This window comes from Maribacter huludaoensis (assembly GCF_029350945.1).
GTDB lineage: Bacteria > Bacteroidota > Bacteroidia > Flavobacteriales > Flavobacteriaceae > Maribacter > Maribacter huludaoensis.
This window is the reverse complement of sequence record NZ_JARKMS010000007.1, coordinates 1-115,343: the sequence shown is the minus strand read 5'-3', so window position 1 is coordinate 115,343 and position 115,343 is coordinate 1. Positions and strand designations below refer to the sequence as shown.

General features: G+C 36.5%; 90 protein-coding genes, 2 tRNA genes and 2 riboswitches (1 of these 94 running past the window's edge). Of the genes, 23 read left to right on the top strand and 69 right to left on the bottom strand.

Annotation, left to right across the window (positions count from 1 at the left end):
• The 5 genes from PXC01_RS17170 to rsgA form a co-directional block, all read right to left on the bottom strand.
• Nucleotides 1–971, bottom strand: partial view of a DUF3857 domain-containing protein gene (locus PXC01_RS17170; RefSeq protein WP_276473513.1) — the start only. Its footprint begins 1,006 nt before the window's first position; the window shows 971 of its 1,977 coding nt (coding positions 1–971); the start codon lies at nt 969–971; its stop codon lies beyond the left edge, outside the window.
• A gap of 71 nt (nt 972–1,042) precedes the next feature.
• Nucleotides 1,043–2,989 carry a DUF3858 domain-containing protein gene (locus tag PXC01_RS17165; RefSeq protein WP_276473512.1) on the bottom strand — a complete coding sequence of 649 codons (1,947 nt, stop codon included), beginning with the start codon at nt 2,987–2,989 and terminating at the stop codon, nt 1,043–1,045.
• Nucleotides 2,990–3,061: 72 nt separating this feature from the next.
• On the bottom strand, nt 3,062–4,984 hold the full coding sequence (locus PXC01_RS17160; protein ID WP_276473511.1) for a DUF3857 domain-containing protein: 1,923 nt from the start codon (nt 4,982–4,984) through the stop codon (nt 3,062–3,064).
• A 77-nt stretch (nt 4,985–5,061) separates the two neighbouring features.
• Entirely contained in the window at nt 5,062–5,514 is a 453-nt protein-coding gene (gene dtd, locus PXC01_RS17155) for a D-aminoacyl-tRNA deacylase (protein WP_276473510.1), read from the bottom strand.
• Nucleotides 5,511–6,464: a ribosome small subunit-dependent GTPase A gene (gene rsgA / locus PXC01_RS17150; protein WP_276473509.1), complete on the bottom strand. Its 954-nt coding sequence runs from the start codon at nt 6,462–6,464 to the stop codon at nt 5,511–5,513. The genes dtd and rsgA overlap by 4 nt, the downstream gene beginning before the upstream one ends.
• A 107-nt stretch (nt 6,465–6,571) precedes the next feature.
• Between rsgA and PXC01_RS17145 the strand changes: the two genes are divergently transcribed.
• Together PXC01_RS17145 and PXC01_RS17140 are read left to right on the top strand one after the other, a co-directional pair.
• A complete protein-coding gene (locus PXC01_RS17145) occupies nt 6,572–7,384 on the top strand; it encodes a hypothetical protein (protein ID WP_276473508.1) in 813 nt (270 codons plus the stop codon).
• 174 nt (nt 7,385–7,558) lie between these two features.
• Nucleotides 7,559–7,999 (top strand): hypothetical protein, encoded by a 441-nt coding sequence (locus PXC01_RS17140; protein WP_276473507.1) that lies wholly within the window; start codon nt 7,559–7,561, stop codon nt 7,997–7,999.
• 63 nt (nt 8,000–8,062) lie between these two features.
• Here PXC01_RS17140 and PXC01_RS17135 read toward each other — a convergent pair whose 3' ends face one another.
• From PXC01_RS17135 to PXC01_RS17035, 21 genes are all read right to left on the bottom strand, one after another.
• Nucleotides 8,063–10,153, bottom strand: coding sequence for a DUF5723 family protein (locus tag PXC01_RS17135; RefSeq protein ID WP_276473506.1), 2,091 nt, complete (start codon nt 10,151–10,153; stop codon nt 8,063–8,065).
• A 154-nt stretch (nt 10,154–10,307) separates the two neighbouring features.
• Entirely contained in the window at nt 10,308–11,390 is a 1,083-nt protein-coding gene (locus PXC01_RS17130) for a bifunctional 3-deoxy-7-phosphoheptulonate synthase/chorismate mutase type II (protein WP_276473505.1), read from the bottom strand.
• Nucleotides 11,391–11,396: 6 nt separating this feature from the next.
• Nucleotides 11,397–12,263, bottom strand: coding sequence for a prephenate dehydrogenase (locus PXC01_RS17125; RefSeq protein ID WP_074669866.1), 867 nt, complete (start codon nt 12,261–12,263; stop codon nt 11,397–11,399).
• 30 nt (nt 12,264–12,293) lie between these two features.
• Nucleotides 12,294–13,442, bottom strand: coding sequence for a pyridoxal phosphate-dependent aminotransferase (locus PXC01_RS17120; RefSeq protein ID WP_276473504.1), 1,149 nt, complete (start codon nt 13,440–13,442; stop codon nt 12,294–12,296).
• A complete protein-coding gene (locus tag PXC01_RS17115) occupies nt 13,439–14,266 on the bottom strand; it encodes a prephenate dehydratase (RefSeq protein ID WP_058105328.1) in 828 nt (275 codons plus the stop codon). Before PXC01_RS17115 ends, PXC01_RS17120 begins: the two co-directional genes overlap by 4 nt.
• 341 nt (nt 14,267–14,607) lie before the next feature.
• Nucleotides 14,608–15,717 (bottom strand): hypothetical protein, encoded by a 1,110-nt coding sequence (locus tag PXC01_RS17110; RefSeq protein WP_276473503.1) that lies wholly within the window; start codon nt 15,715–15,717, stop codon nt 14,608–14,610.
• Nucleotides 15,718–15,834: 117 nt separating this feature from the next.
• Nucleotides 15,835–16,962, bottom strand: coding sequence for a serine hydrolase domain-containing protein (locus tag PXC01_RS17105; RefSeq protein WP_276473502.1), 1,128 nt, complete (start codon nt 16,960–16,962; stop codon nt 15,835–15,837).
• The gene (locus PXC01_RS17100) at nt 16,959–17,774 is read right to left on the bottom strand and encodes a head GIN domain-containing protein (protein WP_276473501.1); all 816 of its coding nucleotides are present in this window, start codon (nt 17,772–17,774) and stop codon (nt 16,959–16,961) included. Before PXC01_RS17100 ends, PXC01_RS17105 begins: the two co-directional genes overlap by 4 nt.
• A gap of 4 nt (nt 17,775–17,778) precedes the next feature.
• The gene (locus PXC01_RS17095) at nt 17,779–18,876 is read right to left on the bottom strand and encodes an acyloxyacyl hydrolase (protein ID WP_276473500.1); all 1,098 of its coding nucleotides are present in this window, start codon (nt 18,874–18,876) and stop codon (nt 17,779–17,781) included.
• Nucleotides 18,877–18,984: 108 nt separating this feature from the next.
• Nucleotides 18,985–19,938 (bottom strand): methylenetetrahydrofolate reductase [NAD(P)H], encoded by a 954-nt coding sequence (gene metF, locus PXC01_RS17090; protein WP_276473499.1) that lies wholly within the window; start codon nt 19,936–19,938, stop codon nt 18,985–18,987.
• A gap of 176 nt (nt 19,939–20,114) precedes the next feature.
• The gene (metH, locus tag PXC01_RS17085; protein WP_276473498.1) at nt 20,115–22,883 is read right to left on the bottom strand and encodes a methionine synthase; all 2,769 of its coding nucleotides are present in this window, start codon (nt 22,881–22,883) and stop codon (nt 20,115–20,117) included.
• Nucleotides 22,883–23,239 (bottom strand): four helix bundle protein, encoded by a 357-nt coding sequence (locus tag PXC01_RS17080; RefSeq protein WP_276473497.1) that lies wholly within the window; start codon nt 23,237–23,239, stop codon nt 22,883–22,885. The genes metH and PXC01_RS17080 overlap by 1 nt, the downstream gene beginning before the upstream one ends.
• 24 nt (nt 23,240–23,263) lie before the next feature.
• Nucleotides 23,264–24,265 (bottom strand): homocysteine S-methyltransferase family protein, encoded by a 1,002-nt coding sequence (locus PXC01_RS17075; protein ID WP_276473496.1) that lies wholly within the window; start codon nt 24,263–24,265, stop codon nt 23,264–23,266.
• A gap of 79 nt (nt 24,266–24,344) precedes the next feature.
• Nucleotides 24,345–24,454, bottom strand: a riboswitch (SAM riboswitch).
• Nucleotides 24,455–24,613: 159 nt separating this feature from the next.
• Nucleotides 24,614–25,675, bottom strand: a complete 1,062-nt coding sequence (locus PXC01_RS17070) for an NAD(P)/FAD-dependent oxidoreductase (RefSeq protein WP_276473495.1) — start codon at nt 25,673–25,675, stop codon at nt 24,614–24,616.
• A gap of 112 nt (nt 25,676–25,787) precedes the next feature.
• Nucleotides 25,788–26,591, bottom strand: a complete 804-nt coding sequence (cobA, locus tag PXC01_RS17065) for a uroporphyrinogen-III C-methyltransferase (protein ID WP_276473494.1) — start codon at nt 26,589–26,591, stop codon at nt 25,788–25,790.
• A 3-nt stretch (nt 26,592–26,594) separates the two neighbouring features.
• Nucleotides 26,595–28,685 (bottom strand): HEPN domain-containing protein, encoded by a 2,091-nt coding sequence (locus tag PXC01_RS17060; RefSeq protein ID WP_276473493.1) that lies wholly within the window; start codon nt 28,683–28,685, stop codon nt 26,595–26,597.
• A 111-nt stretch (nt 28,686–28,796) separates the two neighbouring features.
• Nucleotides 28,797–30,044: a sulfate adenylyltransferase subunit 1 gene (locus PXC01_RS17055; RefSeq protein WP_058105362.1), complete on the bottom strand. Its 1,248-nt coding sequence runs from the start codon at nt 30,042–30,044 to the stop codon at nt 28,797–28,799.
• Between the two features lie 82 nt (nt 30,045–30,126).
• On the bottom strand, nt 30,127–31,077 hold the full coding sequence (cysD, locus tag PXC01_RS17050) for a sulfate adenylyltransferase subunit CysD (protein WP_276473492.1): 951 nt from the start codon (nt 31,075–31,077) through the stop codon (nt 30,127–30,129).
• A gap of 46 nt (nt 31,078–31,123) precedes the next feature.
• Nucleotides 31,124–31,747, bottom strand: a complete 624-nt coding sequence (locus PXC01_RS17045; protein WP_276473491.1) for a phosphoadenosine phosphosulfate reductase domain-containing protein — start codon at nt 31,745–31,747, stop codon at nt 31,124–31,126.
• A 14-nt stretch (nt 31,748–31,761) separates the two neighbouring features.
• Nucleotides 31,762–32,025, bottom strand: a complete 264-nt coding sequence (locus PXC01_RS17040; RefSeq protein ID WP_276473490.1) for a DUF2061 domain-containing protein — start codon at nt 32,023–32,025, stop codon at nt 31,762–31,764.
• 198 nt (nt 32,026–32,223) lie between these two features.
• A complete protein-coding gene (locus PXC01_RS17035) occupies nt 32,224–32,634 on the bottom strand; it encodes an RrF2 family transcriptional regulator (protein WP_276473489.1) in 411 nt (136 codons plus the stop codon).
• Nucleotides 32,635–32,720: 86 nt separating this feature from the next.
• On the opposite strand from PXC01_RS17035, the gene PXC01_RS17030 reads away from it, so the two are divergent.
• Entirely contained in the window at nt 32,721–33,254 is a 534-nt protein-coding gene (locus PXC01_RS17030; protein ID WP_276473488.1) for a hypothetical protein, read from the top strand.
• 70 nt (nt 33,255–33,324) lie between these two features.
• Here PXC01_RS17030 and PXC01_RS17025 read toward each other — a convergent pair whose 3' ends face one another.
• From PXC01_RS17025 to metK, 8 genes are all read right to left on the bottom strand, one after another.
• Nucleotides 33,325–34,497: a trans-sulfuration enzyme family protein gene (locus PXC01_RS17025; protein WP_276473487.1), complete on the bottom strand. Its 1,173-nt coding sequence runs from the start codon at nt 34,495–34,497 to the stop codon at nt 33,325–33,327.
• Between the two features lie 176 nt (nt 34,498–34,673).
• On the bottom strand, nt 34,674–34,982 hold the full coding sequence (locus PXC01_RS17020; RefSeq protein ID WP_276473486.1) for a GIY-YIG nuclease family protein: 309 nt from the start codon (nt 34,980–34,982) through the stop codon (nt 34,674–34,676).
• Between the two features lie 146 nt (nt 34,983–35,128).
• Nucleotides 35,129–38,515 (bottom strand): bifunctional aspartate kinase/homoserine dehydrogenase I, encoded by a 3,387-nt coding sequence (thrA, locus tag PXC01_RS17015; RefSeq protein WP_276473485.1) that lies wholly within the window; start codon nt 38,513–38,515, stop codon nt 35,129–35,131.
• 184 nt (nt 38,516–38,699) lie between these two features.
• On the bottom strand, nt 38,700–39,974 hold the full coding sequence (locus PXC01_RS17010) for an O-acetylhomoserine aminocarboxypropyltransferase/cysteine synthase family protein (protein WP_144801964.1): 1,275 nt from the start codon (nt 39,972–39,974) through the stop codon (nt 38,700–38,702).
• A 116-nt stretch (nt 39,975–40,090) separates the two neighbouring features.
• Nucleotides 40,091–40,194: riboswitch (SAM riboswitch) on the bottom strand.
• Nucleotides 40,195–40,314: 120 nt separating this feature from the next.
• On the bottom strand, nt 40,315–41,811 hold the full coding sequence (locus PXC01_RS17005) for a rhomboid family intramembrane serine protease (RefSeq protein WP_276473484.1): 1,497 nt from the start codon (nt 41,809–41,811) through the stop codon (nt 40,315–40,317).
• Nucleotides 41,812–41,918: 107 nt separating this feature from the next.
• Nucleotides 41,919–43,862, bottom strand: a complete 1,944-nt coding sequence (locus tag PXC01_RS17000; RefSeq protein ID WP_276473483.1) for a CocE/NonD family hydrolase — start codon at nt 43,860–43,862, stop codon at nt 41,919–41,921.
• Nucleotides 43,863–44,213: 351 nt separating this feature from the next.
• Nucleotides 44,214–44,411: a hypothetical protein gene (locus PXC01_RS16995; protein WP_276473482.1), complete on the bottom strand. Its 198-nt coding sequence runs from the start codon at nt 44,409–44,411 to the stop codon at nt 44,214–44,216.
• Between the two features lie 343 nt (nt 44,412–44,754).
• Nucleotides 44,755–46,011 carry a methionine adenosyltransferase gene (gene metK, locus PXC01_RS16990; protein WP_276473481.1) on the bottom strand — a complete coding sequence of 419 codons (1,257 nt, stop codon included), beginning with the start codon at nt 46,009–46,011 and terminating at the stop codon, nt 44,755–44,757.
• Between the two features lie 617 nt (nt 46,012–46,628).
• On the opposite strand from metK, the gene PXC01_RS16985 reads away from it, so the two are divergent.
• From PXC01_RS16985 to PXC01_RS16975, 3 genes are read left to right on the top strand one after another with little or no spacing between them, the layout of a single operon-like run.
• The gene (locus tag PXC01_RS16985) at nt 46,629–47,243 is read left to right on the top strand and encodes a deoxynucleoside kinase (RefSeq protein ID WP_276473480.1); all 615 of its coding nucleotides are present in this window, start codon (nt 46,629–46,631) and stop codon (nt 47,241–47,243) included.
• 8 nt (nt 47,244–47,251) lie between these two features.
• A complete protein-coding gene (locus PXC01_RS16980) occupies nt 47,252–48,244 on the top strand; it encodes an aminodeoxychorismate synthase component I (protein WP_276473479.1) in 993 nt (330 codons plus the stop codon).
• Nucleotides 48,228–48,830 carry an aminotransferase class IV gene (locus PXC01_RS16975; RefSeq protein ID WP_276473478.1) on the top strand — a complete coding sequence of 201 codons (603 nt, stop codon included), beginning with the start codon at nt 48,228–48,230 and terminating at the stop codon, nt 48,828–48,830. The genes PXC01_RS16980 and PXC01_RS16975 overlap by 17 nt, the downstream gene beginning before the upstream one ends.
• A 3-nt stretch (nt 48,831–48,833) precedes the next feature.
• Here the strand turns inward: PXC01_RS16975 and PXC01_RS16970 are convergent, their stop codons facing one another.
• Nucleotides 48,834–49,835: an App1 family protein gene (locus tag PXC01_RS16970; protein WP_276473477.1), complete on the bottom strand. Its 1,002-nt coding sequence runs from the start codon at nt 49,833–49,835 to the stop codon at nt 48,834–48,836.
• A 233-nt stretch (nt 49,836–50,068) separates the two neighbouring features.
• Here PXC01_RS16970 and PXC01_RS16965 point away from each other — a divergent pair, with 233 nt between their 5' ends.
• Nucleotides 50,069–50,773 (top strand): energy transducer TonB, encoded by a 705-nt coding sequence (locus tag PXC01_RS16965; RefSeq protein ID WP_276473476.1) that lies wholly within the window; start codon nt 50,069–50,071, stop codon nt 50,771–50,773.
• Between the two features lie 61 nt (nt 50,774–50,834).
• On the opposite strand, the gene PXC01_RS16960 is transcribed toward PXC01_RS16965, so the two are convergent.
• From PXC01_RS16960 to PXC01_RS16945, 4 genes are all read right to left on the bottom strand, one after another.
• The gene (locus tag PXC01_RS16960) at nt 50,835–53,258 is read right to left on the bottom strand and encodes a sodium-translocating pyrophosphatase (RefSeq protein WP_276473475.1); all 2,424 of its coding nucleotides are present in this window, start codon (nt 53,256–53,258) and stop codon (nt 50,835–50,837) included.
• 105 nt (nt 53,259–53,363) lie between these two features.
• The gene (locus PXC01_RS16955) at nt 53,364–53,891 is read right to left on the bottom strand and encodes an inorganic diphosphatase (protein WP_276473474.1); all 528 of its coding nucleotides are present in this window, start codon (nt 53,889–53,891) and stop codon (nt 53,364–53,366) included.
• A gap of 73 nt (nt 53,892–53,964) precedes the next feature.
• Nucleotides 53,965–56,466 (bottom strand): DUF5686 family protein, encoded by a 2,502-nt coding sequence (locus tag PXC01_RS16950; protein WP_276473473.1) that lies wholly within the window; start codon nt 56,464–56,466, stop codon nt 53,965–53,967.
• Between the two features lie 105 nt (nt 56,467–56,571).
• A complete protein-coding gene (locus PXC01_RS16945) occupies nt 56,572–57,549 on the bottom strand; it encodes a pyruvate dehydrogenase complex E1 component subunit beta (protein WP_276473472.1) in 978 nt (325 codons plus the stop codon).
• 173 nt (nt 57,550–57,722) lie between these two features.
• Here PXC01_RS16945 and PXC01_RS16940 point away from each other — a divergent pair, with 173 nt between their 5' ends.
• The 7 genes from PXC01_RS16940 (at nt 57,723) to egtD (ending at nt 64,873) form a co-directional block, all read left to right on the top strand.
• Nucleotides 57,723–58,463 carry an electron transfer flavoprotein subunit beta/FixA family protein gene (locus tag PXC01_RS16940; RefSeq protein WP_276473471.1) on the top strand — a complete coding sequence of 247 codons (741 nt, stop codon included), beginning with the start codon at nt 57,723–57,725 and terminating at the stop codon, nt 58,461–58,463.
• A gap of 40 nt (nt 58,464–58,503) precedes the next feature.
• Nucleotides 58,504–59,472 carry an electron transfer flavoprotein subunit alpha/FixB family protein gene (locus tag PXC01_RS16935; RefSeq protein ID WP_276473470.1) on the top strand — a complete coding sequence of 323 codons (969 nt, stop codon included), beginning with the start codon at nt 58,504–58,506 and terminating at the stop codon, nt 59,470–59,472.
• An 85-nt stretch (nt 59,473–59,557) separates the two neighbouring features.
• Nucleotides 59,558–60,187, top strand: a complete 630-nt coding sequence (locus PXC01_RS16930) for a bifunctional nuclease family protein (protein WP_276473469.1) — start codon at nt 59,558–59,560, stop codon at nt 60,185–60,187.
• A 17-nt stretch (nt 60,188–60,204) separates the two neighbouring features.
• The gene (locus PXC01_RS16925; RefSeq protein WP_420828596.1) at nt 60,205–61,665 is read left to right on the top strand and encodes a NupC/NupG family nucleoside CNT transporter; all 1,461 of its coding nucleotides are present in this window, start codon (nt 60,205–60,207) and stop codon (nt 61,663–61,665) included.
• A 166-nt stretch (nt 61,666–61,831) separates the two neighbouring features.
• On the top strand, nt 61,832–62,656 hold the full coding sequence (locus PXC01_RS16920) for a thymidylate synthase (RefSeq protein ID WP_276473468.1): 825 nt from the start codon (nt 61,832–61,834) through the stop codon (nt 62,654–62,656).
• A gap of 71 nt (nt 62,657–62,727) precedes the next feature.
• Entirely contained in the window at nt 62,728–63,888 is a 1,161-nt protein-coding gene (gene egtB, locus PXC01_RS16915) for an ergothioneine biosynthesis protein EgtB (RefSeq protein ID WP_276473467.1), read from the top strand.
• Between the two features lie 16 nt (nt 63,889–63,904).
• Nucleotides 63,905–64,873, top strand: a complete 969-nt coding sequence (gene egtD / locus PXC01_RS16910; protein WP_276473466.1) for an L-histidine N(alpha)-methyltransferase — start codon at nt 63,905–63,907, stop codon at nt 64,871–64,873.
• A gap of 77 nt (nt 64,874–64,950) precedes the next feature.
• Here egtD and PXC01_RS16905 read toward each other — a convergent pair whose 3' ends face one another.
• Both PXC01_RS16905 and PXC01_RS16900 read right to left on the bottom strand, forming a co-directional pair.
• Nucleotides 64,951–65,247 (bottom strand): isoamylase early set domain-containing protein, encoded by a 297-nt coding sequence (locus PXC01_RS16905; protein WP_276473465.1) that lies wholly within the window; start codon nt 65,245–65,247, stop codon nt 64,951–64,953.
• Nucleotides 65,248–65,399: 152 nt separating this feature from the next.
• A complete protein-coding gene (locus PXC01_RS16900; RefSeq protein WP_276473464.1) occupies nt 65,400–66,482 on the bottom strand; it encodes an aminotransferase class V-fold PLP-dependent enzyme in 1,083 nt (360 codons plus the stop codon).
• Nucleotides 66,483–66,536: 54 nt separating this feature from the next.
• On the opposite strand from PXC01_RS16900, the gene PXC01_RS16895 reads away from it, so the two are divergent.
• Both PXC01_RS16895 and PXC01_RS16890 read left to right on the top strand, forming a co-directional pair.
• Nucleotides 66,537–66,938 carry a 2TM domain-containing protein gene (locus PXC01_RS16895; protein WP_276473463.1) on the top strand — a complete coding sequence of 134 codons (402 nt, stop codon included), beginning with the start codon at nt 66,537–66,539 and terminating at the stop codon, nt 66,936–66,938.
• An 11-nt stretch (nt 66,939–66,949) separates the two neighbouring features.
• Entirely contained in the window at nt 66,950–67,450 is a 501-nt protein-coding gene (locus PXC01_RS16890) for a dihydrofolate reductase (protein ID WP_276473568.1), read from the top strand.
• Here PXC01_RS16890 and murI read toward each other — a convergent pair.
• Both murI and pafA read right to left on the bottom strand, forming a co-directional pair.
• A complete protein-coding gene (murI, locus tag PXC01_RS16885; protein WP_276473462.1) occupies nt 67,437–68,225 on the bottom strand; it encodes a glutamate racemase in 789 nt (262 codons plus the stop codon). The two genes, PXC01_RS16890 and murI, sit on opposite strands and share 14 nt — an antisense overlap.
• 1 nt (nt 68,226) lies before the next feature.
• The gene (pafA, locus tag PXC01_RS16880) at nt 68,227–69,900 is read right to left on the bottom strand and encodes an alkaline phosphatase PafA (RefSeq protein ID WP_276473461.1); all 1,674 of its coding nucleotides are present in this window, start codon (nt 69,898–69,900) and stop codon (nt 68,227–68,229) included.
• A gap of 111 nt (nt 69,901–70,011) precedes the next feature.
• Between pafA and PXC01_RS16875 the strand changes: the two genes are divergently transcribed.
• The gene (locus PXC01_RS16875; protein ID WP_276473460.1) at nt 70,012–70,749 is read left to right on the top strand and encodes an MlaE family ABC transporter permease; all 738 of its coding nucleotides are present in this window, start codon (nt 70,012–70,014) and stop codon (nt 70,747–70,749) included.
• Nucleotides 70,749–71,516, top strand: coding sequence for an ABC transporter ATP-binding protein (locus PXC01_RS16870; RefSeq protein WP_276473459.1), 768 nt, complete (start codon nt 70,749–70,751; stop codon nt 71,514–71,516). The genes PXC01_RS16875 and PXC01_RS16870 overlap by 1 nt, the downstream gene beginning before the upstream one ends.
• Here PXC01_RS16870 and PXC01_RS16865 read toward each other — a convergent pair.
• The 9 genes from PXC01_RS16865 to porV all read right to left on the bottom strand — a co-directional run bounded on the left by PXC01_RS16865 (nt 71,513) and on the right by porV (nt 81,084).
• Entirely contained in the window at nt 71,513–72,982 is a 1,470-nt protein-coding gene (locus PXC01_RS16865) for a DUF389 domain-containing protein (protein WP_276473458.1), read from the bottom strand. The two genes, PXC01_RS16870 and PXC01_RS16865, sit on opposite strands and share 4 nt — an antisense overlap.
• Before the next feature lie 2 nt (nt 72,983–72,984).
• The gene (locus PXC01_RS16860; RefSeq protein ID WP_276473457.1) at nt 72,985–74,064 is read right to left on the bottom strand and encodes a mannose-1-phosphate guanylyltransferase; all 1,080 of its coding nucleotides are present in this window, start codon (nt 74,062–74,064) and stop codon (nt 72,985–72,987) included.
• 1 nt (nt 74,065) lies between these two features.
• Nucleotides 74,066–74,668, bottom strand: coding sequence for a SprT-like domain-containing protein (locus PXC01_RS16855; RefSeq protein ID WP_276473456.1), 603 nt, complete (start codon nt 74,666–74,668; stop codon nt 74,066–74,068).
• A 2-nt stretch (nt 74,669–74,670) separates the two neighbouring features.
• A complete protein-coding gene (locus PXC01_RS16850; protein WP_276473455.1) occupies nt 74,671–75,351 on the bottom strand; it encodes an SDR family NAD(P)-dependent oxidoreductase in 681 nt (226 codons plus the stop codon).
• Nucleotides 75,351–76,400, bottom strand: a complete 1,050-nt coding sequence (locus PXC01_RS16845; protein ID WP_276473454.1) for a M28 family metallopeptidase — start codon at nt 76,398–76,400, stop codon at nt 75,351–75,353. The genes PXC01_RS16850 and PXC01_RS16845 overlap by 1 nt, the downstream gene beginning before the upstream one ends.
• Before the next feature lie 84 nt (nt 76,401–76,484).
• The gene (locus tag PXC01_RS16840; protein WP_276473453.1) at nt 76,485–78,131 is read right to left on the bottom strand and encodes a pyruvate dehydrogenase complex dihydrolipoamide acetyltransferase; all 1,647 of its coding nucleotides are present in this window, start codon (nt 78,129–78,131) and stop codon (nt 76,485–76,487) included.
• Nucleotides 78,132–78,135: 4 nt separating this feature from the next.
• Nucleotides 78,136–79,134, bottom strand: coding sequence for a pyruvate dehydrogenase (acetyl-transferring) E1 component subunit alpha (gene pdhA, locus PXC01_RS16835; RefSeq protein ID WP_276473452.1), 999 nt, complete (start codon nt 79,132–79,134; stop codon nt 78,136–78,138).
• 188 nt (nt 79,135–79,322) lie between these two features.
• Nucleotides 79,323–79,811, bottom strand: coding sequence for a cytidine deaminase (gene cdd / locus PXC01_RS16830; protein ID WP_276473451.1), 489 nt, complete (start codon nt 79,809–79,811; stop codon nt 79,323–79,325).
• A 127-nt stretch (nt 79,812–79,938) separates the two neighbouring features.
• Nucleotides 79,939–81,084 carry a type IX secretion system outer membrane channel protein PorV gene (porV, locus tag PXC01_RS16825; protein ID WP_276473450.1) on the bottom strand — a complete coding sequence of 382 codons (1,146 nt, stop codon included), beginning with the start codon at nt 81,082–81,084 and terminating at the stop codon, nt 79,939–79,941.
• 437 nt (nt 81,085–81,521) lie between these two features.
• On the opposite strand from porV, the gene gldJ reads away from it, so the two are divergent.
• Nucleotides 81,522–83,189: a gliding motility lipoprotein GldJ gene (gene gldJ, locus PXC01_RS16820; protein ID WP_276473449.1), complete on the top strand. Its 1,668-nt coding sequence runs from the start codon at nt 81,522–81,524 to the stop codon at nt 83,187–83,189.
• A gap of 62 nt (nt 83,190–83,251) precedes the next feature.
• Nucleotides 83,252–84,529 carry a UDP-N-acetylmuramoyl-tripeptide--D-alanyl-D-alanine ligase gene (locus PXC01_RS16815; RefSeq protein WP_276473448.1) on the top strand — a complete coding sequence of 426 codons (1,278 nt, stop codon included), beginning with the start codon at nt 83,252–83,254 and terminating at the stop codon, nt 84,527–84,529.
• 2 nt (nt 84,530–84,531) lie between these two features.
• On the opposite strand, the gene PXC01_RS16810 is transcribed toward PXC01_RS16815, so the two are convergent.
• The 17 genes from PXC01_RS16810 to nhaD form a co-directional block, all read right to left on the bottom strand.
• Nucleotides 84,532–86,250, bottom strand: a complete 1,719-nt coding sequence (locus PXC01_RS16810) for an efflux RND transporter periplasmic adaptor subunit (RefSeq protein WP_276473447.1) — start codon at nt 86,248–86,250, stop codon at nt 84,532–84,534.
• Nucleotides 86,247–89,933 (bottom strand): efflux RND transporter permease subunit, encoded by a 3,687-nt coding sequence (locus tag PXC01_RS16805; protein ID WP_276473446.1) that lies wholly within the window; start codon nt 89,931–89,933, stop codon nt 86,247–86,249. Before PXC01_RS16805 ends, PXC01_RS16810 begins: the two co-directional genes overlap by 4 nt.
• 152 nt (nt 89,934–90,085) lie before the next feature.
• A tRNA-Val gene (locus tag PXC01_RS16800) sits at nt 90,086–90,160 on the bottom strand.
• A 93-nt stretch (nt 90,161–90,253) separates the two neighbouring features.
• A complete protein-coding gene (locus tag PXC01_RS16795; RefSeq protein ID WP_276473445.1) occupies nt 90,254–91,525 on the bottom strand; it encodes an Nramp family divalent metal transporter in 1,272 nt (423 codons plus the stop codon).
• Nucleotides 91,526–91,625: 100 nt separating this feature from the next.
• Nucleotides 91,626–92,327: a FadR/GntR family transcriptional regulator gene (locus PXC01_RS16790; protein WP_276473444.1), complete on the bottom strand. Its 702-nt coding sequence runs from the start codon at nt 92,325–92,327 to the stop codon at nt 91,626–91,628.
• A gap of 222 nt (nt 92,328–92,549) precedes the next feature.
• Nucleotides 92,550–93,527 (bottom strand): polysaccharide lyase family 7 protein, encoded by a 978-nt coding sequence (locus PXC01_RS16785; protein ID WP_276473443.1) that lies wholly within the window; start codon nt 93,525–93,527, stop codon nt 92,550–92,552.
• A 10-nt stretch (nt 93,528–93,537) separates the two neighbouring features.
• Entirely contained in the window at nt 93,538–94,452 is a 915-nt protein-coding gene (locus PXC01_RS16780; RefSeq protein ID WP_276473442.1) for a polysaccharide lyase family 7 protein, read from the bottom strand.
• 10 nt (nt 94,453–94,462) lie between these two features.
• Nucleotides 94,463–95,905, bottom strand: coding sequence for a hypothetical protein (locus PXC01_RS16775; protein WP_276473441.1), 1,443 nt, complete (start codon nt 95,903–95,905; stop codon nt 94,463–94,465).
• A 152-nt stretch (nt 95,906–96,057) separates the two neighbouring features.
• Nucleotides 96,058–96,879 (bottom strand): PKD domain-containing protein, encoded by an 822-nt coding sequence (locus PXC01_RS16770; RefSeq protein ID WP_276473440.1) that lies wholly within the window; start codon nt 96,877–96,879, stop codon nt 96,058–96,060.
• Nucleotides 96,880–96,898: 19 nt separating this feature from the next.
• Entirely contained in the window at nt 96,899–98,353 is a 1,455-nt protein-coding gene (locus PXC01_RS16765; protein ID WP_276473439.1) for a RagB/SusD family nutrient uptake outer membrane protein, read from the bottom strand.
• Between the two features lie 18 nt (nt 98,354–98,371).
• On the bottom strand, nt 98,372–101,488 hold the full coding sequence (locus PXC01_RS16760) for a SusC/RagA family TonB-linked outer membrane protein (protein WP_276473438.1): 3,117 nt from the start codon (nt 101,486–101,488) through the stop codon (nt 98,372–98,374).
• Nucleotides 101,489–102,394: 906 nt separating this feature from the next.
• Nucleotides 102,395–102,469: transfer RNA gene (locus PXC01_RS16755), tRNA-Val, on the bottom strand.
• Nucleotides 102,470–102,528: 59 nt separating this feature from the next.
• Nucleotides 102,529–103,740, bottom strand: a complete 1,212-nt coding sequence (locus PXC01_RS16750) for a bifunctional folylpolyglutamate synthase/dihydrofolate synthase (protein ID WP_276473437.1) — start codon at nt 103,738–103,740, stop codon at nt 102,529–102,531.
• On the bottom strand, nt 103,737–104,675 hold the full coding sequence (locus PXC01_RS16745) for a cell envelope integrity TolA family protein (RefSeq protein WP_276473436.1): 939 nt from the start codon (nt 104,673–104,675) through the stop codon (nt 103,737–103,739). The genes PXC01_RS16750 and PXC01_RS16745 overlap by 4 nt, the downstream gene beginning before the upstream one ends.
• Complete coding sequence (locus tag PXC01_RS16740) at nt 104,676–105,062, bottom strand: ExbD/TolR family protein (protein ID WP_276473435.1); 387 nt, start codon at nt 105,060–105,062, stop codon at nt 104,676–104,678. It lies immediately after the preceding gene.
• Between the two features lie 9 nt (nt 105,063–105,071).
• Nucleotides 105,072–105,761: a MotA/TolQ/ExbB proton channel family protein gene (locus PXC01_RS16735; RefSeq protein ID WP_276473434.1), complete on the bottom strand. Its 690-nt coding sequence runs from the start codon at nt 105,759–105,761 to the stop codon at nt 105,072–105,074.
• A 52-nt stretch (nt 105,762–105,813) separates the two neighbouring features.
• Nucleotides 105,814–107,184, bottom strand: coding sequence for a sodium:proton antiporter NhaD (gene nhaD, locus PXC01_RS16730; protein WP_276473433.1), 1,371 nt, complete (start codon nt 107,182–107,184; stop codon nt 105,814–105,816).
• A gap of 335 nt (nt 107,185–107,519) precedes the next feature.
• On the opposite strand from nhaD, the gene PXC01_RS16725 reads away from it, so the two are divergent.
• The 3 genes from PXC01_RS16725 (at nt 107,520) to PXC01_RS16715 (ending at nt 114,963) form a co-directional block, all read left to right on the top strand.
• Complete coding sequence (locus tag PXC01_RS16725; protein WP_276473432.1) at nt 107,520–108,659, top strand: acyl-CoA dehydrogenase; 1,140 nt, start codon at nt 107,520–107,522, stop codon at nt 108,657–108,659.
• A gap of 319 nt (nt 108,660–108,978) precedes the next feature.
• Nucleotides 108,979–113,487, top strand: a complete 4,509-nt coding sequence (gene gltB / locus PXC01_RS16720; RefSeq protein WP_276473431.1) for a glutamate synthase large subunit — start codon at nt 108,979–108,981, stop codon at nt 113,485–113,487.
• Between the two features lie 9 nt (nt 113,488–113,496).
• Nucleotides 113,497–114,963, top strand: a complete 1,467-nt coding sequence (locus tag PXC01_RS16715; protein ID WP_276473430.1) for a glutamate synthase subunit beta — start codon at nt 113,497–113,499, stop codon at nt 114,961–114,963.
• Nucleotides 114,964–115,343: the final 380 nt, after the last annotated feature.

Here is a 115,343-nt window from a genome sequence, read left to right as displayed (position 1 = left end):
TTTTTTACAAATTCATATATATTTTTGGCACGTGTAATTTCATCTCCTTCGGTCAATAAACTTTCATCAACATTCTTTTCAAAAAAATTCTTTTTACGAAGCTGACTACCAATATCCTTATCGGTCTTAAATTCCTGATCTACATCATCCCATGATTTTGTGTATTTATCAGTACCGCCATAGAAACTCTTATATTCAGAAAGTTCAAACTCTAACTTAGACCTGTAATTATTAGATGATAGCATATATGCTTCAGAATCCTTAAATGCCGGTACGTTTTCCATTACATATTTCAAGGACTCGCAGTCGCTATCATCTTTTGTGCCTGGAAATTTAAAACAACCTTTTACTATATCTGCCTCATTAACATCTAAATTCAATTTACCTTTAAGGCTTCTATTATACAGCCAATTACCAGGTATTTTTGCATTGAACTCAGAATACAACTTAGGAATATCCGATTGAAATTCCCATCCCGTAAAATTAAAAAAGAAAGGAGATTGCATTTCGTATTCATATTCAACAATAGACCCTTCTTTAACATTAGGAAAAGTAAATTTTGTCTGAGTCCACTTTTCATTGACCTCTTCTTCAAAGAATTCACTGGCTTTTACAGAATGCTTAAACTCTCCGTTATGTGTTTGAGCCTTAATATTGACTATTTTTTCTTTTCTCTTCTTGGAACGATATAGTGGTATTTCAATATTTGCATAATCAAAGCCTTCTTTTTCAAGTATTTTAATTTTAGCATGATATTTTGTTATCAGGTAGATGTAGTCATCTCTAATTTCAAAATAATTATTACCATATTCATATAAATAAACTGCCTCAGCTTCCGGATCTTGTTCATAAGACACAAACTCACTCTCTAGCTTTGACAAAGTACCAAACTCTGGTATTTCTTGAGCAAAACAATTTTTAAAATGCACGAACAAAATGAAAAAAAGGGTAAACAATCTAAAATAGTACATACTAAAAGTGGTAGGTTGAATTTAATTTACAGTTATACAGTGTTCTTTTTAAGATATATTTTATGATGATCTTAAATTCTTTGTAAAACAACTTTCTCCGAATGTTTTTCAACTATCTGACGATAAAATTCTTTTAATTGTGCGTAATGATCATTGGAAATCAAAGCTTTTTTAAAGCTGATTTTTGAAGAAATTTGTAGGGTGTTATCCAGAGTTGATATTTGAAAATTAAAGAAGCCTAATTTATTGGGCAAAGAAATCATTTTATTCTCTGGCAATGTTGCTATTGTATAATTTTCAGGTAGTGTAATATTTACAATAAAACTATCCTCCCAAGGGTAACCGAAATCAACAGGAAATTCCCTTATTTCAGATTTAAACGGTGACTCATCTTGGGAAAGATGCAATAACGGGGAAAAGTATAATTTATCACCGGCATCATCAATACTTTCATCTAAATAAATCTCGTACGCTTGATTTATAATTTTATTTGGTTGTGTTACTTCTTTTATTTCAAAATTTGAAATCTCAATACCGCTATACTTGTCTTCTAACTCTTGAATGTATTCAACTTCAGTTTCCGCATTATATTTATCCCGTAACAACATAGCATAATAATCCGAATAGCGTTGTTTTACAGAACCTTCAAAACTTAGATCATCATCAAGAACTAAATTTAACATGGTAATTTCCTTTGACATTTTTGCAGGTAGCAAATCCACCATTACTGCCGTACCATCTTTATTGATAGCCCTGCCAAACCAATTTAAATCTCTCATTGGTAAAACATTTACCATACTATACTTTTCCGTAGCATCTAAAAAAGAATAACTTTCACCATCTTTTACACCTGCTATTACATAATTGAAACCTTTTAAAGTTGGAAACAACTGAACTCCGTGATCTCTTGTGCTTAAAATAATTGGATAAGCGTCAAAGCCCGCATGTTTTAAACAGGATACCAAAAACAAATTGATATCCCCAGAATTTCCTGCACCACTCTTATAAGCCTTTTTAACTCCTTCCTCTGCGGTAACACCAAGATTTTTATTCCATTTTATCTTATCTTTCACAAAAGTGAGAACTTCCTTTAAACGTTGTTTTTTATCGGCGATACCTTTAAGTTTATTATCAAGGTCATCTTCAAAAAAATTTTTCTTTTCCAATTCATTACCAAATGATGTATTCTTGTAAATAGTGGCAACAACATCTTCCCAACTTTTAGCAAAATTCTCGGACATTTCACCTGGAAATTGAACGGAAACAATTTCAAAATCTACACCACTTCTATAATTATCTATATTACTGACAAAGCTCTCATCTATTAAAGCTGGAACATTTACAAGATTGTATGAAGTTACAATATCATAGGTACCAACTTGATTGTTCATTACCCGATCTGTTTTAGGATTAAGTGGCAAAAAACCTTTTTGACGTTGATTGAATCTGAAATAATCAAAAATAGCCATACTAGCTTTAAGTCGTTTTATAGGTATTGCTTCTTGAAAACGAAACTCATCGATACTGCTATAGTATGGAGATATAATTTTATACCTATACTCCAAAACGCTACCTTCCTTAACCTTAGGCATGGTAAGTTTTACCTGGTTCATACCTTTTGAAAACTCAGACTTAAATATGCCGTCTTTTTCTAACTTAGTTTCAACTATTTCCCCATTTACCAGAGAATATGTATAACCTTTTATCTTTGAGACTACTTCTGCACTACCAATACCTTTACTTAAATTTATAATCTTGGTCGCGTGATCAAACCCGGCTTTATCATAAACCTTTATACGTTCATGTATTTCTGTGACAAGTGACAATCCGCTGTTTTGACTGTAGACATAATAACTCTTTCTATATTTATAAAGGTAAGCCGCCACAGCAGAAGAATCTAAAGGATACGATTGCTCAATTAATTCTTCTTTCGACACCTTTCCAAAATCGTAATTTTGAGCATTACATAATAATGAAAAGAAGAGTGTTGTTAATATAACTATTTTAATTTGAGACATATTTATTAATTATTTATTGGCACCGCCAAAGGGTATTATACCCCAAGACTTACCTAGAACTTAAAAATTTATTTACTTTAAATGCTTCGTGGGCTGGCCCTGAGGTATTTTACTTAATACAATTTTAGTGTTATCATATTTTTTAATTTTCTTTCGAAAGTCACGATAACCATCATATTTACTTTTATCGTAGAGCCCACTCTTCAACTGAATTTTTCGCTTATAACGCAATTGATTTTCACTAATTTTCTCTAATGACATTTCATAGTTGCCAAACTCTGAAGTAATGATTACCGGAGAAGGTAATTTCCCCAACTTATAATTTATTGGCAGTTTTATATCTATTTCATCATTGTCTGTATAACCTCTATCTATTTCAAAAGATAATTTTCTATCACTATACCGATTCGGAACATATTTATTGGCATTAAAAGCATTGGGTTTAAACAATAAGTCATTGCCCATTTTAGTAACATATGATTGTGCTGACAACGTTATTTTTTCAGTTAATTTAATATTGTTCTTATCATGATCAAAAATTGTCTCGCCTATGCTTAATCCATTGATATTATTCCAATATTCCGTGTAATAATCGTTTTTATCTTTTTCAGACATTGATAGAACTTCAGCGTGTTTATCATACTGAATACCATAGGTCTCAATTTCCAGATTGGCGGTTATACCACCTGTATCCGTAACTACCATTTCACCTACGGTTTTTTGTAAATTATTATCGTTCAAATATTTGTGGGTATGCTTAATTTCACCTCCAGATGGTTTAATTACGAGCACATCCCTATCATCTGTAAAATCACCTAAAAAGCCAAACGGGATTTTTTGACTTGTACATTCTAGCCAAATATCATTTTCTTGGTTAGGTACGTTTAAAATAACATGGTTGCCTTGCATGATCGCAAAATCTTTTTCCATCCCAAGTTTTGATTTACCAGCATGAACTACACTGTAGTAAGACTCTATACCTTGAGATTTTAATAGCGCCTTTGTATAATTGGTCAAGCCTTTACAGTCTCCATATTTAACCCTATCTACCTCTTCTGCAGCTATTGGTTGCCACCCCCCTATACCAAGTTGTACAGATATGTAACGGGTATTATTTTGTACATATTCATATATTTTCTTTATTTTTTCCTCACGATCGGTAATACCTGAAAGTTTTTCTGTTATTAGCCTTACGGTATGCTCCGGCAATTGATCGCGATCGGCAAGCAAGCTTTTAAATTGCCAATTCCCCATAGATTCCCAATCTTTGGCATAACCATCTACCCCCTCTAAATGAAACTCGTTCAAGGCAATCATAAGTTGGGGCTCATAGTAATAAAAAGAAGGACTTAAAGCTTCTTTTTTTTGTGCAGGAATTTGATTCATCTCATAGCTAATAACAGATTTAGATGAGTTATTTATGATATCATAATCCTTAAAGTTTTTCTCTTTCTTTCTCCATTGTAACGACTCGATTATTTTCATGTTGAAAGAGCTTTTCTCAACACTAACCATATAATCATCAATGGGCATCCATCTTGGAAGAAATGCTGTATTAGGTGTAGTATAGGTATAAGTAAAATCTACTGTATACGGATAAGAAGTTGGCGTATACCTAAACACCTTAACCCTTGAATCGCCATATAAAGTTCCTCCATCAACAGCGCTAATATCATAAAAATCCTTTTTTTTGATTTTTTCTATTTCCTCACCTTGGTCATTGTAAACTAGGGCTAAAATATTTGTTATTTTAGTATTGGGACTATAAAATGCATATGGCTTTATTGAATTCTCACCAGCTTTTTTAAGTATAGTAATTACCCTATGGTTGGTTACCTGCATCTTATTTTTTGCGGTAATTTCTACAATGGTTTCATCTAAGCGTACAACTGCATTCGCATTTTCTTTTAATGGTCCGTCTATAGAGGAAACGGAGTAATTGGTCTGAGCATTTACGACCGTGGTAAAGATCAAGCTCAATAGTAAAATTCGCATTATTTTTAGTTTGGCTGAGCAATACTAACGATAAAATATAATTTTTCTTACAAAATATGATGAATAATTATTAAACTCTAAGTTTTATCCTTCGTATCAATCATTATGGTAACAGGGCCATCATTCAACAATTCTACTTTCATATCTGCACCAAAGACACCTGTACCTACTTTTTTAGTAAGTTTAGATTCTAATGTTGTAATAAAGGCTTCGTACAAAGGCACTGCTACCGCTGGGCTTGCCGCTTTTATGTAAGATGGACGATTGCCTTTTTTGGTACTAGCATGTAATGTGAACTGACTGACTACTATTGCATCTCCACCAGTATCTAAAAGCGAGGTGTTCATCACTCCGTTCTCATCGTTAAAAATGCGAAGGTTCGCTATTTTATTCGTTAACCAGTCTATATCAACTTGGGTGTCCTCATTCTCAATTCCTACAAAAATGAGCACTCCCTCATTTATGGAACTAATTCTTTTTTCCTCAACCGTTACACTTGCCTTAGAAACTCTTTGTAGTACTACTCTCATTTTTTATCATCGTGAATGTCTACCCTATAATTCTCGTCTTCTCCTTTTATCATCTGTAAATAACTGTTATATCTGCTCCATGCTATATCACCAGTTTCCAAGGCATCTTTAACCGCACACTTAGGCTCATCTACGTGAATACAATTATTAAATTTACAGTCTTGTTTTAGTTCAAAGAACTCTGGAAAATAGTTTCCTATTTCCTCTTTTTCCATATCCACAATACCAAAACCCTTAATACCGGGCGTATCTATAATTCTAGCATCAAAACTTAAATCGAACATTTCCGCAAAAGTAGTGGTATGTTGCCCTTGTGCGTGTTGTTGAGAAATTTGTTTGGTCTTAATATCCAAATCTGGCTCTATGGCGTTTACCAAGGTAGATTTACCAACTCCAGAATGACCGGAAAACATAGATGTTTTTCCTTTCATTATTTCTTTGACCTTATCCACGTTCTTGCCCGTTGCCGCAGAAATACCTATACAAGTGTACCCTATATTTCTGTAAAGAGCCGCTAAAAATTTAATCTCGTCCAACTCTTCCGGTACGTATGTATCTATCTTGTTAAAAAGTAAAACAACCGGAATTTCATATGCTTCTGCAGTGATCAGAAATCGATCTATAAAAACAGGGTATGTGGGCGGATTGTTCAAGGTTACCAATAAAAAGACCTGATCTAAATTGGCAGCTATGATATGGGTCTGCTTTGAAAGGTTTACAGATTTACGAATTATGTAATTTTTACGATCCTCTATTTCATTGATAATACCTATGGTATCGTCACCAATGGTCTCAACCTCAAAGCGCACGCTATCACCAACTGCCACAGGGTTGGTGCTTTTAATACCTTTTATTCTAAACTTTCCTTTTATTCTACATTCATAGAAATCACCATTTACTGCCTTAACAGTGTACCAACTTCCCGTAGATTTATAAACAATTCCTACCATTTATCCTAAAATCCGTCCTTTTATACAAAGTAACTGCTTTAAATATAAAAATTAACATAAATTTGAAAATAGAACTAGATCGCTGAATAATAACCAAATACAAGAAAATGAAATTTATTAAAAAATCATTACTGATGTTCACGTTATCAGTATTCACTTTTGGGGCTGCCCAAGAAACTATTACAAACGAATCTGTCATTCAAATGGTGGAACTTGGTTTTGACGATTACATGATTATCGATAAAATAAATACTTCCGATGTAAAATTTGACGCATCTATAACCGCTCTAGGGCAAATGAAAAACGCAGGTGTATCTTCTGAGGTTCTTTCTTTGATTATGGACAAATCAAAACAAAACACAATGTCCAAGACCGGTATTTACTATACCGATGTCAATGGTGAAGACAAATTGGTTCAACCAAGCGTATTTTCTGGGGCAAACTCTAACCAAGTGGCACAAAAATTAGTTTCCGGTTTAATCAACGCCAAGAAAAAAGCACAATTACCAAAAACAAAATCGAACAACGTTATACGCCAAAGTCAGCCTGAATTTACTTTCATTTTTGACCCAAGTGTTACCCAAGTAGATAATATGCAAAACAACCAAGGTGGCGATACAGGAATCTTCAACTGGTGGTTTAGAATGGCAAGTAACCCTAACGAGTTTGTTTTGGTAAAACTTACCGTTAAAGAGAAAAAGAACCTTAGAGAGGTTATTACCGGAAAAAGTAGCTGGATTACCAGTAGCAGCGGTATTGATCCAAAATACGCACTAAATTTTGCTATAGAGGAAATTGAAGGTAACAAGTTCAAAGTTACTCCAGATACGTTAGAACCAGGGGAATATTGCTTTATTTACCAAGGTCAGGTTCCACAAGGTAGAGAGAACCAATCGGTATTTGATTTCTCTATTCAATAGAACAAAACTTTATTTATCATAAGACCCGATGCTTATAGTATCGGGTCTTTTTTTTTAAGCTACTGTAATGGTAAAGCATCAATTTACAATGATATAAAGTTGTATTCTTTGCATTCTTCATTATACCTTATACTTTCACCGTACAATCTTTAAATAAACGTAAAAACCATCATCATGAAAAAAATCATCTTACTTGTCCTATTTGCCCTAACTGCAATTACCACATCTACGGCACAGGAATACAAAGTTGTTACCAGTGTAGAATCTATAGTACCTAGTGGATTAGGACGATCACGAATTATAGATGCCAATGCAGATCGAGATTTTAAGGAGTTCACCTCTGAACAGACCGAGGAAGATAACACCCGAAATAAATCTAAACGCAGTGATATTCGCGTAAAGGATTTTGAAGAGACCAAACTGCTTAATTTCTATAATGTGGCCGGTATTCGCTTTCAGAACATTGCGGCAAACGATGCACTTATTTCATCTAAACTAAGTGATATGGCACAAAATGGATGGGAACTTGTTTTTGTAACCAGTGGTGTAGAAGCTGATGCCGGTAACACAGATGGGCAAGGCATTTTCATTACCCGATATATCTTTAAAAGATAGCACTAATACACATAAAAAAAGCCCGGTTTTACCGGGCTTTTATAGTACCTAATCTTTGTATAGCTACTGTGCCAAGTTAATCTCAACACGTCTGTTTTTCTGTCTACCGTCTTTATACATATTGGTAGCAATTGGCTTACTTTCCCCATAACCAATAGCGGTCAATCTTGCTGGTGAAATACCGCCATCTATTAAAAATTGTAGAACAGCTTGAGCTCTTTTCTCCGATAATTTTTGATTGGTAGTTTCTGAACCTATACTATCCGTATGCCCTTCAATAGTGAAATTTGCATTGGGATATTCGTTTAAAATACCGATGATATCAACCAATACCGGTGTTGACTCATCCTTTAATGTTGATTTTCCTGTGTTGAACAAAATAGTTTTTGCATACTCGTTCAACGACTTTTGAACCTCAGCCGTAACAACCGGTTCTGGACAACCGTTATTTGCTACAGTACCCATTTCATCAGGACAATTATCATCTTTATCAAGAACTGAATCTCCGTCACTATCTGGCCAAGGACACCCATTATTCTCTACAGGTCCTGCTTCATCTGGACATTGATCCTCGTTATCCAATATAGTATCGCCATCACTATCAACCCATGGGCATCCATTGTTTTCTGCAGGTCCTACTTCATCTGGACATTGATCCTCATTATCCAATACCGAATCGCCATCGGTATCTCCCCAAGGACAACCGTTATTTTCTATTGGGCCTGCCTTTTTTGGGCAACCGTCTTCTTTATTTGGAATACCATCTCCATCTGAATCTTTTGGCTGACCATAGTATACCGGAATTTTCAACCCTGCATATACATCTGCTCCTTGTATTTCATTTTTTGTAAATGTAGAGATCAATGATCCAGACCCAAGATAAAGAGGACCGGCACGTAAGCCTGCACCTACTTGTAAACCACTATACTGATAGCTACTTACAGGCAAATAGAAACTAAACCACTTACTCTCAAAACGTGGGGTCAATGAGAATACATTTGCAGTTCGCAAATTATTCTCACCTGCAGAACGCATAGAAATATCAGTGTTGAAATTCAAATAAAAATGATTTTTAATATTCCAATCTGCATTAAAATGTAATGCCGTTGGCAACCCTGCCTTTAAATCTTCCGTAGCTTGAGTGAACGTATATAAATTTTGAAGATCATCTGAATCCTCTATATTATCATAATCGTCTTGTGTAATGGTATTATTGATATTATAGGTATCTACCAAACTACCTTTATAGTTTACAGCACCAATATCAGTAAGTGATAAACCAAATTTTAGTTTATACTTATTTTTATCTTTCATGACGGTTTTTTCTCCATCAGCACCCGTAACCACATAATCTTCATAATCCGGTCTCCATTCATAAACGAGTCCCAGGTCAAACCCGAATCCGTTTGCATCTGGCACTTCATAATCGTAGTCTTCTACATCATACTGATCGGCACGCCCATAAATTAAATCTCCTGTAGATGCTAAAGTTCCAATAGTAGAATTATCCGGTAATGTAGCGCCATCCGCATCATAATCAATAGTTACATTTATACCGGCCACATAGGCATTACCAAATCCTTTCAAATATTTAAATGACAGACCACCTTTTAAGAAATGCTCTTCTTTATTCATTAATTCTTGTGCATACGTGATCCCCACTTCTGCCCAACCATGACCGGCGGCAAAGAAATCACCTTCGTTTACCAAAAAGTCTTGACTTTCATCAATACTATCATCAAGGTCATCAATACTTTCTCCATTAAATTCATTTCCAGTTACAAAACTTCTTGCTCTTGTAAATATGGCAATAGAAGATTTTCTACCAACATTAAACATAAACGAAGGACCTAACACATCTACATTACCAGAAAAATTATTGTTATCCGAAAGGGTCAATAAGGCATCTGTATCATAATCAAAATCACTGGAAACAAAATCAGAATACCCTACACCTATATAGTCATTAGCCAAAAAACCACTGGCTCCTATTAAATTGATATCTGTTTTAAAACGTGAATCTGCAATATTTGCAGGGTTAGAGATTACGCTATTTACACCGCTGTAATTATCTGTTAAAAAGCCTATATAAGATTGGGCCTTAACAGCAAATGATGCCATTAACATGAACGTAAACAATACTACTTTCTTCATACTTTTTAATTGGTTAAAATGGTTCTTTAGACCCCTAACGACTGTAAATTAGGGATATTGTTAAAATGTATTATTTTTCTTACTTAATAAAATTAAGGCATAAAAAAACATCCGCATATTACGGATGTTTTGTTTTTATAATGTTAAGCTATCCTTAACCGTTCACTATCTTTTCCTGGTGGTTTATAGACTCTTGATGAATAGCCTTGAACATACGAAGAACAAATTCCTCACTAAGTCCTTTACTTTCCCCTTCAAGTATCATTGCACCTAAAATTTGGTTCCATCTATTAGATTGTAATACAGCAACGTTTTTTTGCTTTTTAAGCTCACCAATACCGTCCGAAACTTTCATTCTCTTACCCAATGTTTCTATCAATTGACTGTCAATAACATCTATCTGAGCTCTTAAGTTACTCAACTGGGCATTGTATTCCGCCTCTGGATCACTCTCTTTTCTAATTTTTAGGTCTCTCATAATCTGAACCAATTTCTCTGGAGTTACCTGTTGTGCGGCATCACTCCATGCATTATCTGGATCATGGTGCGTTTCGATCATTAATCCGTCGAAATTTAAATCTAAAGCAGTCTGAGAAACATCAAAGATCATATCTCTTTTACCTGTGATATGAGATGGATCGTTGATCAAAGGTAAATCTGGAAATCTGTTCTGAAATTCGATCGCCATTTGCCATTCCGGTATATTTCTATACTTGGTTTTCTCATATGTAGAGAATCCTCTATGAATTGCACCCAACTTTTTAATACCTGCCGTATGTAACCTTTCAATACCGCCTAACCATAAAGCTAAATCTGGATTTACCGGGTTCTTTACCAATACAACCTTGTCGGTACCCTTAAGTGCATCTGCCAATTCTTGCATAATGAACGGACTAACGGTTGATCTTGCCCCTATCCATAATAAGTCTATATCATGCTCTAAAGCTAATTCTACATGAGCACGGTTGGCCACCTCGGTAGCCGTTTTCATACCTGTTTCAGCTTTTACCTTTTGAAGCCACTTAAGCCCCAAAGCTCCTACACCTTCAAAATTTCCTGGGCGAGTACGTGGCTTCCATATACCTGCTCTGTAATAGTTTACATCGGTATCTTTTAGGGAGTGTGCTATACCTAACACCTGCTCCTCGGTTTCCGCACTACATGGCCCTGCTATTACTAGTGGATGGTCAAGGTTTAAATCATCCAACCATGTTCTCATTTGTTTTGAATTTTCCATTTTTACTTATTCTATTTCTTGTTTAACGGTATTTCTTTTTAATATTCCTTTAATCTTATTCGTATTATTCATTTCATTATAAATGCCCTCATAATCATCTTTCAACAACAGTTCCTTAAATGCGGTTAGATTTTGAATGTACTCCTCCAAAGTTTCTACCACATTCTCCTTATTCTGTTTAAAAATAGGTGTCCACATGGCAGGAGAACTCTTTGCCAAACGCACCGTGCTTTCAAACCCACTACCGGCCATGTCAAAAATATCACGCTCGTTCTTCTCTTTCTCGATCACTGTTTTACCCAACATGAACGAACTTATGTGCGATAAATGGGATACGTATGCAATATGCTTATCATGAGCAACGGGGTTCATATAACGTATTCTCATGCCAATAGCTTGAAAAACTTTTAACGCTCTTTCTTGGAGCTTAAATGCCGTTAACTCTACCTCACAAATAATATTTGTTTTGTCTTTGAATAAATTGTTGATCGCTGCGGACGGACCCGAAAACTCCGTTCCTGCAATAGGATGACATGCCAAAAAGTTTCTTCTCTTAGGATGATTTTCCAACACCTTGCAAATCATGGATTTGGTAGACCCAACATCAAAAACAACACAATCTTCATGAACGGCATTCAAAATAACAGGAAGCTCGGTAACCATAACATCTACCGGTATACTTACAATGACCATATCTGCCAATTGTAAATCTTGATAGGTAGCTTTTTTATCTATAATACCCAAAGACAATGCTTCAGCCAAGTTTGCCTCATTAGATTCTATGCCATAAACGGTAACATTGTCGAATGCCGACTTTATGTCTTTCGCCAAAGAACCTCCTATTAAACCGATACCTATTACAAATACATTCATTTTAAAGCTACGCTTTAGTCTTAAGACCTATTATTCAAATCTTTTTATTGCCTCTTCTATTTTATGCTCCGTTATACATAGTGAAAAACGAATATAGCCTTCACCATTACTCCCAAAAATGGTTCCTGGCGTAATAAACAGATCTTTATTATATAAAATATCATCTATGAACTCTTCTGATGATACACTGCCTTCCGGCAATTTGGCCCAAACGAACATGCCTACTGCGTTACGATCATATGAACATCCAAGCTTGTCTACCAACTTATAGATCAATTCTCTTCGCTTACCATAAATTTCATTTAGTTCCTTAAACCAGTCATCACTGCTATTCAAAGCGGCAATTGCCCCTTTTTGTATTCCGTAGAACATACCGGAGTCCATATTGCTCTTCACCTTTAAAATAGCATTGATATGCTCATCGCTACCCAAAACAAAACCTACACGCCAGCCGGCCATGTTGAACGTTTTACTCAAAGAATTCAATTCTAAACACACCTTTTTTGCATTGGGCAAGCTTAAAATACTGGCAGGTTCGTCATTCAGGACAAAACTATATGGATTATCGTTCACCAATAAAATATCATGATCTTGGGCAAATGCCACCATCTTTATAAACTGCTCTTTGGTTGCCGTAGCACCTGTTGGCATATGAGGATAGCTTAACCACATCACCTTTACCCTTGATAAATCTTGCTTTGCCAATGCCTCCAAATCTGGAAACCAACCATTATCAGCGGTTAAATCATAGTATTTTGGCACGGCCCCTATCAAATTGGTTACAGAGGTGTATGTTGGGTACCCAGGATTTGGTATTAATACCTCATCACCCTCGTTCAAAAAAGCAAGGCTTATATGCATAATACCTTCCTTAGATCCCATTAATGGCAAAATTTCGGTATTTGCGTCTGCGGCAACACTAAATTTATTCTTATAAAAATTGGCTATGGCATCTCTTAACTGAGGCAAGCCTTGGTAACTTTGGTATTGGTGCGCACCGGTCTCTAACACTGCTGCTTGTATGGCTTTTAAAACCTCTTGGGACGGAGCCAGATCAGGACTACCAATACCCATATTAATGATAGGTTTACCTTGTGCCATTAAACCACGAACTTCTCTCAATTTTTTTGAGAAGTAGTATTCCTGTATGGTATCTAACCTTTTGGCAGTACGTATCATTGTCTTACATTTTTATATTCACCCAAAATCTTAAAGTCTTCCGCCATGATGTTCAATAGACTTTTAGCCTTCGTAAAATCTGCATAATCATTAAAAGTTACATCAACAAAAAAAGCATATTTCCAAGGTGTTTCTATCACCGGTAACGACTGTATTTTGGTTAAATTCAATCTACAATCGCTCATAACATTAAGCACTGCCGCCAAACTACCTCTTTTATGGTCTGTTAAAAACCGTAAAGATGCCTTACTGATCTCTGCCTCTGGCAGTGCATCATTTTTTGTTTTTACAATGATAAAACGCGTAGCATTATTTTGAATGGTTTGTATGTCGTTCGCTACGATGTCCAACCCATATAATTCTGCCGCAACGTTAGGAGCAATAGCCGCTACATGCTTAAGTTTTTCTTTTTGAATTCGTTTTGCGGTCTCTGCAGTATCTACGTCTTCCACCAATTTTATATGCGGATATTGTCTAAAATATTCCTTACACTGCAATAGTGCCATTGGGTGTGAACTTACTTCTGTTATATCCTCAATCTTCTGGCCTTTTAATACCATTAAATTGTGATGGATGTTTAAATAATACTCCCCAATGATGTGTAGGTCATTATGGTTTACCAAAGCATAATTAGGAATGATCGATCCTGCAATGGAATTTTCAATGGCCATAACACCCTGATCCGCTTCTTTGGTCAACAACTTATCTACCAGAGCATCAAAAGAAAGGCATTCTACCAACTCAATATCATCTCCATAACAATCTTTTGCCACTTGATGGTGGTTACTGCCCTTTATTCCCTGTATGGCTATTTTTAGACTCACTTTTGCTCCGTTTTATTCAAAAAAAAAGTTCCGATGTACATCGGAACTTAGATTCTATTTTATATTTAAAATATACTACAACAGTCCCGTACCTCTCTTAAAAAAGAAGTAAAAATAAAAACCGTTCCAGAAATATTGTTTTGTCATCACTTTTGTAATCTGTGGCTAATGTAGTAATTATATTTAAAAATGGTCGTTTTCCGTTTTATTATTTTAAAAAATTCAATTTCTATCTCAAAATACGAAGGTTTTGTGTTAAAAATTAAATTAAACATGAATTACCAATAGAAATAAAAAAGACCTCTAGAAAGAGGTCTTTTAAACAAACTAATTATTTGTCCTTACTTTTTACTGAAAAAATATTCGTAAAGTTCTGTTTCTCCATTAAAAGTATCCGATTCTGAAATTATTAATTCATTAGCTGAAAGTCTTATTTCTCCTTCTAACAATAAGTAACCATCTGGTTCTACGTCCGTATAAGTTTCACCGTCTCCAGTTTCAGTATATTCAAATTCTACCAAGGTCAAAATATTCTCCTCTTCGTTAAAAGCCCAGTTGCCTGAAGATGTATAGGCCTCACCACCATCTTCTTCATATATAACCTCGCAAGACTCATTAGATGCAGCGTAATCATAGCTTTTATAATTGGATTCTTGACTAAAGAAATAGGTCCCGTTTTCATTAAATGTAATCAGTAGATTATTAAGTGTATAACATTCATCCAGTTCTACCTCTCGTTGAGTTCCATTATCGCAATTTAGCGTAGAGTCATAACTTTCACATGTTTCTTCACCAACTGCAATAGTTTCTCCATTATCTATTTGTTTTGTAAAATCCCAGTCGCCCACAAGATTTACATTACCTCCCCAAGACTCAACTGTTACACATACTTCTACTGGTTGACTAATGTTACCTTGGCTATCATACACACAAATTGCATAACAGAATGTTCCGGCAGGAACAGTATTAGAAAAATTTACATCTATTACAGTATCTTCATCTTTTTGGGTAGACGCTCCTTTTTTAGTGAAAATATCTTTTCTTTCTTTTGATAAGAATTTGCCTCCATAATATGCTTCTGTAGCACTTGAAGGTACATCTATATAACTATCTGCCATTCCATTTTCATCGAACAACTGAATATAGGCTCCGGCAAAATCTGTTGGTGCATCAAAAATTATTTCAAATCCATAGTCTTGAAATGCAGTTTGAGAAGTATAATCCAAACTAAAATCTACACCTCCTGTTGGCGTTACTCCGCCATCATTCAATGTAGCCCCTTCTATTGCAATTCCAGAAGAGGTTGCATTTATATCTAATAAAACTTCTTCTTTTACATTAACTCCATCTGGATCTATATCATCGGAGAAACTGCCATTACTATCATCTTTTGAACAAGAAAAAATGATGATACTTAAAAAGAACAAGATAAATAAATTAGGTTTTTTCATAATTACGATTGGTTGTTTGTTAATATTTACGATACAAATATTAAGTACTAACTGAAAAAAGTTGTCAAAATTGTAAGAGTATACTATTAAATAACATTGGTAACTTTTTATTAAAACTTACGTTACGTTCAATATACTATCTATCACAACATCAAGATCTTCTTGTACTTTAGGGTCTGTACTATTGATCAGAATTGAAAATACCAATTGCTCTTTTGGATACACGAAAAAATTGGAATACCCTCCTACCCCACTACCCACATGTCCAAAAAACTTACGCCCTTTGGCATCTTCACTTACTTGCCAACCTAAACCGTAGTATGTAGAATTACCGTTTACTAGCTGAGCAGTTAAAAATTGATTCAAAACGGCTTCTTTTATTCCTACTTTTTGATCTAAAAATGCCTGACCGAATTTTGCAATATCTTCTGAAGTTGATAAATAACCTCCACCAGCAAGCTTGTAAAAGATGTCTACGGAAGTCGCTTTTCTAAACCCGGACATACTTTTGGTATAAAATGAAGTTACATTGTTCTGTGCTTCGGATGTTTCAATAGCATTCACATCTATATCAGATTGCTTAAGGTTATCATCAGGATGCCTTCTTGGTATGTATGTGTTTTTCATTCCCAAGAGACCCAATACTTTCTCCTGCACATATGCTTCAAACGGAATACCACTTGCTTCTTGCATGGCCGCCGAAATCATTACCCAATCAAAACTATTATACAAATATTCGGTACCTGGTTCAAATACCAACGGATCGTTTTTAAAGATTGATAAACTATCCTTTATGCCAAAAGGTTCGTTCAAGGCGAATTCCTTGCCTTTATACACACGTATACCTGCAGTGTGGCTAGCCAATTGACGAATAGTGAAATCCCACTTTTTCTTGGGGTAATCTGGCAGATAGGCATAGAAAGATTTGTCTAATGAGATCAATCCTTCTTGCACCATATGTGCCAATGCGGTAGCCGCTATAGGCTTGGATACACTTGCAATTCTAAAAATTGAGGATTTTGGGTCTACATATTTTTTGGTATCTAAATCCGCATACCCATACCCTTTTTGGAAAATGGTTTTTCCTTCTTTTAAAACCGTAATTGCCAATCCTGGAAATTTATCATCGGCATACATATCTTGTAAAACAGCATCTGCTTTTACCAATCCGGTCAAAGTCGGGTCATCTCCCAACACTCGTTTAGTAGCGAATACATTTTTCAGATATTTTAAAATGGGATTCATTCCACAAAAATCAATCTTCCGTTATACAATTCTTCCACTTCAACGGTTTCCGGGCGGTTATAGCTTTGTACATCGCCAGTACCCCTTAATACTCCGGTAAGACTTTCTTGCGGATTCACTAAAATATCATTTGAACCTCTATGGTTTATAGTAACCCGATCAGCGATCAATGCTTCAGCCTCAATTCTAGAATCACCTGCAGCTATGGTAATACTCATACTTTCCGCTGTTCCTTTCAACTTAAAATAGGCAATGCCGTTAACCGTTAAACTTAACGAAGCCACTTCTAAATCTAAATCAAATTCCCCATCTGTTGTTTCTGCTTCCGGATTCGTAAAACTTTCAGACAACAATCTTAAGCTATCAAAAGCCAAAACCCCGTCACTCTTAATAGGAAAACCTGTACTGCTACGTATACTGGTCAAATTAGGGGTAGTTACGTAGATCGTAGTGGTAGCATAATCTCTTACATAATTACAATCGTTCGTATCGGTCAGTAATAATTGACCATCTTCCACAACAGCAGAAACCTCATTTCTAAGATTTTCACCGGTTTCTATTTCTACTTTTTGAGTGTCGCCTTGTTTTATAACCAAAGTCACATTTTCAAATACGGTAATACTCGTAAATTCAGCTACTGTAACTTCCTCTCGTATCATATCACCTGTACTCTGAAAACAATCCGAAGCGTTTTCTGAATCGCAAGAATTAGCTATGACCAGTAAAACAAACATAGTAGTGAAGGTCAAAAATGTTTGGCACATCCCTTTTGTCCAAATGTCTATTTTATGTTTTCTATTTTCTAACATCATATTTCTACAATCGTATTCCTATCCCAAATTCTACCGCTTCCGCTTTTGCGCCGTGAGACTTTAAGGTTACCGCCCCAAAAACTCTATCTCCAAAATAGCGCTTTAATCCCACACGCAAATAGGTGCGACCTTCAAAATCGAACGGATAATACACGTAGTAGCCAAATTGTGAAATGACGGACATTTCATTAATGAACAGTTCATGACCCGCAAATACACCTACCCTTTTATAATCATCATCCGCATCCACATTATTCTCTGGGAAAGCAATACTTTGATACCTGATCAACTCTTTCAAAAAATTAGAAAAGTATATATCTGTTCCCACTTGAAGAGCACTTTTTCTTCCAACCCTTTTATCGGCATAGGCAGAAAGCACTACAAAGCCATATTGACCGGAATCAATAACATCACTCTCGTTTAAACCAGCTCTCAACGCAAAATTGTAACGTAATGGCTCAGTCAATTTTTCCTTTTCCCTGTGTACATAATCAATTTCAGCGCCACCATCTAGATCATATACAAAACCGGCATTAAATGCCAAGGTATTAGTAGACGTATTCGGTGCCCTAAAATTGGCGTTGGAATAGTGAATTACGGACACACCAGCCTTAAATCCCAATCCTTTTATAATATTCTCTTTATGATAGTTCAGCATTAAGTAGGTTGAACTTAAAAAATCCGAGCCGTAGGCATTATTTCTAAAATTAGTCTCTTTATCGTACGGATTAGTAGCGTATGCAATACCTTGCCCTACGCGTAATTGCATGTTCCGCCTAAAAAAGTAAAAATTGTAGTGCGCATACAAACCATAATTATCGCCCAACGTGCTGTTGTTCGTATTCTGATAAATAAAGGAGTAACCCAGATCCGGATAATTATACAACTCTTCCCATTCTTCTTCCCCATACGTTCTGCGGTTATAACTTAAAATAACCCCTGCCGGGTGCGATGTGATCAAATGCGAAATATCTGGATTGTGCAGTATGATGGAACCATAGAATTGGTTGGCATCAAACGTGTACTTCTTTTTTTCGGTAACTTCTTGCGCAAAGCAAAAACTTACCGATAGCATTACAATGGTTAGAAACTTAAAATTCATTGTAGGCAAAAATAGTTATAAGTATCAAGTACGAAGTATTAAGTACAAAGTATTATCATTATCGGATATTTTGTATTTAATACGCTCTACTAAATACTTTCTAAACCTTTAAAATAGTGCTTCCGCTATCGCCTTAATATTATCGGATTTCCCCATAGAATAGTAATGCAATACAGGAACACCTGCCGCCTTCAATTCTTTAGACTGTTGTATTGCCCATTCTATACCCACTTTACGTACATCTTTATTGGTGGCGCAAGCATCAACAGCTTCTATTAAATCTTGTGGCATATCTATTCTAAATACCTGCGGCAATAATTGCATGTGCCTCTTTACGGCAATAGGCTTAATGCCCGGTATAATAGGTACGGTAATTCCAATTTCCTTTGCTGCTTCTACAAATTCAAAATACTTTTTATTATCAAAGAACATTTGCGTAACCACATAATCCGCACCGGCATCTACCTTTTCCTTTAATCGCTTTAGGTCCGATTGTAATGATGGAGATTCTAAATGTTTTTCCGGATAACCGGCCACACCAATACAGAAATCACTGCAGTGTTCGCTTTCTATAGTTTCATGCAAATATTTACCACAGTTTAATGCCTGCACTTGCTTAACCAAATCTATAGCAAATGGATGACCGCCTTCTGTAGGTTCAAAATACTTTTGCTCACTACGGGCATCACCACGTAAAGCCATTACATTCTGTATGCCCAAATAATGACAATCTACCAACATGTACTCCGTCTCTTCCCTTGTAAAACCACCACAAAGCACATGAGGCACCGTATCAACATTATATTTATGTTGAATAGACGCACAAATACCTACAGTACCAGGTCTCATACGTGTTGTTTTCTTATCCAAAAGCCCTTCTTTCTTAATATAGATAGTTTCTTCACGCGATGTAGTCACATCAATGAACGGAGGGTTAAACTCCATTAAAGGATCAATATTATTGTACAATTCCTGAATATTTTTCCCCTTTACCGGCGGTACAATCTCAAAAGAAAAAAGTGTTTTTCCCTTTGCATTGGTGATATGGTCTGTAACTTTCATTTTATATTCTTTTACTCTTGGTTATGAGCAAACCTTCAAGAGGCTTATTTACTTTAATTCTTCTTTGGGCGTTCGGGCGGGCTTTTCGCTATATTTTTTCTATTTCAACAACTCTTTTTACTTAACATTGGCACAGTTCAGAAATAGAAAAAGATGCCGCTGCAATCCCTAACGCATTAGTCCACTATATTTGGTGCAAGCCATTTCTCGGCTTCTTCAAACGAAATCCCCTTTCGTTCCGCAAAATCCTTTACTTGATCCAGTTTTATTTTACCAAGACCAAAGTAACGGGCTTCCGGGTTACCAAAATAATACCCACTTACAGATGCGGCCGGCCACATGGCAAGACTATCTGTTAGCTCCACACCTATGGTTTCCTTTACTTTCAGAATATCCCAAATGGTCAATTTTTCCAAGTGATCGGGACAAGCAGGATAACCAGGCGCAGGACGAATACCTTTATAAGATTCCTTGATTAAATCTTCATTGCTCAGATCTTCATTGGCGGCATAACCCCAATGCGCTGTTCTCACCTCTTTATGCAAGTATTCAGCAAATGCTTCGGCTAAACGATCCGCCAATGCCTTTACCATGATGGAGTTATAGTCATCTAGGTCTTTCTCATATTGCGCCGCCATTTCTGCAGTACCAAACCCTGTGGATACACAGAAACAACCCATGTAATCTTGTTTCCCAGATTCTTTTGGAGCAATAAAATCCGCCAAGGCATAATCTGCGACTCCTTCCCTACGCTCTAATTGTTGGCGAAGGGTACGGAAAGTATAGTTTCCATCTGTTTCGGCTCCGCTAAGCGACCCTGTATTCCCTTCTAAACTTGAACTAGTATCGACTAAAATATCATCGTCATTAATGGAATTCGCAGGAAACAGTCCAAATACACCTTTAGCCTTTAATTTCTTTTCGGAAATTATCTTGTTCAGCATCACTTGAGCGTCTGCAAATAAATCGGTTGCTTGTTCCCCTACAACATCATCGGTCAATATTGCAGGATATTTACCATGCAGTTCCCAACTTCTAAAGAAGGGAGTCCAATCTATATAGGGAACCAAAAGATTCAGATCTAAATCTTCGATCACCTGAATACCCAAATTGTTCGGTTTTACAATTTCAGAAGTTTTCCAATCTATTTTAAACTTATTTCTACGTGCGGCAGAAATTGGCTTATATGTTTTACTGGATGAACGGTTCAAGAACTTTTCCCTAAACACATCATAATCATCTTTTATACTTTTCTTGTAGCTCGTAGCTGTTTCTTTCTGCAACAAATCGCCCACCACGGTTACCGCTCTAGAAGCATCGTTTACATGAACTACTGCCTCTTTATATTGTGGATCGATCTTTACCGCGGTATGTGCCTTACTGGTGGTTGCCCCACCGATCAACAACGGAATCTTGAAATCTTTACGTTGCATTTCCTTTGCCAAATGCACCATCTCATCCAATGATGGGGTAATTAATCCGCTAAGCCCTATAATATCTACATTATGCTCAATAGCTGCTGCAATAATTTTTTCCGGTGGCACCATTACGCCTAGATCAACGATCTCATAATTGTTACAGGCCAATACTACACCCACAATATTTTTACCTATATCATGAACATCGCCCTTTACGGTTGCCATTAATATCTTGCCGGCATTATCAGAATCTCCAACTTGCGGATTCAATAACTTTTCTTCTTCAATATAGGGTAATAAATAAGCTACCGCCTTTTTCATCACTCGGGCAGATTTTACCACCTGCGGCAAGAACATTTTTCCGCTACCGAATAAATCGCCCACCACGTTCATACCCGTCATTAAGTTGCCCTCAATAACCTCTATTGGCTTATCGGCAGCTACTCTAGCCTCTTCTACATCTTCAACAATATATTGATCAATACCTTTTACCAAGGCACGTGTAATTCTATCCTGTAAAGGTTCTTCTCTCCAAGAAAGATCTATTTTACTTTCCTTGGTTTTACCGACTACAGATTCTGCAAAATCTAATAAGCGCTCTGTTGCATCATCTCTTCTATTTAAGATAACGTCTTCTACATGCTCCAATAAATCTTTAGGAATATCATCATACACCTCTAGCATACTAGGATTTACAATACCCATGTTCATACCTGCTTTTATAGCGTGGTACAAGAAGACCGAGTGCATAGCCTCACGCACCGGGTTATTGCCCCTAAATGAAAACGAAACATTACTAACGCCACCACTTACACTGGCATGTGGCAAGTTTTCACGGACCCATCTTGTAGCTTCAATAAAATCAACAGCATTTAATTTATGCTCATCCATTCCCGTTGCTACCGGAAAAATATTTAAGTCGAAAATGATATCCTCTGGTGCAAAATTTACCTTGTTCACCAAAACATCATACGAACGTTTTGCTATTTCAATTCTACGGTCATAATTATCTGCCTGACCTACCTCATCAAAAGCCATAACAATTACCGCGGCACCATATCTTTTTATGAGTTTGGCATGGTGTATAAATTGCTCTTCGCCCTCTTTTAAGCTAATGGAGTTTACCACACATTTACCTTGAACAACTTGCAGACCAGCTTCAATGATTTCCCATTTAGAACTGTCGATCATAATAGGCACACGAGAAATATCCGGCTCTGATATAACAAGGTTTAAAAATTTCACCATGGCCTGTTTACCATCGATCAATCCGTCATCCATGTTAATATCAATAACCTGGGCACCATTTTCAACCTGCTCCCTAGCCACTGCCAACGCCTCTTCAAACTTTTCCTCTTTTACTAAACGAAGAAACTTTTTTGAACCCGCAACGTTTGTTCGCTCACCAACGTTTATGAAGTTGGTTTCGGGAGTGACTATTAGGGGTTCCAAACCTGACAATTTCAGGTATTTAGTTGTCGGTTGACCGTTGTCAGTTGATGGTTTATTTGAAATACTTCCAGACATTATTTGGTCTTTTTATAGTAATTGATAAACCCATTAATGAGTTTTTTACATTTTAAAATTTGCTTCGCAATCGATTCAAAATCTTCTTTAATCAAATATTCTTGATCCAAAGCAATGAATAACTGAGTTTCTAATTCATATAGAGAACCTCTAGAAATATGTAAAAACTGGATAGTATCTGCTGCTGTTCTTCTTCCACATCCTTCAGCTATATTTGACGGAACTGAAACAGCACAACGACGTATCTGATTTGTTAACCCATACATTTCAACTTTAGGAAACTGCTGAGAAACTTTATATATCAAATTCGCCAAAACCCTAGATTCTTTCCACACTTCTAATTCTGTATATTCCATTCAGTTACTATTTACTGACAACCATCAACCGACAGCTGTCAACTTTCTAGGTTCATACTTAGACACAACCTCAGCAATCGCAGTAATATGTTCCGGAGTGGTTCCGCAACAACCGCCAACTATATTTACCAATCCTTTTTCCGCGTATTCTTTAATCTGTTCCGCCATTTGCTCAGGAGTTTCGTCATACTCTCCAAATGCATTTGGCAAACCGGCATTGGGGTGCGCTGAGACCGCATGTTCACTTTTGGTGGACAACACCTCTAAATGAGGTACCAACTGGTTTGCACCTAAAGCACAATTAAACCCAACCGATAAAATAGGAATGTGAGATATGGATATTAAAAATGCCTCGGCCGTTTGACCCGATAACGTTCTACCGGATGCATCGGTAATAGTACCACTAACCATTATGGGAACATCTATATTTCGTTCTTCTTTAACTTCTTCTATGGCAAATAATGCTGCCTTGGCATTGAGCGTATCAAAAATGGTTTCTACCAATAAAATATCAGACCCACCATCTAATAAAGCTTCTACCTGTTGTTTATATGCAATACGTAGCTCATCAAAAGAAATAGCCCTATAACCTGGATCATTTACATCTGGTGACATACTTGCCGTTTTATTGGTGGGTCCAATACTACCGGCTACAAAACGAGGTTTATTTGGTTCTTTTGCAGTGAACTCATCTGCTACCATTTTGGCAATACGCGCAGATTCATAGTTGAGCTCATACACCAAATCTTCCATAAAATAATCTGCCATAGCAATCGTAGTCCCGGAAAAGGTATTGGTCTCTACAATATCTGCCCCAGCATCAAAATACTGACGGTGAACATCTGCTATAGCATCGGGTTGCGTTAACGACAACAAATCATTGTTACCTTGCAACGGATGTTCCCAATCCTTAAAGCGTTCTCCCCTAAAATCTTCTTCGGTAAACTTATAACGTTGAAGCATAGTACCCATGGCACCATCCAATATTAAAATACGCTCTTTTAAAATTTCTTTTATATCCTTCATTTTACGCTTAACAAATTATTTGTTCGCTTTAAAATATATGATATCAAGTAAGGAAAGGAAGGTAATTATGTTCTTTCTTTAGTTATCTGTCCTTTTGAATTAGGATAGAATGTAGCACCTTCTTTTCCATTACGGAAAGGGTTGCCAAGGTTTCACAGGGTCTAGTCCCTCCGCCTTTCTTGATAACAATACAATTTAATTAGGAACGAATTGCAAAGTAACGGCACTACTCGCTCTTTACCAAGACTTCAATGATTTTTTTAGCCAACGAAATTCTTAAAAAATGTCACAAAAAAAGCCCCCGCACGTCTAAAGCATCCGGAGGCCGTACTACTCAAATAATATAATTTATGCGATACTTTGTACTACTTCTTTCTTTGCTTCTTTCTTAGAACCATCAAAACCTTCAACACCACCAACGGTTGTATATTTCATTACAAAGCGCTTACCTGGGTTGATCTGCTGGTATGCATATTGACACATAACCGCTGCTTCATGGAAACCTGAAAGTATCAATTTTAACTTACCTTCATAAGTATTAACATCACCAATGGCATATACTCCCGGTATGTTGGTCTGGTAATCTTTTGCGTTATTTACCTTAATGGCATTTTTCTGAATTTCCAAGCCCCAATCACCTATAGGACCTAATTTTGGAGATAGACCGAATAAAGGAATAAAATTATCTACTTCTAAATAAGTATCTTCTTTCTCCTTATCCGTATGCTTAATAACTACTGCCTTAAGTTCATTTTCACCGTGCAGCTCTTTTACCTCAGCTTTGGTAATCAATTTGATTTTACCCAATTTCGCCAGTTCAGATGCTTTTTCAACGGAATCCAATGCCCCTCTAAATTCATCCCTTCTGTGTACCAAGGTTACTTCTGCCGCTACATCGGTCAAAAATATAGCCCAGTCCAAGGCAGAATCTCCACCACCGGCAATGACCACTTTTTTATTGCGATATACTTCTGGATCTTTGATCATATAGGAAACACCTGTATCTTCAAAGTTTACGATGTTAGCAATAGGTGGTTTTCTTGGCTCAAAAGAACCCAGACCACCTGCAATTACAACCACAGGTGCATTATGCTTTGTTCCTTTATTGGTAGTAACCACAAAAGAACCATCTTCTAACTTATCTAGCGTTTCCGCTCTTTCTCCCAAGGTAAATCCTGGTTCAAAAGGCTTTATCTGTTCCATAAGGTTATCTACCAAAGTACCTGCCAAAATTTCTGGAAATGCAGGAATATCATAGATAGGCTTTTTAGGATATATCTCTGAACACTGACCACCTGGTTGCGGTAAGGCGTCAATTAAATGCGTTTTTAACTTTAATAATCCTGCTTCAAATACCGTGAACAATCCGGTAGGTCCCGCTCCTATAATGAGCATATCTGTTTTAATCATAATTCTCTTTTTAGTAAAAAGTAATTCTACAAAGTTGACATCATTCTATACAACTACTTTTTAGCTTCTTTTAATTTCACTTATTCTATATACTTATCCTTTACTAAATATGCTATGCTTTATTTACTTCAACAAAACTGACATGCTCTTCAGCAAACTTATGAGTTGCCTCTGCTAACGCTTCACGATGTCTAACTACTTCTCCTATGATAATGATAGCAGGATTAGAAAGATTTTCTTTCTCCACCACATCAACTATGGTATCTATAGTCGCAACTCCTATTTTTTCATTCTTTCGCGTTCCGTTCTGAATTATAGCTATAGGTAATTCCGATTTACCTTCAGACTTGAATAATTCTACTATCTGAGGGAGTTTTGACATCCCCATCAATATGACTACCGTAGCACTACTTTTTGCAGCTAAGGCAACATCTGTTGACAATTTATGCTCTTTTGTAGTTCCTGTAATTACCCAAAAACTTTCTGAAGAACCTCTTTTTGTTACCGGAATGTTTTGATATGCAGGCACACTTAAACTTGACGATATACCTGGTACCATGGCTACTTGCAACCCATGAGAAGCGGCATATTCCATTTCTTCCGAACCGCGACCGAATACAAAAGGATCTCCTCCTTTTAACCGCACCACATGTCCGTTAGATTTTGCCCTACTTACAATAAGCTCATTAATTTGCTCTTGTTGATATGCATAGCATCCTTTGCGTTTACCTACAAAAATCAATTCTGCATTCTTGGCATAATCCAGCAACTCCTCGTTTACCAAAGCATCGTACAAAACCACATCGGCATTTTCCAGCGTTCTGATCGCTTTTAACGTGATCAGCTCCACATCACCTGGTCCTGCACCAACTACGGTCAATTTAGGTTTCTTTATATGTTGTAAATGATTTGTCATTATCTATGCTTCTGCCAATTCTTGCTGTCTGAACTTTTCAACAGTTTCCAAAAATTCTTTTGCATCCTTTATGTAAGATTGTGCAAATTCTTTTGTTGGTTCGTTCTGATTTAATTGAAGTACCAATTTTTCAAATCCACCAGCTACGGCAATTCTGCCATCGGCAACAAATTTCTCATCAAAATCCTTAATGATACTTACGTGGGTATTCACTTTAGTATTTTCTGCGGTCAACATCGCCTTAGCCGAGTTTACCATAGAAGAATATGCGTGATAAATACTGGCAGACCATTTTTCGGCATCGAACATTTCTTGTGCATTCTGAATTTTTTCTTCACTTTCAAAAAGTAATGTTGCAATCAAGTCGATAACAACACCTGCACATTCACCTACACCTATAGCTTTTTCATAACGCTCCGTATTACCCCAATCTATAAAGTCTTCTGGCGTTAAGTCATCTATTGATGATAATGGCGTAAGAAAATCATAGAAATACATCTGTCCTTTTTCGGCATAATAATCCGGGAACGATAGATCTCCACCATTGGCATCAAAATCATTTAAGATCAAACGCAGTGCTTCCGGACCTCTTTTACTTGGCACTTTCACCACTTTGTCCGCAAAACGACCGTTACCGTTACCATCATTGCTACCGCCCAACAACACTTGAAGCGCAGGAGCTACCAATTTATCCTTTGTACGAACGGACATGCCCTGAAAACCAATATTTGCCATATTGTGCTGCCCACAGGCATTCATACAACCACTGATTTTTATGACAACATCATCGTTATTTATATAATCTGGGTATTCTGTTTTTATCACTCTTTCCAGTTCCTCTGCAATTCCCGTACTACTTGCAATTCCTAGGTTACAGGTATCCGTACCAGGACAAGCAGTGATATCAAGAGCCTTATTATAACCAGCCTCAACAAAACCTAACTTTTCCAATTCAGTATAAAAGAATGCTACGTTCTCTTCTTTTACGAAAGGAATCAAAATATTTTGACGTAAGGACAATCTTAACTCACCTGCTGCATATTTCTGTACCAAGTTTGCCAATAAACGTGCTTTATCCGTATAGAAATCACCTAATAACACTTTAATACCCAAAGCAACATAACCTGGTTGTTTTTGTGGTATTACGTTGGTAGATTTCCACTGTTCAAAAGCTTTTACGTCACTAATTTCTACTGCAGGAACCTCTAATTCTGACACCTTTAACTTAGGATATGCCTCTGGGTCTATTGGAAAAGTATCAAAAGGTACCGCCGTTTTCTCTGCCGCCAAAAGCTCCTTAAATCCGTCAAGACCTAAATCTTTCAACAAGAATTTCATTCTAGCTTTAGCTCTACTTTTACGTTCACCGTAACGGTCAAAAACACGAACTACGGTTTCCATTAAAGGAATTATCTGATCCGCAGGCAAAAAGCTATACAACTCATCGGCATGTCGTGGTTGTGAACCCAATCCGCCACCAAGCATTACTTTAAAACCTATTTCACCATTTTGTATTTTGGCAATAAAGCCCAAATCATGCATATAGGACAAACCTGTATCTGCATCACTTGCGGAAAAAGAAACTTTGAACTTACGTCCCATTTCTTGACTTACAGGATTTCTAAGGAAATACTGAAATAATGCGTGTGCATATGGTGAAACATCAAAAGGTTCATCAACATCAATACCAGCGGTTTCACTTGCGGTTACGTTACGTACCGTGTTACCACAGGCTTCTCTTAACGTAATTTCATCTTTCTCCAATTCTGCCCACAACTGCGGCGTTCTATTCAAATCTACATAGTGGATCTGAATATCTTGGCGTGTGGTAATATGCAATCTACCTGTAGAATATTCGTCCGACACATCACAAATACGAAGCAACTGCTTAGAGGTCACCTTACCATAAGGCAACTTTATACGAATCATTTGAACCCCTTCTTGACGCTGTCCGTAAACACCACGTGCCAACCGAAGACTTCTAAATTTTTCTTCATCTAGCTTGCCACCATGAAACTCATGAATTTTACGTTCCAATTCAAGAATATCCTTTTCAACTACCTGATTTTCTAATTCTGTTCTAAAACTTTGCATTGCTTAGTATTAAATGTTCAGTATAAATACCGATGTAAATTATTACTATATTTTGCCTATAGATTTTATAGACTTAATAAAAACAGTCAATATAAAATTGACCTGTTTATATTAACTTATGAATCCTGCACCTACGGTACTGTTGGATTTTGTATCGATCAATATAAATGAACCGTTTGTTCTGTGATTTTTAAATTGATCATAGAAAATTGGTTTATTTAAACGGAAACTCACTTGAGCAATATCATTCATGCCCAAAGACTCCGTTTTTTCATCTATACCAGAATAATCTGGAGCGATCTTATGGTGCACTTGCTCTACCTTTGCCAATACTTTGTTGACACCATGTTGAACAATATATTTATTACCGGCTGCCAAAGGCAATGAATCCATCCAAGAGATCGTTGCCGTAAATTGCTTGTCTACCGTTGGCAGATCACCCGCTTTCACTAACATATCTCCGCGACTCAAATTAATTTCATCTTCCAATGTTATGGTTACCGATGATCTCCTTGATGCCGTTTTATATTTCTTATCATGAAAATAAATATCCTTTATTTTAGAGCGTGTCTGTGACGGAAGCGCCACTACCTCATCACCTACGCTTAATTCGCCACCATATACTTTACCGGCAAATCCCCTAAAATCATGGTGCTCATCCGTCTTTGGACGGATAACATATTGCACCGGGAAACGTGGTGTACCCACATTGAAAATATCCTTTCTATCCAATGCTTCAAAATGCTCTAACAAAGACTGTCCCTTATACCAAGGGGTCTTGTCTGACAAGTTTACTACGTTATCCCCTTTCAACGCGCTTACAGGAATAAAAGTAATTTTCTGATCTTGATAATCTCTCTTTGCCATCAATGCCTCAAAATCAGCTTTAATTGCATTGTAAGTTTCTTCAGAATAATCTACCAGATCCATCTTATTAATAGCTACCACTACATCTTTTATACGTAATAGGTTATTGATAAAAAAGTGTCTATTAGTCTGCTCTATTACCCCTTTACGTGCATCGATCAAAATGATCGCAGCTTGTGAAGTTGAAGCTCCAGTTACCATGTTACGCGTATATTCTACGTGCCCAGGTGTATCTGCTATAATGTAACTTTTCTTTGCCGTTGAGAAATAGATATGGGCCACATCGATTGTGATACCTTGCTCACGTTCCGCTACCAGACCATCTGTTGCCAAAGAGAAATCTAAATAATCATATCCCTTTTGCTTACTGGTCTTTTCTATTGCCTCTAATTTATCGCTGGTCAGTGACTTTGTATCATACAATATTCTCCCAATCAAGGTACTTTTACCGTCATCTACACTACCTGCTGTTGCTATTTTTAGTACTTCCAATTTCGTTGTTCGTTGTCGGTTGTTGGTTGTTAGTTTTATTCGTGATCTACTATCAACGAACAACTAACAACTATCAACCAGATTAAAAATATCCTTGTTGTTTTCTTTTTTCCATTGCCGCTTCTGAACGCTTATCGTCTATACGCGCGCCACGCTCTGAAATGGATGAATCCCTAATTTCCTCTACTACCTTATCAATCGTTTCTGCATCTGAAAGAACGGCTGCCGTACAAGACATATCGCCTACGGTACGAAAACGCACCAAACGTTCTTCTACCACCTCATCTTCTTCCCTAAAAACGATACCATCTTCTGCAGACCAGATCATACCGTCCCTTAAGAAGGTTTTACGCTTATGTGCAAAATAGATGGAAGGAATTTCAATTTGCTCCTCTTTGATGTACGACCAAACATCTAACTCCGTCCAATTAGAAATAGGGAACACTCTTACGTTTTGACCCAATTCTATTTGCCCGTTCAACATATCGAACAACTCTGGGCGCTGATTACGCTCATCCCACTGACCAAAATCATCACGAACAGAAAATATACGTTCTTTTGCACGTGCCTTTTCCTCATCTCTACGAGCTCCACCAATACAAGCGTCGAACTTAAATTCTTCAATGGCATCTAACAACGTTGTTGTCTGCAAGCTATTTCTACTTGAATACCTACCAGATTCTTCTTTTACCTTACCTTGATCAATAGAATCCTGTACATTACGTACAATTAATTCCAGACCCAACTCCTCTACCAATCTATCTCTAAATTCTATGGTTTCAGGAAAGTTATGACCTGTATCTATATGCATTAAAGGGAAAGGAATTTTTGATGGCCAAAATGCCTTCTGTGCCAAACGCACCAATGTGATCGAGTCTTTTCCTCCCGAAAACAAAAGTACCGGCTTCTCAAACTGAGCTGCTACCTCCCTTATAATATAAATGGCCTCATTTTCAAGGGCATTTATTTGAGATGTATCTTTTAAAAGGTCTAAAGAAGGGGTTGCCTCCAATTCCGTGCTTGTATTACTCATTATACTTTTTTAGATCAATTATCTTTATTTTTTCTACTACCTAGGGTTAACTATGCAACCCGCACTCCCTATTTGCCAACACTTTGGTTGGATCAAAATAGTTATGCTCGTTAGGTAAATCATACTTTTTCAAATAGGCATCTAGCTGAGTATCGTTCCAATGATAAAACGGACTCACTTTTAATACACCGTCTTTACTTAGGCTTAATATATCCAAACTATCCCTATGTGCGGTCTGCCCTTTTCTAAGGTTAGTAAACCAAACATCTGGTTTAAAATCTGCCATTGCCCTTTTAAAAGGCTCCAATTTTACCTGCTCGGTAAACTCTGCATGCCTAGGATCATCTATTTGTGGTATACCCATTACGGCATCTCTATGCGCGGTAGTTTGTTTTGGTACATATAATTTTATGTTCAAGTTCAACCTTTCAGTCAACTCTTCTGCATGTTTATAGGTTTTAGGAGTATTATACCCTGTATCGCACCAAACTACAGGAATATCTTTTCTCACCTCTGAAACGGCATGCAAAATAGCCACTTCGTATGGTCTAAAATTTGTAGTTACTACAGGAACCTGAGCATGTTTTACTGCCCAAGAAATAATTTCTTGAGGTGGTATTCCTTTAAACTGAACGTTCAATTGTTGAACTTGTGTTTCTGTCAATGCCATAATCCTTTGCTTTTCTATTTACCCCACTTTACTAAATTCCAGATTCTTTCGTGAAAAAAATACAGAATCATTTTTGTTACAAAATCTATAGAGGCAATAGAGGCTGCAATAGAAATTTCACCTGTTAATATATAGGATATCACCAACGTATCTAACGTACCAATTACCCTCCAACTAAACGCTTTTGCAATACTACGTAGCGGTTTCTCTGAAGTTTTATCTTCTTTATAGGTAGTCTTTGACTCTTTTTTATTCAAAACAAGTTGATCTGCAATCATCTTTTACTTAATTTTTATTACCCTACTAATTTAATAGAGTTTTCAAAAATAGTATATATTTTCAAAGTAGTCGCCAAAAATTCAGATAAATTTCTATTACCCTATAGATTTAGTAGATTATTAACAAATGGACACAAAAATTTACTATTTCGCAACATATTGAATTCCAATAAAATAATAATGAATGAATTTTGAACGCTAAGAAATGATATCCTTTAAAGTATTGCTTCTATACACCTCTAAGGCACTATCACGCACCTGCAACATTAATTTATGTACGGAGCATGTGTTTTCATCAGGACAATCATCGCAGGTCTCATAGAAATTGAGGCTTACACATGGCACCATGGCTATAGGGCCTTCAAGCACCCTCATAACATCGGTCATTGAAATCTCCTCTGGAGTTTTTAACAAATAGTATCCCCCGCCTTTACCTTTCTTAGAACCCAAAAATCCCGTTTTCCTCAAACTTAGAAGTATACTCTCCAAAAATTTTTGAGAGATATTTTCTTTCTCGGCAATTTCTGAGATTTGAACTGGTTTTTTATCAGGTTGAGACGCCAAAAAAGCTAGCGCCTTTAAACCATATTTTGTCTTTTTTGAGAGCATGTTGCTAAGATAGCCAAATAAAAAATATGTACTAAATACTTGAATCAACAAAACATCGTTATACAGTCACAACCATTAAATTAATTATGAAAAAAGTACACTTATTATCGATTATTACAATGTTCGCTTTAGTTTTCACATCATGTTCTAGTGACGATGACGCTTCTGTTTCTGCCGCTAGCGAGAGTGAAATAATTGGAACATGGAACTTGACCGCTCTTGAAACTAAAGATGGTGAGTCCGTTACAACTTTTGAACAAACTTCTATAGAAACTACGTTTACGTCTATTGGAAAAGATTTTGACACGGTCGTCACTTTTTCCGAAGACCCACAGAATGTTATTAGCGAAGGTTCTTACACTACTATATTGACTACAACCTTTATGGGAGAATCACAATCTGAAGAAATAGTTGGTGAAGATTTTTTTCAATCCGATAAATGGAGACTAGATGGCAACACTTTATATTTTGTTTCTAGTGATGAAGAAGAAATTGGATTGACCATTACAGAGTTAACCGATTCTAAAATGTCTCTTAGATATGAATTAGACGATACCGTTGAAGTTTTGGGCGGTACTACAAGTGTTAGTGCCACTTATAATATGACATTAACAAAATAACCTTCCATATATAAAACAAACAAAAAGCCCGGTATGTACCGGGCTTTTTTTGTTTTTATCACTATCTCTTTTAGCCTAAAGCTTGAGCAATATCCGCTATGATATCGTCTATATGTTCCAGACCTACAGAAATTCTGACCGTACCATCTGATATGCCCACCGCAGCACGTTCCTCTACACTTAATTTACTATGTGTTGTTGATGCCGGATGTGTTACTATGGTTCTTGAATCTCCTAAATTGGCAGAAAGGGATAATAGTTTAATGGAATCGAAAAACTCCCTACCCGCTTCTAATCCGCCTTTAACTTCAAAGGCTACTACACAACCACCCGCTTTCATTTGCTTTTTTGCAATTTCATATTTTGGGTGCGATTTTAAAAACGGATATTTTACCCAATTTACCTTATCGCTCGCTTCTAAATATTCGGCTAACTTTAAAGCATTATCACAATGCCTATCAACTCTTATTGCCAGTGTTTCTAAACTTTTAGAAAGTACCCACGCATTGAAAGGTGAAAGTGCCGGACCGGTAATTCGTGAGAATCGATATACTTTATCCATCAATTCTGCACTACCTACGGTAATCCCTGCCAAAACCCTACCTTGACCATCCATTAGTTTGGTACCGGAATGTATGACCAAATCCGCCCCAAATTTAATAGGCTGTTGTAAGTAAGGTGATGCAAAACAATTATCTATGATTAAAATTAGATTATTCTTTTTGGCAATTTTACCCAATTCCTCCAAATCTAATACATCAACACCTGGATTGGTAGGTGTTTCCGCATAGATGATTTTTGTTTTCGGAGTAATTAGATTTTCAATTTCTTCTAAGGCATCTATTTTAAAGTATGTGTGATCAATATTCCACTTTGGAAAAAAGTTGGTAAATAACGAGTGCGTAGAACCAAAAATACTTCTTGCCGATAGCACATGATCACCGCTATCTAACAATGCTGCCAATGTAGAAAATACAGCTGCCATACCCGATGAAAAAGCAAATCCGCTCTCTGCACCTTCCATTTGGCATACCTTTTCTATAAATTCAGATGAATTTGGATTAGAGTATCTTGAGTATATATTACGATCTTTTTCCTCGGCGAACGAAGCACGCATATCTTCAGCATCTTCAAATACAAAACTAGAGGTCAAATACAATGGAACGGAATGCTCCAAATTTACGCTTCGTTTTAATTGTGTACGTATTGCGTTCGTTTCAAATTTATTGTTGTTTTTTTTCATTTCTTTACTTTTTGGCTTCGGCTACGCTCAGCCACCTAATCTCGGCTACCGTCAGCCACTTAAACTAACTAATTTACTCTTATTCACATTATTTGGCTTCGGCTACGCTCAGCCACCTAATCTCGGCTACGCTCAGCCACCTAATCTCGGCTACCGTCAGCCGAATTGATATTTTATTATTCTTTAAAATATCTATAATGTGTATCATTTTGGCATTCTGCCAAACCTGGCAACTTACCTAATTCCCCATTAATTAATGCTTCTTTCTTTTCTCTTCTCCAACCTTGTATTTGTTTCTCTCTATAAAATGCAGAATCAATCCTTACATACTCTTCTACATAAACCAACTTCACAGGTAATCTTAATCTTGTATGATTAGCCCCTTTACCTTCTTGGTGTTCTACTATTCTTTTATCTAAGTCTTTTGTACTACCAGTATAATAACTTCCGTCTGAACATTCCAAAATATACATGAATCCTGACATACAATTATCATTTATTGGCTTCGGCTACACTCAGCCACCAACATTAAACTTTCTTATTTTTATTACTATAACTTGGATTCAGCTATCTCAGCTGCCAGCCTTTTACCTACCAAATATTGGTACGCGGTGACTGAGCGGAGCCGAAGTCATCCTTTCTCCGCAATTCGTAATATATCACCAAAGACACCTCTTGCGGTTACTGCTGCGCCCGCGCCTGCGCCTTGTATTACTAACGGATTTTCCCCGTAAGATTCCGTATAGATCTCTATAATGGAATCCGACCCTTTTACTTGCCCTAAGGCACTTTCTTTTGGTACGGAGACCAATTTTACATCTAACACTCCTTTTTCTTTCTGAAGATTGCCATGCAGATCACCTACATAACGCAATACATGATCTGGTTTTTGGTTCTTCTTAATTTCATTGAACTTGGCATCCAACACTTCTAAATGCTGTAAGAAGAAATCTACCTGACCATCTTGCAATTTTTTAGGTATCAGGTTTTCAATATTGATATCTGCAAACTCATTATGCAAATCTAGCTCACGTGCTAAAATCAATAATTTACGCCCAACATCATTTCCAGAAAGGTCTTCACGTGGATCTGGTTCCGTAAATCCTTTTTGCATTGCATCTTTCAAAATCGATGAAAAAGGTACATCCACTTCTGAGAATGTATTGAAAATATAACTTAAAGAACCTGAAAACACGCCTTTTATCCTTGTAATATTCTCTCCGGATAAATGTAACAACTTAATGGTATCAATCAATGGCAAACCTGCTCCTACATTGGTTTCATACAGATATTGTTTTTGATTTTTTTGCAATTCCTCCCTCAGTAACTGATAAAAATCATAACGCAAGGTATTGGCAATTTTGTTAGATGACACAATATCAAAACCATGCTCTACAAATTCAAAATAGTTGGCAACAAAATCTTTACTTGCCGTATTATCTATTACAATAAGGTTCTCCAAATGGTGACGCTTTGCAAATTCAAAGACATCATCAACCTTATACGGTTTTCCTTTCTGCTCCAGTTGTGTTTTCCAATTCTTGGCAATACCCTTTTCATTCAACAATATCTTTTTAGAATTTGCAATTCCAAAAACCCTTAGGTCTAATTTCTTGCGCTCTTTAATGGACTTTGCCGACTTTAAAATTTGTTCTATCAACGTACCGCCTACATTACCGTGACCGAAAATCAAAATATTAATTTTCTTGCTGATGCCGAACACCTGACCGTGCATAACATTTACCGCCTTATGCAAATCTGATTTCTTTACCACCAAACTTACGTTCTTGCCAGATACCGTATTATTGAACAACAACGGTACGATCTGGTTTTTAATCAATGCATTGAACGGATTGTGAAAAGTGCTTAAATCTTGACCTACGATAGATATGATAGATACATCATCCATCACCGTAATCATATTAACATCTTTTGATTCAAAGTCGTTGCTAAATTCATTTTCCAGTGCGAGCTTTGCCCTTTTTGCCTTATCCTTTTTCACCACAAGACCTATTCCCCTTTCAGATGATCCTTGAGAAATAATGCTCACACTAATATTGCTAGATTGCAAGGCTTTAAAAATACGGGCATCTACCCCTACTTTCCCTAACAAGCCACGACCTTCTATATTGATCATAGCAACATCTTCTATTACCGAGAGCGACTTTATACCTTCTTTACTGGATTTGGCACTTATTAAAGTACCCTCATTATCATCATTGTAGGTATTTAAAATACGTAACGGAATATTCTTCTCTATTAAGGGAATTATGGTTTTGGCATGTAGAATGGTTGCTCCAAAATTGGCGAGCTCATTTGCTTCTTCATAAGACAGGTTCGCCAGTCTTTTCGCCTCTGGTACATAATCAGGGTTTGCCGTATAAATACCATCAACATGGGTGTAATTCTGTAATTCTTCGGCATCTAAAAAATTTGCCAATAATGCCGCGGAATAATTACTGCCATTTCTACCCAAAGTCGTTGTCTCGTTCTCCACTGTAGAGGCTATAAAACCGGTTACTACCGCTACCGTATCACTCGGAATTTCAGCGAATTTTAAAAGCACCAATTCTTTGGATTCATTTTCAAGCACCTTGGCGTCACCAAAGGTATCATCAGTCTTAATGACTTCACGTGTATCTACAAGTTTGGCATTGATCCCTTTACCGATCAATAGTTTGGTTACCAGTTTGGCAGAGATCAACTCGCCATACGCCAACACCTCATCTTTTATTTTGGCACTGTAATCTCCCAACAGGGAAACTCCTTCATACAGCTTTGCCAAGCCCTTGAATTCGGAAGATAGATTTACGTTGGAATAGGTATGTTTTTGATACTTCTCCAGTGCTTCAAAATCTGACCTATAATCTTTTCCCTTGGCTGCTTTCTCTAGCATATCCTCTAGCTGATCCGTAGCCTTTTCCCTAGCGGAAACCACCATGGCTACATTCTCATTGTTCTTGACCTTTTGTGTAACGATATCCAAAACACGCTCAAGTCCCTCGCCATTGCTCAACGATTTACCACCAAATTTTAGGATTTTGATCTTCTTGATATTACCGTTGGTATTAAAAATACCGGTCAGCAATTTTTCCATCTGATCAAACTCGATCAAAAAGGCATCATGCCCATGTAACGATTGTACTTCGCCATAGGTTACATTACTCTTTGCCTGCGCCAATTGCTTAAAGGTATCTTTGTTTTCTTGGGCAGTAAAGAACATATCCGAATCTACCCCGATAATATGAATATTGGTATCGCTATTTTGTAGCTTAATAAAATTCTCATCACCATCCCTAGTTACATCAATGGTCTTTAACAATTGGTTCATCAACTTATACGCAGACAATTGAAAACGCTCTTGTAGCTTATCGCCATGGTGCATTAACCAACTTTCTACATTAAAAACCTTAAGCTCCTCATTGGTACTTCGTTTAAATCGTTCTTTAAAGGAAGCCGGGGTCCTATAACATAGCATGGCATGCATACGGGCATCATGCACAGGTTGTTTAGAATTCACTAAAAACTGTTCCTGTATTTGGCAATTGGCTATTAACCAATCGGTCGATTTCCAGTCAGATGCCACAGGAATCAAATGTTCTGTCAGCGTTGGGTGCAATGCAGCCATTTCCCAAGCGATACCGCCACCTAAAGATCCACCGATCAATGCAAACAAACGCTCTAACTTTAACTGTTGTAGGCCCAATAAAAATATTCTAGCTACATCACCGGCTACAAAATCCTTATAGTTCTCAATTACAAACTTATCATGACCATTACCCGGAATATTGAATGCCAAAATAGTGTACTTGTTGGTATCTATACACTTCTCTTCCCCGATCAAGGCAGACCACCAACCATTTTCACCGGTAACATTAGAATTGCCCGTTAATGCATGGTTCACCAATATAATGGGTGCAGTATGCAATTTTTTTCCAAATACCTGATACGATAATTGAATATCTTGAACACTACCGCTTAGGGTCTTGTATTTTTTAATCTGTAGTTGATGTAACATCTATTTCAAAATCAATTTGTGGCTGAATTTCGACTGCGCTCAGCCACCACATGTAAAATAATATTCTTGAACCTTCAATGACTTCGGCTAGGCTCAGCCGCCACCAATATTCTTTTTTTCTTAAACCACCGATCACTTCGGCTACGCTCAGTGACCGGTGGCTTCAGCTTTTACCTTATCTAATTTAAAGACTGGCAAATGCCTGCTCTAAATCTGCTTTTAAATCTTCTATATCTTCAAGACCTACCGACAAACGAATTAAATCTTGCCCTACACCTGCACCTTCTTGCTGCTCTGCGGTTAATTGCTGGTGGGTAGTACTTGCCGGGTGAATGATCAATGATTTGGTGTCACCAATGTTGGCCAACAAAGAAAAGATCTTAGTGGCATCGGTAACCTTTTTAGCCGCTTCAAAACCGCCCTTGATACCAAAGGTAACCAATCCGCTTTGACCTTTTGGCAAGTATTCTTGCGCCAAGTCATAGTATTTATTGCTCTTTAATCCCGGGTAATTTACCCAAGCCACTTCTTCCCTTCCTTCTAACCAAGTAGCCAATTCCAATGCATTTGCACTGTGTTGCTTTATACGTACCGGCAAAGTCTCTAAACCTTGTATAATTTGGAAGGCGTTATACGGACTCAATGCCCCACCAAAATCACGTAAACCTTCCAGTATCAATTTAAAGGTAAATGCTGCCGCACCTAATGCCTCGCTATATACCAAACCGTGGTAACCTGCAGATGGTTCCGTAAATTCAGGGAATTTTCCGTTGGTCCAATCAAATGTACCGGCATCTATAATTGCCCCACCTAAGGACGTTCCTTGACCGCCAATATATTTTGTCAATGAATGAATGACCAAATTGGCACCGTGCTCAATAGGGTTTAACAATGAAGGAGTAGCTACCGTATTGTCTACTATAAAAGGTACTCCCGCTGCTTTAGACTCCTTTGAGATTCCTTTTAAATCCAACACATCCAATTTCGGATTCCCTAAAGACTCCACAAAGAAAGCCCTTGTATTATCCTGTACCGCTTTTCCAAAATTTTCAGGATCAGATGCATCTACAAAGGTGGTCGTGATTCCGAATCTTGGTAGTGTAACATTCAATAAATTAAAGGTACCACCGTATAAACTGCTGGATGCTACAATATGATCTCCCGCTTTTAACAAGGTCAATAAACCTGTAGAAATAGCAGCAGTACCAGATGCAAAGACCACAGCACCAACACCACCTTCAACAGCGGCTAATCTATCTTGTAAAATTTGATTGGTAGGATTGTTTAACCGTGTGTAAATAAACCCTAGTTCTTTAAGTGAAAATAAGTTTGCCGCATGATCGGTATCATTAAATACATACGATGATGTTTGATAAATAGGCACTGCCCTTGTACCTCCATTTGTAGTGGTGTCGTGACCTGCGTGTAATGCGTTTGTTGCTAATTTGTGATTACTCATGATTTTGTTGTTTTTAAAAATTATTTTAATAATTAAAAAGCCCAACTTAAACACATAAAAATGTGAGTAAGTAAAATCAAAAAGTTATAAGAAAGTAATATCGAGAAAATCGATTACTGTTATCCTTCCCCTAAGGGTAGAATGTAGCACCTTCTTTGTATGGAACAAAGGGTTGCTAAGGTTTCAAAGGGTCTAATCCCTCCACCTTTCTTGATAACTATTCAATACGTGTGTGAACTTTGAGCTACAAATATAAAGGCAGAAAAATTTAAAAACCTAGTATTTTATGAAAAATATATAATTCTTGGTCTTGTTGTTAGTTTTCTGAAAAAAATGTAAATTAATTATGTACCGCATTTTCCTTCAAAGTCTTTTTGTCCTTTAACACAAAAATTACCCCAATGATCAATCCACTTATCAATCCACCAATATGCGCTGCATTATCCAACGATTTAACCATACCAAACAATAAGCTTGATCCAATAACTAGACTTAAAAATATCCATACAAATTTTCTCATATAATCTGAAAAAATTTTAAATACTGCGAAAGCCAGCATTACACCGAACAAACCAAATATAGCACCCGAAGCACCAACACTTACAACATCCTCGTGCCTATATATACTTACTAAACTGGCAAAAATTCCACAAATAATATAAACCAAAATAAACTTCATGTAGCCAATTAATTTTTCTAAAAAAACTATACTAAAGACTAAACCGAGTAAATTTTGGAATAAATGAAAAACACCAATATGAATAAAATTTGATGATAATAAACGCCAGTATTCACCATTTAAAATTTCTTGTCTTCGATTTCCACCAATATCAAGTAACTCTTTAGTAGTTGGAGAAACAAAATCAAGACCTATAAATATCATAACCAAGAATATAATAATATTTAAAAGTATAAGGACAGCACCACCTTTGTACTCACCTATCGGATTCAAAAATTCAAGAAAATTTTTGAAATCATCATCCTTTAATGGTTTATTTCGCCTAAATCTATTTAACTCATTTTTGTCTATTTTCGGTAAAATAATCATAATCAAAATAATTAACGCTCCTATTAGAAAAGCAACTACCGTGTTCCTAAGTGAATTGTTATTTTTATTTTCAAACGCAACAATCTTAGGAGCTAAGAATATTTGATTATTCGCATTAACTCCAGGATATTCTTTTTCGACAGCATTTACAAAACCATCTCTTTCTTTGGAAATAGCTAATTTTTCAAAATAAGTAACCGCAGTGAAATTGTAGATTTTAAATTCCTTACTAGACCTATCCAAAAATTTTGAATACTCTAAATTCTTTCTTTGCTTGCTTAAATTATTATTAATAGTCCTTTTGTATTCAACACAATGCCAAATTGAAGTAGAACCTCTTAAAGGTGTAGCATAAAACAGATTAAAATTTAAACTTCCATTATACTTCCCTGTGGTCCTAACAGTTACATGGGAAAGACTGGCATTATCTTCAACATCAAATGAATTTATTTTAAAATACTTTCCTCCTTTAATTTTAGATATATCAGATACAGAATTTACTTCAATTAAATCATAAGATATTTGATCAACATATTCCTGACTAACTACCAAAGGTGCAGCTATTGCAGCAACCATGGCAAACTGATAACCAAAATAACCATCTCCGCCTTTTCCTCTAATTCGTAATAATCTAATCCTTTTTCTTAACCATATTAAAACGGATATCCATGGGAGAATAATAGGCATCCACAAATCAAGAATATCTTTTTTTAAGGGTAAAACACCTAATTTAATATCAAAAAGCCACCGAAATAAACAATACGAAATAACCGTTCCTAATGATAGCATTAGAAACGGAATATATATTTCTCGTAGTTTAGTTTTTGAAGAATTCAATATCTAATCATATAGAAACTAGTAAAAGAGTTAATTAGTCATTTTTAATAAATCCCAACTTACTCCAACACAGAAAACTCTATACTTGAATCTGTAAACACGGTATGTGTTTGGGTTTTAAAATCCGACTCATCTGCTTCAAAAATATTATCTACATAGGTCTGCGGATTTAAATCTATTAAAGGAAACCAAGTACTCTGTACTTGTACCTGTAATTTGTGCCCTTTTTTAATGGTATGAAATACATCTTGCAACTTAATGGTCACATCTGTTTTTTCATTTGGCACAAACGGTTCTGGGTTGGCAAAACTATTTCTAAAACGACCACGCAATACTTCGCTACGTACCATTAAATGATAATTGCTCATTTTCAAATGGTCTTGCATACCTTCATAAGCAGGTTCATCTGCTGGGTGCACGTCAATGATTTTTACAATCCAATCTGCAGCAGTACCCGTAGTAGCAACTTTTAACTTCGCCAAAATATCACCCGCCAAGGTCAAGTCTTCTTGCATTACGTCAGTTTCAAACACCAAGACATCACCACGGCGAGCTGCAAAACGCTGATCATCGGTCATATATTTTCTAGGTGTAAATACCGTTTTAATATCTTCTGAATACGGAACCGGCTTTTTAATATCACTGATAAACTTTACTTCTTCCACTTCTTTTGGCTCAAAAGTCAGTTCTTGATCTGGAGATAAATACATCTCCTTTTTCACGACACCTGCCGGCGGCCAGGCATCATAGGTTTTCCAATCTTTTCTACCTGTATCAAAAACGTAGGCTTCCGGCAAACCGCTATTCTTATCGCCATTACCTTTTAAGAAATGATCAAAGAATTTGGTTTCTATATGTTCTTGGAAAAATTCAGAAATTCCATCGCCAAAATAATAGTTGCCCACGGTATTCTGACCTTTTCTACGTGCCCATCCGCCGTGATCCCATGGTCCAAAAACCAAGGTATTGTAATTATCGGAATTATACTTTTCTATATTCTTATAGGTTTCTAACGGTCCGTATAAATCTTCCGCATCAAATTCGCCCGCAACTACCATAGTAGCCACTGTTGGCTTTACATCTTTTAAATGCTGGATCAAGCCCTTGCTCTGCCACATTTCATCATAATTTGGATGCTCTTTAAGTTCGTTCCAAAAATAATCATCGGTAACACCCTCATTTGCCATACGTGGGGTATCGGCTGTTTCGTATTCAAAAAATCGATCTAAGTTCTTTAACGGTCCTTCATCTAAAAAGAATTGATATTGATCTTCAGTTGGTAAATCAGGCAATGTATACCAAGCCGTATCTATAGGTTTATCTCCATCTGGTCTTGGTGTACCAAACAATGATGTAGCCCTAAAATAACTCAATAAATAGGCGCCATTATGGTGGAAATCATCAAAAAAGAAATCGGCAATACTTGCCTGTGGAGATGCTGCCTTTAATGCCGGATGCGCATCCACCACGGCATAGGTAGAATAAAAGCCAGGATAAGAAATTCCCCAAATACCTACATTACCGTTATTGTTTTCTACGTTATTGACCAACCACTCAATAGTATCATAGGTATCTGAACTTTCATCAATATCCTGCTCTGTTTTTTTGTTGGGATTATAGGCGCGCATATTTTCATAATGCCCTTCACTTAACCAACGGCCGCGCACATCTTGATAGACCACTATATAGCCGTCTTGCATCATATGAATGTTGGGTGCGATCTTTGTTTTAAAATTACCCGCTCCGTAAGGCTGAGAACTATACGGGGTTCTTTGCATTATAATTGGGTACTCTTTTGAAGTGTCTTTTGGCGAATAAACAGTGGTATGTAACGTAACACCGTCACGCATGGCAATATCCACTTCCTTTTTAGTGTAGTTATCCTCTACGTAGGTATCAGAAACCTCGGCATCGGCTACTTTTTGTGAAGTTTTTCTACAGGAAACAACAACTGTAGCTAGTAAAATGAACGTAAAGAATTGTTTGATGGTAAACTTAGGCATGTCTTAAAAATTTGAATTCTTAAAGCTAAGAAAGTTTACCCGATTTTTGAAGACTAAAAAATTTGTTTACCTATATAATTTTGACGTGTAACCAAACCTTGGTAGCCACTTACCAAGTTGCGGGATAATTCAAGAAATACATCAAAGTAAAAAAAAGAAGGTTACATGAAAAAGGCTTTATAAATGCCACCCTTAGATGGCATTTATGAAGCAATAAGGCACAAGATCATATCATGAACAACTTTCTAACAAGCATAAGTATGCCCGAGAAGAAATCACTTTTATATTCTTGAACAGTAGTTTCTTGGAGTAATTCTTTTTTCATTTAGTTAGTGTTTAGTGGCATGGAATTTAATCAGAAAAAGAAATTAATGCAACTGTTTTTTCAGATTTTTCCAAATCAATGTCTACACTGATTTTTAGGGTACGGTACCCATTCTTTGACGCATCAAGAACAACATATTCAGAGATAAGATCTGTATCTTTTGAGCAAGATTGTAATGCTAGGCAAGCCAAAATGGCTACAACAATTTTGTGATTTTTTGACATGGCAATAGTAGGTTAAGCTATTATTTAAATAGGTCTTTTAAAGATTCAACACTTCTAAACAGAATTAAAAACAAGCTGACTTTTGGGGCTTCAACCTGTACTATACGCTGTCCAAATTTTGTTTGTACTATAGTTATGTATTTCATCTTTTGTAGGTGGAGAGATTTGGGATTCTCTAATTATTACATTTCAAAAATATGTAATCTTTTTCCTACAAAATAGATTTTGTGGTCAAACTTATATTTTTTGTTGTCAAGCAGTGTTAATTGGCTTGTGTAAAAAAATGACAAATAAAAAAAGCTCCCTAAAAGGAGCTTTTTAATTACCGAAAATTAAGTATTATCTACAAACCAAACGCTGATTTAATAGCAACTACTTTATCTAATTTTTCCCAAGTAAACAATTCTACGTCTTTTTCAATACGACCATTGTAAGGCGATTCAAAAACCTTTGTTACCGTAGTGGGCTGTTTGCCCATATGGCCGTAAGCGGCCGTTTCCAAATAAATAGGATTTCTCAACTTCAATCTTTCTTCTATGGCAAAAGGTCTCATATCAAAAAGCTCAGCCACTTTTTTTGCAATTTCACCATCACTTAAATTCACTTTTGAGGTACCATAGGTATCAACAAAGATAGAGGTTGGCTCTACTACACCAATGGCATAACTTACCTGTACCAAAATTTCCGTAGCAACACCTGCAGCAACCAAATTTTTTGCCGCATGACGTGCCGCATATGCCGCACTACGGTCCACTTTACTTGGATCTTTACCACTAAAAGCACCACCACCGTGAGCTCCTTTACCTCCGTAGGTATCTACAATAATCTTACGGCCCGTTAAACCGGTGTCACCATGTGGTCCACCAATTACGAATTTACCTGTTGGGTTAATATGATATTTGATCTGATCATCGAACAATTTTTGGGTCTCTGCCGGCAATTGCGCCTTTACCCGTGGTATTAGAATTGAGATAATATCAGATTTGATTTTTGCCAACATCTTTTCATCATCGGCATCGAAAGCATCATGCTGTGTAGATACAACGATCGTATCAATACGTATAGGTTCGTTTGCATCAGAATATTCTAAAGTAACCTGCGCTTTAGCATCTGGCCTTAAATAAGAAATCTCTTTACCCTCTCTACGCAGTTCTGCCAGTGTATGCAAAATCTTGTGTGAAATATCTAACGCCAAAGGCATGTAATTTTCGGTCTCGCTGGTTGCATAGCCAAACATCATACCTTGATCACCAGCCCCTTGCTCTTCCTTTGCTCCACGGTCTACACCTTGGTTAATGTCTTGAGACTGCTCATGGATCAACGAAATAACTCCACAAGAATCTCCGCTAAACTGATATTCACCCTTGGTATAACCTATTTTATTGATGACTTCACGGGCAATGTTCTGTACATCTAAATAAGTATCACTTTTAACTTCTCCCGCCAAAACTACCTGACCGGTAGTTACCAAGGTCTCACAAGCAACTTTACTTTCTGGGTCAAAAGCAAGAAAATGATCTAATAAGGCGTCACTGATCTGATCCGCAACTTTATCCGGATGGCCTTCACTAACAGATTCTGATGTAAATAAATATGGCATAACAAACTTTTTATTCTATGGAGGGATTTGTATGAATGCCGAAAAGAAGTATGATGCGATAGGAATCTACATCAACTGCTTTAGCATTTTTTTCGCTTTATACCTTAAGGTTAAAACAGAGGTTGCAATCAGTCAAATCCCTCCTCTTTTTTTTTTAATTCAGATGCAAAAATAGAAAAAATGTTCTGTTCCGTATCTTAATATGGTGTTATTTATTGACCCAATTAAAAAATTTGATCATTTCTGCTGAGATATTTAATTGTTATCGATCTTTTAAGTGTAAAGTACTTTTAAGCCCAATTAGAAAAATACCGTTACAATCAAGAATATGGTTCATCTGCACTATCAAAAATTGAAACAGTATCATTAAACAACTTCACCTGTTTACCTTAAAATCCTAAACGACTATTTTCCATAAAAAAAATAGATATAAATTTTAGTATCAGAATCATCTGATCTATCAATTTAGCTTTACCCTTTATTAAGGAATAAACGAACGGAACAATTATTTTTACACCATACAACAAATATGTTTTTACTTCCTGTAGTTATCTTGTATCTTGTACCATCGAATCTTATTCGGTAATAAGAACACAACCATTAATCAATTTAATTCTATGCACATAGCAGTTGCCGGAAATATCGGTGCCGGGAAAACGACCCTAACCAGATTACTTGCAAAACATTATAAATGGGAACCTCATTTTGAAGACGTAGTAGAAAACCCCTATTTAGACGATTTCTACAACCAAATGGAACGTTGGAGTTTTAATCTACAAATTTATTTCTTAAACAGTAGATACAGACAAATTCTACAAATAAAAGAAAGCGGCAAAGAAATTATACAAGATAGAACCATCTATGAAGATGCCCATATTTTTGCTCCCAACTTACATGCTATGGGTTTAATGACCAATAGGGATTTTCAAAACTACGCTAGTTTGTTTGAATTGATGGAGACCCTGGTTGATCCACCTGATCTTCTTATCTACCTGCGTAGCTCTATACCTAACTTGGTAAAACAAATTCATAAGAGAGGCAGGGAATATGAAAATACGATTTCTATTGACTATCTAAGCCGATTGAACGAACGTTATGAGGCTTGGATACATGGTTATAATAAAGGCAATTTATTGATTATCGATGTCGATGATCTAGATTTTGTGGACAGCCCTGAAGATTTAGGAAGCATTCTCAATAAAATAGATGCCCAAATAAACGGTCTATTTTAAGTTCATTTTTGCAAAGCCCGATACTATTGGAAGATTTTGAACATAAAGTTACCCGCTTTCTTCAAGATGAAGTTCCCTTTTTATTTATCATAGATTTCGACAAAACAACGAAACAGGCATTTACGTTTGAAGAAGCGGAAAAACAAAACATCTATTTCAATATTAAAGGTATTGGTAACGATAAAACCCTTACCAAAAACACAGCCCAGGAAACCAATTTTGATTTAAACCCTACATTGGTTTCCAAAGAAATTTATGAGAAGGCATTTAAGACCGTTAAGCATGAACTAAATACAGGCAATAGCTTTTTACTCAACCTCACCTTTCCTACCGCACTTGATACCACTGTAGATTTAGATGATATTTACCAAAAAGCCTATGCACCTTATAAACTTTTATATAAAGACAAATTTGTAGTCTTTTCTCCCGAATGCTATTTAAAGGTGAAAGATGGAAACATTTTTTCGTATCCTATGAAAGGTACCATTAATAGTAATGTGCCCAATGCTGAAGAACTTCTACTTTCCAATAAAAAAGAATTATATGAGCATAATACCATTGTAGACCTTATACGAAACGATCTTTCTATGATTGCCAAAAAAGTAAGGGTCAACAAATTTAGGTTCGTAGATAAAATTAAGAAAGGCAATCAAGAGTTATTGCAGACCAGTACAGAAATACAAGGGGAATTACCCAAAAATTGGAAAAATGAATTCGCCTCCTTATTACTAAAGACACTGCCCGCAGGATCAATAAGCGGAGCTCCCAAGAAGAAAACTTTAGAAATCATTTCAAAGGCTGAAATTTCACCAAGAGGATTTTATACCGGAATATTCGGTGTATTTGATGGACAAAATATAGATAGTGCCGTAAGTATTAGATTTATTGAAAGAATAAACGGTAGTCTTATTTACAAAAGTGGCGGTGGAATTACCCACCTAAGCGAGCTTGAAGAAGAATACCAAGAACTTTTAGAAAAAATATATGTACCCACTATTTGAATCTGTCTGTATAGAAAATAGCCAAATTAAAAACGCGGACTATCACGAAGCTAGATTTAGAAGGTCTTATATACAACGGTATAAAACACATCCTACATATGGTCTATTCGACGGCATACACTTGACCAATTTAGATAACAACCTAAAATATAAATTACGTATTGGCTATAAACAAGATGGCACCCGATTCTCATTTTCAGAATATAAAAATAGTATACCCACGTCGCTTAAATTAGTAAGTGACGACACCATCTCGTATAACGTAAAAAGAAACAACCGTAAAAAACTGAACAATCTTTATAATACAAGAGGAGAATTTGATGATGTGCTAATTATTAAAAACGGCCTTGTTACGGATACTTCTTATGCCAACATTCTATTTTTAGATGGCAAGGTTATCATAACCCCATCTACACCTTTACTTGAAGGCACTTGCAGAGCTAGGCTATTGGATGAAAACAAAATTACAGAAACAAGAGTTTTAGAATCTGACTTGCCCGATTTTGATAGCTTTCAACTAGTAAATGCCCTAAATGATTTTGATAGTAACCGATGGGTACCGATTGCAAATATTAAACGCGAATAATACTTATATAAATCCGTTTTTCTTGGCATGCTCTATTGCCTCTTCGGTTTTATTGACCATTAAAAAAGGAATATCCTTAAAATCCGCAAACAGATTTTCTATTCTTGCCATACGTTTGGAATGATTTACACTTCTCAGGTAAATAGCTTTAATTCTACCAGGAAACAGTGTAGATATTTCTTGGTAGATATCGCCATCTTTTTCACCACTGTCCCCAATGAGAATAAAAGGTAAATCTGGATAGAACTTTAATAAATTACTGATCTCCTTTTGTTTTTGCGGCTTTTCGTCACTTTTATTTCTCATTTTAAAGCTCGCCATACTACGCAACAAAACCGGACCTTTTGGAAAATTATTGGTCTTTAAAAAGAGCTCAAGGTATCTGTACAAATTCCATGGACTATGACTAACATAGAATATAGGATTTGCTTCGTTACCTGTTTTACCTTGATGGAGCTTTGTGTAAAAATCAGATGCGCCTTCTAACTGCAAACGTTTTGTCGCCCTTTTAAACATGGTGTTTAAAATGACTTTCCACTTTAGGGACGACACCACGCCAGTGTGCAAAATAGTGTCATCAATATCACTGATGACTCCAAATTTTGCTTGCTCACATGGAATCAACATTTCACCCGGAAACCTATTCTGCAAAAGAATTTCCCTTTTCAGTTTGGTATTACCAAACGACAACTCAAATTTGACCCAACCTTCGTCATTTGCCAAATCTTGAAGCCCTTCAATTTTCTTATCAATTAAATAATAGCCATCACCATCGGTACTACCTTCAACGGTTTCACCGTTCGAAAAAGTTATTTTTAAAGGTGCGTTTTTTATTTCATCGGTTTCAAAACGTTTCCATGTATTTTTAATCAAATTAAAAAAACCTTTTTGATCCAAATCGATATTTTCGTCTTCAATAGCCCTACCCCTTACGTACAAACGATTGGCGCTGCCGTAGGACTGAAAATTAATAATCTGAAGTTTATCTTTCTTAAAAATACCCATGGCTTAAAATTACGGTCTTTCAACAACGTTTAAAATTTTTATTTTAAGAATTATCGAATTAATCGTTCATTATCATCCATTCGCCGCCTGCATTTTAGTGATAGTCAGTTTCACTCACTCAAAAGCAGCGTTAACTCATTACTCGTTTTATAACCTATAGTACTATCATAATTTTAGAGAAGCAAAAATGAACAATAACCCACTTGTGTACGCAAGTCTAAAATTTAAACATTATGAGACCAAAAAAAAATCCACAAAAAGACCTGAACAAAAAGAGCGGATTGTTCTTTGTTGTCGGACTACTATTAGTATTAGCTATGGTATATACTGCCTTAGAATGGAAATCATTTGACCCAATCCATGAGATTGACATAAGCATGAACGATGTTGACCCATCTATAGAAGAAGATGCCCCTATATTTCAATTAGAAGTTATACCACCGACAAAACCACCAGTTCTACCAACAGAGATAGAAATTATTGAAGATGATGATCCTATTGAAGAAACTGAAGTTATCGCCATTGAAATAACACCAGACACCGAAGATGTAGACATATCTGACTTTGAAGTTGAAGAAGTGCCTGAGGAAGTAAAAGTAAACTGGATTACCATTGAAGAAGTTCCTGTATTCCCTGGTTGTGAGAATGAAAAAGATAAAAGGGCCTGTTTTAATGATATGATGCAAAAACATATTCGCAAAAACTTTCGTTATCCAGAACTAGCCCAAGAAATGAATATTGAAGGTAGAGTAAATACAACGTTCATGATCAACAACGATGGTACTATTGGAGCTATTCAAAAAAGAGGTCCACATGATGTATTAGAAAAAGAAGCCGTAAGAATCTTATCAAAACTTCCAAAAATGACTCCTGGTAAACAGAGGGGTTCTGCAGTAAAAGTGTCCTTCGCTATTCCAATTACCTTTCAACTAGAATAGCTGTAAAAACAAAAAACCATCAGCTAAGCTGATGGTTTCTCATAATCTAATCGCAGAAACACTATTTATTGATCTCTACTTTTTCTATGGTTATTTCTGTAGCCGTACCCTTTTTCTCAACAGTAGCACTTTCAAAAGCATTTAATTGAGCTTCTACTTCTGCCTTAGTACCCTTATAAACTACTTTTTCTGTAACAGATTCACCATTAACTGTAGTAGCATAAGTAACAATAGCTTCCGCCAAATCTGTACGTTCTACATTCATTTCTATGGTTACCTCCTGTGGATTATTCACCATTGCTACACCTTCTTCTATATGCCCTCCTAATATTGGCGCAATTACCAATCCGATCAAACATGTAAGTTTAATCAAAATATTCATTGAAGGTCCAGATGTATCTTTAAACGGATCACCAACGGTATCTCCGGTTACGGCCGCCTTATGCGCTTCAGAACCTTTATATGTCATTTCCCCATTAATTTCAACACCTGCCTCAAATGATTTCTTGGCATTGTCCCAAGCACCACCGGCATTGTTCTGAAAGATTGCCCATAATACGCCAGATACCGTTACACCTGCCATATAACCACCTAACATTTCTGCGATAGCCAATTTGTTCATTCCAAAAAGTAATGGAACAAATGCTATGACCAATGGAAAACCTATAGTCAACAAACCTGGAAGCATCATCTCTTTCAATGAAGCCTGTGTGGATATTGCCACACATTTATCATATTCCGGTTTTCCCGTACCTTCCATAATACCTGGTATATCTTTAAACTGACGCCTCACCTCTTGCACCATTTCCATAGCTGCTTTACCAACCGCATTCATTGCCAAAGCGGAGAACACTACTGGCACCATGCCACCAACGAACAACATTGCCAATACAGGAGCCTTGAAAATGTTGATTCCGTCAATTCCAGTAAAGGTTACATAGGCGGCAAACAATGCCAAAGATGTTAGAGCGGCAGATGCAATGGCAAAACCTTTACCCGTAGCAGCAGTAGTATTACCAACTGAATCTAAAATATCTGTACGCTCCCTTACAATAGGTTCTTGCTCACTCATCTCCGCAATACCACCCGCATTGTCAGATATTGGCCCAAATGCGTCAATAGCCAATTGCATTGCCGTAGTAGACATCATTGCAGAAGCGGCCAAAGCCACACCGTAAAATCCTGCAAAGGCATATGATGCCCATATGGCACCCGCAAACAATAATACCGACGGGAAGGTAGAAATCATACCCGTTGCCAAACCTGCAATAATATTCGTTCCCGCACCCGTGCTTGACTGTTGAACGATTTTTAAGATGGGTGCCTTTCCCAACCCTGTATAATATTCCGTAACGGAAGAAATAACGGCACCTACTACCAAACCTACCAAAGTGGCATAGAAAACGCGCATTGATGATATTTCTACCAACCCTTCGCCAAAGAATTCCATTTTCATGGTTTCCGGTAACATCCACGTCACCAGACCAAAACAAGAAACAGCGACCAAAATGATGGATGTCCAGTTTCCTATATTCAAAGCACCCATTACCTGAGCTTCTTTAGCATCGTTACTTTTTATTTTCACCAACATAGTACCTATAATAGATATGATAATACCTACACCAGCAATTGCCATTGGCAATAAAATAGGACCAATACCTCCAAAAGCATCCGTAATACTACCGCCCATATCCTTTATCACATAATTACCTAAAACCATGGCCGCTAGAACCGTCGCTACATACGAACCGAACAAATCAGCGCCCATACCAGCAACATCACCTACGTTGTCACCTACATTGTCCGCAATAGTGGCCGGGTTACGGGGATCATCCTCTGGAATACCTGCCTCTACCTTCCCTACCAAATCAGCACCAACATCGGCAGCTTTGGTATAAATACCACCACCTACACGCGCAAAAAGTGCAATGGATTCCGCACCAAGCGAGAAACCCGCAAGTGTTTCAAGAACTACGGTCATATCCATGGTCGATGTCCAAACACCGCCCATAAAAAACTGAAAGAATATTATAAAAAATACGGTAAGCCCCAATACCGCCAAGCCTGCAACACCAAGCCCCATGACAGTACCGCCCCCAAAAGATATTTTTAAAGCATTAGGCAGACTAGTACGTGCCGCCTGCGTTGTTCTTACGTTTGTTTTTGTGGCTATTTTCATTCCTATATTTCCGGCATAGGCCGAAAAAATAGCTCCGAAAATAAATGCGACCACAATTAACATATGTGTTGTGGGTACTACAAAAGAAACAATAGCAAGCAGAACGCTGACTATTACAACAAATACAGCCAAAAGCTTGTGTTCTGCACTTAAGAAGGCCAAGGCACCTTCATAAATGTAATCCGATATTTCTTTCATTTTTCCATCTCCGGCATGTTGTTTCATTACCCAAGATCTTTTTACGCCCATGTAAACTAGGCCTAGTACTGCCATAAGAATTGGCATGTAAATCATCATTGACTCCATTTAATCTATTGTTAGTTGTTAGATCAACTAATGTAGTAAATTAGAATAGAATAAAAAAAGCCACTTTTTATTATTAAAAGTGGCTTAAATGATGTAAAATATTATTTATATCATAAAAGTGCGCTTCGCTTTGTGCTCACTATCGTCATATCTTTTTACACATTCGTGATAAATTTCTACCGCTTTCGCAGCATCGCTCCAACCGCCCGTATCTACTTTTTTCTCCTCTAAATCTTTATATACTTGAAAGAAATGCTCTATTTCTTTTAATCTATGCGGATTTAAATCACTTATATCATTGTTATTGCTCCAAATTGGATCAGAAACAGGTACGCAGATAATTTTTTCATCCGGTCCCTTTTCATCCGTCATGTGAAAAACACCAATTGGTTTTACTTCCATTACCGTCATTGGGTAAACAGGTTCTGTACCCATTACCAATACATCTAACGGATCTTTATCCAATGCTAAAGTTTCTGGAATGAATCCGTAATCACCAGGATACATCATTGAAGAAAATAACATACGATCAAAACGGATTTTATGTAAATCGAAGTCGTATTCGTACTTGTTTCTGCTTCCTTTCGGAATTTCTATTAAAACATCAAAGGTCAATCCTTTTGCTGCTGCCATATTTAAAGTTGTTTAAATTCTTAGTTTGTTATGAAACGTTACTTATTAGTTATAATTGTAAAAATTAATTGAATTAAAAGACAAATCCAAAAGTTCCCGTTACGCCGAACTTTCTGGCATCTGGATTATCCAGATAATTTCCCCTAAAATTAAAATCCAATCTAAAAACCTTAAAAATATTCCCTATTCCAAAGGAGTACTCGTAATATATTTGATCAGACGGTGCATTTAGCGGAGTGTTTATAGTTGCCGGAGCACTTAAAGCTATATTTTCATCAGACAAATCTCCCCATACACCACGTATTGCAACGATCTCCCTCAAATTATATTTTCTTAAAAAAGGAATTCTTGAGAAAAATCTACCGTTAAAATTATGCTGCAAATGTACGGCCGCATAGGTATCTGTTACAAATTCATAGAAATCTAAATTTGGAAATGTACCGTAATTGGAGAAAAAAGTCTGGTTACCAGGCACTACGCTTAATAGCCCTAACGGTACCTCACCAAATGTTTTACCCAATTCTACCGTACTTAACAACCTACCAAAACCACCTAGTTGCCAAGGTTGGCTATATGAAAATTGAAGCTTACTGTAATCAAAATCACTATTTAAAACCCCTTTTGTTCCCTTCGTATAATTTAGCAATATGGTACTATACGTATCATTGACATCTCTACGCTCCACACCAAAACCAATTGTTTTTTTACCTGGAGTATACAATACCAATGCATTAAAATCAAACTGGCGGATCTCTGAAGATACACCCGTAGGAGACTCAGGGTTTACATAGTCCAAACTAAATTCACTGGGCAAAGCAGAGCTCAATGTCCTAAAAGTTCCACCAACAGATAATTTTAAGTTGGTCAACGGTTCTATTTCAAAGTTCAGCGCACTTAGATTTATATTCGTAAGCCTATTATTTGCACCAACGGTCAATAAAGACGAAGATGCTATACTACGGCCCAAAACATCATTTGTAGCCGTTAAACTTACACCAAGCTGTTCAATATCTCTACGGTTTCCGCCCGATACTATAAATCTACTATTCTTGTCCAAAAGGATTTTACCGGCCAAACCATGTTTAAACTTATGGTCCTTAAAACCGTATGCCGTATAACCTTCTACGCGCCAAAGATCATTCTGACCATAATACGTTCTTGCCCCCAGCCTTATCCTTGCTCCTTCGGCGGTATTGTATCCAAAGAAGTCATATACAGAACCCAGGTCCAAATTCCACTTATCCACTTCTACATAACCAGAGCCCAAAATGCTAACAAAATTGTAATAGTTTTTAAATTTCGGTACTGTTTTCAGGGTATCGAGCAAGCTATATATGCCTTGCTCATCTTTATTCAAACTTTCCAGTCTATTCTTTTCCCAAAATGCATCGTCTTTTATAATCTGGGTAACATCTAAAGGATTTCTATCCTTTTTATATACTTCTTTTGGCCGTACTTTATTAAACTCATAGTTATCATAAACAGAGGTTCGTTTTCCATAGAGACCGCGAGATTCTTCCTTTTTATTAAAGCTGAAATCACTTAACATATAATCGCGCTTCAAAAGAAAAACAGAATCGTTCATTACCTCAAAATCTTGCTCAATGTAGACATCTTTGACCCAGTTGATATTGGCACTCTTGGTAACTTGTAAATTAATATTCTTGACCGCCCATGTAGAATCGTTCACCCAAAAATCTCCTTTAAAGGTCAGTTCATTTTTACGCCGCGGATAATAGACAATATTATAACACCACTTGTTATCTATGAAGGCACTGTCCCTAAGTGCATAATTATAGACATCTACCCCTGTTTTTGATAGCGGACTTGTAAAACTTTTATCGAAGAATTTTAGGTAATTGTTATAGACATCGTACTCTTGATACAAGTCTTGCACAAACGCTATGATAGCCTGGTTGTTTTCAAACCCAGAATTCTTATTTCCCAAAACCTCTTCTTTCTCTTCCGTTAACTTATTGTCCCCATAAATTTTGGAAAAAGTCTCGTTTAAGAAAATTGGCAAATATGTTTTACCCGTTATGCGTGAAGTATCCAAATCTTGGAAAACGAATTCCAGACCTTTAAAAACTTTACTTTTTATAAGTGAGCTATCTATAGTGTTTAAATCAAACTCTACCTTTTCATACTTGTCAAAAGCATATTGATCAAACTGACGAACACCGTTCTGACGCTTCTTTGCCCATATCTTACGAAGTATATCAACAGCAGGGTTGTTCTTTTTAGATTGTTTACCGGCTATTAGGACCACTTCATTCAACTGCTCCGCAGCCTCTACCATGGTTATTTTTAAATCATAAACCACTTTAGCATCTAGCTGAAGTTCATAATCCGTATAACCAATAAATGAAATGATAACCGTATCATAGTCATTTTCCGATTCTAGGTAAAACCTACCGTCGTCATTTGTAATGGTACCCTCAGTTGAATTTTTAAAGAATACATTGGCAAAAGAAACAGGATCTCCTTGCTCATCAATGACCATACCGCCTATTTTGGTCTGACCTTGAGCTATGAAAAAGCATAAACTTAAGAATGCAAATATTATGTCTCTCATTAAATAACGTCGTTCAATAAAATTCTTTTAATAAGTAGCATACCAATAAAAAAAGCTTCTCCAGACTTGGTCGGAGAAGCTAAGGTACTTTACAAATGTAAACTTTTATTTGTATAAAACTTTTTTAACAGCTTTGACAACATCAGTATAGTTTGGCAACCACTCTTCCAATAATACAGGAGAGTATGGTGCCGGAGTGTCCGCAGTGTTGATCTTAACAACAGGTGCATCTAAATAATCAAATGCATGTGCCTGTATATGATATGTAATCTCAGTAGCTACGTTACCAAACGGCCAAGCTTCTTCCAAAACTACCAAACGGTTCGTTTTTTTAACGGATTTTAAAATAGCTTCGTAATCCAAAGGCTTTACCGTACGTAAATCAATGATTTCACAGCTTATTCCTTCTTTTTCCAATTCATCGGCAGCTTTATCCGCCTCTTTTATAATCTTACCAAAAGAAACGATAGTAACATCTTTGCCTTCTCTACGAATATCCGCTACACCCAATGGAATAGTGTAATCACCTTCTGGCACTTCGCCTTTATCCCCGTACATTTGTTCAGACTCCATAAATATTACAGGGTCATTATCACGTATTGCCGCTTTTAACAAGCCTTTTGCATCTGCCGGATTAGAAGGCACGACCACTTTTAATCCCGGGCAGTTTGCGTACCAACTCTCAAAAGCTTGTGAGTGTGTTGCCGCCAATTGGCCTGCAGACGCCGTTGGACCTCTAAATACTATAGGACATGGAAATTGCCCACCGGACATTTGCCTGATCTTTGCCGCGTTATTTATAATCTGATCTATACCTACCAACGCAAAGTTGAAGGTCATGAATTCTATTATAGGTCTATTACCAGTCATAGTAGAACCAACACCTATACCTGCAAAACCAAGTTCAGATATTGGAGTATCAATGACTCTTTTAGGTCCAAACTCATCCAACATCCCTTTAGAAGCCTTATATGCGCCATTATATTCCGCTACTTCTTCACCCATTAAATAGATAGATTCATCCTTCCTCATTTCTTCGGACATGGCCTCGGCTATTGCTTGCCTAAATTGTAGTGTTTTCATGTATGGTTATTATTATTCTTTGTTATATGCTAGAAAGCAAGCAAAAATAGGAAATATAATATCAAAAAATAGAATGCAATATTTAAAAAAAGTTATAAAATTTACTATGCATGCATAGTAAATTCGGATTTTATTAGCTATCTTCGTCACCATTGATATAAAGTTTTTTAAACATGAAGATATTAGTTTGCATAAGTAATGTACCAGACACTACGTCTAAGATAAATTTCACAGATGGCGATACCAAATTTGACACTAACGGTGTACAGTTTGTAATTAACCCAAACGATGAATTTGGTTTAACAAGAGCTATGTGGTTTAAAGAAAAACAAGGTGCCACAGTGCATATTGCCACTGTTGGCGGACCAACCGTTGAGCCCACCATGCGTAAGGCACTTGCCATTGGCGCGGATGAGGCTTTCAGAATTAATACAGAACCTACGGATGGTTTTTCCGTTGCCCAACAATTAGCGGCCGTTGTTAAAGATGGTGGCTATGACCTAGTTATTGGCGGTAGAGAATCTATTGACTATAATGGAGGAATGGTTCCAGGAATTCTAGCTTCCTTGACCAATATGAATTTCATAAACTCTTGTATTAGTCTTGAAATTGACGGCACCAATGTAACCGCTGTTAGAGAAATTGATGGTGGAAAGGAAAAATTAAGCAGCTCCCTACCATTGGTAGTGGGTGGGCAAAAAGGCCTTGTTGAAGAAAGCGACCTCCGTATTCCTAACATGAGAGGTATTATGATGGCAAGAAAAAAGGCGCTTACTGTCGTTGAACCTGTGGATGCGACCAAGGCTACCGAAGATAAAAAATTCGACAAACCGGCTCCAAAAGGTCAAGTTAAACTTGCCGATAGCGTGGATCAATTGGTAGATCTTTTACATAACGAAGCCAAAGTCATTTAATAACAACCTATTTAATAGGTAATCATTAAAAACAAAAAAGATGTCAGTTTTAGTATATACAGAATCAGAACAAGGAAAATTTAAAAAGAATGCGTACGAGGTTGCCTCTTATGCCGCTGCAGTGGCCAAAATGATGGACACTACTGTTACAGCAATCGCTTTTAATAGCAGCGAAAACGAATCACTTGGCGATTATGGCGTTTCAAAAGTCATAAACGTAAAAGATGATGCACTAACAACTTTTAATGCCGGATCTTACGCTTCATCCATTGCCGAAGCCGTTAAGAGTACAGATGCCAAAGTGGTTATTTTAAGCTCTAGCACAGATACCAAGTATTTGGCACCATTGTTATCAGCTAAACTATCAGCAGGTTATGCACCTAACGTAGTTCAAGCTCCAGATAGTACATCGCCATTTACAGTAAAAAGGACCGCATTCAGTAATAAAGGTTTTGCCCATACTCAAATAGATACCGATATAAAAATAGTAGGTGTATCTAACAATGCTTTTGGCGCCCATGAAAACAAAACCGCTATTTCTGTTGAAGAAATAGGCGCTACTTCAGATACAGCCACAAACGATACCAAATCTGTTGAGATAGATAAAGTAGTTGGCAAGGCTACTATTGCCGATGCCGATATCGTTGTTTCTGCGGGAAGAGGAATGAAAGGCCCTGAAAATTGGGGAATGATCGAAGAATTAGCCGATGTTTTGGGTGCTGCGACCGCATGTTCCAAACCAGTATCCGACCTAGGATGGAGACCTCATGGAGAGCACGTAGGGCAAACAGGAAAACCCGTAGCCAGTAACCTTTATATAGCCATTGGTATTTCTGGGGCAATTCAACACCTAGCAGGTGTAAGTGCTTCTAAAACCAAAGTAGTCATCAATAATGACCCTGAAGCGCCTTTCTTTAAAGCCGCAGATTATGGAATAGTTGGTGATGCCTTTGAAGTAGTTCCTCAATTGATTGAAAAATTAAAGGATTTTAAAGCACAAAACGGTTAATTTTTTGTTATTTTGTGCCCCTTAAAGGGCTGTTTGAATAGTTGGAGCCCCAAGTATTCTAACAGCCTTTTTTAGTTAAAAACCTATGAGTCTAGTACGATTAAAAATAAAAGGGATCTCCTATAGTCAAACTCAAAACGGTGCATACGCACTTATTTTGAACGAGGTTGAAGGTGATAGAAAGTTACCTATTGTCATTGGCGCTTTTGAAGCTCAGTCTATTGCAATTGCTTTAGAGAAAGAGATCAAGCCACCAAGACCACTTACACATGACCTTTTTAAAAATTTCTCTGACAGGTTTGATATTGTTATCAAACAGGTGATTATTCATAAATTGGTAGATGGTGTATTTTACTCCAGCATTATTTGCGAAAGAGATGGCATAGAAGAAATTATAGACGCAAGAACCAGTGATGCCATTGCTTTGGCGTTACGTTTCAACGCTCCCATTTTTACTTATAAAACAATATTGGACAAAGCTGGTATTTTCTTAAAGTTCTCTTCTAAAGAGAAGGATCAAAAAGATAATGACGACAGCATTATGGTCGATGAGATTTTGCAAGAAGGGGAAACTATAGAAATAGAATCTGGTGCAACTGACGGTTTCACAGAGCTTACTATAGATGAATTAGAAGCAGAATTAAAAAAAGCGGTCACCAACGAAGACTACGAAAAGGCGGCAAAATTGAGAGATGAAATCTCTAAACGCAACTAAATCTTAAATTACAGTTTATGAAAAAGGGCAAATGGTTGCTATTTTTTGCACTAATTCTTACCTCACTTACTTTTGCTCAAGATGTAGACGTAAATATTCCTTTAGAAAACACGACCGATACTACTTTGGTTGAAGATGTAGCTACCGAAGGGGTTATGGGTATGGAAGTCAGTGAAGGATTTTCCATCAACAGCCTTGGTAGAGGTATTCTTGGTATGGCGGTCTTGTTACTTTTGGCATTTTTATTCAGCTCTAATCGAAAAGCCATTAACTGGAAAACTGTAGGTATTGGCCTGGCACTACAATTGGTAATTGCCATAGGTGTTCTTAAAATTCCTTTTGTACAATTGGTTTTTGAACAAATTGGGAAAATTTTTGTCAGTATTTTAGAGTTTACAAGAGCAGGTAGTAAGTTTCTTTTTGAAGGACTAGTTGTCGATACTGGTACCTTTGGTTATATATTCGCCTTTCAAGTATTGCCAACGATTATATTTTTCTCAGCCCTGACTTCTTTATTATTTTACCTAGGATTAATTCAAAAAGTGGTAAAGTGGCTTGCTTGGGCACTTTCTAAAACATTGGGTATTTCAGGCCCCGAAAGTCTTTCTGTTGCCGGAAACATATTTCTTGGACAAACAGAAGCTCCTCTTTTAATTAAAGCATACCTGGAAAAAATGACCAAATCAGAAATTCTTTTGGTCATGATCGGCGGTATGGCCACGGTTGCCGGTGCAGTACTGGCAGCGTACATTGGTTTTTTGGGCGGTGAAGATGAATTACTACAATTAATTTTTGCCAAACACCTTTTAGCTGCAAGTGTAATGGCCGCGCCCGGTGCAATCGTTATATCCAAAATTTTATATCCACAGACAGAAGAAGTCAATAGCGATGTTCACGTTTCTTCCGAAAAAATTGGCGCCAACGTACTAGATGCTATTGCAAACGGAACTACAGAAGGCTTAAAACTAGCCGTAAACGTTGGTGCAATGCTATTGGTTTTCGTGGCAATTATAGCCATGGTGAACGGAATTTTAGAGTGGACAGGAGACTTGACCCACTTAAATAGTTGGATAGCCGAAAATACATCTTATTCCAAATTTTCACTTGAAGCAATTTTAGGAACCGTGTTTGCGCCATTAATGTGGTTAATTGGCGTAGCCAACGAAGATATTATGCTAATGGGACAATTGCTGGGTATTAAATTAGTTGCAAGTGAATTTGTGGGCTACATTCAATTGGCAGAACTTAAAGATTTAAGTACCATACCACATTTAAAGTTTAACAAGTCTGTGATTATGGCTACCTATATGTTATGCGGTTTTGCAAACTTTGCCTCAATAGGTATCCAGATCGGTGGTATTGGATCTCTTGCCCCCAGTCAAAGAAAAACGTTATCTGAATTTGGAATGAAAGCAGTCTTAGGCGGCTCATTAGCTTCATTGCTTTCTGCAACCATAGCAGGTATGATTTTAGGTTAAAAAGCCCCGTAGCCCCCAAAAGGGAAACACTTATTATTTCGTTGATAATTATTGATAACTGATAAGTTAATCTTACGTTCAAAATATCATCTTTCTTTATTTTTGAAGGAACAAAAATCATTACTCCGTACCGGTTTTAACCATAAGACTCAAGGAGCGCTATTTTATGAAACAATACCACGACTTACTTAATCACGTATTAGCTGAAGGAAACCAAAAAGGAGACCGTACAGGAACCGGAACCAAAAGTGTGTTCGGGTATCAAATGCGTTTTGACCTCAGCGAAGGTTTTCCTATGGTAACCACTAAAAAATTACATTTAAAATCTATAGTGCACGAGCTGCTGTGGTTTTTAAAAGGTGATACCAATATTAAATATCTACAGGAAAACGGCGTTCGTATCTGGAACGAATGGGCAGATGAAAACGGAGATTTAGGTCCGGTGTACGGTCATCAATGGCGTAATTGGAACGATGATGAGATTGATCAAATAAAAGAGGTTGTTCATTCCCTAAAAACGAATCCTAATAGCAGAAGGATGTTAGTTTCTGCCTGGAACCCTAGTGTTTTACCAGATACATCCAAGTCTTTTTCAGAGAACGTAGCTAACGGCAAAGCTGCTTTACCACCTTGCCATGCATTCTTTCAGTTTTATGTGGCAGACGGTAAATTATCTTGCCAATTATACCAACGTAGTGCAGATATCTTTTTAGGCGTACCTTTTAATATTGCATCTTATGCCTTGTTTACCATGATGATGGCACAGGTTTGCGGTTATGAAGCTGGCGATTTTATTCACACTTTCGGTGATGCCCATATTTATAATAATCATATGGAGCAAGTTGAGCTTCAATTAAGTAGGGAGCCTAGACCCTTACCTAAAATGAAAATAAACCCTAATGTGAAAGACATTTTCGATTTTAAATTCGAAGACTTTTCATTAGAGGATTATAATCCGCATCCTCATATTAAGGGGATAGTAGCTGTATAGTATCAATTTCTTAATTTATCAGGTTAAAACCGATTGAGCAATTTTATTTAACTTACAATAAAATTGTTCTCATGGTTAGTACTGATACGCTCATAGATTTCTTTTTGGAAACTAGGGAGCATACCGAGGTTATTTGCAAACCTCTTGAAATTGAAGATTATGTGGTACAACCTATCATAGACGTCTCTCCACCAAAATGGCACTTGGGCCATACTTCTTGGTTTTTTGAAGAATTTATTCTCAAAGTCTATGACGAATCCTATCAAATATTCGATGAAGATTTTTCTTTTGTTTTCAATAGCTATTATGAAACGGTTGGTAAGCGTGTAGTACGTGCAGACCGCGGTAATCTATCAAGACCATCTGTCAAAAAAGTTTATGAATACCGTACTTACGTAACCCAAGCAATGAACAGATTGCTAGATTCAAATAAAGACCAAAAGCTACTGGAAGTCCTTGAAATAGGAATTCATCACGAAAAACAACATCAAGAATTATTACTTACAGATATTAAATATATTCTTGGCAACAATCCGTTATTACCTAAATACTCCAACTCATTTAAAGAGCATACTATCGAGAAAGACACTCAAAGTTGGATACCTATGAACGAAGGCATTTATGAAATAGGCCACAATTCTACTGACTTTTGTTTTGATAATGAATTAGGAAGACACAAAGTATACCTACATGATTACGAAATATCTAACAAACTCGTAACAAATGCGGAATACATTGAATTCATAAATGCTAACGGGTACAAACGTTTTGACCTTTGGCATGCCGCCGGATGGGATTGGGTTCAGCAAAACCAAGTAAATGCGCCATTATACTGGCATAATATAGACGGAATATGGCATTATTACAGCCTTAACGGATTAACCGAAGTTGATTTACAAGCTCCCGTTACCCATATTTCTTATTTTGAAGCATTTGCCTTTGCGCAATTTAAAGGATGCCGTCTACCCACAGAATTTGAGTGGGAAGCTGCGCAAAACCTGTTTAATTGGGGACAACGTTGGGAATGGACGGAAAGTGCCTATCTCCCCTACCCGAATTACAAAAAAGTAGATGGAGCATTGGGTGAATATAACGGCAAATTTATGGTCAACCAAAAAGTACTTAGGGGAAGCTCCATAGCTACACCCAGCAACCACGCCAGACACACCTATCGAAATTTTTTCCCAACAGAATTAAAATGGCAGTTTACCGGAATAAGGTTAGCCAAATAATTACGACATATAGATTATGCAAGACACTAAATTAGTACCGGTTGCTTCAACTGAATTTGAAAAAGAAGTTTATACCGGCTTGACCGATTCCCCTAAACATCTTTCTTCAAAATATTTCTATGATAAAAAAGGCGATAAGCTTTTTCAAGATATTATGGCAATGCCTACTTATTACCTTACTGATTGTGAGTTTGAAATCCTGGAGAACAACAAAAAAGAAATTACCGAACTGTTTACAGGTTTTGGCTCTTTTGATTTAATAGAACTTGGCGCAGGAGATGGCAAAAAGACCAAAATTCTACTTAAGGAATTCAGTGACAAGAACATAGATTTCACGTATGTTCCTATTGATATTAGCGACAATGCCCTGAACCAACTTCATAACTCTATAGAAAATGAATTACCAAAAATAAAAGTTCAGCCTTTTCAAGGCACCTATTTTGAAGCGCTAAAGGAAATCAATAACCGAAAGAACAGAAAAATTATATTATTCCTAGGGTCCAATATTGGCAATCTGGAGCATGATCAAGCCGTTGGTTTTATGAAAAACATTCAAAAACTGATGCAACCTAACGATCTGCTATTTATGGGTTTTGACCAGAAAAAAAATCCGCAGACCATTTTAAACGCTTACAATGACCAAGAAGGTATAACCGCAGCGTTCAATAAAAACGTACTTGCAAGAATAAATTCTGAATTAGAAGCTAATTTTAATTTAGATGAATTTTTACATTGGGAAGTATATAACCCGGAAACGGGATCTGCCAAGAGTTATTTGGTCTCAAAAATTGAACAAACCGTAAGAATTGATAAACTTGACCTAACCGTAAATTTTAATCAATGGGAAACTATACATACAGAAATTTCGCAGAAATATGACGATGAAATAATAACGTGGTTAGCCAAAGAATCGGGATTACAAATGACTACCGAATACGAATCTCAAGAATACGGTTACAAAAACTGTGTTTTTAAAAAAACCTAAGAAATATACCGGAGAAATATAAAAAAGCCTGCTTTAAATTTAGCAGGCTTTTTTTTATATTAATCAAGACGGTTTTTCTACAATTCTAAAACTGCATTTTCTGAACCAGCGAAATCATTCCATTGGTAACGATCCGCTTCTGCATCGTTTACATATTCTCCATCAACAATATATTTAAATTCAAAAGTATTTTCTTTTGGAAGATCAAACGTTCCTTTAAATGAACCGTCCTTTTGTTTTTTTAATGCGCTTTTTTTAGCATTCCAATTGTTGAAATCGCCTACTACGGCTACTTTCTTTGCATCATCTGTAGGCACCGTAAAAGTGACCTTACATACTGGTTTCGTTTTCAAATATTTTTTCGCAATTGCCATGATATCAAATTTAATATTTAAGGCAAAACTAGCACAATAAAACACTCATTTACAATACTTAACGCATTTTTATCAAATCCTCAATTTTTCTACATTTTATAGTTACACAACGAAATTTTATCTTACGAATTTTCTTTATTACGAATAGCTATTTACCCATTTTTTAAAATGTTGACGATAGCATCTATCTCTGCTTCCGTATTATAAAAATGAAAACTTAAACGTACACCTTCACCACGTTGGGCACAAAATACATCATTATCCTTTAATTTTTGAAAAGTGGCTTCATCTGCTTTAATATTGAATATGGTACTGTGCTCTTTTCGCTGTACTATTCGCTCAGATAATAAACCCATTTTTTCAAATTCAGTTTTCGCTTTCTTGGATAATTTATGGTTGTGCGCCGTAATCTTGTCCATCCCTATTCTTTCGAAAAAATCTATCGAATACTTTAAACTACCAAATGTCAACGATGATAGATGACCAGGCTCAAACTTCTTTGCAAATCTTATGTTATTTTTTTTGTCATAATCTCCATCAGCAGCATTAAAACCAATGTTATTAATGGAAAAACAGTTCTTAACTTGATCAGAAAACAGCATAAATCCGTTACCATAACCAGCCAATAACCATTTATAGGCACTTGCCCCCAAAACATCAATACCGGAATTTTCAAAATCAAAATTAGCACTGCCACAAAATTGAGTACCATCGACAATGATAATCAAATCAGGGTTTTCCTTTTTCAATTTTTTCAAGAATTCTAGGTCTATGGCAAAACCGTCCATCCATTGTACCAGGCTTAGTGCAAGAACATCTATATGCCCACCGACAACCGCTTCATTTATACGTTCTTCTAAGTCAACCGCCATAGATACGTAAGAAACATCAAAGCCTCTATTTTCAAAACTCCAATTTAGTGAAGGGTAATCATCATTGACAAGTAATACCCTTTTATTCGCATCCAAACCTTCTAACAAAATATTTAGACCAGATGAAAAGTTGGTGACCAACGCCACATTATCACGTTTACAATTGAAGAATTTACCAATAGCAGAACGCGTTTCCGATATCACTTTTAATGATCGTTCACGCATATCGCTTCCATCGATCAAAAAATCCAAATCATGCTCTTGTCGCCAATCTAACAATGAATCATATAATAAACCATATACTGCGGTATTCGCATAAATACCTTTTCGTAAAACTGGGAATTCCTTTCTAATTTTTTCCATTGATCATAGGGTAAACTACATTTGCTGTATCTTTATGCCAAAGATAGGAAGAGTATGTTTTCTAGAAATAAAAATACCTCCAAATTAGATTTAGAACAGCATGAGCTGTTAGAGAATGCTCAAAAAAGAGTGAAGCAAAAAAAACGTTTATACACCCATTTTGTAGTATTCTTAGTGGGTAGCGTTTTCTTGGTTCTCATCAATAAAATATTAAAGTACGGACAAGAATACAATTGGTTCGTTTGGGCCATTACGTTTTGGGGATTTTTATTTGTGTTGCATATTTTTAATGTTTTTGTAACCAACAAATTCATGGGTAATGATTGGGAACGTTCTCAACGTGAGCGATTGGTAGAAAAACAAAAGAAACGTATAGCAGAACTGGAAAAAGAAATTGAACAAGAATTAAAATTGCCCACGGCAATTGAGTCCGAACCTAAAAACAAATTACTTTGAGAACATTAATAATGATTGCTGCAGCAGCAGAAAATAATGAATTAGGTAAAGACAACGATTTACTTTGGCATTTGCCAGATGATTTTAAAAGGTTCAAAAAATTAACCTCTGGACACAAAATAATAATGGGTAGAAAAACTTATGAGAGTTTTCCAAAGCCGTTACCAAATAGAACCCACATTATTATAACACGAGATAAAAAGTACACCGTAGATTATGATGAGTGTATTGTTGTTCATTCCCTAAATGAAGCTATAGATCTGGTTGACAATGAAATTGCATTTATAATAGGTGGTGGAGAGATATATAAGTTAGGCGAAAAAGAGTCTGACAAAATTGAACTTACCAGAGTGCATGGCACTTTTGAAGACGCCGATACTTTTTTCCCGGAAATAGATGAAAATTATTGGATGCTGACGCAGCAGGAATTTCATCCAACAGATGAAAAACACGAGTTATCTTTTACCTATTTAACGTACGTAAAAAGAGAGAATGCCCTTAAAAATCTTTAAAAAAGACCGAGTATTCAACTTTTGAAGTACTTAATATTGATGCAAGCACATGTTCGTCTCCATTAGTAAAAAATTGATGCCTTCCCAACAATTTACTACCGGTCAATAGACCATTATGCGTTAACACTGATTTTGTTTGTCTTGCAACCGCTTGCCCAGAATCTATAATAGTAACATTTTCTGGCAGCATTTTTTTCAACATAGGGATAAGATATGGGTAGTGTGTACAACCTAATACAAGATAGTCCATTCCCTTTTCTAGCATAGGCTTAATATAACTTTCCAATAATCTATATAAATCTTTGCTTTCCAAATTACCGTTTTCGATCATTTCTACCAGACCGGTACCTCGCTGCTCTAATACGGTAATACCCTCTGTATGATTCTTTGATGTACTATGGAACAAACTGCTTGACAAGGTCCCCTTTGTTGCCAGCACCCCAATAATTTTAGACTTGGTATTTATGGCAGCTGGCTTAATTGCCGGTTCTATTCCTATAAAAGGAACCTCATAATTTGCCCTTAAATACTCAATTGCATTTGTTGTTGCCGTATTACAGGCAACAACAATTAGTTTACAATTACGAGCTAACAAGTATTCGGTATTCTTTATGCTTAGATCCAATATTTGTTCTGGCGGTTTATCACCATAGGGCGCATTTTTACTATCCGCTAAATAAATACATTGCTCAAAAGGTAAAAGCTCTTGAATTTCACCCCAAATAGAGGTACCGCCAATACCAGAATCAAAAATACCTATACGCCTATCATCCATATTATTTTAGCACCTCTATTATTGGTTTTCCCGTTGTACCATTTGGAAACGATATGCCCAATAGCGCAGAAATGGTTGGCGCAATATCAGGAATTTCGGTCCTGTTTACCGTAGCGCCAGACTTTACGCCCTTACCGTAAAATAACAACGGTGCATGCGTATCATATATCTGGGGCGAGCCATGTGTAGAACCGGTAGTTCCATAGAAAATAAAACCGGGCTTTAAAACCACCAATACATCACCAGATCTCTTTTGGTTATAACCGTTCTGTAAAATATAAGGAATGCCGTATGTATAGTTGTTGCTCCACATTTGAGATGCCGTATACACCCTATCAATAGCATCATACCCTAAAACCTCTTGAGCTATTTCAATTTGTACGTCCTCTAAACTAAGATCTAAATTTTTTACAATTTTATGATCTAAAAATATTTGATCATTAGAATAGTTTTTAATTATATCTTCCGTACCATATTTATACTGTAAAAACTCGCTCAACCTTTTCTTGTTTTCAGCTGCGTTTACATATCCGGAAGGGATTTTTTCACTTTTCAAATACGTTGGCACTTCAACGGCACCGTGATCTGCAGTTAAAAACAACGTGTACTCACCTTCACCTACTTGTTTATCCAATGCTTTGAACAATCGTGCAAGATCCGCATCTAACCTTAAATATGTATCTTGAATCTCTTTTGAGTTTACACCGAACATATGCCCCACATAATCGGTACTAGAAAAACTTACTGCAAGAAAATCCGTTACATCATCTTTACCTAAATCTTCTTGCTTTAATGCTTCTATGGCAAAATCTGCCGTTAGGGAATTTCCATAAGGCGTTGCTTTGATAATGTCAAAACTCTTGCTCTTATCTAAAAGTTCTGCCGGATTGTGTGGAAATGAAGTCGATGTTTCCCCTTCAAATTTGCCTTCAAACAAATTATTATCTATTCCACTTTCTTTATACTCCCTAATGTCTTTTAATGTATTCCATACTTTCTTGTATGATTGGGCAGTACCAGATGAATTAAAATCGTTCACCCATTTTGGCAATTGCGCCATATAATAGGAACTAGTAATCCATTTACCCTCATCTGCCCCATGAAACCAGTACGCGGCGTTGGCGGTATGCCCGCCCGGCAGCACGGCTCCCCTATCCTTTAATGCTATTGCAATGGTCTTGCCCTTCATTTGGCTATTTAAACGTACCTCATCGGTTATAGTAGTTACCCCCATTCTATGTGGTGACATTTTTCCCGCATCTGCTGTTGTACCCACGGAAGTATAGGTATCATCACTTGCACAATACACACTGGCATCAATCTCCTTATCGTACCAATTGTTTCCTATAATACCATGCACAGCAGGTGTTGTACCCGTATACACTGACGTATGACCCGGCCCTGTACTGGTAGGAGCGTAATTAAAATGGTTGTTCTTGCAATTAAAACCTTGTTCTACAAGTCTCTTAAATCCATCATTACCAAAATGATCATAAAAGCGGGTTAAATAGTCATATCTCATTTGATCTACTACTATGCCTACGACCAATTTAGGTTTTACCCTTAAAATATCGTCATTGCTATTTTCCTTATTTTTCTTTTGAGCGCTTAAAACGCTAACAAACAACATCGTGCTTACTAGCAAAGAAGCAACAAAATAATTTTTCATTTTCATTGAGATAGGATTGTAGCACAAATGTAAATAATTTACACCTTTAAAGATTAAACCGAGGTTAAATCAAGTCCTTTATTGTTATTTTTACGGTAAGAATTTTATTTTTAATAAATGAACTATTTAGCATCTGTAGGAAGCTATGCAATTATGATCCGTGAGGTTTTTAAAAAACCGACCAAATGGAGAATAATGAAGTCACTTATATTCAAGGAAATAGATGAGTTGATTTTTAGCTCGTTAGGTATTATTATTTTTATTTCCTTTTTTATCGGTGCCGTTGTGGCCATACAAACAGCACTTAACCTTACCAACCCCTTAATTCCAAGAGACCTCATTGGTTTTGCAACCCGCCAATCCGTTATTTTAGAGTTTGCACCAACGTTCGTATCTATTATTATGGCCGGTAAAGTAGGTTCTTATATTACATCTAGTATAGGAACTATGCGTGTTACAGAGCAAATAGATGCCTTAGAGGTAATGGGCGTTAACTCATTGAACTATCTAGTTTTTCCGAAAATTATTGCCATGTTATTTTACCCATTTGCCATAGCTATATCTATGTATGTGGGAATTTTTGGTGGATGGATGGCCGGTGTCTTTGGCGGATTTCTAACTAGCGAAAATTTTATAACCGGTTTACAATCAGACTTTGTTCCTTTCCATATAGCATATGCCTTTGTAAAAACATTAATTTTTGCATTTGTCATTGCAACGATACCTTCGTTTCATGGCTTTTACATGAAAGGTGGTGCTTTAGAAGTTGGTAAGGCCAGTACAACTTCATTTGTTTGGACGAGTGTTGTTATCATCATACTTAATTATATTTTAACCCAACTTTTACTAGGCTAATGATAGAGGTGCGAGACATACACAAATCTTTTGGTAATGCCCATATTCTTAAAGGTATAACCACCACCTTTGAAAAAGGCAAAACCAATTTGGTAATTGGTCAAAGTGGATCGGGAAAAACCGTTTTTCTAAAATGTCTTTTAGGTCTTTTTGTACCAGAAGAAGGTGGTATTGCCTATGACGGCAAATTATATTCTGAACATACGGATGACGAAAAACGCGATTTACGACAAGAAATGGGTATGGTATTCCAAGGTAGTGCCCTTTTTGATAGTATGACTGTTGAAGGCAATGTAATGTTTCCTTTAGAAATGTTTACCAAACAGTCTAAATCTGAAATGAAGCATCGTGTAGATGCGGTATTAAAAAGAGTTAATTTGATCGATGCGCATCATAAGTTTCCTTCTGAGATTTCCGGTGGTATGCAGAAACGTGTAGCCATTGCGAGAGCTATTGTAATGAATCCAAAATATTTATTTTGCGATGAACCTAATTCTGGCTTAGACCCAAAAACGGCAATTCTTATTGATGACCTTATCAAAGAAATTACCGAAGAATATAACATTACCACGGTCATTAACACTCATGACATGAACTCGGTTATGCAAATTGGCGAGAAAATTATTTTTCTTAAAGACGGACTTTTAGAGTGGGAAGGCACCAAGAACGAAATCTTCAAAACAGACAACGAGGCCGTTACCAACTTTGTATACTCTTCTGACCTATTTAAGAAAGTACGCCAAATGTATATACAAGAACAAAACTAGTCTTTGGGCATTTCTTTTAATTGAATATTCTTGTTATTTAAACGCAGTCTCAACCACTCTTGCAGTTTGGCCATATCCTTTACGGTTTCGGCTCTTTTAGCTTCTTTTTTCCAAGTTACTTCAAACAAAGGTATACTATCGGTCTTGGTAAAATCTGTTGAAATCAAATAAGCATACCCTATACGATCCAAGTTTTCATAATTGGTCTTAGCCTCAAGACTAATCTCTTTAAAAGGAATTTGATTTGATGAAATTTGGTTTAAGCGCATCAACTCATTTTCCAACAACTGAATTTTTTCATCTTTACTGGTCAATATACTTTTCTGAGATTCATATAACTCATTTACGTATTTTAGCTCATTTGCCTCATCACTTCTTGACCCTTGAACTACGGCAAGCTCCGTACCGTTAAGTTGCTTATAATCTGCCATCTGCGTACGCCAAGTAGCAATTACATTTTCTGGTATACCTTCATTGCCCATAAAGAACAATTCAATTTTAGAATTACCATCATCATTATAAACTACCTCACTAAAATCTCTTAGAAATTTACCTTCTCCGGTAAATTGATAAGGTTCTATTTTTTCTGTAATAAATGACTCTGCATCTCTATTGAACAATGATTTTTTAAATACATTATAAAATGTAAAACCTGCAGGTATCATCACTAAAACAGCCAATAAAGAAGCAAGCCTAGCTATTAATTTTCTCCGTTGTGAATTTACATAACGCACCATGGGGAATTTCAAGAGCTTTATCACCAAGAAGGTTGCCAAGGCTATAAATATGGTATTGATTATAAACAGATACATTGCCCCTGTAGCATACTCAAAATTACCGATCGCCAAACCAAAACCTACGGTACATAAAGGCGGCATTAATGCGGTAGCAATTGCAACACCAAAAATTACACTGGCTATAGTACCTTTTTTAGCACGGGCTATCACCAATGCCAAACCACCAAAAAATGCGATTAGAACATCTCTAATATCTGGCTCGGTTCTTGCCAAAAGCTCTGAAGATTCATCCCTAAGCGGAAAAAAACGATAAAATAAATATGCGGTAATGACACTTAGAACTACCATTACCGCAAAATTCTTTAATGATCTTTTTAAGGTGTCTATATCATTGATCGCCACTGACATTCCTATACCTAAAATAGGTCCCATTAGCGGTGATATTAACATGGCACCAATTACTACGGCAGTAGAATTGGCATTAAGACCAATAGATGCTATAAATATTGAACAAATCAGAATCCAAGAAGTATGCCCCTTAAAAGGGATATCAGCAATAATAGCTTCTTTTGTTGCCTGCTGATCTGTATTGGTTCTAATATCCAATAACTCAGAAAGAAACTTTTTTACACTACCTAAAAGACCTTGAAAATCTTTTTTTACTTCTTCACTACCACCACCTTCATTACTAGTAGGGGTAATATTATCTTGATTAAGATTGTTCTCCATATTTAAGCGAATTCATCACCAAAGGTATCTTTCACCTTGTTTAAAACTTGTTTGATATCCTGTTCTTTTGTTTTAGGATAAATCAAAAGTACTTCATCTTTATCAACTATGATATAATCATTTAATCCATCTACAACAACCACCTTACCTGCTTTGGACCTTATCATGTTACCACTTGCATCTTGCGACAATACTTTTGCATTGACTACGGCATTTTTGTCATCATCTTTATCAAGCTTATCATATAAAGAACCCCAGGTACCTAAATCGTTCCAATCAAAAGTAGCTTCTTTAACATAGATAGCTTTTGAGTTTTCCAAGATTGCGTAATCAATAGAAATATTTTCAGCCTTTGGATAGTTCTCGGAGATGAATTTCTTTTCATCATCTGTATTATAACACACTAAACCATCTCTGAACAATGCATATTGTTTAGGTTGAAAATTTTGAAATGCATTGACTATAGTTTTTGCGCTCCACATAAAAATTCCTGCATTCCACAAAAAGTTACCTTGGGCAAGAAAATCTTTTGCAGTTTCATAATCCGGTTTTTCTCTAAACTGATTTACTTTTTTTATTGCTGCAGTATCAGATTTATTAGACTCTATATACCCAAAACCTGTATTAGGAAAAGAGGGCTTAATACCTAATGTACATAAAACATCTTCAGTTTCGCATTTTTTAAAACATGCCGTAACATCTTTTGCAAAGGCATCTTCATCTTCGATCCAATGATCACTTGGCGCTACGATCATAACTGCATCTTCATTCATTTTCTGAATTTTTAAGGCAGCATACAAAATACAAGGTGCCGTATTTCTCATAGCAGGCTCAAGAACTACCTGTTCTTGTTTTACCATGGGCAATTGCTCTAAAACAAGATCATTATAACGTTCATTGGTTAGTATTAAAATATTCTCGGTAGGTACAAATTTATTTAACCTTTGAAATGTTTTCTGGATAAGGGTATCTCCTGTACCTAACATATCATGAAATTGTTTCGGGTTTTCACTTGTACTTATTGGCCAGAATCTTGATCCTACTCCTCCTGCCATTAAAACGGCATAATAATTTTTGTTCATGTCAGCTTTTTATTAATTCTACTTCAGCATTGGGTTGAAATAAAAACATCCTTCCTGTAGATATTTCTATACACTCATAACGCTTGGTTCGTTTATTTCCTTTTTTAAATAATTTTCCGTTATAGATACGAAAAACGCATCCTATCGGTAATTCGTAAACGTAAGTTTTTTCCGATTGTTGTTCATCAAATTGTTTTAAAGCTATAGATAGTTGAGCGTCAGTACTACTGCTTGCCTTCGGATTCTTAAAATGCCTGGCCAATAACGGTAGTAGCTGCGATGGAAAAATCTCCGGCCTTATAAATGGAATCATTAGATGCTGAAATGTTTTTTTCCATTCCACCCCGTGCGGCTTAATAGCGCGACCATATTTTTCAAAGGCAATTAAATGCGCAATTTCATGAATCAAAGTTATTAAGAACCTATACTTGTTTAAAGAAGCATTTACCGTAATCTGATGATTGCCGTCTTTTCTTCTTCTATAATCTCCATGTCTGGTTACACGTTCATTAACAATCTTTAAATGCACCTGAGTATCTTTAATTAGCTCAAAACAAGGACTAACCGCTAACTCTGGAAGATATTTTGCTAATGTTTGCTGCATTGTTATGGTGTACTACTGCTAACCTGTAAGATTTTACCATTGTACAATTTCTGTCCCTTTAAGGTAAAGTCCATAATATACTCCGCCATTTGTTCAGCACTTACCGGAGCCTCATAACCAGGGAATGCTTCTTCTAACATCTCTGTCTGCACGGCACCTAGGGCCAAAGCATTAAATGAAGGACCGGTTTCCTTGAACTCCTCTGCCAGCAGCTCTGTCAAAGTTAACACCGCCCCTTTACTTGAGCTATAAGCCGAAAGACCGGGAAATTTAGCACTACCCTGTATACCGCCCATAGAACTTATAGTAAGAACGTGACCCTTTTTATTCATAAAAGGAATAATTAATCTGGTCATCGCCGCAACGCCAAAGACGTTAACATCATAAACAGACTTAAATTCTTCTTCCGTTAATTCTAGAAAAGGCTTATTGATAAGTTTGCCCGCATTATTGATCAAGGCCAGGACACTGGCATTTTTTTCGTTCAAAAAACCGGACAACCTATTTCTATCTTCTATTGAAGATACATCAAAAGCGAATGCTTCAATATTGTCATTTTCAAGATTCTTTATTGGCTTATCGTTTCTAGAAAGCGCCAAAACTTTATGCCCCGCATCTGCCAATAATTTACTGAGCTCAAATCCAATTCCCCTACTGGTTCCTGTTACTATAATGTATTCCATTAATTATACTTTACTTCTTTTACCTGTGCATTGACAATACCTTCAAGCATTGGTATAGATTCCTTTACAATTACAGCCATAAAATTGAAGTCCATTAACGATGCCTCGTCCCCTACCTTGTGATACTCACCAAAATTGGTAAAATCAAAAGAACTATAAGTTTGCGACGGTATATTAAATTCATCATGAAAAGGTGCATTGTCCGATCGTCTAAATAGATTAAATTCTTTTGCTTTTGGAAGAAAACCCACAAGATTTTTACCTGCGTATTTATTACTGACTTCCGCCAAGTTAGACAACTCATAACCCGTTAAATATAAACTATGGTCTTTATCTACCATTGGTACACCTACCATTTCAAAATTAAGCATGGCATACAGATCAATGTTTTGATCTTTTAATTTTTTAGCCAAATGCTTAGAGCCTACCAAGCCTTTTTCCTCAGCCGTAAAAAGGGCAAAAATTAAACTCCTTTTATTGTTTTTTTGTTTTCCAAAGTATTTTGCAAATTCTAAAACCGTAGTAGTACCCGATGCATTGTCGTTGGCGCCGTTTGCAATTTCATCTTCTACCGTTCCGCTGATCAAACCAATATGATCATAATGCGCCCCAATTATCACAAACTCGTTTTTAAGCTTTGGGTCTGTTCCAGGCAAGAAACCTACAACATTATATGCTACACCATCACTATAATTTTCCAATGTATCTTTGAACGAGCCAAAATATGGTTGAATATTATTGTCCTGAAATACGTTTTGTATGTAATCAGCAGCTTTTGCGATTCCTTTGCTACCGGTATCCCTACCCATTAATTCATCGGATGTCAAGAAAGTCATCGTCGCCTCAATATCTTTTGATAAATTATTTAGAGCTACTGTAGAATTTACGCTTTCTAAGCTACTTTTTTGAACATTATCTTTGCTTTCCTGCAAAACCGACCCTTTAACTCCTTTAGGATTGGTTGGGTTCAATACTGTTGACTGATCAACTTTTGCCCCACCACAACCAACAATCAACATATAAAAAAGTACTAACCACGTATGTTTCATTATTTTGTCTTATTTAGGATATAAAGATAAAAAAAGCATCCCGATGAAAGGATGCTTATTTAATTCTATTGTTAAATCTCTGTTCTACGCCAACATAGTAACCGGATTCTCCACAAAATATCTTAATGTCTGAAGGAACTGAGCTCCCACAGCGCCATCAACAGTTCTATGATCACAGGCTAGTGTTAATTTCATTGTATTTCCTACAACTATTTCTCCATTTTTAACAACTGGTTTTTCAACAATAGCACCAACTGAAAGTATTGCCGAATTTGGTTGATTGATGATACTTGTAAATTCAAGTATACCGAACATGCCCAAATTAGAAACCGTAAATGTACTACCCTCCATTTCTGACGGTGCAATTTTCTTGTTTCTCGCCTTACCGGCCAAATCCTTAACGGCGCTACCAATCTGAGTTAAGCCTAATAAATCTGCATGCTTTACAACTGGCACTACCAAACCTTCATCTACAGCTACAGCCACACCCATGTGTATATGCTTGTAGTGTTTTGTAGTATCTCCGTTCCAAGAAGTATTTACTTGAGGATGCTTTCTAAGCGCCATTGCACAAGCTTTTAATACCATATCGTTAAAAGAAACCTTAGTATCCGGAAGACTGTTTATCTGAGCACGTGAAGCTTTTGCATTGTCCATATCTACCTCAATGGTCAAATAGAAATGTGGAGCGTTGAATTTAGAATTTCCTAATGCTTTGGCTATTGCCTTGCGCATATTAGAATTTTTAACTTCTTCAGTACCCTCCTCACCAGATGGCAAAGCCATTGAAACCGGTTGTGAAGCTATTGCATTATCAACTTTTACACTTGCTGAAGCAGCAGGGGCAGCAGTAGCCGCACTAGGTGTAAAGTTCTCTATATCTTTCTTGATAATGCGACCATTATCCCCAGATCCGGAAACACTGGCCAAGTCTATACCTTTATCCGCAGCTATTTTCTTAGCCAACGGCGAAGCAAAAATGCGTTCACCATCGTTTACTGGCTTAGCAACCTCTTTCTTTTCTGCAGTATCAGTAGATTTGCTTTCTTCTTTTTTGGTTTCACCAGCAGAACTTTTTTTACTTCCACCAGATTTATTGTTCAAAACAGCATCAACATCGGTTCCTTCAGGACCTATAACCGCCAAAACCGCATCAACAGGAGAAGATTCACCTTCTTGTATTCCAATATATAATAACTTACCACTGTAGAAAGACTCAAATTCCATAGTAGCCTTATCGGTTTCAATCTCTGCAAGAATGTCTCCCTCTTCAACATCGTCACCAACTTTTTTCAACCAACTTGCAACGGTACCTTCTTCCATGGTATCGCTTAAGCGCGGCATCTTAACGATTTCAACTCCTTCCGGTACTTCGCCCGAACCTTGCTCCTCATTATCATCAGAAGAAGATTCAGTTGCAGAAGCTTCCTCAGAGCTATCTTCTGAAGTAGAAGCTTCGCCTACTCCATTGATCAAAGAAGAAATATCCTCGCCTTCATCACCTATAATTGCCAAAAGACTATCAACCGGAGCAGTATCTCCTTCTTTAATACCAATATGCAATAATGTGCCTTCATTAAAAGATTCGAATTCCATCGTCGCCTTATCGGTTTCGATTTCTGCCAATATATCTCCTTCTTCTATTTTATCACCAACGCTTTTTAACCATTTAGCTACGGTACCTTCTTCCATGGTATCGCTTAAACGGGGCATATTCACTACTATAGCCATCTAATTACAATTTATGTTGAACAAATGGAAAATCCTCTTGTTCGTAAACCATATCATATAATTGGTTTACCGGTGGATAATCTGATTCTTCTGCAAACTTTTCGCATTCCTTAACCATTGATTTGACTTTTTTGTCAATTTCTTTGATTTCAGCTTCTGTTGCGTATTTATTTTCTTTGATTATATCCAATACCTGAGTAATTGGATCTATCTTTTTGTATTCTTCAACCTCGTCCTTGGTTCTGTAATGTTGCGCATCTGACATGGAATGACCTCTATACCTGTACGTCTTCATTTCTAGGAAAGTTGGTCCACCACCACTACGTGCTCTTTCAATAGCTTTACTCATTTCCTGAGCAACTGTTACAGGGTTCATACCATCAACTGGACCACAAGGCATTTCATAACCTAAACCTAATTTCCAGATTTCCGTAGAAAAAGAAGTTCTTGCTACCGAAGTACCCATTGCATAACCGTTATTCTCACAGATAAAAACTACTGGCAATTGCCATAACATGGCCAAGTTGAAAGTTTCATGTAATGAACCTTGTCTTACGGCACCATCACCCATATAACATAAGGTAACATTATCCCTACCTGCATATTTATCACCAAAAGCCATACCTGCACCTAGAGGAATTTGCCCCCCTACGATTCCATGACCTCCATGAAAACGATGTTCTTTAGAAAATATGTGCATAGATCCTCCCATACCTTTAGAAGTACCTGTAACCTTGCCATAAAGTTCAGCCATAACCATTTTAGGGTCTACACCCATACCAATTGGTTGAACATGGTTTCTGTAAGCGGTTATCATTCGGTCCTTGGTCAGGTCCATTGCATGAAGAGCTCCAGCCAATACGGCTTCTTGCCCATTATACAAATGCAAAAACCCTCTTACCTTTTGCTGAATGTACACAGCAGCCAATTTATCTTCAAACTTTCTCCAAAACAGCATGTCCTCATACCATTTTAAATACGTTTCCTTGGTGATTTTTTTCATCAATTTTAACTAAAGGTTTAAATTCTATGTTTGGTAACTAAGGCATTATGACCTAGGTATCCAAGAAGAGCAAAAATACACATATTAATGAATCGATAAAAATTATAGAAGCAAATCGACCCAGAAATTATATGCTTAACAAATAAACTATATAACGTGTTTATTTACAATACTTTTTGCAAGTTTTCTTAATTTAAAAAGCTGCTATTAAAGCCAAGCGGCAATAAATCTGCAAGAGAATTACATTCAATTACACTGCCGGTCTCGCCCATTAATAAAATTTTAATAGGTTCTTGCTGTCTAAATTCATATTCTGAAATTGCCTGTCTACAATTACCACAAGGTGCAGCAGGTTCGTTTACTTCATGATTTAAAGATGCGGCCGTAATTGCTATTGCCTTGATCTTCATGCCAGGATATTTTGAACCGGCATAGAAAACCGCAACCCTTTCTGCACATAGCCCGGAAGGATATGATGCATTCTCCTGATTATTGCCCTCTATAATTTCACCGTTCTCCAACAATACAGATGCCCCTACATTAAAACTAGAATAAGGCGCATAAGCTCTTTTTCTAGCCTTTACGGCAACGGACATTAAATTCTGATCTCCGCTACTAAGTTCGCTCAACGAATCGTATACCTTAATATCAAAGCTTATTTTCTTTTGGCTGACCATATTTTTATTTTGTTTTTCAATCTACAAATATAAACCTGTTGCCAATAGTAATTGAAGCTAAAAAACGTATGGACATAAAAAAACCTGCACAAAGCAGGTTTTATATGTATAAAAATCTATATTTCAATTAATCGTTATAAAACTCTTCGCCCAAATTAAAGGTAAGAGAAAAACGTAGTGTATTTTCCAGTGGATTTCTAACCTGAGATGTAGAGAACAAGTAAGACAGATCAACTTGCGCCGCTTTAAATTTAAAACCGGCACCTAACGTAAAGAACTTTCTAGAACCTTTTTCTTCACTTTCATTAAAATAACCGGTTCTTAGCATGAATGCATCTTGATATGTATACTCTGCCCCTAGTGCCCATGTAAACTCTTTTAATTCTTCACCAAAACCTTCGGGTGCATCAGAAAAAGAATTGAAAATTCCACTAAATCCGCTTTCATTTTGATAGATATCCCTATCTGCGGCATCCAAATCGCCATCATTGTCAAAATCTTGCGGAGTTGGCACCAATAGTTTCGTAAATTCCGTTGTTATACCGATAACGTTATCCTGATCAAGTATAAAATCAAAACCCCCGCCAAAACTTAATTTACTAGGCAGAAAATTCTCTTGTCCACCAGCATCATAACGTATTTTACCACCTATGTTGGAAAGGTTGAAACCTGCCCTCCATCTACCATCAAAATTATTATACGCAATTTCTCTAGACCTATAAAATCCCGCAACATCTACAGCAAATGAGTTTGCTGCCTGAGAATCTACATTAGCATCTGGAAACTTTAAGTTTGAGCTAATGAAACGCCCACCAACGGCCATGGAAAAAGTTGGACTTAATTTTAAGGAATAAGAGCCATCAAGCGCCAATTCATTTGGCTTAACAACAAAACCATCATCATCAAACGACTGTCTTAATTCTATTTCCCCCAGAGTAAAGTACCTTAAACTAACGGCAAAGGCGCTCTGCTCATTTAATTTGTTATAAAAACTTGCGTTTAACAACGAAATATCGGTAATAATACTTTCTAAATACGGAGTATAACTAACACCTATTCCCATTTTTTGTTCCGCAAAGGCAAACTTGGCCGGGTTCCACTGTTGCGAAAAAGCATCTGTGGATGTTGCAACACCCATATCACCCATACCTGCAGACCTTGCATCTGCCGCAATTGTTAGAAAAGGTACGGCCGTGGTAATTACACGATCACCATCTTGCGCAAAAATCTTACCTACTATTAATACAAAGAAAATTATTGAAATTTTTCGCATCAGAATTTTTACATTTAGTAATAAGAACGAAATATACCGTATAAATATATTTACAATTATTATTTTACATGTAAACGCTGTTTTTCACGTTATCTTGTATCAGCAACAAGTTTTTTGTAAGAATTTGCCATCACAGTTTTCTAGCATGCTTTACGCGGGTTGTTTTTGCCCAAAAAAATATACTTGTTTATCCTTTCTAAAAGAAATATCCAAAACCATACTAATTAATAGTTTTCAGCGTTTACCTATTTAAGCGAGCGAAATTTTATTGACAGTTTGCCATGAGATTTTTAAAATTATTTTCAATTGTAAAATAATCTCATCAAAACACCGTTCTATTGAGCGAAAGTGACGAACAAATTAAAAGAAATTACAGTATCATATTCTATAGCTACCAAACTATTATAGAGTGTGTAAATTGAACTCAAGTCCTAATTATGAAAAAACATTTAATAAAAGTTGTACTCTCATGCACGGTATTAGTAGGAGGTTTTACAGTAAGTAGCTGTTCTAAATCCTCATCTGGAAAAAATACCTCTAGAGCTACAGGTTGGAAAATAAATGCCAAAGAAGGTGGTTTTCAATACAATACCGATTTTAAAGAGCAGGAAACCGCTCCAGGACTGGTATTTGTTGAAGGTGGTACATTTACCAAGGGTAAGGTACAAGATGATGTAATGCATGATTGGAACAATACCCCAACAGCACAGCACGTTCAATCTTTTTATATGGATGAAACCGAGGTAACCAATGTAATGTATTTGGAATACCTTGATTACTTAAAGAGTGTTTACCCTCCAGAAAATCCTAAGTATACCAATATTTATGTTGGTGCTTTACCAGATACATTGGTTTGGAGAAATAGATTAGGCTTTAACGAGACTATGACAAACAATTACCTGAGACACCCTGCATACGCAGAATACCCTGTAGTTGGCGTAAACTGGATCCAGGCTACACAATTTGCCGAATGGAGAACGGATCGTGTAAACGAAGTTATGTTAGAAAGGGAAGGTTACTTATCTGAAGATGCCAAATACCAAGCAGCTACAGGTGAAGTTCAAGGTACTTTCAGTACAGAAGCTTACCTAAACAGACCAGAATCTGTTTATAACGGACAAATTGATTCTTTACAAGGAAAAATGAAAAAAGATAGTACATCTACTTTTGCAAAAAGAAGTAGCGGTATTATTATGCCAGAATATAGATTACCAACGGAAACTGAATGGGAATATGCTGCCCAAGCTCAAGTTGGACAAAGAGAATACAACAACTACAGAGGTAGAAAAAAGTACCCATGGGAAGGTGATTATACTCGTAACGGACAACGTGTAGGCAGAGGTGATCAATTAGCGAACTTTAAGCAAGGTAAGGGTGATTATGGCGGAATTGCAGGATGGTCAGATGATGGTGCCGATATTACTGCTCAAGTTATGTCTTACAAGCCAAACGATTTAGGTCTTTACGATATGGCAGGTAACGTTGCAGAATGGGTAGCGGATGTTTATAGACCAATAGTAGATGACGAAGTAAGTGATTTCAATTACTACAGAGGTAATATTTATATGAAAAGCGCTATTGGCGAGGATGGTAAAGTAAATATTCTTAGAGATTCTATAGTATACGATACGTTGCCAAACGGTAAAGTTGTTGCCGTAAACTTACCAGGTGAAATAAAAATGGTACCCGTTGATGAAGAAGAAACTTATTTAAGAACAAACTTCTCTTCTAGTGATAACAGAGGATATAGAGATGGTGATGCCGGTTCTTCAAGATTCTATGACAGATTTAGTGATGACGAAGAGGAAGATGAAAGCAAAAAAATGTACAACTCTCCTAAGCATTCTGTTGAAAGAGATTCTTTAGGAAATCTTGTAAAAAATTATGACTCTTCTAATAATAGAACTACATTGATCAATGATGAAGTAAGAGTTTACAAAGGTGGTTCTTGGAGAGATAGAGCTTACTGGTTAGACCCAGCACAAAGAAGATATTTGCCACAATATATGGCTACCGATTATATTGGTTTTAGATGTGCAATGTCTAGAGTTGGCTCTAAGTCTAAAACAAAAAACAAAACAGTAAGAGGAAAAAAAGCTAAATAATTTTTCTCTTTACAAACTAAAAAAGCCCCTTATTTAAGGGGCTTTTTTTTATCTTCGATTTTATGAATATTCAAGATTTACATGCTGCTTTTTTAGCAAACCCATCAGTAAGTACAGATACCAGAAAAATTAATAAAAACGATATTTTCTTCGCTTTAAAGGGAGAGAATTTCAATGGTAACGCTTACGCCCAACAAGCTCTTGACAACGGCGCTAGTTTAGTTGTGATTGATGAAAAAAAATACTTCGTCGATAAAAGAACAATAATCGTAGATGATGTTTTACAAACATTGCAGCAGTTGGCCAATTATCATAGAAAGCAAAGTAAAGCGCAAATAATCAGTCTTACAGGTAGCAATGGAAAAACAACTACCAAAGAATTAATAAATGCGGTACTTAGCACTACTTACGCTACAATTGCCACAAAAGGCAATCTAAACAATCATATTGGCGTACCACTTACATTATTGAATATAAAGGCAGATACTGAAATTGCCATAGTGGAAATGGGGGCAAACCACCAAAAAGAAATTGAATTTCTATGCTCTATTGCCGAACCGGATTTTGGATACATCACTAATTTCGGTAAAGCCCACTTAGAGGGTTTTGGAGGCGTTGAGGGAGTTATAAAAGGCAAAAGCGAACTATATGATTATCTAACCTCCCATAAAAAATCCGTCTTTTTAAATGCTGATGATACCATACAAATGGAGAAGCTGTCTTCATATACCAAAAAATATGGTTTTAGCACACTAAACCCTCAATATTACAATATAGAATTATTAGAAGCACAACCGTTCGTTACCATTTCAGTTGAAGAAATTATCATTAAATCTAATTTGATCGGTACTTACAATTTTTCCAATTGTTGCGCTGCGATCATTATGGGCAAGTTTTTTAATGTTGGTTTAAACAAAGTAAAGGAAGCAATTGAAAATTACACACCGGACAATAACAGATCACAAATAATAAATAAAAGCGGACACTACATTATTCTAGATGCTTATAACGCCAACCCATCTAGCATGAAAGTGGCGTTGGAAAATTTCAACACACTACAGAAAGACCAAAAAGTTTTAATTTTAGGTGATATGTTCGAATTGGGAGCATCTGCTAAAGAAGAGCATCAAAACATTGCCGATCTAGCCAAGCACCTCAACTTTGAAAATATACTATTAGTAGGTGAAAATTTTTATTTGACCGATACCGAAACTATTAAATTGAAAAACTTTGATGCTTTAAAAATGTATTTAAAAGAAAACAACCTAAAACCCGAATCAAGTATATTAATAAAAGGATCTAGAGGAATGGCACTAGAGCGCGTACTTGAATTGATATAAAACTATTCTATTATCTTGACGACACTGCCACAGGTGAGCATTTTATCCCCAAAATATGGATTTTGAATAGCTTTTTCCAAACTGAGCCAGTCTGCGCCGGTGTTGCCGTTGGCCATTGGACAATGCTGAACATATATTGGACTTTCCAAACCAATCACATACGATGAAATTGCTATAAAATCTTCTGACAGCTTTTTAAACTCTACCCTAATCCCTTCTAAGCTTTTTTGATTTACGATTAGTGCCAATGAAGAATCGGCAGCACCTAAATGGGTATTTAAAACACTATCTACATTGTTTTTACCGATTATAGGACTTAACGAATTTTTCAATTTTATGGCAAGCGCTATAGTTTGCCCCTTGTTAGAATTGACCAATTCATTTTTCAGTTTAAAATATACATTAAGCGCCTCTTTTAGTTTTTCATTTTGTTGATTGGTCAACTTACTCAAATGATTATTTTTAATGGCCTTTTTATGAAAATCTTCCTCATTTGAGTACATCATTGAATTTTTACCCTGTAATTGCGCTGCGGCATCAATAACAAAAGCACCGTTTGTTACAATTTCATCTCCTGTTTCAAGACCATCTAAAACAATATAGCTATCACCAACGACCCCTCCCAATTTCACTCGCAACAATTCAAATACCGGTTTGGCTACATCGGCTTTTTTATAAACCACCGAACGCTCTCCTGTCCAGAGAACAGCACTTTTGGGCACCGTTAATAATTGTTCATCATCACTATCCACTTGAACCTTGCCTTCAATGAACATTCCCGGTTTCCATTTTCCATCTTTGTTCGCAATATTGGCCCTTACCGATACCACTCTTCTGCCCCTATCTAAAATAGGCTCTATAAAAGATATTTTTGCAAGGATCGTCTCGCCCTTGAATGCTTCTGAACTTATTTCTATTTCCTGCCCTATTTTCAATAATGGCATCTGATTTTCATAAGCTTGAAAAACACCCCAAACAGTAGACAATTTAGAAACTTTGAACAATGGGTCGCCTTGTTTGAAATAATTGCCCTCTGATGCCAAAATTTCCACAACGGTTCCTGAAACATCCGCTACCAAAGGAAAATTTTTAATAGGTTTACCCGTTTTCAATAAATCCTCGATCTGTTGATCTGTCAATTTCCAAAGACCCAATGTATTTCTTGCCGCTGCATATAATTTCTCATGAGTATCCTTGTATGAAGCCGATGTCAATAATTTATCTTGGGCCAAATAAAGATCAGGACTATAAATAGTTCCTATCACTTGACCTTTTCTTACGTACTCACCAATGTAATTTACTTCTAGCTTATCTAAACGACCATCAAATAAGGTTGTTTGGGTAGCATTGGTCTTATCATTAGAAGTAATTTCACCAGATAACGATATTTCTCCATTTTTACTATCCAGACCAATTATACTTGTTTGCACATTTGCTAACGCTACGGCCCGTTCACTCATCTCAAACAGATTATCGGAATCCAGGCTACTATTATTTTTTGCTTTCACAAGGTCCATTCCGCAAATTGGACATGTACTTTTTTTTGAACTTACCACACTAGGGTGCATAGAGCAGGTATACGAATCTTCTTCCATGTGCTCAACGGAAACTGCAGTGTTATCGCTTTTTGATTCTCCAAAAAACAAATACCCAAACAGCAAACCTACAAGCAATAGTGCTACATAGAATACATACTTTTTATATTTATCCAAGCTGATCATTCCTTAACTTCTCTTTTTAATTTCAATTCCTGCCAAAAACTGTAAAGTACAGGGACTATCAATAATGTCACCAACGCCACTAGCATACCGCCAAACCCGGGAATTGCCATTGGTATTAGTATATCCTTACCATGACCCTTGGCAGTCAAAACGGGTATAAGTGCCAATAATGTTGTTGCAGTGGTCATTAAACAAGGCCTTATCCTTTTTTTACCAGCTTCTAAGACCGCCTTCCTAACTTCTTCTATAGTATTTGGTTTCACCTTTTTAAAACTCTGCTTTAAATAGGTTGCAATAACCACACCATCATCTGTTGCTATACCGAATAAAGCTATAAAACCTACCCATACCGCAACACTCATGTTTACTGTTTTTACATTAAATACATTTCTTAAACTATTGCCTAAAAAACTAAAATTTAAAAACCAGTCTTGCCCATAAAGCCATAACATCATAAAACCACCTGCAAAAGCTACCGCTACACCAGAAAATATCATTAATGAAACAGTTAATGATCTAAACTGAAGATATAGAATAAACAAAATTGCCAACAAAACCAACGGTACAATTACCGCCAATGTCTTTTCTGCATGTAGATTATTCTCGTACGTTCCCGCAAATCTAAACCGTACCCCATCTGGCAAAATCAATTCCCCATCAGTAATTTTATCTTCAATAATTTTCTTTACGTTTTCTACTACGGTAACATTGGCCAAACCTTCTTTTTTATCAAATAGAACATAACCGGTTAAAAAACCATCCTCACTTTTTATTATTTGAGGACCTTTTTCAAAATTAATTTGCGCTACCTCTGATAGGGGAATGGAACTACCGTCCGGTAAGGACACAATTATATTTTGTAAATCTTTTGGGGCAGACCGTAATTCTCGTGGGTAACGTATCGTTACATCAAACCTTTCCCTACCTTCAATTGTCTGTGTCAATACCTTTCCTCCTATTGCAGATTCTAAAATTTCTTGTAATTCATTTATAGTAATGCCGTATCTAGCAGCTTTATCCCTATCAAAAATTACATTTAAATACGGCTTTGCCACAATTCTATCTGAAAACACCGAAGCTTTATCTACTTCTCCTATTTTTTTCAATTCCTTCTCCAGTGAACGGCCAAAACTTTGAATAGACTTAAGATCAGGACCAAAAATCTTTATCCCCATAGAAGACCGCATTCCTGTTTGAAGCATTACCAATCTAGTTTCTATTGGCTGTAATTGAGGAGCCGATGTAACTCCCGGTATTTTGGTGACATTCACTATTTCATTCCAGATATCATCCGGGTTGTGAATATGGGACCTCCAATTTCTATAATATTTCCCATCAGAATCCGGTATTAATTCGTCTTGAGAAATTCCTGATCCCCAAGGCACAAATTCACCATTAACAGTTTCAAACAGATCTTCATCATTTGTTTTAAAAGAAAGCGGGCTACCACCTTCATCCAACATAAATTCCGTCTTATAAATTATCACATTTTCAAACATGGATAATGGAGCGGGATCTAAAGCTGAATTTACACGCCCTGCCTTACCTACAACGGTTTCAACCTCTGGTATAGACACAACCGCCATATCTAATTGCTGTAGTAATTTCTTATTTTCAGAAATACCTGTATGGGCAGTGGAAGTAGGCATCAACAAAAATGAGCCTTCATTTAACTTTGGCATAAATTCCTTTCCTAAATTCACATAAACCAAAGACCCCAGAACCAACAACAAAATAGGCATACTTAAGAACTGTAGTTTATGTGCCATAGCCCAAAGTAGAATTCTTTCATAGTACCTATAAAAAAGGTAAAGCACCCCTAACACCCCAATTGATATCAGTAATACGAACAAAAGGTCCGCAAGGTAGTTATTATCAAACCCTAATGGATTCCAATAATAGGTCAGCACTAATAAAGTCGTTATTACAATATAAACAATTCTAATCTTCTCAAAATTTTCCTTTTTAAGAATACCGTAACAATGCATAAGATTAATGACCGTTAACCCAACTAGAACCAGACCTATCCAAAATCCAGAAATAATCATATACAAACCCAATAAACCTATTACGTAAGAACCAAAGCCTTTGGGTTTTATATTTTTAAAATTTACACTATACCATTTTGCAATTAATGGCGGAATAACCAATAACGATAATAACATTGCCGCTAACAATGCTGCTGTTTTAGTAAATGCCAACGGGGTAAAAAGTCTGCCTTCTTCCCCTGAAAGTACAAATACCGGAATAAAACTTAAAATAGTGGTCAACCCTGCAGTTACTATAGCTCCTGAAACTTCATTGACACCTTCTATGACCAGTTCATCAACAGACTTGTTTTTTATAGGCTGTTCTAATTTTTGAACTATATTTTCAGATAGAATTATACCCAGATCAACCATGGTACCGATCGCTATTGCTATACCGGACAGTGCTACAATGTTTGCCTCAACTTTAAACAATTTCATGGCTATGAACACCATAAGCACAGCAACTGGCAATAATGCAGAAATAATTACGGATATTTTAAGGTTACGCAACATAACCAAGACCACTAAAACTGCTATTAAAATCTCTAAGTACAAAGCAGAACTTAGGGTACCTAGCGTATCTTTAATTAACTCCGTTCTATCGTAAAAAGGTACTATTGTCAATTTAGAAATGGAACCATCCTTTAATTCCTTAACGGGCATACCCTTCTCTAATTCCTTGATTTTTTGTTTGACCGACGCTATTACTTTTTGCGGGTTTGAGCCATATCTACTTACTACCACACCGCCAACAACCTCAGCACCTTCCTTGTCCAAGATACCTCTACGCTCTTTAGGACCTAAAGTAACATTGGCAATGTCTTTAATTTTAATTGGAACAAAGTCATTGGAAACAACAACCGTACTTTCTATGTCATCGATCTTTTTCACCAAACCTAACCCACGAATTAGATATTCGGCATTATTTATTTCTATCGTATTTGCGCCAACATTTTTATTGGTCTCTTTAATAGCCTTTACCACATCTTTCAATGCAATCTCATATTGACGCATTAATTGTGGATTTACCTCAATTTGATATTCTTGAATATGGCCACCAATAGAAGAAACTTCAGAGACATTTTCAGCAGAGGCAAGAGCATTTTTAACATAAAAATCCTGTATTTTCCTTAGCTCATGCAAATCCCATCCTCCGGTAACTTTTCCGTTTTCGTCCCTACCCTCAAGGGTGTACCAGAATAATTGACCCAGGGCAGTGGCATCCGGTCCTAATTTTGGACTTGCATCCGAAGGCAATAAATCTACCGGCAGACTATTTAATTTCTCTAAAATTCTACTACGACTCCAGTAAAATTCAATATCATCTTCAAATATCAAGTAAATAGTAGAAAAACCGAACATTGATGAACTACGAACAGATTTAACCCCCGGAAGCCCTAAAAGATGTGAGGTAAGAGGGTAAGTAATTTGATCTTCAATATCTTGAGGAGATTGCCCCTGCCATTCTGTAAATACTATTTGTTGGTTGTCCCCAAGATCAGGAATTGCATCAACAGAAACGGGATTAGATCCAATTAAAATACCATTAACATTAAAAGGAGCACTGATCAATCCCCATAGCAAAAGCACCAATAACATTACAAATGCTATTAATTTATTTTGTACAAGATATTTAATTAACCCGTTTAACATAAACCCAATTCACTTACTCGTTCTTTTTAAACCATAAGCCTTTGATAATAAACGAAGGAAACAACCATAGATTGTAGAAAGAAGGCAACTATTTAACTTGAATAAAAGAAACAATGCCTATCTGAAAATTTAGATCAATCCGTTAAAAGATGTGGGATATACTGGATTCGAACCGGTGACCTCTGCCCTGTCAAGGCAGCGCTCTAAACCAACTGAGCTAATATCCCCTCAAAATCTTTTTAGAAAAGCAAAGATACCATTAATCTTATTCTAAAATGATCGGATGTTTTGAAAAAATAAAATAGAAATATTACTCGTGATCAAAAATAATCCAACAAGGCAACTATACCATTGTAAGAAATAACACAGGCAAAAAAAAGAGCTGCAAACAAGCCTAAATTAAGCCATATGCCCGCCTTGTAGTTCGCCATTATTTTTTTATTGTTGATGAGAAGGATAATTCCTAGGATTACTAGTGGCAGTACAAATACATTGAATACTTGAGAAAGTATTTGCATTTGAATTGGATTGGCACCATATATTGGAACGATAAGAGCGAACATAGAAGCAATCGCCGTAATTATTCTAAATTGTTTGGAGTTGGTATCCAATTCACCGGATTGGTAATCAGCCAACAAAATTGGCGCTATCAATAAACATGGAAAAATAGACGATAAACCTGCACTTAAGGTCCCAAAAAAGAAAAGCGTAAGGGCAAATTTACCTGCCACCGGTTCTAGGGTATTCACCATATCCAAAACTTTGGTAACCGGTTGTCCTTGATGATACAACGCTCCACAAGCCACCGCCATTACAGAAGCACTGATAAAAAATACCAATGAAGCCGCTATAATAGCATCTTTCTTTTGCTGCCCACGATTTTTAATTGTCCAGCCTTTTCCTTTTACAAATAGCGGTCTTGACAAAAATGTAGCTGCCGCCATAGTGGTTCCTACAAAGGCAGCGACCATCATTTGACCTCCTTCAACTTTAGGAATTGTGGGTATCAATCCTTTAATGACTTCAACTGGCAAAGGGTTTACCATAAAGAGCGATATAATAAAGGACAGCCCCATTATGGTAACAAAAATGACAAGTATTTTTTCAAAAAAAGCATACTTACCTACAAGCAACAGACCATAGAACAGGACAATAACGGTTATGGCTATTATCAATACGGCCTCATATTTTAAAGCTGCCAAACTGGGGAAATAAATTAAAAATATCTCATAGATAATATTGGCAGAAATGCCCAGTATACCCATTAACGAATTCCACTGACCAAAGGAGATACCTAGAATAATAAGTATAGCAATGAGTTTTCCCCACTTCAAATGTTTCTTGAAAGCGTACAAAGCTGTTTCACCTGTAACCAATGCAAAATTTCCATAGGCATACATCAACAAACCCGAAAAAACACAACTTAACAATAATACCCATAAAAGCTGCATACCATAAGTACTACCTGCAACAATCATTGAGGTTACACTACCGGTACCTATAGTATACCCAATTGCAAAAATACCTGGTCCGAATGCCAATACTAACGCTAATATTTTTTTCCAGACAGATACTTTAACCGAGTTCTCCATTTAATAATTTCTTTGGTCGTTTGGTGTTATTGTCGACAAAAATTGAATATAAATAATTTGCTTTAAGCCATAATCAGCATTTTACAATACCTACTCTGTCTTAAACATTATAGCAAAACTGATAAAGGTTTTTAAAGTGAACTTTCATTTTCTCTTTTGCCAGTTGAGGATCTTGTTTTTCTATAGCGTTGAATATATCTTGGTGTTCTTCAATACCCCTGAAGGCCATGTCTTTATCACATACATGATATTTTTCAAAATTTACCAATATTTCTGGTGTAATGATAAGCATGAATGTGTTCATGGTACTATTACCACTGGCACGTGCAATAGCTAGATGAAACAAGAGGTCTTCTTGAACGGCATCTTCTCCATTATTTACTTTTTCACGGTAAGCATCTAACGCAGTTTTCATTAGTCTTAAATCATCATCTGTTCTTCTTCTTGCCGCAAGCCTTACCGTTTTAAGTTCCAATAAAATTCTAGTTTCAACCAAAGACTTAAAATCTGGCTCATCTAACCTAAGAATATCGTTCACCATCCCGTTCATGGCCACTTGCCCAATATCCGCTACAAAGGTTCCACTTTGAGGTTTAGAGATTAAAATACCATAAAACTCCAATTTTTGAATTGCCTCCCGAACATTGTTTCGACTCACTCCAAATTTGTCGGACAACATTCTTTCCGATGGTAACTTGTCACCAGGCTCAAGATTTTTATTGTTCATTAAATCTCTTAGCTGAACAATAATCTCATTTTGTATTTCCTGATTTTCTGTCTTCGTGAGAATCTCTAATTTCATATATATCTTGCTTTAAAGGAAAACCATTTGTCTAATTTGCCCATCCGAAAAAATGTAAAACAACTCGCTAAAATACGAAGTTTTATTTGCATTGATAATTACTCGTACTAGGAAGCGAACTTTCATGAAATTTACCAGCCTAACGAAAGACTGGCAAACTCATTTCAACAAATTCAACTAAACAACTTTCTTAATTGCACTAGGTATATGTATAGCACATTACTAATGCATAACTTCTAATTCATAATATTTGACTTTAGCAGACGCACCGGCATCTAGGGTCTGCAAATAATTTCCCGCTTTAAAATAGTTTTCAAAAACACTCCACTTTTGCATATGAATATCTTCATACACCACAGAATCCGTTTCATTTAAAATAACCTCTAGCCTACCGTCTGTGGCAATAATCTCCAAAACAAATGTATTAGCACCTATATTCTCTGGGAAAGTATGACCTTCATTATCTTCCCAAGCATTCGTATGCAATATCTCCTCGTCAGTAGCATTAAGATCTTTCAGTTTTTTGGTAAGCACTCTAACCTTACCTTTTTGCCAATATATTTTTAACATTGGCGGAGCATTATTATCATCTTCCCCTATTAAGTCTCGCTGTTCATTTGTTAGCCTACCATGAATTTGCATTACTAACGTTCTATGAAATTCACCACTTGCATCTGTAGTAATTTCAGGCACGGATAAAGTTCCCTTCATACGACCACCTTCTGTAAAAGTCCAATTTGTACTGTTACTACCAGGCACCATTTGTTCTCTTAGCTCAGTTCTTGAGTACGAAGAGTTGGCCGTTGAGGAACCCGGTGTTGTATAAAACACCAAAGAACCATCTGTAGAATCATTATACATAAAAGGCATCAACCTTTCATCGGTAGCATAATCCATAATTTCCGGTGGCTCTACCTCATCTGGACTACCAATTGGCAGTGTAACTTTCCAATTACTTAAATCAATATTGGGCAGAAAGAAGTCTACTCCTTCTACCTGTACTTCTTCAACTACCTCCTCTTCTTGGGTCTCGGTATTTTCTTCGACCTCTTCTTCTTCAATTACTTCTTCTTGAACAATTTCTTCTTCAGTCACCTCTGCATCGTTACTACAACTTGTTATGGCAAGCATTATTACAAATGCGAAAAAGCAATTTAATGCCACAGTTTTATTGAAAAGTAACTTGTAATCTATAATCATATATTTTTTATTAATGCTTCACTTCAAGTTCATAAAAACTGACCTTGGCAAATGAACCTTCATCCCTACTTTGAAAATAATTTCCTGCTTTAAAATAATTCTCAAAAACGCCCCATCTTTTCATATTAAAATCGTCATAAACGGCATATTCATTTTTGTTCAGTGAAACCACCATTTTACCATCCGTAACTTTTACTTCTATTTGAAATTTGCCAAAGCCCACTTCTTCTTCAAAATTGAAACCCTCATCATCTGTCCACGCTTCTTCATGTAATATACCTATAGCATTCACATCTGCATATTTTAATTTTTTTGTTTTGACCTTAATTTTACCGTTCTGCCAATATATTTTTAATACCGGCGGTGCATTATTGTCCTTTTGTTTTATTAACTCTTTTTGATTATTGGTCAAGCGACCATGAATCTGTAGAATGATCACTTTATGGTACTTACCGTTTTTATCTCTAGAAACTTCATCAACAGATAATTTTGCACTTAATGTGCCTCCTTGCTTGAAAGTCCAATTTACGTTGTCGTTTCCAGGAACCATTTGCTCCCTAAGTTCTGACCTGGAATATTTAGTGTTAGCGGTGGTTGCCGAGGTGGGGTAAGCATAGAACGTGAGTGCACCTTTTGTAGAATCATTATACATATAAGGCTTAAGCACCTCATTTGTAGCATAATTTAAAATTTCTGGCGGTGCTACACTGATTGCCCCTCCTTTACCACTACCTTCAGGAATTGTAACCTTCCAATTGTTTAAATCGATTTGGGGTAACCTGACTTTCTTTTTCTTCTTTTTTTTGATTTTTTTTAGTTCTACATCCGATTCTGAAACGCTACTTTTCTGTTTTTGAGAAGTAGCGTTTACAGATAGAAATAGTAATACTATAAATACCAATATTCCGTTTCGGGTGTTTTTCATAAATTATAAATTAAGGATTCACTGAACGAACCTTCACATTATCTACATATGCATCTTTTGGAGTTACCGCATAGAACATTATGGCAACTTCCCCACTATCGTTTGCAGTAAATGGAATCTGTACCAATGTACCTGCACCATCTGTAGTATCAGAAAACTTACCTTCTGCAACATAACCTTCGTTAAAACCTAAATTATCCCCAATATTATCAACGGCATCCGCACCATCATCATAGTGACCGTTCAAGATCAGGCCAACTACTTTTCTGCCGCCTATAGGATCCGTACCACTATCGTCTTTAATAGCGTATTGATACTCTAAAATATAATCTGCGCCAGGCTCCAAAATAAGCTCTTGATAGGCATATCTAGAACTAGAAGTTCTTAGGTCTCCGCCAGATTGACTTGATGACCACTTAGCTCCTCTTGTCTTACTGCCGGTATCAACCCCGTCATAATCTTGGTTAGAACCATCAGAACTAGATCCAAAAGGATTGGTATTACCGTCTGTAAATGTTGACCATTTCCAGAAATCTTGACCATCCTCAAAATCACCGTTCAAAATTGTAGGACCCGTCATTCTTGACATATAAATATTATCTACGGTAATGGTCGCATGATCATTTGCAGTACCAGTACTTCCTACTTCAAAAAGAATAGTTTCGAATTGAGTAACCGGCGCAGAAAAATCCGTTGCCAAATTAAAATCAAATCCTGTCCATTCACCATCAATCAAATCCAAGTCATCAATTACATGGCTGGTACCATTGGTGCTATCCACTAAAGTAATCTTTAACTTGTCTATACCTGTGGCAAACTCAGAATACACATCAAAATGAATATCATTAGAACCTACACCGCTATAGAACGCATCTGCCGCAACAACCTCATCACTCAGTGCAAACTCTCCAACGGTACTGTGCAACCTAGAAAATTCCAATAAATTGTTACCAGAATCCAAAACAATAGCCTTGCCACCTGTACCTGCTGAACCAACAGAACTTGCATTCGTATAAATGTTCAATATATTATATCTTTTGATTTCTGGTGAACTGGGGGCAGTATCAATAGAAGGTACGGTATGCTCAACCGTAATATCTTCGGTCTTTACAAGATCTGCCTGCCCTGCCGCCTTGGTAGTTACGGTAATTGTATAATCTGCAGATGCTTCTACATTAGAATAATCATACGTAGCGGACTCTCCTTGCAATGCGGTTAACGGACTGCTACCATCACCAAAGTCAATGACGTATGAATCTACACCTACAGTCAATGGTTTTACCGTAACAATTGTACCATCTCCACTAGCCGATACATCAAAACTTGAAAACACACTACCAATAGAACCACCAGAAGAATCTACCGGCTCAATTGGCTCATAACCATCTTCATCACATGACATGATCAAACCGGTTATCAAAAGGGCACTAATTCCTTTTTTTATTAAACTCATAATATTATATTTTTTTTAAATTTTTGTTAGATGCTTCTTAAACAGTTGAAATTTCCGCTTAAGAGAATACATGATGTCTTGAAGGATAATTTAAAAATGAAACCGCCTTTAAAAGCAACAACATTTCTAAACTATCTTTTCAAGAGCTATCATTAATTTAGCCTATCAATACTAATTTTAGAGAACCTGCATTCTGTCCCTGCATATTCTATATTGAATCTCATATTCTCAGTTGCTTCATCTGTTGTAAATGTGAACGATGTTTGAACATAAGCCGAAGCTTGATCGGTCAACGGAATTTCTTGTAAAAGAAAATCATCACCGGTGTCAGCATCTTCGATCAACAAGGTACCCGCAGAAGTACCGGTAGTTTTACTAACATACCAAAATGTTACTTCATAAGTTGCACCTGCTACTACACGAATACTTTGATCAAGGAAATTAGAACTACTACTTAATTTGGCAGCACCGTTACCTTCTGGTGGAGTTGGTGAAGAACTTGCCGAATAAGAACTTGTTGTTCCTCTATCCACACCAGCCCATGGTGTTCTTGGGCTACATAAAAAATCTGGACATTGAAAAGCAGCAACTAACTCATCTACAACGACTACGTCTAAAGTAATTGTAGAAGTAACACCGTTACCATCACTAGAAACTAAAGTAACAGGAAACGTACCTTCTCCAGGAAATTGAAAAGTAGGATCGCGATCTGTAGATGTTTCACCACCACCAAAATCCCATAAATAGGAAGATGCCTCTGTTGAAAGATCCGTAAAGTTTATGATCGTAAAATCTTCTTGATCAGCCGTATAGTCAAAATTAGCTTCTGGAAATATTGTATCTGCCTTAGAATTGGAATCTGGCAAATCATCCCTAAAAGTATCTGAACCAACACAACCAACAAAAGAACTTGCCAGTACTACGGTAAATAGCAGTAGCGTTGTTTTTCGGAAAATATTTTGTTTAATTTTCATAGTTTAAAAGTTTTAAAATTTAATATCCCGGGTTTTGTGTCAAAAGTCCACCACTTATATTTATTTCTCTTGCCGGTATAGGCAACAATAATTTTCTAGCATCGAACACATATCCCATTTCAGCAGAATGAGCACTTAATACAGCCTCGGCAACACCGAATCTTAGTAGATCGAACCAACGCTGATTTTCAAAGGCCAACTCAACTCTTCTTTCCGTTAAAAGTTCTTCCTTGGTAATACTAGAAACTGCATCAGTTAAACCGGCTCTATCCCTTACCGCTTGAAAAGATGCCAAGGCCGCAGCATCTGTAGTAGATGCGGCACCTGCCATTATAGCTTCCACATGCATTAAAAGAACATCTGCATAACGTAAAGCTATATAGTCATTACCGGCATTACGGGCATTAGGGCCGTATGCTGGTTCAGCTGTAGAATCAAAGCCGTCCGGAAAAAATTTGGCTACCTCATTTCTATCGTCCAAAAGCGAACCATTTAGATCAGTAATTGAAGTTTCCGTTCTATTTCCTCCAAAGGCTACAAAATCTAACCTTAGATTATCATTAACAATGTTTTGACCGTCTTCTTGTCCTGCACGTATAGAAGAAGTAAATTCAGATGAAAAACTTTGACTTTCCGCACTGTTTCCTGGAATATACTGAATGGCAAAAATTATTTCGTTGTTCAGTTCATCATAAAAAACATCGTGAAAATCACTCATTAAACTAAATTGACCGCTGTTCACTATAGATTCGCATAATTGGCGTGCAGCAGCATAATCAGGAGATGCCAATGACAAATACACCTTGGCCAATACACCTTGTGCCGCAGCTTTAGAAGCCCTAGATTTAGATGAATTATCCAATTCACTTGCCGCCTCTTGTAAATCTGCTATGATCTGATCATAAACCTGAGCTGAAGGAATTCTAGTAAATAGAGCTTCATTATCCGTAGGACCCACTACTGATGTCACCAACGGCACATCACCGAACATTCTTACCAATTTAAAGTAAGCATATGCTCTTAGAAATTTTGCTTCTGCAGCATATTTAGCCTGATTACCTTCATCTGCTACATCTATAAAATCCAATATATTGTTAGCCCTAAAAATTACTTCATACATAGACGCGTAATAATCTTCTGATTCAACATTGTTGGCGTTGACCACATATCTATGAAAATCAGCTTTAGAACCCTCAAGGGTAGCATTTCTTGTATTATCCGTTCTGTGCTCTGTTAAAAGGTGCTCAAATTGTACACCTCTGTTAAAGTTGCCTATATTAGACTCGGTATTACTATTAACACCTTGCAAGGCATCATATATACCATAAATACCGGATAACACATCAGCATCTGATTGAAAGAACCCATCTACCGCAACAGCAGTATCTGGCAATGGATTTAAAAACTCTTCACTATCACAGGAAACAAATACGGATACCGTTACTGCAATTATTAAATATTTTATATGTTTCATCGTTTGTTTGTTTTTAGATTAAAAATCAACGTTAAGACCAACTGTAACCGTTCTAAAAATTGGTGTACCTGCTCTTTGAGAACCATAAGCTCTTGGGTTACTACCATCTATATGCTCTGGATTGAAACCGTGATAATCATCTGCAGTGATATAAAGCAAATTTTGAGCAGTAGCATAAACTCTTAGACCACTTACCCCTATACGTTCTGCAACATCATTTGAAAAATTATAACCTAGGTTTACATTACGTAAAGAGAAATAATCCGCACTTGCAATAACATCGCTTGTCAATACTTTTTCCTGGATAAACGAAACATCGGATACAAGACCATTGGCAACAGCTTCTAACTCTCCACCACTTCTTGTTCTGTTACCAAACCAGTTGTAAAAATATTGATCACCTATATTGTTGACCTGAGCTCCAAGACTACCCTGAACCATGAAAGAAAAGTCTACATTCCCGAATTTAAATTCATTGGTAAAACTATATACCAAATCTGGATACGGACTACCTAAAATTGTTTTATCCTCTTCCGTAATCAACCCATCTCCATTTAAATCTTTTACAATCGTATCATCAGACTGACCATTGATCCTGTTCCAAGGACTGTCAACATATGTTGTTCTAAAAGAAGTTTCATCAAAAGCTTCTTCATCTACTACGTAACCCCAAAAAGAAGAAATAGGCTCTCCTATTCTATTGATCCATTGAGAATTTCTACCGTAGGTATCTTCAATTAACGCATTGTTAGAATCACCAAAACTTAAAAGCTCATTTTTATTTGTAGATGCGATCAAAGTTGAGTTCCATGAAAAATTCTCGTTTGAAACATTTCTAGTTCTTATTTCAAGTTCCAAACCTTTATTTTGGACCTCACCCAAATTAACGATACCACTATTGAAACCTGAGATATAGGAAACAGGGTTGTTCAACAACAACTCATCACTAGTTCTTTCATAATAATCAATAGAACCTGAGATCCTATTGTTGAAAAAACCGTAATCCAAACCAACTGTCAATTCTTTAGATGCCTCCCATTGTAACAATGTATTGGCAATATTTAATGGTGACACACCAGCTGCAATACTACCATTATCAATTGAATTTGAATTCTGCAACAATGCTAAATAAGGCCATGCATTTACAATAGCGTCACCTACATTAAAGTTCTCTGCACCCGTAAGACCATAACTAGCTCTAAACTTCATTGTATTTACAACATCGCTGTTCAACAAGAAATTTTCTTTAGCAACGTTCCAACCTAATGAAACTGCAGGGAAGTTACCCCACTTAGAATCTACGCCAAATACAGAACTACCATCTCGTCTAAAAGATGCATTTACCAAATACTTTCCTTTATACGCATAGTTAACACGAGCAAAATAACCTATCTTTTTAAGCTCCGTATTAATTTCAGTAGGAAGATCAACAACCGTAGCTCCTTGGAAATTCTTTAACAAGTCATTTGAAAAACCACTACCCTCTGTAATGCTTTCCTCTGATTTTCTTTTTTGAATAGTTGCACCCAATAAAACGTTTAAATCATGATCATCTCCTAAAGTCTTATTATAATTAAGGGTATTATCGGAAATTATTCTAGTTCTAAATCTATTTGCCAGGTAATATGAAGATCTGGCCGCACCACTGGCATGATGCTTTGTACCGTCATACCTTGTTCTTTTTCTTTGCTCCAAAGTAACACCTAACTGTGTTTTAGCAGTCAACCCATCCAAAAGTTCATAGCTTAAATACGTAGAACCGAATAATTTAGTGTTATACTCAAAATGCTCTCTTTCAACATATTGAGCATAAGGATTAGAATCACCCGATGTACGAGGCCTGCTATCACTACCATCTCCATTAATATCTAATTCAACCAGGTGGTTTTCAAAGAAATAATCTCCTACACCAACATCTGCATATTGCCCGTTACCAGACTCCCTATCTATAAACTGAAGTGATTCTTCCGTATGATAAATAGGTAACCATGGAGATTGGCGCGTAGGATTATGAATAGAGGTCGGCAATCTTCTTTGTTTTGTATAAGAAGGCGTAGCCCTAATACCGAATCTTGCTTTCTCACCAATTTTTGAATCAACTTTCATATTGGCAGAGAATAATTTAAAATCATCTGTAATAACAACACCTTCATCATGAAGATATCTTAATGAAGTACTGAATTTAGTATCTTCCGAACCACCTCTAGCCGATAAAGAATGACTGGTTATTGCTCCTCCGTCAAAGAAAACATCTTGCCAATCCCTATCTACTCCTGTAGCCTGAACCAATAATTGTGCATATTGAGTTTCATTTGAAAGTGTACCCGTTGCAGCTTGTTCTATTTTAGCCCACTCTGCTACACTTTTTCTGTAATCATCACTACCATGGGCACTTTTAATACCTGTATATGTCTGATAGCTAAATTTGGTCTTTCCGGCCTTACCACTTTTAGTTGTAATTAAAATTACACCATTAGATCCTTCACTACCATAAATTGCAGCAGAAGCAGCATCTTTTAATACCTCAAAAGATTCCACATCGTTCATATCAAGGTTACCTAAGAATTCTGAACTTACCACAACCCCGTCAATTACCAATGCAGGACCAGAATCAGCGGTTACAGAACCTATACCTCTAATAGTAATGGTAGGAGCCCCACCTGCCTCAGCATTGGTAGCCTGAATATTAACACCTGAAACCTGACCTATTAATGCATCATCAACCCTTGATACTGCTATTTGATCTAACTTTTCGTTGGTTACTTTAGAAATTGAACCGGTAACGGTAGATTTTTTTTGCGTTCCATAACCAACTACAACGACTTCATCAAGTTGACTGGCGTCTTCTTTTAAAGTAACGCTAACTGTTTTTTGCGAAACAATTGCTACAGTTTCAGTAGTGTAACCTATATATGAAAAACGTAAAATATCTCCACTAGACACTTTGATGGTAAAATTTCCATCAAAATCACTTTGTGTACCTCTTGTTGTATTTGCTACAACGATATTTGCACCAGGTATTGGCACATTGTTTGCATCTACCACCGTACCTGATAAGTCATAGGAGTCTTGTGCAAATAATTGAATGTTGACAAGCAACATTACAACCATAAAAATTTTTAATTTAAAATTCATCTGTGTTATATTAAGTTAGTTCTATTGAATTGGCCTGTGCCATCTTTTTGATCTACTTAAAATGCGATTGTATATCTCGCATTATAATATCCAATTACTATTACCAACACTTTCATATTAAATCAATGAAAATTCCTATTTTTACTAGGAAATGTGTTTGTAGTAATATTTACATGTTTTTTGCATTACTTCCGTTGGACATGAAGTAATTTTTTTTACGAAAAGGATGGGCGAGCACCCGTCCTTTTTTATATGCGATTCTCTTAGCGTTTCATCTCTTCTGTTTTAGTTAGTATTTGTTCTATTTTTTAACTGGTTTACCAAATTGGTTCGTCAAACTGGTTTACCAAATATATGTTATTATATTGTTAAAAAAAATTACATTGATGATTTTAGGGTGTTTTTATTGTGATTTTATAGAATTCACCCCTCATAAATTGCGCAGTTGATAAATATTAATGCTACTTATAAGAATTACGTAAAATCAACTGAGACCCCGTGTTTATTAGGATCCTACCTATTAAAAGTAAGATAGATACAGCTAGGTATAGATTATAATTAAGATAAGAATACAAGAAGAATAGAATTTTGAAAATTTTGCACATTATCACTTCTTAACATTGCGGGCCTGGCATGTAAATACCTTAATTAACCCAAGAAGTGTAACAATTATTAACAGGATTTTACCCACTGATTATCTTTCTAAAAAAGGTAAAAAGCACCAAAAATCACCTACTATTATATGCAAAATAAATGTAATATCAGGCTACTTAACCAACCTTCTAAACAAGAGCTTTACAAAAACAAAAATTCAATCTATAGCATTACAAAATGAGGTAAGAAATTATACTATAAATATTGTAGAAATAAAAAAGGCTTTCATTTTCATGAAAGCCTTTTATCCTGTGGGCCCTACTGGATTCGAACCAGTGACCCCCTGCTTGTAAGGCAGGTGCTCTGAACCAACTGAGCTAAGAGCCCCAATGGGGGTGCAAATATATAATACTTTTACATTTCACAAAAGAAAAATCAATAAAATTTTAAATAACTTCCGCAACTACAAAATTACTTCCGCCCACATAAATAAAATCATTTTTTTGGGCGCTTTTTTTTGCCGCCATAAGTGCCTTATTTACAGAATTATAAATATTTCCGGTAAATCCTTTATTAGAAAAAGTGCTTGATAAATCTTTTTCATCAAGTCCCCGAAAATTTTTTGACTTACAATAGTAATAAGTTGCATTTTTAGGGAAAAGGGCTAAAATTTTATCCATATTCTTACCCTTTACAAAACCTATAACAATATGTAAATGCTCAAATTTTTGCCTATTGATTTGCTCAATCACCAATTCAATACCTTCCTTGTTATGGGCCGTGTCACAAATTATAGTAGGATCTGAGCCAATTTGCTGCCATCTTCCCTTTAACCGAGTATTAAGCACTACATTTTTTAGCCCATGTGCTATATCACGTTTAGAGACCTTAAAGCCAGGCAAAGCATTTAACGTAGCAAGCACCCCTTTTACGTTCTTCTTTTGATAAGCACCTAATAAACCAATTTCATAGTCCGGATAATCAAATTCTTCCGCAAAAATTATTTTGGAGTTCTTATCTTTTGCTACAGATTTGAAAACTGGAGCCGTTTCTTCATCAAACTCACTAATAACTACAGGAATTTCTTTTTTAATTATCCCAGCTTTCTCTTTTGCTATCTTAGCAAGAGTATCACCCAACATATCGGTATGATCTAATCCTATGTTCGTTATTAAACTAACCTCTGGTATAATTATATTTGTTGAATCAAGTCTTCCACCTAATCCCACTTCTATAATAGCGATATCAACCTCTTCATGGGCAAAATATGAAAACGCCATACCAACACTCATTTCAAAAAAAGAAAGCCTATTAGCGTTAAAAAAAGGTTTGTTGTCCGCTATAAAACGGACTACCCAATTCTTTGCTATCTTCTTACCGTTAATACGTATACGTTCTCTAAAATCTTTCAAATGGGGCGAGGTATACAAACCAACTTTATAACCTGATTCTTGTAAAACAGAGGCCAATAAATGACTACTTGAACCTTTTCCGTTGGTTCCGGCAACATGTATACTTTTAAATTTTTTGTGAGGATTTTCTAAATGCCCGGCAAGTTTTAAAATGCCGTCCATCTTTGAATTAAAGGCGCTTTTACCTTTATTCTGATACATTGGAAGCTGAGCAAACATCCAATCTAATGTCTCTTTATAGGTCACTCTCCTAATTTGAAATTTACAACTACGAAACCTACTTGCCTACTTGGAGCGTTACCGTCTAAATTCCATTTATGCATAAATGCAGTTTTCCTAGCGGGCTCCAATAAGCATGGGTTATTATTGGTGGTACCTTTTACACCTGGCTCTGCACTAACCACTTTTCCATTGCGATCAACAATTATTTTGACCACTACTCTGCCAGACTCGTTACATTCTTGTTGCACCTTACCTTTGTTGACCAGTGAACGTCCATTTAATCCGTAACCACCAGTACCACTACCACTACCTGGACTACCATAATAACTGGTAGCATATGGATCACCATCTGGCTGCCCCTTATCGCCTGCCCTATTATCATCACCTTCACTACCAGATGCCGTGCCATCAGATTTATTAAGTCCCCCCATCATTGCATCTAAAGCTTTCTTCTTGGCTTCTTGCTCTTGGCGCGCCTTGTCTTCGGCTTCTTTCTTTTGCTTGGCTATACGTGCGGCTTCTGCCTTTTTCCTGTTCTCTTCTGCTTCTGCCTTTCTTTTAGCATCTGCAGCAGCTTTGTCAGCTTTTCTTTTTACCTCTTTTGCCTGATCTATTTTTATAGACTCATCATTTTCTTGAGTTAATACTTTTTCCGCAGGAGCTTCCCTATCGGCAACAGCCTCTTCAACCTCCTCTACAGGTTCTTCTATAGCTTCTGCGACCTCTTGCTCGGTTGGCTCAACGGGTGGAGTATTTAATGGTTCTGATTGTATCTTTTCTTTTGGCTGAACCTTACCGCTACCAAATTCCATAGTACCGAAGTTAACAGAAATCCCATTTTCTTCAGGTGGATCCATATAGTTTAGACCGATATAAAATAAAACCAATAAAAGTGCACTTAACAACAGTGTGGTAAGTGTCAATGATTTCTTTTTATGTTTCGTATCTAAAAATGCCATTTAGTTTGGGCGTACGGCCAATATAACTTTGTAATTGTTCCTATTCGCGATATCCATAACATTTACCGCTTCTTTTATGGCAACACTTTCTTCTGCCCTAAGAATTATCGTAGGACTATCTTGACCTGCCAAAGCCTTTTTTAACTCTATTTCAACATACTCGCCATTTATACGTTCGTCATTAACGAAGTACTGTAGGTTCTTATCTATACTTACCGATACATTTTGAGTATTAGTAGATTTTCCTTTTGCCTTTGGTAGCAATAAATCCAAAGCGTTAGGTGAATTCGCTGTTAGCATAAAAAACACCAATAACAAGAATACAATATCTGTCATTGAAGACATGCTAAAGTCTGGACTGACTTTATTTCTTCCTTTTAATTTCATAGTATAAAATTAAAGAGGTTCGTTTAATAAATCTAAGAATTCCACTGCGTTAGCTTCCATTTTATGGACAACCTTATCAGTTCTATTCACTAAGTGGTTATAACCAACATAGGCAATAATACCAACAATAAGACCGGCAACCGTTGTAGTCATGGCAGTATAAATACCCGATGCCAATGAACCCATTTCCGCTTGACCTCCACTACTGGCCATTTCATGAAAGGCAAGAATCATACCAATAACAGTTCCTAAGAAACCGATCATTGGAGCCGCACCGGCCACAGTTGCCAAAATACTTACATTTTTCTCTAGCTTATATACTTCAAGAGTACCTGCATTTTCTATTGCGGTATTTATATCATCTAAAGGCTTGCCTATTCTAGATACACCTTTTTCCGTTAATCTGGCTACCGGCGAATCTGTTTGAGCACATAAAATTTTTGCCGCATCTAGTTTACCTGTGGTCACGTAATCACGAATCTGATTCATGAAATTCTTATCTATTTTAGACGCAGCATTAACTGCCAATAATCGTTCAAAATAAATATAAAGAGCCACGCCTAACATTATAAATAAAACGGAGATAATAATTACACTACCTGTACCCCCATTAAATATTAAATCTATGACCGAAAGTGTTTTCTCTTCAGACAATAATTCTTCGCTCGCATCTTGAGCCAAATCCTGGAATAATAACATAATATTCTTTAAGTATTGAATTTGCCTTTATAACGACGATTTGCGAATTAAATTATCCGTGAAGAACAAAATCTCTTAATAATATAAATACGATTGCTCCACTAACAAAACCTACCAATGCCAACCAAGCAATTTTCTTAAGATACCAGAAAAAATCAATTTTCTCCATACCCATTGCAACTACACCGGCTGCAGAACCAATAATCAACATACTACCACCAGTACCGGCAGAATAAGCGATAAAATGCCATAACGGACTATCTAAAGGCTCACTGAACATACCCATACTTGCCGCAACCAATGGTACGTTATCAATAACTGCCGATCCCAGACCAAACAACATAACTACTATGTCCGTATTAGGTATAGCTTCATTAAGAGCTCCAGCAGCATTAAAGAGTATCCCTAAAGATTCCATAGCGGCAACTGCCAATAAAATCCCCAAAAAGAACAATATACTTGGTAGTTCAATTTTGGATAATGAATGATGTACAGGACTATGGTGCCCCTCGGTGTCTTGACCCTCTTGATCTACAGAAGAAATACTAAACTTTTTATTACTATATATTTCTGCAAAAGTTGCTACAACTGCCAATGATAACATCATACCAACATAAGGAGGCAAGTGGGTAACCGTTTTAAAAATAGGAACAAAAAGAATAGCCCCCAATCCTAAATATAACATTACACCACTATATTTAGACTTAGAATTATCACCATCCAATTCACCATCGATCAACCCTTTAAAAACCTTGAACCTACTTGCAATCACAACTGGAACGATCATACAAACCAATGAAGGTAAAAGTACGTGAAGCACCAATTGACCTGCACTAACCCTATTTGCAATCCATAACATGGTAGTGGTCACATCACCAATAGGCGACCAAGCCCCACCGGCATTTGCCGTTATTACGATCATACCGGCAAACCATAATTTAGTTTCCCTGTCCTTAATAACTTTTTGCAATATGGTAATCAAAACAATGGTAGCCGTCAAGTTATCTATAATTGCAGATAATACGAATGCCAATATTGAAAACAACCATAATAACTTACCTTTTTGCTTGGTTTTGATAAAACCTTTTATAGTCGCAAAGCCATCAAAATAATCTATGATCTCTACAATGGTCATAGCCCCAAGAAGAAAGAAAAGAATTTCCGCAGTTTTACCTAAGTGATGCAAAAGGGACTCCTCCATCATGTGCATTCTATCTAAATGCCCAAACTTATCAAAACCATCAACTAGACTTTGATGAGCAGAATCAAACCAGTTTTCGTAGCCATCTATTCCAAGAGCAATAAGCGCCCAAAGAATAGCCATCATGGCCAATGCAGGGATTAATTTATCTATCTTAAGATTGTGTTCTAGGGTAATGGCAAGATATCCCGCCAAAAAAACAATAACAATGATGGTTTCCATATTCGTTGGTTTTTTGAGTAACTAGTTATGAGTTGTAAATATAGGTTCTAATTCTAAAAAATAAATCTTCCAAATATATTTAAAATTGTCTTTGAAATCCTAATGAATTAACAATAATACCGAAGTTATCTGACATCCAAATACTTAAATCAATATGATTATAAATTTAACAGTTTTTGGCGACGGCAATTTAACGTATAAGAAAATGTTAAAATGAACGTACAGCCTACAAAGAGCCCAAAATTGTTATGAAATCATTCAAAAGGAGACTCTTAAGTAATATATTTAACTACTATATCTTTATCTTTGAGAAGTTAACCTTTATATATTATTAGATGGATTTTTCATTGAATGAAGAACAAAAACTTATACAAGAAGCTGCACGCGATTTTGCCCAAACGGAGCTATTAGCAGGAGTAATTGAACGTGATGATGCTCAAAGATTTCCAAAAGAAGAAATTAAAAAACTGGGAGAACTCGGCTTTTTAGGAATGATGGTAGACCCAAAATATGGTGGAAGTGGGCTAGACACTCTTTCTTACGTATTGGCTATGGAAGAAATTTCAAAAATTGACGCCTCTACGTCAGTAGTTATGTCAGTAAACAATTCTCTAGTTTGCTGGGGATTGGAAAAATTTGGAACTGAAGCACAAAAAGAAAAATATCTTACAAAACTCACCACAGGTGAGCAAATAGGTGCATTCTGCCTTTCTGAACCAGAAGCGGGAAGCGATGCTACTTCACAAAAAACTACCGCAATAGATATGGGCGACCATTATATTGTTAATGGCACCAAAAACTGGATTACCAATGGCGGTACAGCAAGTACCTATATTGTAATTGCCCAAACGGATAAGGACAAAAAGCATAGGGGCATCAACGCCCTTATTATTGAAAAAGGAACTCCAGGATTTGAAATAGGACCAAAAGAAAACAAATTAGGCATTAGAGGAAGCGATACCCATTCACTTATATTCAATGATGTAAAAGTGCCTAAAGAAAATAGAATTGGCGAAGATGGTTTCGGTTTTAAGTTTGCCATGAAAACTCTAGCCGGTGGCCGTATAGGTATTGCCGCTCAGGCATTAGGTATTGCGGCCGGCGCTTACGAACTGGCTTTAAAATATTCAAAGGAACGTAAGGCCTTTGGCACAGAAATCAGTAATCACCAAGCCATTGCCTTTAAATTAGCGGACATGCATACAGAAATACAGGCTGCAAGATTACTAGTTTACCAATCTGCATTAGACAAAGACAATGATAGGGATTACGACCTATCTGGTGCTATGGCAAAATTATATGCTTCTAAAGTAGCAATGGAAACAACGGTCGAAGCCGTACAAATTCATGGCGGAAACGGTTTCGTAAAAGACTACCATGTAGAACGTCTTATGAGAGACGCCAAAATAACACAGATATACGAAGGCACTTCTGAAATTCAAAAAATCGTGATTTCAAGAAGTATTTTAAAATAAAAAAATTAATTTTTAATTACACCCCTGTAATTTATAGGGGTGTTTTTTATTAAACTATAATCTTACTTTGTTAACTACCCAATAAAGTTAGACTTAATTGTTAGAAAGTCACAAAAACTAGCACTTACCCCCTACTTCACTGATCGCTTTCGATAATATTAACTTAAATTTATCATTATGATAAATTGAAGGTTTTAAAAATTCATAATTATCGATTTTTTAAGCTTTTATTTATTTCGTTGAATTTATTATTTGAATTTGTTTCAATCATTGAACATAATTTAAAAAAATTGATATTTTTGAAGAAATACCACAAAATATGACACTGAAGAAGCAAGGATTATATCTACCGGAATTTGAACATGACAACTGTGGGGCTGGATTTATATGTAGCCTTAAAGGAAAAAAATCTAACGACATTATACATAAGGCGTTAGAAATACTTGAACGTTTAGAGCACAGAGGAGCGGTAAGCGCAGACGGTAAGACAGGGGACGGTGCAGGTATCCTAATAGATATACCACATGATTTTTTTCAGGCTGTATGCAACTTCGACTTACCAAAAGCAGGCGATTATGCCGTTGGTAATATTTTCTTTCCCCGTAAAGAAAATCAAAGGGATTTTTGCATCTCGGTATTTGAAGAGAACATTAAAAAACAAGGCTTAAGATTATTAGGCTGGAGAGACGTACCGGTCAACAGATCAATACCCGGTAGAATTGCAGCGGAAACAGAGCCTTTCGTTAAGCAAATATTTGTAGCTAAAGAAAGTGAGGATCAAGAGTATTTTGATTTTAACTTAAAACTTTTTATTGCCAGGAAAATAACCGAGCATACGATTATTAAATCTAAGCTATCTGAAAGCAAGTTCTTTTACGTACCTAGCTTATCTACCAAAATAATAATATTCAAGGGACTTTTAATGCCTTTAGATATTAGTCTTTACTATTCTGACCTCATGGACTCTAGAGTAGTAACCAGGTTGGCATTGGTTCATCAACGTTTTTCTACCAATACCTTCCCTACTTGGGATTTGGCACAACCATTTAGATATATGTGCCATAACGGTGAAATAAACACCTTAAGAGGTAATGTTACCCGCATGTTCTCTAGAGAGGAATTACTGAAAAGTGACATGTTCGGTGACGAAATAAAGAATGTACTTCCAATTATATTACCAGGAAAGTCAGATTCTGCAACCATGGATATGGTCGTTGAACTTTTATTAATGACCGGTAGATCTTTACCGGAGGTCATGATGATACTAGTTCCAGAAGCTTGGGAAAAAAATACAGAGATGTCCGAAGCTAAAAGATCATTTTACGAGTATCATTCCTGTATGATGGAACCTTGGGACGGACCAGCCTCTATACCTTTTACCGACGGTAACTTTATAGGTGCCGTTTTAGATAGAAACGGCTTAAGACCATCTAGATACACAGTTACAAAAGACGATTATGTAGTGATGTCATCTGAAACCGGTGTGGTAGACATTGCCCCTGATAACGTTGAATTCCACGGTAGGTTACAACCAGGCAAAATGTTCTTAGTGAACATGGAAGAAGGTAGAATTGTCAACGATGAAGAAATTAAAGAGAACATTGCCCAAAAATTTCCCTACAAAAAATGGCTAAACGACAACTTAGTACATTTAAAAGATATTCCATACAACGATTGCCCTTTATTTTTAGGGGAAGAAACGCTAGATAAGAGAAAGTCTGTTTTTGGCTATACGATAGAGGATATCAATACCATTGTACTACCAATGGCAAAAGCTGGCAAAGAGCCTATTGGCTCCATGGGTTCTGATACGCCTATTGCCGTTTTATCCCAACGCCCACAACTAATTTACAATTACTTTAAACAATTATTTGCCCAAGTAACCAACCCTCCATTAGATGGTATTCGCGAAGAACTGATTACCGATATCAGCTTAACATTAGGTAGCGATCATAATATTTTCGAGTTTTCAGAATTACACTGTAGAAAACTTAAGATTCAAAATCCTGTAATTTCAAAGGAGGATTTGGACAAAATCAAAAACTATGATGTAAGCCCAGATTACAAAGTAGTTTCCATTTCAATGTTGTATTCCATAAAACAGGGACACAACGGTCTAGAGGATGCGTTGCAATCGGTATTAGACCAAGCATCAAAAGCTGTAGACGAAGGAGCTAACATTATCATACTTTCGGACAGAAACGTGAATGAAAACATGGCACCTATACCTGCCTTAATAGCGTGCTCGTTCGTAAATAGCGGTTTGCAGAAACTTGGAAAACGTTCTAAACTTAGTGTAATCATAGAATCTGCCGAACCTAGAGAGGTACATCATTTTGCCTTGTTATTTGGTTTTGGCGCAAGTGCTATTAACCCCTACTTGGTAAATGAAATAATTGCCGAACAAATAGAGGAAAATGATATCACGGAAATATCATTTGATGATGCCATTAAAAATTACAACAAAGCGGTTGGTAAGGGTATTTTAAAAGTGATGAACAAAATCGGTATTTCTACTTTAAACTCATACCGTGGCTCTCAACTTTTTGAGTGTATAGGTATTAATACCAAAGTCGTTGAAAAATATTTCCCAAACACTCCAACTCGTATTCAAGGAATTGGTCTTTATCAAATAGAGAAAGAAATTGCTTTACGTCATCATAAAACCTTCAACAAAAAACTAGTTGATGCCAGTTTAGATTTAGAAATTGGTGGAGAGTACAGGTGGAGAAGAGATGGTGAAAAACACATGTTCAATCCATTATCCATTGCAAAACTTCAGAAATCTGTTCGAAATAATGAACCAGATACTTATAAGGAGTATTCCAATATGGTCAACGAGCAATCAAAAAACCTAATGACCATTAGAGGTCTTTTTGAATTCTCTAACTATGACCCAATTCCAATAGAAGATGTTGAACCTTGGACGGAAATTGTAAAGAGATTTAAAACCGGTGCAATGTCTTATGGATCAATCAGTAAAGAAGCCCATGAAAATTTAGCGATCGCTATGAACCGTATTGGCGGTAAAAGTAACTCAGGTGAAGGAGGAGAAGATCAAAACAGATTTTATAAAAATTCTACCGGTGATTGGAGAAACAGCGCAATAAAACAAGTTGCCTCGGGTAGATTTGGTGTAACCTCCAATTATTTGACTAACGCTAAAGAAATTCAAATAAAAATGGCACAAGGTGCCAAGCCAGGTGAAGGTGGTCAGTTACCAGGTCCTAAAGTAAATCCTGAAATTGCAAAAACAAGAAACTCTACTCCGTATGTAGGTTTAATTTCACCACCTCCGCATCACGATATTTATTCTATTGAAGATTTATCTCAATTAATTTACGACCTAAAATCTGCAAATAGAAAAGCAAGAATCAATGTCAAATTAGTTTCTGAAGTAGGCGTAGGTACCGTTGCCGCCGGTGTAGCCAAAGCAAAAGCGGACGTAGTACTAGTTTCTGGTTTTGACGGCGGCACGGGAGCATCTCCTTTGACATCGTTAAAACATTGCGGCCTACCATGGGAACTTGGTATTGCCGAAGCTCAACAGACACTTGTTCTTAATGATTTACGAAACAGAATAATTTTAGAATGTGACGGTCAACTGAAAACAGGTAGAGATGTTGCCGTAGCTTGTCTATTGGGAGCTGAAGAATTCGGTTTTGCCACTGCCCCACTAGTTGCATCAGGTTGTATAATGATGCGTGTATGCCATTTAAACACTTGTCCAGTAGGTATTGCAACTCAAAACCCTGAATTAAGAAAGAAATTTAAAGGTAAGCCAGAACACGTAGTCAACTACATGTATTTTGTAGCACAGGAGTTACGTGAGATAATGGCTCAACTAGGTTTCAAGACTATTAATGAAATGGTTGGTCAAGTACAAAAACTAGATAGAAAAAAGGCAATTGACCACTACAAAGCGGCTGGTATTGATTTAACCCCAATACTACATCAGGTCGATGTCCCTAAAGGAACTAAATTTTACAATACAGAAAAGCAAAAACACGATATAGATAAATCTATCGAGTTTGATATTATAGCAAAAGCCAACCCTTCCTTATTCAGAAAGGAAAAATTAACATTAGATTACCCTATTTGTAATACTGATCGAGCAGTTGGTGCAATTATAAGTAATGAAATCTCTAAAACTTACGGAGCTGAAGGATTACCTATAAATACGCTTAGATTAAATTTCACAGGTTCTGCCGGACAGAGCTTCGGAGCTTTTGCTACAAGAGGACTTACTATGATTGTTAATGGTAATACTAATGATTACTTAGGTAAAGGACTTTCAGGAGCTAAACTTGTTATCAAGGTCCCTGAGAAATCTACTATAGTACCTGAAGACAATGTAATTACCGGAAATGTTACTCTTTATGGAGCAACAGCAGGTAGGGCATATATTAACGGGAAAGCCGGTGAACGTTTCTGTGTTCGTAATTCAGGAGCAAAAGCGGTAGTTGAGGGAATAGGTGATCACGGTTGTGAATACATGACCGGTGGTGTAGCCGTTATCCTTGGCGAAGTAGGAAGAAATTTTGGAGCAGGTATGAGCGGTGGTATTGCCTATGTACTGGACAGTAACAAAACCTTTAAAAAGAGATGCAGCATTGAAGGACTTAATCTTTTAGAAGTCAACGAAAAAGAAGACATTCAACAATTAAAAGACTTAATTGAAAGTCACTACAATTCAACATCAAGTCCGTTAGCACAACGAATTTTAGAAAACTGGGAATCCTATCTACCCAAATTCGTTAAGGTTTTACCTGAAGAATACAGACAGGCTTTAATAAGATTAGAGGAAGAAAACTTACAAACTATTTAAGATCGGAACATGGGAAAGACAACAGGATTTTTGGAATTCGACAGAAAAATTGAAGCATACGAACCGGTTGAGGAGCGTTTAAAAAACTACAAAGAATTTACAGTACCGTTACCTGAAAAGGATTTAAAGGAGCAAGGAGCACGTTGCATGGACTGTGGCATTCCTTTTTGCCATAGCGGTTGCCCATTAGGAAATTTAATTCCTGATTTTAACGATGCAGTTTACCGTGGCAAGTGGGAAAAAGCTAGTGAAATTCTGCACTCTACAAACAACTTTCCTGAATTTACCGGTAGATTGTGCCCGGCACCATGCGAAGAGGCATGTGTTTTGGGTATTAATGAAGATCCGGTAAGTATTGAAAATATTGAAAAAAATATTGTAGAAACTGCTTTTGAAAAAGGCTGGATCTCTGCCAAACCACCACTTAACAGAACCGACAAAAAAGTTGCTGTTGTAGGATCAGGACCTGCAGGCTTGGCTACGGCACAACAACTGAACAGAGCAGGTCATAACGTAACTGTTTTTGAACGTGATGAAAAACCGGGCGGACTTTTACGCTACGGAATTCCTGATTTTAAAATGGAAAAAAATGTCATTGATCGTCGCTTAGAGATTTTAAAAGAAGAAGGAATTACATTTAAATGTGGTGTACATATTGGAGTAGATATAAAAGCTGATGAATTAAAACAAAATTTTGATGCTATTGTTTTAACCGGTGGAGCTACTATTAGAAGAAATTTACCTATTGAAGGATCTGACCTAAAAGGCGTTGTCCAAGCCATGGATTTTCTTGGACAGAACAACAGAAGAGTAGATGGCATTAAAGAATTAGGAGAAGAAATCAAAGCAACCGGTAAAAATGTAATTGTTATTGGTGGTGGTGATACTGGATCAGATTGTATTGGAACATCTTTTAGACATGGAGCAATTTCAGTATCAAATTTCGAGATCATGCCAATGGCCACTACAGAAAGACCCGAAGGTCAGCCTTGGCCGTTTTGGCCTATGCGCTTAAGAACTAGTTCTTCTCACAAAGAAGGAGCTGAGCGTTTCTTTAGTATATCCACCAAAAAATTTATTGGTGATCAAGATGGCAACCTTACAGGCTTAATAACTTCTGAAGTAGAATGGATTAAAACTCCAGGTCAACGACCACAGTTAAAAGAAGTTGAAGGAACTGAAAAAGAATGGAAATGTGATTTGGCTTTATTAGCATTAGGCTTTACCGGTTCTGAAAATACCGTTGCAAATCAATTAGGGTTAGATATGGATGCAAGAACCAACATTAAGGCATCTGAAAATGATTATAGAACAAACGTACCCGGCGTATTTGCTGCTGGTGATCAGAGAAGGGGACAATCTCTTATTGTCTGGGCCATTTCAGAAGGAAGACAAGCTGCACATCATGTAGATAAATATTTAATGGGTGAAACTGCTTTACCATTGAAAGGTGAAGGTGATTTACCTAGGGTATAATTGTTAAGTACCTATAAACTACAAATCCGCAACTGTTAAGGTTGCGGATTTTTTTATCTATTTGGCTTATACTTCACTTATCAATATTCAAATTCATGAATTAATAGCTCATAAGATCAATAATAGATGTTTTTCTGTACTCATTATTAGGCTCATTACATCTCTTAAACTTAAATGAAACAGCAGAACTAGCCCTGAGGTATTCAAAGAGAACACGTATAACTACTTCACTAAAAATCACCCCAAATGTATAATAAGTCCGTATAAAAATAGTGTAAAACTTATATTACCACGGTCACTTTCACTTTAAGGTATAAAAAAAGCCCCTTACATTGCTGTAAGGGGCTTTCGAAAAAGGCGGCTACCTACTCTCCCACTTG

Bases quoted from the DNA above. Each gene is read 5' to 3' on its own strand.
- PXC01_RS17165 (WP_276473512.1), bottom strand. From the start codon at position 2,989: ATGTCTCAAATTAAAATAGTTATATTAACAACACTCTTCTTTTCATTA.
- PXC01_RS17160 (WP_276473511.1), bottom strand. From the start codon at position 4,984: ATGCGAATTTTACTATTGAGCTTGATCTTTACCACGGTCGTAAATGCT.
- dtd (WP_276473510.1), bottom strand. From the start codon at position 5,514: ATGAGAGTAGTACTACAAAGAGTTTCTAAGGCAAGTGTAACGGTTGAG.
- rsgA (WP_276473509.1), bottom strand. From the start codon at position 6,464: ATGGTAGGAATTGTTTATAAATCTACGGGAAGTTGGTACACTGTTAAG.
- PXC01_RS17145 (WP_276473508.1), top strand. From the start codon at position 6,572: ATGAAATTTATTAAAAAATCATTACTGATGTTCACGTTATCAGTATTC.
- PXC01_RS17140 (WP_276473507.1), top strand. From the start codon at position 7,559: ATGAAAAAAATCATCTTACTTGTCCTATTTGCCCTAACTGCAATTACC.
- PXC01_RS17135 (WP_276473506.1), bottom strand. From the start codon at position 10,153: ATGAAGAAAGTAGTATTGTTTACGTTCATGTTAATGGCATCATTTGCT.
- PXC01_RS17130 (WP_276473505.1), bottom strand. From the start codon at position 11,390: ATGGAAAATTCAAAACAAATGAGAACATGGTTGGATGATTTAAACCTT.
- PXC01_RS17125 (WP_074669866.1), bottom strand. From the start codon at position 12,263: ATGAATGTATTTGTAATAGGTATCGGTTTAATAGGAGGTTCTTTGGCG.
- PXC01_RS17120 (WP_276473504.1), bottom strand. From the start codon at position 13,442: ATGATACGTACTGCCAAAAGGTTAGATACCATACAGGAATACTACTTC.
- PXC01_RS17110 (WP_276473503.1), bottom strand. From the start codon at position 15,717: ATGAAAAAACCTAATTTATTTATCTTGTTCTTTTTAAGTATCATCATT.
- PXC01_RS17105 (WP_276473502.1), bottom strand. From the start codon at position 16,962: ATGAATCCCATTTTAAAATATCTGAAAAATGTATTCGCTACTAAACGA.
- PXC01_RS17100 (WP_276473501.1), bottom strand. From the start codon at position 17,774: ATGATGTTAGAAAATAGAAAACATAAAATAGACATTTGGACAAAAGGG.
- PXC01_RS17095 (WP_276473500.1), bottom strand. From the start codon at position 18,876: ATGAATTTTAAGTTTCTAACCATTGTAATGCTATCGGTAAGTTTTTGC.
- metF (WP_276473499.1), bottom strand. From the start codon at position 19,938: ATGAAAGTTACAGACCATATCACCAATGCAAAGGGAAAAACACTTTTT.
- metH (WP_276473498.1), bottom strand. From the start codon at position 22,883: ATGTCTGGAAGTATTTCAAATAAACCATCAACTGACAACGGTCAACCG.
- PXC01_RS17080 (WP_276473497.1), bottom strand. From the start codon at position 23,239: ATGGAATATACAGAATTAGAAGTGTGGAAAGAATCTAGGGTTTTGGCG.
- PXC01_RS17075 (WP_276473496.1), bottom strand. From the start codon at position 24,265: ATGAAGGATATAAAAGAAATTTTAAAAGAGCGTATTTTAATATTGGAT.
- PXC01_RS17070 (WP_276473495.1), bottom strand. From the start codon at position 25,675: ATGATTAAAACAGATATGCTCATTATAGGAGCGGGACCTACCGGATTG.
- cobA (WP_276473494.1), bottom strand. From the start codon at position 26,591: ATGACAAATCATTTACAACATATAAAGAAACCTAAATTGACCGTAGTT.
- PXC01_RS17060 (WP_276473493.1), bottom strand. From the start codon at position 28,685: ATGCAAAGTTTTAGAACAGAATTAGAAAATCAGGTAGTTGAAAAGGAT.
- cysD (WP_276473492.1), bottom strand. From the start codon at position 31,077: ATGAGTAATACAAGCACGGAATTGGAGGCAACCCCTTCTTTAGACCTT.
- PXC01_RS17045 (WP_276473491.1), bottom strand. From the start codon at position 31,747: ATGGCATTGACAGAAACACAAGTTCAACAATTGAACGTTCAGTTTAAA.
- PXC01_RS17040 (WP_276473490.1), bottom strand. From the start codon at position 32,025: ATGATTGCAGATCAACTTGTTTTGAATAAAAAAGAGTCAAAGACTACC.
- PXC01_RS17035 (WP_276473489.1), bottom strand. From the start codon at position 32,634: ATGCTCTCAAAAAAGACAAAATATGGTTTAAAGGCGCTAGCTTTTTTG.
- PXC01_RS17030 (WP_276473488.1), top strand. From the start codon at position 32,721: ATGAAAAAAGTACACTTATTATCGATTATTACAATGTTCGCTTTAGTT.
- PXC01_RS17025 (WP_276473487.1), bottom strand. From the start codon at position 34,497: ATGAAAAAAAACAACAATAAATTTGAAACGAACGCAATACGTACACAA.
- PXC01_RS17020 (WP_276473486.1), bottom strand. From the start codon at position 34,982: ATGTCAGGATTCATGTATATTTTGGAATGTTCAGACGGAAGTTATTAT.
- thrA (WP_276473485.1), bottom strand. From the start codon at position 38,515: ATGTTACATCAACTACAGATTAAAAAATACAAGACCCTAAGCGGTAGT.
- PXC01_RS17010 (WP_144801964.1), bottom strand. From the start codon at position 39,974: ATGAGTAATCACAAATTAGCAACAAACGCATTACACGCAGGTCACGAC.
- PXC01_RS17005 (WP_276473484.1), bottom strand. From the start codon at position 41,811: ATGCTATCATTAGGAACGGTTATTTCGTATTGTTTATTTCGGTGGCTT.
- PXC01_RS17000 (WP_276473483.1), bottom strand. From the start codon at position 43,862: ATGCCTAAGTTTACCATCAAACAATTCTTTACGTTCATTTTACTAGCT.
- PXC01_RS16995 (WP_276473482.1), bottom strand. From the start codon at position 44,411: ATGTCAAAAAATCACAAAATTGTTGTAGCCATTTTGGCTTGCCTAGCA.
- metK (WP_276473481.1), bottom strand. From the start codon at position 46,011: ATGCCATATTTATTTACATCAGAATCTGTTAGTGAAGGCCATCCGGAT.
- PXC01_RS16985 (WP_276473480.1), top strand. From the start codon at position 46,629: ATGCACATAGCAGTTGCCGGAAATATCGGTGCCGGGAAAACGACCCTA.
- PXC01_RS16975 (WP_276473478.1), top strand. From the start codon at position 48,228: ATGTACCCACTATTTGAATCTGTCTGTATAGAAAATAGCCAAATTAAA.
- PXC01_RS16970 (WP_276473477.1), bottom strand. From the start codon at position 49,835: ATGGGTATTTTTAAGAAAGATAAACTTCAGATTATTAATTTTCAGTCC.
- PXC01_RS16965 (WP_276473476.1), top strand. From the start codon at position 50,069: ATGAGACCAAAAAAAAATCCACAAAAAGACCTGAACAAAAAGAGCGGA.
- PXC01_RS16960 (WP_276473475.1), bottom strand. From the start codon at position 53,258: ATGGAGTCAATGATGATTTACATGCCAATTCTTATGGCAGTACTAGGC.
- PXC01_RS16955 (WP_276473474.1), bottom strand. From the start codon at position 53,891: ATGGCAGCAGCAAAAGGATTGACCTTTGATGTTTTAATAGAAATTCCG.
- PXC01_RS16950 (WP_276473473.1), bottom strand. From the start codon at position 56,466: ATGAGAGACATAATATTTGCATTCTTAAGTTTATGCTTTTTCATAGCT.
- PXC01_RS16945 (WP_276473472.1), bottom strand. From the start codon at position 57,549: ATGAAAACACTACAATTTAGGCAAGCAATAGCCGAGGCCATGTCCGAA.
- PXC01_RS16940 (WP_276473471.1), top strand. From the start codon at position 57,723: ATGAAGATATTAGTTTGCATAAGTAATGTACCAGACACTACGTCTAAG.
- PXC01_RS16935 (WP_276473470.1), top strand. From the start codon at position 58,504: ATGTCAGTTTTAGTATATACAGAATCAGAACAAGGAAAATTTAAAAAG.
- PXC01_RS16930 (WP_276473469.1), top strand. From the start codon at position 59,558: ATGAGTCTAGTACGATTAAAAATAAAAGGGATCTCCTATAGTCAAACT.
- PXC01_RS16925 (WP_420828596.1), top strand. From the start codon at position 60,205: ATGAAAAAGGGCAAATGGTTGCTATTTTTTGCACTAATTCTTACCTCA.
- PXC01_RS16920 (WP_276473468.1), top strand. From the start codon at position 61,832: ATGAAACAATACCACGACTTACTTAATCACGTATTAGCTGAAGGAAAC.
- egtB (WP_276473467.1), top strand. From the start codon at position 62,728: ATGGTTAGTACTGATACGCTCATAGATTTCTTTTTGGAAACTAGGGAG.
- egtD (WP_276473466.1), top strand. From the start codon at position 63,905: ATGCAAGACACTAAATTAGTACCGGTTGCTTCAACTGAATTTGAAAAA.
- PXC01_RS16905 (WP_276473465.1), bottom strand. From the start codon at position 65,247: ATGGCAATTGCGAAAAAATATTTGAAAACGAAACCAGTATGTAAGGTC.
- PXC01_RS16900 (WP_276473464.1), bottom strand. From the start codon at position 66,482: ATGGAAAAAATTAGAAAGGAATTCCCAGTTTTACGAAAAGGTATTTAT.
- PXC01_RS16895 (WP_276473463.1), top strand. From the start codon at position 66,537: ATGTTTTCTAGAAATAAAAATACCTCCAAATTAGATTTAGAACAGCAT.
- PXC01_RS16890 (WP_276473568.1), top strand. From the start codon at position 66,950: ATGATTGCTGCAGCAGCAGAAAATAATGAATTAGGTAAAGACAACGAT.
- murI (WP_276473462.1), bottom strand. From the start codon at position 68,225: ATGGATGATAGGCGTATAGGTATTTTTGATTCTGGTATTGGCGGTACC.
- pafA (WP_276473461.1), bottom strand. From the start codon at position 69,900: ATGAAAATGAAAAATTATTTTGTTGCTTCTTTGCTAGTAAGCACGATG.
- PXC01_RS16875 (WP_276473460.1), top strand. From the start codon at position 70,012: ATGAACTATTTAGCATCTGTAGGAAGCTATGCAATTATGATCCGTGAG.
- PXC01_RS16870 (WP_276473459.1), top strand. From the start codon at position 70,749: ATGATAGAGGTGCGAGACATACACAAATCTTTTGGTAATGCCCATATT.
- PXC01_RS16865 (WP_276473458.1), bottom strand. From the start codon at position 72,982: ATGGAGAACAATCTTAATCAAGATAATATTACCCCTACTAGTAATGAA.
- PXC01_RS16860 (WP_276473457.1), bottom strand. From the start codon at position 74,064: ATGAACAAAAATTATTATGCCGTTTTAATGGCAGGAGGAGTAGGATCA.
- PXC01_RS16855 (WP_276473456.1), bottom strand. From the start codon at position 74,668: ATGCAGCAAACATTAGCAAAATATCTTCCAGAGTTAGCGGTTAGTCCT.
- PXC01_RS16850 (WP_276473455.1), bottom strand. From the start codon at position 75,351: ATGGAATACATTATAGTAACAGGAACCAGTAGGGGAATTGGATTTGAG.
- PXC01_RS16845 (WP_276473454.1), bottom strand. From the start codon at position 76,400: ATGAAACATACGTGGTTAGTACTTTTTTATATGTTGATTGTTGGTTGT.
- PXC01_RS16840 (WP_276473453.1), bottom strand. From the start codon at position 78,131: ATGGCTATAGTAGTGAATATGCCCCGTTTAAGCGATACCATGGAAGAA.
- pdhA (WP_276473452.1), bottom strand. From the start codon at position 79,134: ATGAAAAAAATCACCAAGGAAACGTATTTAAAATGGTATGAGGACATG.
- cdd (WP_276473451.1), bottom strand. From the start codon at position 79,811: ATGGTCAGCCAAAAGAAAATAAGCTTTGATATTAAGGTATACGATTCG.
- porV (WP_276473450.1), bottom strand. From the start codon at position 81,084: ATGCGAAAAATTTCAATAATTTTCTTTGTATTAATAGTAGGTAAGATT.
- gldJ (WP_276473449.1), top strand. From the start codon at position 81,522: ATGAAAAAACATTTAATAAAAGTTGTACTCTCATGCACGGTATTAGTA.
- PXC01_RS16815 (WP_276473448.1), top strand. From the start codon at position 83,252: ATGAATATTCAAGATTTACATGCTGCTTTTTTAGCAAACCCATCAGTA.
- PXC01_RS16810 (WP_276473447.1), bottom strand. From the start codon at position 86,250: ATGATCAGCTTGGATAAATATAAAAAGTATGTATTCTATGTAGCACTA.
- PXC01_RS16805 (WP_276473446.1), bottom strand. From the start codon at position 89,933: ATGTTAAACGGGTTAATTAAATATCTTGTACAAAATAAATTAATAGCA.
- PXC01_RS16795 (WP_276473445.1), bottom strand. From the start codon at position 91,525: ATGGAGAACTCGGTTAAAGTATCTGTCTGGAAAAAAATATTAGCGTTA.
- PXC01_RS16790 (WP_276473444.1), bottom strand. From the start codon at position 92,327: ATGAAATTAGAGATTCTCACGAAGACAGAAAATCAGGAAATACAAAAT.
- PXC01_RS16785 (WP_276473443.1), bottom strand. From the start codon at position 93,527: ATGATTATAGATTACAAGTTACTTTTCAATAAAACTGTGGCATTAAAT.
- PXC01_RS16780 (WP_276473442.1), bottom strand. From the start codon at position 94,452: ATGAAAAACACCCGAAACGGAATATTGGTATTTATAGTATTACTATTT.
- PXC01_RS16775 (WP_276473441.1), bottom strand. From the start codon at position 95,905: ATGAGTTTAATAAAAAAAGGAATTAGTGCCCTTTTGATAACCGGTTTG.
- PXC01_RS16770 (WP_276473440.1), bottom strand. From the start codon at position 96,879: ATGAAAATTAAACAAAATATTTTCCGAAAAACAACGCTACTGCTATTT.
- PXC01_RS16765 (WP_276473439.1), bottom strand. From the start codon at position 98,353: ATGAAACATATAAAATATTTAATAATTGCAGTAACGGTATCCGTATTT.
- PXC01_RS16760 (WP_276473438.1), bottom strand. From the start codon at position 101,488: ATGAATTTTAAATTAAAAATTTTTATGGTTGTAATGTTGCTTGTCAAC.
- PXC01_RS16745 (WP_276473436.1), bottom strand. From the start codon at position 104,675: ATGGCATTTTTAGATACGAAACATAAAAAGAAATCATTGACACTTACC.
- PXC01_RS16740 (WP_276473435.1), bottom strand. From the start codon at position 105,062: ATGAAATTAAAAGGAAGAAATAAAGTCAGTCCAGACTTTAGCATGTCT.
- PXC01_RS16735 (WP_276473434.1), bottom strand. From the start codon at position 105,761: ATGTTATTATTCCAGGATTTGGCTCAAGATGCGAGCGAAGAATTATTG.
- nhaD (WP_276473433.1), bottom strand. From the start codon at position 107,184: ATGGAAACCATCATTGTTATTGTTTTTTTGGCGGGATATCTTGCCATT.
- PXC01_RS16725 (WP_276473432.1), top strand. From the start codon at position 107,520: ATGGATTTTTCATTGAATGAAGAACAAAAACTTATACAAGAAGCTGCA.
- gltB (WP_276473431.1), top strand. From the start codon at position 108,979: ATGACACTGAAGAAGCAAGGATTATATCTACCGGAATTTGAACATGAC.
- PXC01_RS16715 (WP_276473430.1), top strand. From the start codon at position 113,497: ATGGGAAAGACAACAGGATTTTTGGAATTCGACAGAAAAATTGAAGCA.